This window comes from Saccharothrix carnea, assembly GCF_003014735.1.
Lineage (GTDB): Bacteria > Actinomycetota > Actinomycetes > Mycobacteriales > Pseudonocardiaceae > Actinosynnema > Actinosynnema carneum.
In genome coordinates, this window is the sequence record NZ_PYAX01000022.1 from 1 (window position 1) to 98529 (window position 98529).

The 98529-nt window shown below is 71.9% G+C and carries 90 protein-coding genes; 58 read left to right on the forward strand and 32 right to left on the reverse strand.

Annotated features, from left to right (window positions below; genetic code table 11):
• From B0I31_RS36620 to ggt, 10 genes are all read left to right on the forward strand, one after another.
• A partial coding sequence (locus tag B0I31_RS36620) for an ATP-binding protein (RefSeq protein WP_146174098.1) occupies positions 1–1410 on the forward strand: 1410 nt, incomplete at its 5' end.
• Positions 1411–1424: 14 nt separating this feature from the next.
• Positions 1425–2225, forward strand: a complete 801-nt coding sequence (pyrF, locus tag B0I31_RS36625; RefSeq protein ID WP_106619976.1) for an orotidine-5'-phosphate decarboxylase — start codon at positions 1425–1427, stop codon at positions 2223–2225.
• Positions 2226–2526: 301 nt separating this feature from the next.
• A complete protein-coding gene (mihF, locus tag B0I31_RS36630; protein WP_033427832.1) occupies positions 2527–2844 on the forward strand; it encodes an integration host factor, actinobacterial type in 318 nt (105 codons plus the stop codon).
• Positions 2841–3440: a guanylate kinase gene (gene gmk, locus B0I31_RS36635; RefSeq protein ID WP_106619977.1), complete on the forward strand. Its 600-nt coding sequence runs from the start codon at positions 2841–2843 to the stop codon at positions 3438–3440. Before mihF ends, gmk begins: the two co-directional genes overlap by 4 nt.
• A 65-nt stretch (positions 3441–3505) precedes the next feature.
• Positions 3506–3784 (forward strand): DNA-directed RNA polymerase subunit omega, encoded by a 279-nt coding sequence (gene rpoZ / locus B0I31_RS36640; protein ID WP_053721631.1) that lies wholly within the window; start codon positions 3506–3508, stop codon positions 3782–3784.
• Positions 3781–5025, forward strand: coding sequence for a bifunctional phosphopantothenoylcysteine decarboxylase/phosphopantothenate--cysteine ligase CoaBC (gene coaBC / locus B0I31_RS36645; RefSeq protein WP_106619978.1), 1245 nt, complete (start codon positions 3781–3783; stop codon positions 5023–5025). Before rpoZ ends, coaBC begins: the two co-directional genes overlap by 4 nt.
• Before the next feature lie 57 nt (positions 5026–5082).
• Positions 5083–6285 carry a methionine adenosyltransferase gene (gene metK / locus B0I31_RS36650; RefSeq protein ID WP_181320736.1) on the forward strand — a complete coding sequence of 401 codons (1203 nt, stop codon included), beginning with the start codon at positions 5083–5085 and terminating at the stop codon, positions 6283–6285.
• Between the two features lie 261 nt (positions 6286–6546).
• Positions 6547–7806, forward strand: coding sequence for an alkaline phosphatase family protein (locus tag B0I31_RS36655; protein WP_106619979.1), 1260 nt, complete (start codon positions 6547–6549; stop codon positions 7804–7806).
• Between the two features lie 114 nt (positions 7807–7920).
• Positions 7921–9906, forward strand: coding sequence for a primosomal protein N' (locus B0I31_RS36660; protein WP_106619980.1), 1986 nt, complete (start codon positions 7921–7923; stop codon positions 9904–9906).
• A gap of 66 nt (positions 9907–9972) precedes the next feature.
• Complete coding sequence (gene ggt, locus B0I31_RS36665) at positions 9973–11751, forward strand: gamma-glutamyltransferase (protein WP_106619981.1); 1779 nt, start codon at positions 9973–9975, stop codon at positions 11749–11751.
• A gap of 53 nt (positions 11752–11804) precedes the next feature.
• Here the strand turns inward: ggt and B0I31_RS42815 are convergent, their stop codons facing one another.
• The gene (locus tag B0I31_RS42815) at positions 11805–13007 is read right to left on the reverse strand and encodes a hypothetical protein (RefSeq protein WP_106619982.1); all 1203 of its coding nucleotides are present in this window, start codon (positions 13005–13007) and stop codon (positions 11805–11807) included.
• Positions 13004–13579, reverse strand: coding sequence for an RNA polymerase sigma factor (locus tag B0I31_RS36675; protein ID WP_106619983.1), 576 nt, complete (start codon positions 13577–13579; stop codon positions 13004–13006). Before B0I31_RS36675 ends, B0I31_RS42815 begins: the two co-directional genes overlap by 4 nt.
• A 147-nt stretch (positions 13580–13726) precedes the next feature.
• On the opposite strand from B0I31_RS36675, the gene B0I31_RS36680 reads away from it, so the two are divergent.
• From B0I31_RS36680 to B0I31_RS36705, 6 genes are all read left to right on the forward strand, one after another.
• A complete protein-coding gene (locus tag B0I31_RS36680) occupies positions 13727–13936 on the forward strand; it encodes a hypothetical protein (protein WP_106619984.1) in 210 nt (69 codons plus the stop codon).
• 46 nt (positions 13937–13982) lie between these two features.
• Positions 13983–14525: a peptide deformylase gene (def, locus tag B0I31_RS36685; RefSeq protein ID WP_106619985.1), complete on the forward strand. Its 543-nt coding sequence runs from the start codon at positions 13983–13985 to the stop codon at positions 14523–14525.
• Between the two features lie 156 nt (positions 14526–14681).
• Positions 14682–15617 carry a methionyl-tRNA formyltransferase gene (gene fmt / locus B0I31_RS36690; RefSeq protein WP_106619986.1) on the forward strand — a complete coding sequence of 312 codons (936 nt, stop codon included), beginning with the start codon at positions 14682–14684 and terminating at the stop codon, positions 15615–15617.
• Entirely contained in the window at positions 15614–17041 is a 1428-nt protein-coding gene (locus tag B0I31_RS36695; RefSeq protein WP_106619987.1) for an RsmB/NOP family class I SAM-dependent RNA methyltransferase, read from the forward strand. The genes fmt and B0I31_RS36695 overlap by 4 nt, the downstream gene beginning before the upstream one ends.
• Before the next feature lie 155 nt (positions 17042–17196).
• Complete coding sequence (locus B0I31_RS36700; protein ID WP_106619988.1) at positions 17197–17730, forward strand: flavoprotein; 534 nt, start codon at positions 17197–17199, stop codon at positions 17728–17730.
• A 31-nt stretch (positions 17731–17761) separates the two neighbouring features.
• The gene (locus B0I31_RS36705) at positions 17762–20335 is read left to right on the forward strand and encodes a helix-turn-helix transcriptional regulator (protein ID WP_146174099.1); all 2574 of its coding nucleotides are present in this window, start codon (positions 17762–17764) and stop codon (positions 20333–20335) included.
• 182 nt (positions 20336–20517) lie between these two features.
• Here B0I31_RS36705 and B0I31_RS36710 read toward each other — a convergent pair whose 3' ends face one another.
• A complete protein-coding gene (locus tag B0I31_RS36710) occupies positions 20518–21159 on the reverse strand; it encodes an SDR family NAD(P)-dependent oxidoreductase (protein WP_106619990.1) in 642 nt (213 codons plus the stop codon).
• Between the two features lie 168 nt (positions 21160–21327).
• On the opposite strand from B0I31_RS36710, the gene rpe reads away from it, so the two are divergent.
• The 8 genes from rpe to B0I31_RS41030 all read left to right on the forward strand — a co-directional run bounded on the left by rpe (position 21328) and on the right by B0I31_RS41030 (position 28019).
• Positions 21328–21978, forward strand: a complete 651-nt coding sequence (rpe, locus tag B0I31_RS36715) for a ribulose-phosphate 3-epimerase (protein WP_106620044.1) — start codon at positions 21328–21330, stop codon at positions 21976–21978.
• Between the two features lie 14 nt (positions 21979–21992).
• Positions 21993–22988 (forward strand): bifunctional diaminohydroxyphosphoribosylaminopyrimidine deaminase/5-amino-6-(5-phosphoribosylamino)uracil reductase RibD, encoded by a 996-nt coding sequence (gene ribD / locus B0I31_RS36720; RefSeq protein ID WP_106620045.1) that lies wholly within the window; start codon positions 21993–21995, stop codon positions 22986–22988.
• 9 nt (positions 22989–22997) lie between these two features.
• On the forward strand, positions 22998–23609 hold the full coding sequence (locus tag B0I31_RS36725; protein ID WP_106619991.1) for a riboflavin synthase: 612 nt from the start codon (positions 22998–23000) through the stop codon (positions 23607–23609).
• Positions 23606–24874: a bifunctional 3,4-dihydroxy-2-butanone-4-phosphate synthase/GTP cyclohydrolase II gene (locus tag B0I31_RS36730; RefSeq protein WP_106619992.1), complete on the forward strand. Its 1269-nt coding sequence runs from the start codon at positions 23606–23608 to the stop codon at positions 24872–24874. The genes B0I31_RS36725 and B0I31_RS36730 overlap by 4 nt, the downstream gene beginning before the upstream one ends.
• On the forward strand, positions 24871–25350 hold the full coding sequence (gene ribH, locus B0I31_RS36735; RefSeq protein ID WP_106619993.1) for a 6,7-dimethyl-8-ribityllumazine synthase: 480 nt from the start codon (positions 24871–24873) through the stop codon (positions 25348–25350). The genes B0I31_RS36730 and ribH overlap by 4 nt, the downstream gene beginning before the upstream one ends.
• Positions 25351–25358: 8 nt before the next feature.
• On the forward strand, positions 25359–25796 hold the full coding sequence (locus B0I31_RS36740) for a PH domain-containing protein (protein ID WP_106619994.1): 438 nt from the start codon (positions 25359–25361) through the stop codon (positions 25794–25796).
• Positions 25797–26020: 224 nt separating this feature from the next.
• Positions 26021–27358 carry a M28 family peptidase gene (locus B0I31_RS36745; protein WP_106619995.1) on the forward strand — a complete coding sequence of 446 codons (1338 nt, stop codon included), beginning with the start codon at positions 26021–26023 and terminating at the stop codon, positions 27356–27358.
• A 13-nt stretch (positions 27359–27371) separates the two neighbouring features.
• Positions 27372–28019: a DUF7919 family protein gene (locus B0I31_RS41030; RefSeq protein WP_181320737.1), complete on the forward strand. Its 648-nt coding sequence runs from the start codon at positions 27372–27374 to the stop codon at positions 28017–28019.
• On the opposite strand, the gene B0I31_RS36755 is transcribed toward B0I31_RS41030, so the two are convergent.
• Genes B0I31_RS36755 through B0I31_RS36765 form a run of 3 tightly spaced genes read right to left on the reverse strand, consistent with a single transcriptional unit; the run spans position 28016 to position 30999 of the window.
• A complete protein-coding gene (locus tag B0I31_RS36755; protein ID WP_106619996.1) occupies positions 28016–28978 on the reverse strand; it encodes a helix-turn-helix transcriptional regulator in 963 nt (320 codons plus the stop codon). The two genes, B0I31_RS41030 and B0I31_RS36755, sit on opposite strands and share 4 nt — an antisense overlap.
• 39 nt (positions 28979–29017) lie before the next feature.
• Positions 29018–29500 (reverse strand): hypothetical protein, encoded by a 483-nt coding sequence (locus tag B0I31_RS36760; protein ID WP_106620046.1) that lies wholly within the window; start codon positions 29498–29500, stop codon positions 29018–29020.
• Between the two features lie 2 nt (positions 29501–29502).
• Entirely contained in the window at positions 29503–30999 is a 1497-nt protein-coding gene (locus B0I31_RS36765; RefSeq protein ID WP_245950707.1) for a helix-turn-helix domain-containing protein, read from the reverse strand.
• A gap of 334 nt (positions 31000–31333) precedes the next feature.
• On the opposite strand from B0I31_RS36765, the gene B0I31_RS36770 reads away from it, so the two are divergent.
• The 7 genes from B0I31_RS36770 (at position 31334) to whiA (ending at position 37971) form a co-directional block, all read left to right on the forward strand.
• Complete coding sequence (locus tag B0I31_RS36770; RefSeq protein ID WP_073894610.1) at positions 31334–31825, forward strand: hypothetical protein; 492 nt, start codon at positions 31334–31336, stop codon at positions 31823–31825.
• A gap of 179 nt (positions 31826–32004) precedes the next feature.
• Entirely contained in the window at positions 32005–32415 is a 411-nt protein-coding gene (locus B0I31_RS36775; RefSeq protein WP_106619998.1) for a Rieske (2Fe-2S) protein, read from the forward strand.
• Between the two features lie 103 nt (positions 32416–32518).
• Complete coding sequence (locus tag B0I31_RS36780; RefSeq protein WP_106619999.1) at positions 32519–32986, forward strand: Rieske (2Fe-2S) protein; 468 nt, start codon at positions 32519–32521, stop codon at positions 32984–32986.
• A gap of 91 nt (positions 32987–33077) precedes the next feature.
• Positions 33078–35066, forward strand: a complete 1989-nt coding sequence (uvrC, locus tag B0I31_RS36785) for an excinuclease ABC subunit UvrC (protein WP_106620000.1) — start codon at positions 33078–33080, stop codon at positions 35064–35066.
• Positions 35067–35108: 42 nt separating this feature from the next.
• Positions 35109–35966 (forward strand): RNase adapter RapZ, encoded by an 858-nt coding sequence (gene rapZ / locus B0I31_RS36790; protein WP_073894770.1) that lies wholly within the window; start codon positions 35109–35111, stop codon positions 35964–35966.
• Positions 35963–36994: a gluconeogenesis factor YvcK family protein gene (locus B0I31_RS36795; protein ID WP_106620001.1), complete on the forward strand. Its 1032-nt coding sequence runs from the start codon at positions 35963–35965 to the stop codon at positions 36992–36994. Before rapZ ends, B0I31_RS36795 begins: the two co-directional genes overlap by 4 nt.
• On the forward strand, positions 36985–37971 hold the full coding sequence (gene whiA / locus B0I31_RS36800; RefSeq protein ID WP_053721404.1) for a DNA-binding protein WhiA: 987 nt from the start codon (positions 36985–36987) through the stop codon (positions 37969–37971). The genes B0I31_RS36795 and whiA overlap by 10 nt, the downstream gene beginning before the upstream one ends.
• A 3-nt stretch (positions 37972–37974) precedes the next feature.
• Here whiA and B0I31_RS36805 read toward each other — a convergent pair whose 3' ends face one another.
• Positions 37975–40020: an acyltransferase family protein gene (locus B0I31_RS36805; RefSeq protein WP_245950708.1), complete on the reverse strand. Its 2046-nt coding sequence runs from the start codon at positions 40018–40020 to the stop codon at positions 37975–37977.
• Positions 40021–40571: 551 nt separating this feature from the next.
• Here B0I31_RS36805 and gap point away from each other — a divergent pair.
• The 5 genes from gap to B0I31_RS36830 all read left to right on the forward strand — a co-directional run bounded on the left by gap (position 40572) and on the right by B0I31_RS36830 (position 44298).
• Complete coding sequence (gap, locus tag B0I31_RS36810) at positions 40572–41576, forward strand: type I glyceraldehyde-3-phosphate dehydrogenase (RefSeq protein WP_073894620.1); 1005 nt, start codon at positions 40572–40574, stop codon at positions 41574–41576.
• Between the two features lie 20 nt (positions 41577–41596).
• Positions 41597–42760: a phosphoglycerate kinase gene (locus B0I31_RS36815; protein WP_181320739.1), complete on the forward strand. Its 1164-nt coding sequence runs from the start codon at positions 41597–41599 to the stop codon at positions 42758–42760.
• Positions 42760–43548 (forward strand): triose-phosphate isomerase, encoded by a 789-nt coding sequence (tpiA, locus tag B0I31_RS36820; protein WP_106620003.1) that lies wholly within the window; start codon positions 42760–42762, stop codon positions 43546–43548. The genes B0I31_RS36815 and tpiA overlap by 1 nt, the downstream gene beginning before the upstream one ends.
• 90 nt (positions 43549–43638) lie before the next feature.
• Complete coding sequence (gene secG / locus B0I31_RS36825; protein ID WP_106620004.1) at positions 43639–43872, forward strand: preprotein translocase subunit SecG; 234 nt, start codon at positions 43639–43641, stop codon at positions 43870–43872.
• Between the two features lie 81 nt (positions 43873–43953).
• On the forward strand, positions 43954–44298 hold the full coding sequence (locus tag B0I31_RS36830) for an RNA polymerase-binding protein RbpA (RefSeq protein WP_015103628.1): 345 nt from the start codon (positions 43954–43956) through the stop codon (positions 44296–44298).
• Positions 44299–44379: 81 nt separating this feature from the next.
• Here B0I31_RS36830 and B0I31_RS42335 read toward each other — a convergent pair whose 3' ends face one another.
• Complete coding sequence (locus tag B0I31_RS42335) at positions 44380–45234, reverse strand: hypothetical protein (protein ID WP_245950709.1); 855 nt, start codon at positions 45232–45234, stop codon at positions 44380–44382.
• A gap of 116 nt (positions 45235–45350) precedes the next feature.
• Here B0I31_RS42335 and B0I31_RS36850 point away from each other — a divergent pair, with 116 nt between their 5' ends.
• The 3 genes from B0I31_RS36850 (at position 45351) to B0I31_RS42820 (ending at position 48143) form a co-directional block, all read left to right on the forward strand.
• Positions 45351–46136 carry a hypothetical protein gene (locus tag B0I31_RS36850; protein WP_106620006.1) on the forward strand — a complete coding sequence of 262 codons (786 nt, stop codon included), beginning with the start codon at positions 45351–45353 and terminating at the stop codon, positions 46134–46136.
• Positions 46133–47839: a serine/threonine-protein kinase gene (locus B0I31_RS36855; RefSeq protein ID WP_106620007.1), complete on the forward strand. Its 1707-nt coding sequence runs from the start codon at positions 46133–46135 to the stop codon at positions 47837–47839. The genes B0I31_RS36850 and B0I31_RS36855 overlap by 4 nt, the downstream gene beginning before the upstream one ends.
• A 175-nt stretch (positions 47840–48014) precedes the next feature.
• Positions 48015–48143 carry a hypothetical protein gene (locus B0I31_RS42820; RefSeq protein WP_281262341.1) on the forward strand — a complete coding sequence of 43 codons (129 nt, stop codon included), beginning with the start codon at positions 48015–48017 and terminating at the stop codon, positions 48141–48143.
• A 272-nt stretch (positions 48144–48415) separates the two neighbouring features.
• Here B0I31_RS42820 and B0I31_RS36860 read toward each other — a convergent pair whose 3' ends face one another.
• Positions 48416–49705 carry a sensor histidine kinase gene (locus B0I31_RS36860; RefSeq protein WP_106620008.1) on the reverse strand — a complete coding sequence of 430 codons (1290 nt, stop codon included), beginning with the start codon at positions 49703–49705 and terminating at the stop codon, positions 48416–48418.
• A gap of 260 nt (positions 49706–49965) precedes the next feature.
• Here B0I31_RS36860 and B0I31_RS36865 point away from each other — a divergent pair, with 260 nt between their 5' ends.
• Positions 49966–50547 (forward strand): hypothetical protein, encoded by a 582-nt coding sequence (locus tag B0I31_RS36865; protein ID WP_146174100.1) that lies wholly within the window; start codon positions 49966–49968, stop codon positions 50545–50547.
• Here the strand turns inward: B0I31_RS36865 and pgl are convergent.
• From pgl to tkt, 6 genes are read right to left on the reverse strand one after another with little or no spacing between them, the layout of a single operon-like run.
• Positions 50528–51322 (reverse strand): 6-phosphogluconolactonase, encoded by a 795-nt coding sequence (gene pgl, locus B0I31_RS36870; RefSeq protein WP_106620010.1) that lies wholly within the window; start codon positions 51320–51322, stop codon positions 50528–50530. The genes B0I31_RS36865 and pgl overlap by 20 nt on opposite strands.
• The gene (gene opcA, locus B0I31_RS36875) at positions 51319–52572 is read right to left on the reverse strand and encodes a glucose-6-phosphate dehydrogenase assembly protein OpcA (RefSeq protein WP_106620011.1); all 1254 of its coding nucleotides are present in this window, start codon (positions 52570–52572) and stop codon (positions 51319–51321) included. The genes pgl and opcA overlap by 4 nt, the downstream gene beginning before the upstream one ends.
• Positions 52569–54110 (reverse strand): glucose-6-phosphate dehydrogenase, encoded by a 1542-nt coding sequence (zwf, locus tag B0I31_RS36880; RefSeq protein WP_106620012.1) that lies wholly within the window; start codon positions 54108–54110, stop codon positions 52569–52571. Before zwf ends, opcA begins: the two co-directional genes overlap by 4 nt.
• Complete coding sequence (locus B0I31_RS36885) at positions 54107–55723, reverse strand: glucose-6-phosphate isomerase (RefSeq protein ID WP_106620013.1); 1617 nt, start codon at positions 55721–55723, stop codon at positions 54107–54109. Before B0I31_RS36885 ends, zwf begins: the two co-directional genes overlap by 4 nt.
• Positions 55724–55737: 14 nt before the next feature.
• Positions 55738–56850, reverse strand: a complete 1113-nt coding sequence (gene tal, locus B0I31_RS36890) for a transaldolase (RefSeq protein ID WP_106620014.1) — start codon at positions 56848–56850, stop codon at positions 55738–55740.
• A 44-nt stretch (positions 56851–56894) separates the two neighbouring features.
• Entirely contained in the window at positions 56895–58988 is a 2094-nt protein-coding gene (tkt, locus tag B0I31_RS36895) for a transketolase (protein ID WP_106620015.1), read from the reverse strand.
• Between the two features lie 255 nt (positions 58989–59243).
• Here tkt and B0I31_RS36900 point away from each other — a divergent pair, with 255 nt between their 5' ends.
• Positions 59244–60167: a heme o synthase gene (locus B0I31_RS36900; RefSeq protein ID WP_106620016.1), complete on the forward strand. Its 924-nt coding sequence runs from the start codon at positions 59244–59246 to the stop codon at positions 60165–60167.
• A gap of 706 nt (positions 60168–60873) precedes the next feature.
• On the opposite strand, the gene B0I31_RS36905 is transcribed toward B0I31_RS36900, so the two are convergent.
• The 3 genes from B0I31_RS36905 to B0I31_RS36915 are packed head-to-tail and all read right to left on the reverse strand — an operon-like array spanning position 60874 to position 63245.
• Positions 60874–61524: an HD domain-containing protein gene (locus B0I31_RS36905; protein WP_106620017.1), complete on the reverse strand. Its 651-nt coding sequence runs from the start codon at positions 61522–61524 to the stop codon at positions 60874–60876.
• Between the two features lie 59 nt (positions 61525–61583).
• Positions 61584–62231: a hypothetical protein gene (locus tag B0I31_RS36910; RefSeq protein ID WP_106620018.1), complete on the reverse strand. Its 648-nt coding sequence runs from the start codon at positions 62229–62231 to the stop codon at positions 61584–61586.
• Between the two features lie 6 nt (positions 62232–62237).
• Positions 62238–63245 (reverse strand): hypothetical protein, encoded by a 1008-nt coding sequence (locus B0I31_RS36915; protein WP_106620019.1) that lies wholly within the window; start codon positions 63243–63245, stop codon positions 62238–62240.
• Between the two features lie 221 nt (positions 63246–63466).
• Between B0I31_RS36915 and B0I31_RS36920 the strand changes: the two genes are divergently transcribed.
• The gene (locus B0I31_RS36920) at positions 63467–64057 is read left to right on the forward strand and encodes an FKBP-type peptidyl-prolyl cis-trans isomerase (RefSeq protein ID WP_106620020.1); all 591 of its coding nucleotides are present in this window, start codon (positions 63467–63469) and stop codon (positions 64055–64057) included.
• 84 nt (positions 64058–64141) lie between these two features.
• Here the strand turns inward: B0I31_RS36920 and B0I31_RS36925 are convergent, their stop codons facing one another.
• Together B0I31_RS36925 and B0I31_RS36930 are read right to left on the reverse strand one after the other, a co-directional pair.
• Positions 64142–65113: a quinone oxidoreductase family protein gene (locus B0I31_RS36925; protein WP_106620021.1), complete on the reverse strand. Its 972-nt coding sequence runs from the start codon at positions 65111–65113 to the stop codon at positions 64142–64144.
• 87 nt (positions 65114–65200) lie between these two features.
• Positions 65201–66823, reverse strand: coding sequence for a DUF885 domain-containing protein (locus B0I31_RS36930; RefSeq protein WP_245950710.1), 1623 nt, complete (start codon positions 66821–66823; stop codon positions 65201–65203).
• A 194-nt stretch (positions 66824–67017) separates the two neighbouring features.
• Between B0I31_RS36930 and B0I31_RS36935 the strand changes: the two genes are divergently transcribed.
• Together B0I31_RS36935 and B0I31_RS36940 are read left to right on the forward strand one after the other, a co-directional pair.
• A complete protein-coding gene (locus tag B0I31_RS36935) occupies positions 67018–67305 on the forward strand; it encodes a hypothetical protein (RefSeq protein WP_106620022.1) in 288 nt (95 codons plus the stop codon).
• Positions 67302–68153 (forward strand): ATP-grasp domain-containing protein, encoded by an 852-nt coding sequence (locus B0I31_RS36940; RefSeq protein WP_106620023.1) that lies wholly within the window; start codon positions 67302–67304, stop codon positions 68151–68153. The genes B0I31_RS36935 and B0I31_RS36940 overlap by 4 nt, the downstream gene beginning before the upstream one ends.
• A 43-nt stretch (positions 68154–68196) precedes the next feature.
• Here B0I31_RS36940 and B0I31_RS36945 read toward each other — a convergent pair whose 3' ends face one another.
• Positions 68197–69771, reverse strand: a complete 1575-nt coding sequence (locus B0I31_RS36945) for a solute symporter family protein (RefSeq protein WP_106620024.1) — start codon at positions 69769–69771, stop codon at positions 68197–68199.
• On the reverse strand, positions 69771–70187 hold the full coding sequence (locus B0I31_RS36950; RefSeq protein WP_106620025.1) for a DUF485 domain-containing protein: 417 nt from the start codon (positions 70185–70187) through the stop codon (positions 69771–69773). Before B0I31_RS36950 ends, B0I31_RS36945 begins: the two co-directional genes overlap by 1 nt.
• Positions 70188–70514: 327 nt before the next feature.
• On the opposite strand from B0I31_RS36950, the gene B0I31_RS36955 reads away from it, so the two are divergent.
• From B0I31_RS36955 to B0I31_RS36970, 4 genes are all read left to right on the forward strand, one after another.
• Positions 70515–73106, forward strand: a complete 2592-nt coding sequence (locus tag B0I31_RS36955; RefSeq protein ID WP_106620026.1) for a sensor histidine kinase — start codon at positions 70515–70517, stop codon at positions 73104–73106.
• The gene (locus B0I31_RS36960) at positions 73103–73546 is read left to right on the forward strand and encodes a roadblock/LC7 domain-containing protein (RefSeq protein WP_033440767.1); all 444 of its coding nucleotides are present in this window, start codon (positions 73103–73105) and stop codon (positions 73544–73546) included. The genes B0I31_RS36955 and B0I31_RS36960 overlap by 4 nt, the downstream gene beginning before the upstream one ends.
• A gap of 7 nt (positions 73547–73553) precedes the next feature.
• Positions 73554–74084, forward strand: coding sequence for a DUF742 domain-containing protein (locus tag B0I31_RS36965; RefSeq protein ID WP_106620050.1), 531 nt, complete (start codon positions 73554–73556; stop codon positions 74082–74084).
• A 316-nt stretch (positions 74085–74400) separates the two neighbouring features.
• On the forward strand, positions 74401–74865 hold the full coding sequence (locus B0I31_RS36970) for a GbsR/MarR family transcriptional regulator (protein WP_073894704.1): 465 nt from the start codon (positions 74401–74403) through the stop codon (positions 74863–74865).
• Here the strand turns inward: B0I31_RS36970 and B0I31_RS36975 are convergent.
• The 3 genes from B0I31_RS36975 to B0I31_RS36985 are packed head-to-tail and all read right to left on the reverse strand — an operon-like array spanning position 74802 to position 77519.
• Positions 74802–75755 (reverse strand): COX15/CtaA family protein, encoded by a 954-nt coding sequence (locus B0I31_RS36975; protein WP_106620027.1) that lies wholly within the window; start codon positions 75753–75755, stop codon positions 74802–74804. The two genes, B0I31_RS36970 and B0I31_RS36975, sit on opposite strands and share 64 nt — an antisense overlap.
• 46 nt (positions 75756–75801) lie before the next feature.
• The gene (locus B0I31_RS36980; protein ID WP_106620051.1) at positions 75802–76521 is read right to left on the reverse strand and encodes an ABC transporter permease; all 720 of its coding nucleotides are present in this window, start codon (positions 76519–76521) and stop codon (positions 75802–75804) included.
• 59 nt (positions 76522–76580) lie between these two features.
• A complete protein-coding gene (locus tag B0I31_RS36985; protein ID WP_245950711.1) occupies positions 76581–77519 on the reverse strand; it encodes an ABC transporter ATP-binding protein in 939 nt (312 codons plus the stop codon).
• 137 nt (positions 77520–77656) lie between these two features.
• Here B0I31_RS36985 and B0I31_RS36990 point away from each other — a divergent pair, with 137 nt between their 5' ends.
• Both B0I31_RS36990 and B0I31_RS42825 read left to right on the forward strand, forming a co-directional pair.
• Positions 77657–78283: a DUF998 domain-containing protein gene (locus tag B0I31_RS36990; RefSeq protein ID WP_106620029.1), complete on the forward strand. Its 627-nt coding sequence runs from the start codon at positions 77657–77659 to the stop codon at positions 78281–78283.
• The gene (locus tag B0I31_RS42825) at positions 78280–80304 is read left to right on the forward strand and encodes a glycosyltransferase (protein WP_106620030.1); all 2025 of its coding nucleotides are present in this window, start codon (positions 78280–78282) and stop codon (positions 80302–80304) included. The genes B0I31_RS36990 and B0I31_RS42825 overlap by 4 nt, the downstream gene beginning before the upstream one ends.
• Positions 80305–80441: 137 nt before the next feature.
• Here the strand turns inward: B0I31_RS42825 and B0I31_RS37000 are convergent, their stop codons facing one another.
• On the reverse strand, positions 80442–84089 hold the full coding sequence (locus B0I31_RS37000) for a patatin-like protein (protein ID WP_106620031.1): 3648 nt from the start codon (positions 84087–84089) through the stop codon (positions 80442–80444).
• 237 nt (positions 84090–84326) lie between these two features.
• Entirely contained in the window at positions 84327–85895 is a 1569-nt protein-coding gene (gene mptB, locus B0I31_RS37005) for a polyprenol phosphomannose-dependent alpha 1,6 mannosyltransferase MptB (protein ID WP_181320742.1), read from the reverse strand.
• A 110-nt stretch (positions 85896–86005) separates the two neighbouring features.
• Between mptB and B0I31_RS37010 the strand changes: the two genes are divergently transcribed.
• Genes B0I31_RS37010 through B0I31_RS37045 form a run of 8 tightly spaced genes read left to right on the forward strand, consistent with a single transcriptional unit; the run spans position 86006 to position 92607 of the window.
• Positions 86006–86707 carry a helix-turn-helix transcriptional regulator gene (locus B0I31_RS37010; RefSeq protein ID WP_106620033.1) on the forward strand — a complete coding sequence of 234 codons (702 nt, stop codon included), beginning with the start codon at positions 86006–86008 and terminating at the stop codon, positions 86705–86707.
• On the forward strand, positions 86704–88149 hold the full coding sequence (gene sufB, locus B0I31_RS37015) for a Fe-S cluster assembly protein SufB (RefSeq protein ID WP_106620034.1): 1446 nt from the start codon (positions 86704–86706) through the stop codon (positions 88147–88149). The genes B0I31_RS37010 and sufB overlap by 4 nt, the downstream gene beginning before the upstream one ends.
• Before the next feature lies 1 nt (position 88150).
• Complete coding sequence (gene sufD, locus B0I31_RS37020; RefSeq protein WP_245950712.1) at positions 88151–89326, forward strand: Fe-S cluster assembly protein SufD; 1176 nt, start codon at positions 88151–88153, stop codon at positions 89324–89326.
• A complete protein-coding gene (locus B0I31_RS37025; RefSeq protein WP_106620035.1) occupies positions 89323–89643 on the forward strand; it encodes a non-heme iron oxygenase ferredoxin subunit in 321 nt (106 codons plus the stop codon). The genes sufD and B0I31_RS37025 overlap by 4 nt, the downstream gene beginning before the upstream one ends.
• A gap of 34 nt (positions 89644–89677) precedes the next feature.
• The gene (gene sufC / locus B0I31_RS37030; RefSeq protein WP_106620036.1) at positions 89678–90451 is read left to right on the forward strand and encodes a Fe-S cluster assembly ATPase SufC; all 774 of its coding nucleotides are present in this window, start codon (positions 89678–89680) and stop codon (positions 90449–90451) included.
• Positions 90452–90497: 46 nt separating this feature from the next.
• A complete protein-coding gene (locus B0I31_RS37035; protein ID WP_106620037.1) occupies positions 90498–91775 on the forward strand; it encodes a cysteine desulfurase in 1278 nt (425 codons plus the stop codon).
• Positions 91775–92218, forward strand: coding sequence for a Fe-S cluster assembly sulfur transfer protein SufU (gene sufU, locus B0I31_RS37040; protein WP_073894738.1), 444 nt, complete (start codon positions 91775–91777; stop codon positions 92216–92218). The genes B0I31_RS37035 and sufU overlap by 1 nt, the downstream gene beginning before the upstream one ends.
• Complete coding sequence (locus B0I31_RS37045; RefSeq protein ID WP_106620038.1) at positions 92215–92607, forward strand: metal-sulfur cluster assembly factor; 393 nt, start codon at positions 92215–92217, stop codon at positions 92605–92607. Before sufU ends, B0I31_RS37045 begins: the two co-directional genes overlap by 4 nt.
• 146 nt (positions 92608–92753) lie before the next feature.
• Here the strand turns inward: B0I31_RS37045 and B0I31_RS37050 are convergent, their stop codons facing one another.
• The 5 genes from B0I31_RS37050 to B0I31_RS37070 all read right to left on the reverse strand — a co-directional run bounded on the left by B0I31_RS37050 (position 92754) and on the right by B0I31_RS37070 (position 98217).
• A complete protein-coding gene (locus B0I31_RS37050; RefSeq protein ID WP_106620039.1) occupies positions 92754–93167 on the reverse strand; it encodes a CBS domain-containing protein in 414 nt (137 codons plus the stop codon).
• A 65-nt stretch (positions 93168–93232) separates the two neighbouring features.
• Positions 93233–94348 carry a carboxylate-amine ligase gene (locus B0I31_RS37055; RefSeq protein ID WP_106620040.1) on the reverse strand — a complete coding sequence of 372 codons (1116 nt, stop codon included), beginning with the start codon at positions 94346–94348 and terminating at the stop codon, positions 93233–93235.
• An 82-nt stretch (positions 94349–94430) separates the two neighbouring features.
• The gene (locus tag B0I31_RS37060; protein ID WP_106620041.1) at positions 94431–96134 is read right to left on the reverse strand and encodes a GGDEF domain-containing protein; all 1704 of its coding nucleotides are present in this window, start codon (positions 96132–96134) and stop codon (positions 94431–94433) included.
• A 40-nt stretch (positions 96135–96174) separates the two neighbouring features.
• Positions 96175–97248, reverse strand: coding sequence for a lycopene cyclase family protein (locus B0I31_RS37065; RefSeq protein WP_106620042.1), 1074 nt, complete (start codon positions 97246–97248; stop codon positions 96175–96177).
• Positions 97249–98217, reverse strand: a complete 969-nt coding sequence (locus B0I31_RS37070; protein ID WP_245950713.1) for an MASE1 domain-containing protein — start codon at positions 98215–98217, stop codon at positions 97249–97251.
• Positions 98218–98529 lie beyond the last annotated feature (312 nt).

A 98529-nucleotide genomic window follows, 5' to 3' on the forward strand; every position in this document is an offset into this window, starting at 1 on the left:
TTCCACTCCGAGCAGCGCTCCGGCACGGTCGTGGGCGTCATCGTGCAGCTCGGCGGCCAGACGCCGCTGGGCCTGGCGCAGCGGCTCGCCGACGCGGGCGTGCCGGTCGTGGGTACCCCGCCGCACGCGATCCACCTGGCCGAGGAGCGCGGCGCGTTCGGCCAGGTCCTCGCCGACGCCGGGCTGCCCGCGCCGAAGTACGGCATGGCCACCTCGTTCGCGCAGGCCAAGGCCATCGCCGACGAGATCGGCTACCCGGTGCTGGTGCGGCCGTCCTACGTGCTGGGCGGGCGCGGCATGGAGATCGTCTACGACGAGGAGACCCTCCAGGGCTACATCCAGCGGGCCACCGAGGTCAGCCCGGAGCACCCGGTGCTGGTCGACCGGTTCCTCGACGACGCCATCGAGATCGACGTGGACGCCCTCTACGACGGCAACGAGGTGTTCATCGGCGGTGTGATGGAGCACATCGAGGAGGCGGGCGTGCACTCCGGCGACTCGGCGTGCGCACTGCCCCCGATCACGCTGGGCGAATCGGACATCGACGCCGTCCGGCGGTCCACGCTGGCCATCGCCGAGGGCATCGGCGTCCGCGGCCTGCTCAACGTGCAGTACGCGCTGAAGGACGACGTGCTCTACGTCCTGGAGGCCAACCCGCGCGCCTCGCGCACCGTCCCGTTCGTCTCCAAGGCCACGGCGGTGCCGCTGGCCAAGGCCGCGGCCCGGATCATGCTCGGCGCGACCGTGGCCCAGCTGCGCACCGAGGGGCTGCTGCCCAAGACCGGCGACGGCGCCAAGCTCCCCGCCCACGCCCCGGTCGCGGTCAAGGAGGCCGTGCTGCCGTTCCACCGGTTCCGCACGCCGGAGGGCAAGGGCGTGGACTCGCTGCTCGGCCCGGAGATGAAGTCGACCGGCGAGGTGATGGGCATCGACGTGTCGTTCGGCATGGCCTACGCCAAGTCCCAGACCGCCTCCTACGGCTCCCTGCCCACGTCGGGGCGGGTGTTCGTGTCGGTGGCCAACCGGGACAAGCGGGCCATGATCTTCCCGGTCAAGCGGCTCGCGGACCTGGGCTTCGAGGTGCTGGCCACCGCGGGCACGGCCGAGGTGCTGCGCCGCAACGGCATCCCCTGCACGATCGTGCGCAAGCACTTCGAGGGCGCCGACAACATCGTCGACGCGATCCTCGACGGCACCGTCGACATGATCATCAACACCCCGTACGGCAACAACGGGCCGCGCATCGACGGCTACGAGATCCGCACGGCGGCCGTGGCCAAGGACATCCCGTGCGTGACCACGATCCAGGGCGCGGCGGCGGCCGTGCACGGCATCGAGGCCGCCATCCGCGGTGACATCGGCGTGCGGCCCCTCCAGGCCCTCCAGGCGGCCCTGCGGGGTGACGCGTGAGGTTCGGCGCGCGGATGGCGAAGGCGGTCGCCGAGCACGGACCCCTGTGCGTGGGCATCGACCCGCACCCCGGCCTGCTGGCGTCCTGGGGGCTCTCCCAGGACGCCGCCGGGCTGGAGCGGTTCGCGCTGACCTGCGTGGAGGCGTTCGGCGGGCGGGTGGCGCTGGTGAAGCCGCAGGCGGCGTTCTTCGAGGCGCACGGTTCGCGGGGCGTGGCGGTGCTCGAACGCGTCATCGCCGACCTCAGGGACAGCGGCACGCTCGTGCTGGTGGACGCCAAGCGCGGCGACATCGGCTCGACCATGGCCGCGTACGCCGCGGCGTACCTCACCGAGGGCTCCCCGTTGGCCGGCGACGCGGTCACCGCGTCGCCGTACCTCGGGTTCGGATCGCTGGATCCGGCGCTCGAAGCCGCCGCCGGGAGCGGTCGCGGAATATTCGTGCTCGCGTTGACTTCGAATCCCGAGGGCGCCTCCGTGCAGCGCGCGGTGGGCTCCGACGGGCGTTCCGTGGCGCAGTCGATCGTGGACTCCGCGGCCCGTGCGAACGCGGGCGCGGAGCCGTTCGGCGACGTCGGCCTGGTGGTCGGCGCGACCCTGGACGAGCTCGGCGTGGACCTCTCTGACCTGCGCGGATACGTCCTCGCGCCGGGTTTCGGGGCTCAGGGCGCAACAGTCGCGGACCTCCGCGCGCTGTTCGGCCCGGACCTGCGTGGAGTGCTGCCGACGTCGTCCCGGGACGTGCTCAAGCACGGCCCCGAGACCGCAAAGTTGCGGTCTGCGGTGGACGCCGTTCGACGGTCCCTGGAGATGTGATCACGATCAAATCGCGACACGCTTCGCGCCGTCCGCTCACCTGCGCAAACGGTCCCTGGTACGGTCCTGGCCACCGGCAGGTCCATCACCCATCGAGCGCATACCACACACGGCGTGCGCAGGGCGTTACCGGTGGCGGTGATGGACCTGTTGGAGGGTGTTGGTACTACTACCACCCGCCGCAACCACTCCAGCGCTGAAAGATTCACCTGACTGGGACCCACGTTGTACCCAGGCAATTGCGCTCGGTACGGTCGCGGCACCGATCCAGAATTGAAATTCCCACACCACGGAGGAAATCGTGGCCCTTCCCCAGCTTACCGAGGAGCAGCGGGCCGCAGCGCTGGAGAAGGCTGCTGCCGCTCGTCGCGCTCGGGCTGAGCTCAAGGAGCGCCTCAAGCGTGGCGGCACGACCCTGACGGACGTGCTGAAGGCCGCCGAGAGCGACGAGGTCCTTGGCAAGATGAAGGTGTCCGCGCTGCTTGAGGCCCTTCCGGGCGTCGGCAAGGTGCGTGCGCAGCAGATCATGGAGCGCCTTGAGATCGCTCCGTCCCGTCGGCTGCGCGGCCTGGGTGAGCGGCAGCGCAAGGCGCTGCTCACCGAGTTCAGCGGCGAGTGAGTGATGGCACCGGGGTGGGGTCGGGCGTTCGCGCCCGGCCCCGCCTCACCGTTCTGTCCGGTCCGTCCGGTGTGGGCAAGTCCAGCGTGCTGGCCGAGCTGCGCCGGATGGGGCCGGAGATCCACTTCAGCGTCTCGGTGACCACGCGGAAGCCGAGACCGGGCGAGGTCGACGGGGTGCACTACCACTTCGTCGACGCCGCCGAGTTCCGCGACATGGTCGCCCGGGGCGAGTTCCTGGAGCACGCCGAGTTCGCGGGCAACTGCTACGGCACGCCCAAGGCGCCCGTGGAGCGTGCACTGGCGTCCGGCACGCCGTCCCTGCTGGAGATCGAGCTGCAGGGCGCCCGGCAGGTCCGGGTCGCGATGCCGGAGGCCCAGCTGGTCATGCTGGCCCCGCCGTCGTGGGAGGACCTGGTCGGTCGGCTGACCGGCCGCGGCACGGAGGACCCCGCCGTCGTCGCCCGCCGGCTGGAGATCGCCAGGGAAGAGCTGGCGGCCGAGCCGGAGTTCGACGAGGTCGTGGTGAACGACGACGTGAAGTCCGCCGCCGCGAGCTTGCTAAACTTGGTGGTCGGCCCGGTGCCCGACGCGTGAGCACGCGCGTCGCGCGGCGCGGGACGGCCCGCAGACCCACCCTTGAACCGCAGGAGCGTTGACGAGTGACCACGCACACCGAGCTGGGCCCGCTCTCGGGTACTCCGGAGGGCATCACCAACCCCCCGATCGACGACCTCTTGGAGCAGGTCAGCTCGAAGTACGCGCTGGTGATCTACGCCGCCAAGCGCGCGCGCCAGATCAACGACTACTACGCGCAGCTCGGCGAGGGCCTGCTGGAGTACGTCGGCCCGCTGGTCGAGCCCGGCCCGCGCGAGAAGCCGCTGTCGATCGCGCTCCGGGAGATCCACGCGGGTCTGCTCGAGCACACCGAGGGCGAGTGACCGAGGGCGTTGACGCCCCTGGCCGCCCGAGGATCGTTCTCGGCGTGGGCGGGGGCATCGCCGCGTACAAGGCGTGCGAGGTGCTGCGCCGGCTCACCGAGTCCGGTCACGCCGTGCGCGTCGTGCCCACGGACGGCGCGCTGAAGTTCGTCGGCGCGGCCACGTTCGAGGCGCTGTCCGGGCAGCCCGTGCAGACCGGCGTCTTCGAGGACGTCCCGTCCGTGCCGCACGTGAAGCTGGGGCAGAACGCCGACCTGGTCGTCGTCGCGCCCGCCACGGCGAACCTGATCGCCAAGGCGGCCCACGGCCTGGCCGACGACCTGCTCACCAACACGCTGCTGACCGCGCGCTGCCCCGTCCTGCTCGTCCCGGCGATGCACACCGAGATGTGGGAGCACCCGGCGACGCGGGCCAACGTGGCGCTGCTGCGGTCCCGCGGCGTGATCGTCGCCGAGCCCGCCAGCGGCAGGCTGACCGGCAAGGACACCGGCAAGGGCAGGCTGCCCGAGCCCGCCGAGATCGTCGACCTGGCCCGGTTGCTGCTGGCGCGCCCCGATGCGCTGCCGCGCGACCTGGAAGGCGTGCACGTCGCCGTGTCGGCGGGCGGCACGCGCGAGGCGCTCGACCCGGTGCGCTTCCTGGGCAACCGCTCGTCCGGACGGCAGGGCTACGCGCTGGCCAGGGTCGCCGCCCAGCGCGGCGCGCGGGTGACGCTGGTCGCCGCGCACACCGCGGACCTCGTCGCGCCCGCCGGGGTGGACGTCGTGCGCGTCGGCTCGGCGCTGGAGCTGCGTGACGCGATGCACACCGTCGCCGAGACGGCCGACGTCGTGGTGATGGCCGCCGCCGTCGCCGACTTCCGGCCCGTCGACCAGGTCGAGCACAAGATCAAGAAGACCGAGCGCGACCCCGATCCGGTCGCGCTCACCCGCAACCCGGACATCCTGGCCGAACTGGTCGCCGCACGGCGCCCCGGCCAGGTCGTCGTGGGTTTCGCGGCCGAGACCGGGGACGCCGGGACGGGCGTGCTCGATTACGGACGCGCGAAGCTCAAGCGCAAGGGCTGCGACTGGCTCGTCGTCAACGCAGTCGGCGACGGTCGCGCGTTCGAGGTCGAGGACAACGCGGGCTGGCTGTTGTCCGCGGACGGCGTCGAGACCCCGATCCCGCACGGCTCGAAGGCACGGTTGGCGTCCGCATTGTGGGACGCCGTAGCGCCGGCGGTCCAACCCCGGCCGTAGGACCCCGGCCCTCGGTAAGCTTCAGACCATTCGCAGATCGGACAGTTAGGGAGTGTCGTGAGCCAGCACAGCAGCAGGCTGTTCACCAGTGAGTCGGTGACCGAAGGGCACCCGGACAAGATCTGCGACGCCATCAGCGACTCGATCCTCGACGCGTTGCTGGCCAAGGACCCGCGCTCGCGCGTCGCGGTGGAGACGATGGTCACCACCGGCCAGGTGCACGTGGCGGGCGAGGTGACCACCGAGGCCTACGCCGACATCCCGTCGATCGTGCGGGACAAGATCGTCGAGATCGGCTACGACTCGTCGGCCAAGGGCTTCGACGGCTACTCGTGCGGCGTGAACGTGGCCATCGGCTCGCAGTCGCCCGACATCGCGCAGGGCGTGGACACCGCGTTCGAGAAGCGGGTCGAGGGCACCGAGGACGAGATCGCCAAGCAGGGCGCGGGCGACCAGGGCCTGATGTTCGGCTACGCCTGCACCGACACCCCCGAACTCATGCCGCTGCCGATCGCGCTGGCACACCGGCTGTCGCGCCGGCTGACCGCGGTCCGCAAGGACGGCACCGTGCCGTACCTGCGCCCGGACGGCAAGACCCAGGTCACCATCGAGTACGCGGGCGACCAGCCGGTGCGGCTGGACACCGTCGTGGTGTCCACGCAGCACGCGGACGGCATCGACCTGGAGAAGCTGCTCGGCGTCGACATCCGGCAGCACGTGGTGGCGCCCGAGGTCGAGGCGCTCGGCCTGGACACCACGGACGTGCGGCTGCTGGTCAACCCCACCGGCCGGTTCGTCATCGGCGGCCCGATGGGTGACGCGGGCCTGACCGGTCGCAAGATCATCGTCGACACCTACGGCGGCATGGCCCGCCACGGCGGTGGCGCGTTCTCCGGCAAGGACCCGTCGAAGGTGGACCGGTCCGCGGCGTACGCGATGCGCTGGGTGGCGAAGAACGCGGTGGCCGCGGGCCTGGCCACGCGCATCGAGGTGCAGGTGGCGTACGCCATCGGCAAGGCCGCCCCGGTGGGCCTGTTCGTGGAGACCTTCGGCACCGAGACGGTCGACCCGACCAAGATCCAGCAGGCGATCGGCGAGGTCTTCGACCTGCGCCCGGCCGCGATCATCCGCGACCTGGACCTGCTGCGCCCGATCTACGCCCCGACCGCCGCGTACGGCCACTTCGGCCGCACCGACGTCGAGCTGCCGTGGGAGAGCACGGACCGCGCCGACGCGCTCCGCGCCGCCGCCGGCGCCTGATCCACCGCACCACCCGCACGCTCCGCAGGGGTCCCCGCCCAGGGGACCCCTGCTTCTATTTTGCCGGCGGGGACCGACAATTCCGGGTGGTGAGGGCCGGTGGTGTGGGCTGTCGGGTGGTCGGCTGTCGGGTGGGGTGAGTCCGGTGGTGTGGGTTGTCGGGTGGTCGGCGGTGGGCTTTCGCGCCGTTGTCCGACGCGGGTTCCACGGGCTTGGCCCGCCGGACCTCCCCAGTTCACCGGCACGCGTTAGACAGCAGTCATGCCGGTCACGCGTCGCACCCTGCCGCAGTCGGTGCACGAGGCGTTGGCGCGCGAACCCCGGTCGGGCGGGTTGGCCGCGATCCGGCACGTCGTGCTGCTCCTGCACGGGAACCGGTCGTTCGACCACACCTTCGGCACGTTGCCCGGCGTGCGGGGCACCGCCGACCACTCCACCGCGCCTGACCTGAGGTTCCACCACGAACTGGCGGACACGTTCACGGTCTGCGACGCCTACCACTCGGCACCCGGCCACGACTGGGCGGGATACGCCGAGCGCCTGCGGGAGGCGAACTGCTCGTGGCGTGCCTACCAGGCGTGCGAGGAGTTCCGCGCCGACGTGGTGGCGGGTCGACTGCCCCAGGTCTCCTACCTCGCCGACACCTCGCTGATCCACCAGGTGCTGGACGCGCTGGCGTCGGCTCCGGAGGTCTGGGACTCGACCGCCTTGTTCCTCACCTGCGACCACGCGGGCGGCCACCCCGACCACGTGTCACCGCCGCGCCCGCCGCACGACGTGGACGACGTGCCGCTCGGCCCCCGCGTGCCGATGGTCGTGGTCTCGCCGTGGACGGTCGGCGGGTACGTGGACTCCCAGGTGTTCGACCACTCGTCCGTCACCCGGTTCCTGGAGCGGTGGCTGGGGGTGGCGGCGCCGGTCAGCGCGTGGCGGCGGACCGTCTGCGGCGACCTGACCTCGGCGTTCGACTTCATCCGGCGGGCACGGCGGCCGGTCGTGGCCGAGCCGGGCGTGCGGCCGGCCCGCCCGCTGCCCTACCAGCCGGACGCCTCCGGCGCGGTGGTCGGCGGTGAGGTGCGGCTGGCGCTGCGCAACACCGGTGACGAGAGCGTGCACCTGGCGCTGCACCCGCACGACCTGCACTTCGACGTGCGCTCCGCGCGGGAGGTCGCGGTGCCGTTCGACGGGCGGTACCGGTTCACCGTGGTGGGGCCGAACGGGTTCCGGCGCGAATTCGCGGGCGGGCGCGGCGAGACGGTGGCGGTGGAGTCGTCGGTGCACCGGCACAGCCGGGTGCTGTCGGTGACGTTGGCGAACTCCGGTGCGGAGGTCGTGACGTTCGCCGTGGTGGGTGACGGGCGGGACTTCAAGGTTGCGGTGCGGCCGGGCAAGCGGCGGCTGGTGCCGTGGCTGACCGCGTTCCGGCACGGCTGGTACGACCTGACGATCACCGCGGACGGCGGCTTCCACCGCGGGCTGGCCGGGCACGTGGAGAACGGGCGGGAGAGCGTGTCGGGCTGATCACCCGTTCGTGATCTTGCTTGGTTCGAACTGTTGTTCGACAATGGGGTGTGGCTTCACCAACGGCGGCCCGGGTCGCGGGCGCCCACCCGGGTCTCTGGTAGACCTCCACCCGTGGCGGGCAAGGCGACGACCAGGCGAGGCGAGCGGGTTCCCGCCGCCTCGCTGCCGGTTGCCCGCGTGTGCGTGGACGTGCCGCTGGCGCACCTGGACCGGCCGTTCGACTACCAGGTGTCGACCGAGCAGGACGCGGACGCGGTGCCCGGCTGCCGGGTGCGGGTGCGGTTCGCGGGCCAGCTGGTGGACGGCTACCTGCTGGAACGGGTGGAGACGTCGGAGTACGGGCGCAAGCTGACGTTCCTGGACCGGGTGATCTCGCCGGAGCCGGTGCTCTCGCCGGAGGTGGCGGAGCTGGCGCGGGCGGTGGCGGACCGGTACGCGGGGTCGTTGATCGACGTGCTGCGGATGGCGATACCGCCCCGGCACGCGCGGGTGGAGGCCAAGCCGTCCGACGAACCGGCCCCGGTGCCGGCGGCGCCATCGGACGAGGGCTGGTCGCGGTACCCGTTCGGGCCGAACCTGCTGGACGCGCTGCGCTCCGGCCGGGCCGCGCGGGCGGTGTGGCAGGCGTTGCCGGCGGAGGACTGGCCCGCCCGGCTGGCCGAGGCGGTGGCGTCGATGGCCAGCACGGGCAAGGGCGCGCTGGTGGTCGTGCCGGACCACCGCGACCTGGCCCGGCTGCACCGGGCGTGCGTGGCGCTGGTGGGCGAGGCGGGCGTGGTGACGCTGTCGGCCGACCTCGGGCCGTCCGAGCGGTACAAGCGGTGGCTGGCCGTGCGGCGGGGTGCGGTGCGGGTGGTGCTGGGCACGCGTGGCGCGGCCTTCGCGCCGGTGCGCGACCTCGGCCTGGTGGCCGTCTGGGACGACGGCGACGACCTGCACGCCGAGCCGCGGATGCCCTACCCGAACGTGCGGGACGTGCTGGTGCAGCGCGCGCACCTGACCGGCGCGTCGCTGCTGGTGGGCGGGTTCGCCCGGACCGCCGAGGCGCAGCTGCTGGTGGACAGCGGCTGGGCGCACGAGGTGGTCGCGGCCCGCGACACGCTGCGCTCCGTGGCGCCGAGGGTGGCGGCGGTGGGCGAGAGCGAGTGGCAGGAGGTGAAGGACCCGGCGGCGCGGTCGGCCCGGCTGCCGTCGATCGCGTTCGACGCGGCGCGGGCGGCGCTGGCGGCCGACACGCCGGTGCTGATCCAGGTGCCCCGGCGCGGGTACGTGCCCGCCCTGGCCTGTGGTCAGTGCCGATCGCCCGCCCGGTGCCGCCGGTGCGCCGGCCCGCTGGCCCTGCCCGGCGGCACGCAGGACGGTGTGCCCAGGCCCGCGTACTGCCGGTGGTGCGGTGCCACGGAGGCGGCGTACCGCTGCCCGAACTGCGGTTCGCGGCGGCTGCGCGGCCAGGTCATCGGCGCCCGCCGCACGGCCGAGGAGCTGGGGCGCGCGTTCAGCGGGGTGCCGGTCCGCACGTCGGGCGGTGACGAGGTGCTGGCCGACGTGCCGGCCGGCCGGTCGCTGGTGGTGGCCACGCCGGGCGCGGAACCGCTCGCCGAGGGCGGCTACGGCGCGGCCCTGCTGCTGGACGGCTGGGCGCTGCTCGGGCGGGCCGACCTGCGTGCGGCGGAGGAGGCGCTGCGCCGGTGGATGACGGCGGCGGCCCTGGTCCACGCGGCCGGGCGGGTGGTCGTGGTCGCCGACTCGTCGTTGGCGCCGGTGCAGGCCCTGGTCCGGTGGGACCCGGTGTGGCACGCCCGGCAGGAGCTGGCCGCGCGGGCCGAGCTGGGGTTCCCGCCCGCCGTGCGGATGGCGACCGTGGACGGCGCGCCGGACGCGCTGGCCGGTGTCCTGGAGGAGCTGCACCTGCCGCCGACCGGGGAGGTCCTGGGCCCGGTGCCGCTGTCCGAGGACAAGGAACGCGCCCTGGTCCGGGTGTCCCGCACGGAGGGACGCGCGCTGGCCACCGTGCTGTCCGAGGTGCTGGCCGTGCGCAGCGCCCGCAAGGAGCCGGACGTGGTGCGGGTGAAGCTGGACCCCCTCGAAGTCCTCTGAGGCCGAACCCGACACGACGACCCGCGGGTGGTTCTGCTTTCCGCCGGGGTGGAGTAGAAGGGAACGATGCTCCGGTCGACTGTCGCCAGCGTCCTCGCATCCCTCCTAGTCGTACCCCTCCTGCCCGCCACCGCGGTTGCGCAAGCGCCGCCGCGGGTGCCGGTCGCCGTCGGCTTCGGCGGCGTGGTGTCCAGCGTCGACCCCGACGCCTCCCAGATCGGCGTCGACGTGCTGCGCCGCGGCGGCAACGCGGTGGACGCCGCGGTCGCCGTGGCCGCCGCGCTGGGCGTCACCGACCCGTTCTCGGCCGGTATCGGCGGCGGCGGGTTCTTCGTCCACTACGACGCCCGCACCCGCCGGGTGTCCACAGTGGACGGCCGGGAGACCGCGCCCGCCTCCGCCGACGCCGACCTGTTCGTCGAGGACGGCGCGCCGATCCCGTTCGCCGAAGCCGTGACCAGCGGGCTGTCGGTGGGTGTGCCGGGCACGCCGCGCACGTGGCAGCAGGCGCTGCGGCGGTGGGGCTCGTGGTCGCTCGACCAGGCCGTGCGGCCCGCGGAGGAGCTGGCCCGGCGCGGCTTCACCGTCGACGCCACGTTCCACCGGCAGGTCAGCGACAACGCGGCCCGGTTCGCCGACTTCACCTCGACCAGCGCGCTGTACCTGCCCGGCGGCGCCGCGCCCGCGGTCGGCAGCACGTTCCGCAACCCCGACCTCGCCGACACCTACCGCGCGCTGCGGCGGCACGGCGTGTCGGAGTTCTACCGCGGTGAGGTCGGACGTGACCTGGTCGCGGCGGTCCGGCAGCCACCCGTGGTGGCCGGCACCACCCGCGAGGTCCGGTCCGGCGACATGACCGAGGCCGACCTCGCCCGGTACGAGGCGCCGCTGCGCGAGCCGACCCGGATCCGGTACCGGGACTACGACGTGTTCGGCATGGCGCCGCCGTCGTCCGGTGGCACGACCGCCGGTGAGGCGTTGAACATCCTGGAGACCACCGACCTGGCCGCCGAGACCCCGGTCCAGTACCTGCACCGGTTCCTGGAAGCCGGCCGGCTGTCGTTCGCCGACCGCAACCGGTGGGTGGGCGACCCGGCGTTCAGCGACGTGCCGACCCGGGAGCTGCTGTCGCAGCGCTTCGCCGACAGCCGGGCGTGCCTGATCTCGCCGACCGCGGCCATGACCGGCACGGTCGCTCCCGGTGATCCGCGCGACCCGAAGCCGTGCGCGGTGGCCGGGGAACCGGCCGCCACGCCGTACGAGGGCACGGACACCACGCACCTGACCGTCGCCGACCGCTGGGGCAACGTGGTCGCCTACACGCTGACCATCGAGCAGGAGGGCGGCAGCGGGATCGTGGTGCCCGGTCGCGGGTTCCTGCTCAACAACGAGCTGACCGACTTCTCGTTCACCCCGGTGACGCCGGGCGTGCCGGACCCGAACCTGCCCGGACCCGGCAAGCGGCCCCGCTCGTCCATGACGCCGACGATCGTGCTGCAGCACGGTCAGCTGGTGCTGGCGCTCGGCTCGCCCGGTGGCGCGTCGATCATCACCACGGTCGTCCAGGTGCTGACCCGGCGGCTGGACCGCGGCACGCCGCTGGTGGAGGCCATCGCCGCGCCGCGCGCGTCCCAGCGCAACGCCACCAACACGCAGGCCGAGGCGGCGTTCCTGGCGAACGCGGAAGCCGAGCCGCTGCGCGCGTTGGGGCACCGGTTCACGTCGACCAACGAGATCGGCGCGGTCACCGCGGTCGAACGCCTGCCAGACGGCCGCTGGCGCGCGGCGGCGGAGACGTCCAGGCGTGGCGGCGGTGCGGCCCGGGCGGTGTGGCCGGCGCCCTGACCGAGGTGGTGTGGTCCCACCCGCCCCCTCGTGCGGGTGGGACCACACGCGTCTCAGTCCAGCGTCACGGTCTCGATCGGCTGGTCGCCGTGGTCGAGGACGCGCAGCCGGAAGCCCTTCAGGAGGGGTTCGGACAGCTCCTGGTCGTGCACCCGGGCGGCGAACGTGCCGTCCCGCAGGGTGGCCGCCACCGTCCCGCCCCGCGGGCCGGTGACCTCGATCGCGCCCACCCGCGCCGCGTCGACCGTGCCCGCCAGCAACACGTAGCCGTCCTCGGGCCTGGGCCCGGTCCGGTCCGACGTCACGTAGCGGACCTCGAACGACCCGCCCCGCCGCGGTGACGCGCTCTCCTCGTGCACGAGGAACGGCCGACCCAGGCGGAACTCGCAGTAGGCGGTCCTGCCGGCCTGGTCCTGGAGCACCAGCCGGGCGTCGGCCTCCGGACCCACGAGCGCTCCCGGGCGCCACTTCAGCGGGTCGCCCACCCACCGCGCCGCGTCCCGCAGGGCCCGGTCCAGGCACCGGGCCACGTCCGGGTCGCCCGGCGGCAGCTCCTCCCGCGGCGCCGCCCACACCTCCACGGTCGGCAGCGCCGCGATGTCGATCCCGGCGGACACGGGTCCGGACGGCGTGATGAAGTCCACCGACATGCCCGCGGTGGTGTACGGGGTCACGAACAGGTCGTCCACCAGCGAGACCGGCATGGGACCGGTGCCGGTCGGGTCACCGGAGTTCAGCTGGACGCGGCTGGTCCCGGCGGGCACGCGGCCGACGAGCACGGCGGAGCCGCTGCGCCACAGCACCGCCGCCGCACCGCCCGCCAACGGGACCGCGTCGACCCCGGGGCTGCTGGTCGAGATCGTCGTGTGCGTCAGCTCGCAGAACCGGTCGCCCCGCGTCACGAGGATCCGGCGACCCGCCAGGCCGAGGGTGAACCGCACGTCCGCGTCACCGAGCCCGCACCGCGCCGCGTCACCGGCGGTCGTGCCGGGCGTGACGGCGGTGACGGGCGACTGGTCCGGTGCCGGCCCGGTCGTGGACGTCGTGGACGGCGGCGTGACGGCGGTCGTGCCGCCCTGCGTCGACTGGGCGACGATCGCCCCGCCCGCGATGAGCACGACGGCGGCGGCAGCGGCTGCCAGCGGTGCCCGCGCACCTCCGCCGCCCAGGACACGTCGGCGCAGGCGTTCCCGCACGTCGGGCGGCAGGGGACGGCGCGGCGGCAGGTCCGGCGAGGTCAGGTCCGGCTGGCTCATCGCTCCTCCACAGCACGCAGTCGGGCACGGGCCCGCGAGATCCGCGAGCGCACGCTCACCTCGGCGACACCGAGCACCTCGGCGGCCTCCGCCGTGGACAGCTCGCCCAGCAGGACCAGCTCCACGGCCTCCCGTTCGGCTCTCGGCAGGGTCGCCACCACGTCCAGCACCCGGCGTAACGCGCGGTCGTCGTCCACCGAGGCGATGACGCTCTCGGCGTGGTCGGGCACCACCTCCTGGTGGGGCACCCGCAGCAACGCCCGCCGGAACCGGCCGAGGCGGCGGAACTCGGTGCGCGCGAGGTTGCCCGCCACGGTGTAGAGCCACGGCAGGGCGCTGTCGCGGACCAGCGTGATGTCCGATCGGCGCCGCCAGGCGGCCAGGAACGTGGCGGAGGTCAGGTCCTCGGCGAGAGACCACGACGCGGTCAACCGGTAGGCGTGGTTCCACACCGCTTCGGCGTGCCGGTCGAACAGCGCGGCGAACGCCGCCTCGTCGCCACGCGCCCACAGCTCCCCATCGGTGTCTGACACCCGTCCTGCCCCCTGCCGGCCCGATGTCGCAGCGGTCATGCCAGTAGGTAGCCGCAGGTGCCCCCGGCGTTGCACCCGACCTCATCCCGGGGGATGAGGCCCATCCGCTACTCCGAGCGGACGCCCGCCGACGACCGTGCGGCGCACGCTGGGAGCACGTGAGGAGCCGAGAGCCGAGGAGCGGACATGACCACGATCACCCTGGCACCCCCGACCAAACCGTCCGCGACCAGGACGGTGGTGAGGGCGGCCGTGCCTGCCTCGACCGCCGCGAGGGGCCAGGTCCCGATCAGGACGGCGGCGACGGGCCAGGTCACGACCGCGGCCAGGTTCGTCGGGCACTTCCTGGCCGCCCTGGTCGGGGTCGCCGTCCTCGGCCGTGACCTGGAGCACTGAGCGGGCTTTCGTAGACTGGAACCTCCCCAGGCTTCGAGGAGTGCGCGTGACCGTCCAACCGATCCGGCTGTTCGGCGACCCGGTGCTGCGGACGCCCGCCGTCGAGGTCACCGACTTCGACGCGGAGCTGCGCAAGCTGGTCAAGGACTTGTGGGACACCATGAGCGAAGCGGGCGGCGCCGGGCTGGCCGCGCCGCAGCTGGGCGTGGGGCTGCGGGTGTTCACCTACCACTGCGACGGGTTCGCCGGGCACCTGGTCAACCCGACGTTCGACGTGGTCGGCGAGGAGGAGCAGGACGGCCCGGAAGGCTGCCTGTCCATCCCCGGCCTGTCGTGGGACTGCCGCCGGCACATGCATGTGGTGGCCAAGGGCTGGAACATGCACGGCGAGCCCATCGAGGTCGAGGGCACGGAACTGCTGGCGCGCTGCATCCAGCACGAGACCGACCACCTGGACGGTGTGCTGTTCCTGGACCGGCTGGACGACCAGACCCGCAAGGAGGCCATGCGGGCGATCCGGCAGCAGTCGTGGTTCGACGGCGGCGTGCCGGCGATCAAGCAGTCGCCCCACCCGCTGTTCGGCGTTTGATCGTCGCTGCTCGACGTCGGCGGGCGAGCCGGCCCCGAAGCGCTCTTCTAGACTTGCCGTCTGCGGTTGCGCGGAAGATGCGAGGAGAGTGCGTGTTCGTGCAGGAAACCAGGCCGTGCCGTCCGAGTCCCGACGTGCGTTGCGGAGGGATCTGACATGCGGTTGGTCTTCGCGGGCACGCCCGAGGTCGCGCTGCCGTCGCTGCGGGCGCTGCTGGAGTCGGACCGGCACGAGGTCGTGGCCGTGGTGACCCGGCCGGACGCGCCGTCCGGACGTGGTCGCCGGGTCGAGCGCTCACCCGTCGCGGCTCTGGCCGACGAGCTCGGCATCGAGGTGCTGACCCCGGCCAAGGCGGGCGACCCGGCGTTCCAGGCCCGGTTGAAGGAGCTGGAGCCGGACCTGTGCCCGGTGGTGGCCTACGGCGCGCTGCTGCCCGAGTCGGCCCTGGCGATCCCTCGCCACGGCTGGGTGAACCTGCACTTCTCGGTGCTGCCGGCCTGGCGCGGCGCGGCGCCCGTGCAGGCGTCCGTGCGGCACGGCGACGACATCACCGGCGCGACCACGTTCCGCATCGTCAAGGAGCTGGACGCGGGCCCGGTGTTCGGCGTGGTGACCGAGCGGGTTCGCGAGCGGGACACGGCCGGTGACCTGCTCGGCAGGCTCGCCGAGTCGGGCGCGAAGCTGCTGCTGTCCACTGTGGACGGTATCGCGGACGGCACGCTCCGGCCCGTGGAGCAGCCGTCGGAGGGCGTGAGCTACGCGCCGAAGGTGACCGTGGACGACGCCCGGCTCGACTTCGGCACGCCCGCCGCCGCGATCGACCGGGTGGCCCGCGCGGTGACGCCGGACCCCGGCGCGTGGGCCGAGTTCCGCGGTGAACGGCTCAAGCTCGGCCCGGTGCTCCCGGTCGAGGTACCGGACGGTGAGCCGCTCGCGCCCGGCGAGATCCGGGCGGAGCGCAAGCGCGTGCTGGTCGGCACGGCCACCGAGCCGGTGGCGCTGGGCGACGTGCAGGCGCAGGGCAAGAAGCGGATGTCGGCGACCGACTGGGCGCGCGGCGCCCGGATCGAGGCGGGGGAACGGATTTCATGACCCAGAGGTCTTCGCGTCCATCCCGCCCGCAGCGGGCCCACCCACCGCGCGGGCGCACCGGCCCGGCCCGGCCGCCGGTGGACGACCCGGCCCGGCAGGCGGCGCTGGACACCCTGCGCGCGGTCCGGCAGCGTGACGCCTACGCCAACCTGGTGCTGCCGGGGATCCTGCGCGAACGTCGGATCACCGGGCGTGACGCGGCCCTGGCGACCGAGCTGACCTACGGGTCGCTGCGCGCCCAAGGGCTGCTGGACGCGGTGCTGGCCGCGTGCACCGACCGGCCGTTGTCCGAAGTGGACGGCGCGGTGCTCGACGCGTTGCGGCTGGGCGCCTACCAGCTGCTGCGCACCCGCATCCCGGCGCACGCGGCGGTCGCGTCGACCGTCGACCTGGTGCGGGCGGACCGGGGATCGGGCGCGGCCGGGTTCGCGAACGCGGTGCTGCGGCGCGTCACCGGGCAGGACGAGGCGGCCTGGGTGGAAGAGGTCGCGCCGGACGAGGACACCGACCCGATCGGGTACGTGGCCATGGCCAACGCGCACCCCCGGTGGATCGCGCAGGCGTTCGCCGAGGCGCTGGGCAGTCGTGGGGAGCCGTTGCGCGAGGCGCTGGCCGCCGACGACATGAGGCCGGCGGTGCACCTGGCCGCCCGGCCAGGCGAGTGCAGCGCGGACGAGCTGGCCGCGATGACCGGCGGCGAGGCGGCGCCGTACTCGCCGTACGGGGTGCACCTGGACGCGGGCGCGGGTGACCCGGGCGACCTCGACCCGGTGCGCCAGCGGTTGGCGGCGGTGCAGGACGAGGGCAGCCAGCTGTGCGCGGTGGCGTTGACGCGGGTGCCGCTCGAAGGGCGGGACGAGCGGTGGCTCGACCTGTGCGCGGGGCCTGGTGGGAAGGCGGTGCTGCTCGGCTCGCTGGCCGTGCTGTCGGGCGCGTCGATGGACGCGGTGGAGAAGGCGCCGCACCGGGCGGACCTGATCCGCAAGGCCGCGGGCGACCTGCCGATCACGGTGCACGTGGCCGATGGTCGCGAGTCCGGGCTGGAGGAGGGCGGGTTCGACCGGGTGCTGGTGGACGCGCCGTGCACCGGCTTGGGCGCGTTGCGGCGGCGGCCGGAGGCGCGGTGGCGGCGGCAGCCGTCTGACGTGGCGCCGCTGGCCCGGTTGCAGCGCGAGCTGTTGACGGCGGCGTTGACGCTGGTCCGGCCCGGGGGTGTGGTGGCGTACGTGGTGTGCACGCCGCACCTGTCGGAGACGGTGGGTGTGGTCGCAGACGTCGCGCGCCGGACCGAGGCGGAGTGGTTGGACGCGCGGGAGTTCTTCCCCGGTGTGCCGGACCTGGGTGACGGGCCGCAGGTGCAGTTGTGGCCGCACAAGCACGGGACGGACGCGATGTTCTGCGCGATGCTGCGGCGGCCGGTGTGAGCGCGGGACGGGTGAGCGGGGTCGGGTGGGGCGCGGTCGGGTGAGCCGGGCTCCGGTGGCGTCGGTTCGGGTGAGAGCGGTCGGGTGAGCCGGGCTCGGGTGCGGCTGGCGCAGGTGAGGAGTGGTGGGGTGGAGTTGGTGCGGGTGAGGCTGCGGTGAAGGTGCTCGGGCTGGTCGCGTCGGCGGCCGGTGGGGTCGAGCGGTGGTTCGTGGACGAGCTCGCCAGGCCCCTGGCGGCCGAGGGGTGGCGGTTGGCGATCACGTTCACCCCTTCGGCGGCCCGGTGGTTGGAGCCGCAGGTGCCGGCGTTGGCGGAGCTGACCGGGCTGCCGGTCCGGTGGACGTCCCGGCTGCCGGCCGAACCCAAGCCCCACCCGGTGCCGGACGCGTTCGTGTTCGCGCCGGCGACCGCGAACTCGCTGGCCAAGCTGGCGTTGGGGATCGCCGACAACCAGGCGCTCACGGTGCTGTGCGAGGCGTTGGGCCGCCGTGCGCCGATGGTCGTGGTGCCGCAGGTGTCCGACGACCAGGCCGCGCACCCGGCGTTCGACGGCCACCTGGCCGTGCTGCGGTCCGCCGGGGTGGTGTTGGCGGCCGATCACCGATCGGTGGTGCGTGAACTGGATCGGGTGGCACCACTCGTCGCATCAGGTGAAAATCGCGGTAACGGCGAAACCCCGCTGAATTGACAGTCAGTCGAGACGCGTAGCAGTCTGGATTGTGTCGAAATTGTACGGCCGGGATCGTGAATGGGCTTCGGTTCTCCGCTTCCTGTCCGCGCCCGGTGGCCTGCTGGCCATCGACGGCCCGCCGTGCTCCGGAAAGACGTCCCTGCTGCGTGGGGCGGTCACCGCCGCCCACGACCGCGGCTACTCCGTCGTGCCGGTCTCCGGCCGGAGGTTGGCGGCGTCGGTCGACGTGATCGAGGCGCTCGATCGGGTGGAAATCGACCGGGTGCCCGTGCTGATCGCGGTCGACCAGGCGCACGAGGACCCGGCGGCGCTGCTGGAGCTGCCGGCCCGGGCCGGGCACCCGCTGGTCTCGGTGCTGGTGGCGCTGTGCGGGGAGTCGGCCGGGGCGGACGTCCGGGAGGCGTTGAGCGGTCACGGCGAGGTGCTGCGGCTCGGCCCGCTCGACGACGACGCGGTCGAGCGGATGGTCACCGACCTGCTGGACGCGACACCGCACCCGGACCTGGCGACGTTCACCGCGGGCGCGGGCGGCAATCCCCGGCTGGTCGCGGAACTCATCGCGGGGCTGCGGGAAGAAGGACGGCTCGACGTGGTCGGCGGCGTGGCCCGGCCCCGTGGCGGGTGGCTGCCGCGCCGGGTCGGAGCCGTGGTGCGGCGGCAGGTCGACGCGATGTCGGCCAAGGCGACCCAGGTGTTGCGGGTCGCGGCTGTGATCGGCCGGTCGTTCCTGCTCCAGGACGTGGCCGCGATGATGAACGAGACCACGGGCGCGTTGCTGCTCGCCGTGGACGAGGTGCTGGCCTCGGGGCTGGTGGTGTGCGTGGACGAGCGGCTGGAGTTCGGGTCCGACCTGGTGTGGCGGGCGGTGGTGGACTCGATGCCCGGGTCGGTGCGGCACGCCCTGCGGCACGACGCGGAGGTGCTGCGCACGCGGCCGGTGGCGGACGGGGTGGACGAGGTCGGGGTGGACCAAGCCGGGGCGGACGAGGCCGCAGAGGGTGCGGTCGGGGAGGGTGACGCGAGCAAGGGTGCGGTCGCGGTGAGCGGGGTGCGGTCGTTGGCCGCCAACGGCAGGCTCGGCGCCGCCATCGCGTTGGCCCGGGAGAGCCTGGCGGGTGGGGTGCCCGCCGGTGCGGCGGCGGAGCTGCACGTGGTGCTGGCCGGGATCCTGCTCGCGGACGGCAGGCCCGCCGACGCGGCGTCCGAACTGGAGCACGTGCTGGCGACGTCGGGTGTGCCCGCGCCGTGGCGCCGGTTGGCGCAGGCCGGGCGGCTGTTGTCGCTGTACTTCGCGACCGGGAGCCGGGCGGGCGCGCACGCGCTGTCGGTGTTGACCACCCGCGACCGGGAACCCGGTGACGCGGACGTGGTGATGGCGGCGACCGTCCACTCGTGCCTGGAGTGGAACGCCGGACGCCTCGCCGAGGGCATGTACTGGGGCCGTGAGTCGACCCGCTGGGAACTGGACCGGCCCACCTCGTGGTGGCAGTCGCAGTCGGCGGTGTCGTTCGCGTTGAAGCTGTCCGCGCTGGGGGAGTTCGAGCAGGCCGAGCGGTTGGTGCGCGACGGTGTCGCCTGCGACGACGAGGCCGTGACGGCGGGGTCGCCGACAGCGCGGACGATCGCGCGGGCGCGGGTGCTGGTGCAGGCGGGGAAGTTGGCGCAGGCGTTGGCGACGGCGCGGCGCGGGGCGTCGACCGCCCGGGACCGGGGGCTGCGGATCCTGGTGCCGCTGGCGTCGACCGTGCTGGCGACGGTGGCGTTGCACCGGGGTGAGATCGCGGCGGCGGCCGAGCACGTGCGCCGGTACCGGGCGGACCTGGCGGCGGGCGAGGCGGTGCTGCACTCGGGGCAGTACGACTGGGTGGAGTTGTTGCTGGCGCACGCCCAGGGTGGGGCGCAGCGGGTCGTGGAGCTGGCGCGGGAGCGGGTGGCCGACCCGGGAGTGGCGCGGCGGATGCTGATCGAGGAGCCGGGAGCGGCGTCGTGGCTGGTGCGGCAGGCGTTGGTGGCGGGGGACGGCGGGTTGGCCGGCGAGGTGGTGGGAGCGGCGGAGACGTTGGCCGCGGACAACCCCGGGTTCGAGGCGGTGTCGGTGGCGGCCGGGCACGCGCGGGCGTTGTTCGAGCGGGACGTGGAGCGGTTGCAGGCGGTGGCGGGGCGGCACCGGCACCCGTGGGCGCAGGCGAACGCGAACGAGGACCTGGCCGGGTTGCTGCGGGAGGCGGGGGAGGCGGGGCGGGCGTCGGCTCACACGACGGAGGCGTCGCGGATCTTCGAGCGGATGGGGGCGGAGGGGGAGTTGGCGCGGTTACGTGGGGTGGGGGGGGTTGGTGGTGGTGCGGGAGAGGTGGAGTGGGGGTTGTTGTCGGAGGCGGAGCGGGATATCGCGCGGCTGGTGGGGGCGGGGTTGACCAACCGGCAGGTGGCGAGGCAGTTGTTCCTGTCGCCGCACACGGTGAACTACCACTTGCGGGGGATCTTCAAGAAGTTGGGGATCAGTTCGAGGGTGGAGTTGGCGAGGTTCGCGCATGAGCATGAGCATGAGCATGAGCAGGAGGTGGCGGGGGTTGCGGAGGCGGCGGGGACGTCGTCGGTGTGAGGGTGGCGAAGTCGGCTGTGGTTGAGACGTCAAGACCTCGAGACTCCACGCCCCGGCTCGGTGGTCGGGTCAGGCTCGATTTGACATGGGGCCTTTTGCGGGTCCGATGTGGTCCGTTGTGGGTTAGGTCGGGTCGGTTGTGGTGGTGGTGGGATGAATGGTCGTCGGATGAATTCAGTGTGTTAGGCGCCGACGGCGGTGTTGGTGGTGTTGGTGGGGTCGGCGAGGAGGAATCCGACTTCGTCGGCGACGCGGTGGACGTCGGTTGGGGCTACTACGGCGCAGTGGACGCCGCGGGACGCTACTTCGACGGCCAGGCACTCTGTGTAGGCGATGGCTGCTGCGCGTGACGCGGCGTAGGCGGCGATGCCTGATCTCGGTACGGCGACGGCGTGGGCGGGCACCATGATGATCGTGCCCCTGGTCCGGTCGACCATTCTGGTGGCGACGGCTCGCGAGATGTTGAACACGCCGTCGACGTTGACGGCGAAGCTGTGTGACCAGTCGTCGTCGGTGATCGAGAGGGCTGGGCCGGGGCGCAGGGCGCCGGCCATGGCCACCAGGGCGTCGATCTCGCCGAACTCTCGTTCCACCTGGTCGACGAGGGCGTCCACGGCGGCGCTCGACGTGACGTCGATCTGCCTGCCCGCGATGCGCAGGCGCTGTGCGTGGAGGCGTTCGACCAGGTCGGCCAGTCTCGCGCCGTCGCTGTCGACGGCGACGACGAGCGCGCCCTGGCCGGCCAGTGACTCGACCACCTCGGCGCCGAGCGGTGAACAGGCGCCGGTGATCAGGACGATCTTGTGACGGAATTCGGCATTCATCCCCAGTGCTCCCCAGTTGCTGCCCCCCGGTGACGAACGTAATGGCCACCACACCGGCTGGGGAACTACCCGCGTGAGTAGTCGGAAAGGTGTGGGGCGAAATATGGCTCCCGTGCAGGTCCGGGCAATCGGGGACGCCTAGACTCGGCACCCGTGGTCCACCAGCCGATGATCGCCCCGAGCATCCTGTCCGCCGATTTCGCCCGACTCGCCGACGAGGCCGCCGCCGTGGCGTCGGCAGACTGGCTGCACGTGGACGTCATGGACGCGCACTTCGTGCCCAACCTGACCATCGGGCTCCCGGTGGTGAAGTCGCTGCGCAAGGCGACCGACCTGCCGCTGGACTGCCACCTGATGATCGAGGACCCGGATCGCTGGGCCATCGGGTACGCGGAGGCCGGCGCCTACAACGTCACGGTGCACGTGGAGGCGGCGGGGGACCCGGTGGCGTTGGCGAAGAACCTGAGGGCGGCGGGCGCGAAGGCGGGGTTGTCGCTGAAGCCCGGGACGCCGTTGGAGCCGTACGTGGACGTGCTGAAGCACTACGACACGTTGCTGGTCATGTCGGTGGAGCCGGGGTTCGGCGGGCAGTCGTTCATGGCCGAGGTGCTGGACAAGGTGCGGGCGGCGCGGCGGTTGGTGGACACCGGGCACCTCAGGTTGGTCGTCGAGATCGACGGTGGGATCAACGCGGACACGATCGAGCAGGCGGCGGAGGCCGGGGTCGACTGCTTCGTGGCCGGGTCGGCGGTGTACGACGCGGCGGATCCCGGTGTCGCGCTGGAGCGGTTGCGCGAGCAGGCGGCCCGCGCGCGGTGAACGTGGACGAGGCGATGGCGCTGGCCGTGGCGGCCGGTGAGCGGGTGAGGGGCACGACCAGCCCGAACCCGCCGGTGGGTTGTGTGATCTTGGACGCCGGTGGGCGGGTGGTGGGCGAGGGTGCCACCCGGCCGCCCGGTGGCGCGCATGCCGAGGTGGTGGCGTTGGCGGCGGCGGGTCCGGCGGCCAGGGGCGGGACGGCGGTGGTGACGTTGGAGCCGTGTTCGCACCACGGGCGGACGCCGCCGTGCACCGGGGCGTTGATCGAGGCCGGGGTGGCGCGGGTGGTGTTCGCGGTGGCGGACCCGAATCCGCAGGCGGCCGGTGGGGCCGAGGTCTTGCGGGCGGCCGGGGTCCGGGTCGAGGGCGGGTTGTCGGGAGAGGTCGTGGAGCGGGGTGTGTTGCGGGCGTGGTTGCACTACGCGCGGACCGGGCGACCGCACGTGACCTGGAAGTTCGCGTCCAGTCTGGACGGGCGGGTCGCGGCCGGTGACGGCAGCAGCCGGTGGATCAGCTCGCCGGAGTCACGGGCCGAGGTGCACGAGTTCCGGACGAAGGTGGACGCGATCGTGGTCGGCACCGGGACGGTCCGCACCGATGACCCGAGATTGACCGCGCGGACGTCGCGTCCGGGGCAGGATGGGGTCAGGCAGCCGCTGCGGGTCGTCGTCGGGAAGGGTGACCTGCCGCCGGGTGCGCGTGTGCTGGACGACGAGGCGGAGACGATGCACCTGCGGACGCACGACCCGGACGTCGTGCTCGGCGCGCTGGCCGCGCGGGGCGTGGTCGACGTGCTGCTGGAGGGCGGGCCTACCCTGGCGGGTGCGTTCACGGCGGCCGGCCGCGTCGACCGGGTGCTCGCCTACCTCGCCCCGAAGTTCCTGGGCGACGGTCCGCAGGCCCTGCGGGACGCGGGGGTGTCGACCGTCACCGACGCTGTGGGATTGGTCGTGGAGCAGGTCAGTATGTGCGGGCCGGACGTGCGGGTTTCCGCAGTCCCCGCGCGTTGAGGAGGAACGGTGTTCACCGGGATCGTCGAGGAGTTGGGTGAGGTCGTCGCCGTCGCAGACCTGCCGGACGCGGCCCGCGTCACCATCGCGGGTCCGTTGGTGACCAGCGACGCGAAGCACGGCGATTCGATCGCGGTGAACGGCGTGTGCCTCACCGTGGTGGACGTCGTGGGCGGCGCGTTCACCGCGGACGTGATGCGCGAGACGCTGACCCGCAGCAGCCTGGCCAAGGTCACCGAGGGTGACCAGGTCAACCTGGAGCGCGCCGCCGCCGTGGGCCAGCGCCTGGGCGGTCACATCGTGCAGGGCCACGTGGACGGCACCGGTGTGGTGCTGGCGCGGGAGAAGGCCGAGCACTGGGAGATCGTCCACATCGGACTGCCGCCGGGCCTGGCCCGGTACGTGGTGGAGAAGGGCTCGATCACCGTGGACGGCGTGTCGCTGACCGTGGTGTCGGTCACGGAGGACTCGTTCACGGTGAGCCTGATCCCGACCACGTTGGACCTCACCACCCTCGGCCGGCGCGTGCCGGGCGACCACGTCAACCTGGAGGTGGACGTGCTCGCGAAGTACGTCGAGCGGCTCGCGCTGCCCCACCTGCGCGCCGAGGAGGCCCGGTGAACGACTTCGCCGACATCGAGCGGGCCATCGCGGACATCGCGGCGGGCAAGGCCGTCGTCGTCGTGGACGACGAGGACCGCGAGAACGAGGGCGACCTGATCTTCGCCGCGGAGAAGGCCACGCCGGAGCTGGTGGCGTTCACCATGGCCGAGTGCCGCGGCCTGCTGTGCACGCCGATGGAGCCCGAGGCGCTGGACCGGCTGGGCATCGACCTGATGGTCGGGAACAACACCGAGCGGATGGGTACCGCGTTCACCGTGTCGGTCGACGCCCGCGAAGGCGTCACCACCGGCATCTCGGCCGCCGACCGCGCGCGCACGATCCGGTTGCTGGCCGACCCCGCGACGACCTCCCACGACGTGGTGCGCCCCGGGCACGTGTTCCCGCTGCGGGCCAAGGAGGGCGGCGTGCTGCGGCGCGCGGGCCACACCGAGGCGGCGGTCGACCTGGCCCGGATGGCGGGCCTGTACCCGGCGGGCGCGATCTGCGAGATCGCCAACGCCGACGGCACCATGGCCCGGCGCGACGACCTGGAGCTGTTCGTCCGCAAGCACGACCTGGTGCTGATCACCATCGCCGACCTGATCGCCTACCGGCGGCGGAAGGAGACCCAGGTCGAGCGGGTCGCCGAGGCGCGCATCCCGACCGCGCACGGCACGTTCACCGCGGTCGGCTACGACAGCAAGCTCGACGGCATCGAGCACATCGCGATGGTCTACGGCGACCTGGGCGACGGCGAGGACGTGCTGGTCCGGGTGCACTCGGAATGCCTGACCGGTGACGTGTTCGGCTCGCTGCGCTGCGACTGCGGCCCGCAGCTGGACGCCGCGCTGGAGGCGGTGGCCGCGCAGGGGCGTGGCGTCGTGCTCTACATGCGCGGGCACGAGGGCCGCGGCATCGGGCTGATGCACAAGCTGCAGGCGTACCAGTTGCAGGACGACGGCGCGGACACCGTGGACGCGAACCTGGGCCTGGGGCTGCCCGCCGACGCGCGCGACTACGGCACCGGCGCGCAGATCCTGTGCTCGCTGGGCATCAAGTCGATGCGGCTGCTGACCAACAACCCGGCCAAGCGGGTCGGGCTGGAGGGCTACGGGCTGACGGTGCTGGACCGGGTGCCGTTGCCGATCTCGCCCAACCCGGAGAACCTGCGGTACCTGCGCACCAAGCGCGACCGGATGGGGCACGAGCTGCACCAGCTCGAGCAGTACGAGGCGCTGGCCCAGGGCGGCGCGGTGGTGTCCACCACGGAGGGAGCGGAATGAGCGGCGAAGGACGACCCGAGGACGTCGTCCCCGACGCGGCGGGCCTGACGCTGGGCGTCGTGGCCACGCGCTGGCACCCGAAGATCACCGACCACCTGGTCGAGCGGGCGTTGGCCGCGGCGGCGAAGGCCGGTGTCGCGTCGCCGACGGTGGTGCGGGTCGCGGGCGCGGTGGAGCTGCCGGTGGTGGCGCAGGAACTGGCCCGCACGCACGACGCCGTGGTGGCGCTGGGCGTGGTGATCCGGGGTGGCACGCCGCACTTCGAGTACGTGTGCGACGCCGTGACCGCCGGTCTGACCAGGGTCGCGCTGGACGAGTCGACGCCGATCGGCAACGGAGTGCTGACCACCAACGACGAGGACCAGGCGCTGGCCCGCGCCGGGTTCGCGGACTCGGTGGAGGACAAGGCTTTCGAGGCGTGCGTGGCGGCGCTGGACACGGCGCTCGTGCTGCGCGGGCTGCGAGCGGGCTCGTGAGGACCGCCGTGGCTGCCGACGTGGTCGAGTTCCGGCCGAAGAGGATCCGCCTGGTCGCCGGGTCGTGCGCGGTGTTCCTGGTCGTGGTGTTCACCGTGGTCGGGTTGCTGTTGGGTGACACGCCGACCGGCGTGATCTTCCGGACCTCCGACCAGGTGGCGATGATCCTCCTGGGCGTCCTGCTGGCGGGAGGCGCGCTGCTGCTGACCCGGCCGCGGGTGCGTGCCGACGCCGAGGGCGTGGAGGTGCGCAACGTGGTGACGGCGCACCGGTTCACCTGGCAGCAGGTGCTGCACGTGTCGTTCCCGGACGGCGCCTCGTGGGCCCGCCTGGAGCTGCCGGACGACGAGTACGTGTCGATCATGGCCGTCCAGGCGGTGGACCGCGACCACGCCGTGGCCGCCGTCCGCGCCCTGCGCGACCTGCACCGCTCCGCCACCCACTAGCGCGCGAGTCCAACGTTCGGAACGCGAGTGTCCTACGTTCGGAACGCGCGTGTCGAACGCTCAGGACCCCCGAGTTCACCGTTCGCGCGTAGCCGGTGCGGGTGTGCGGCGTTAGCGCCGATCGTCGTGGTGCCGTTGGCCGACGCCTGTCCGCCAACGGCACCCTTGTCGGGGTTCGGGCCCCTGCCTAGGTTCGGGTGATCTACGAGCTTGGGGGTCCGCACATGCGCAGACGTTCCTTCCTGACCGGTGCCGCGGCCGTGGCGGGCGCCGTGACGCTCGGCTTGAACCCGGCGGCACGGGCACAGCGGCCCGGCGCGTCCGACCTGCCCGACCTGCTCCTCGGCGACTACCCGGTGGTGGGCCGGGTGCGGGCGCGCAAGGCGATGGAGCACCTGCGGGTGCTCAGCGAGCGGATCGGCCAGCGCATCGGCGGCACGGAGTCCGAGCACCGCGCCCGCGACTACCTCGCCTCCGTGCTGCGCGACCTGCGCTACCAGGTGACGCTGCAGCCGTTCACCGTGCCGGACAAGTACCTGTCCACGCTCACCTTCGGCGCGGACACCTGGAACGCGGGCGCGTCCCGCTTCGGCGCCCTCGGCGTCACGGCCACCGGCCCCGTGGTGGACCTGGACAACGGCACGTCCCTGCCCGCCGACCTCACGGGCAAGGTCGCGCTGCTGGTCAACGTGCCGACCGGTTCCACGGCGGTGCTGGACGCGGCCCGGCTGGGCGCGGCGGCCGTGCTGATCGGCCGGGTCTCGACGCCGCCCGCGGGCAAGACCGGCGCGTTCTCCCCGACGTTGACCGCGAACGTCGCCGTGCCGGTGCTGGGCATCGCCCAGGTGCACGTGGAGCGGCTGCGGGCGGCCGGTGCCGTCACGGTGACCGTGTCCACCACCCACCTCGCGGGCCTGACCTCGTACAACGTGATCGCCGAACGGCCCGCGACGTTCCCCGGCCGCGACGACGGCGTGGTCATGGTGACCGCGCACTACGACAGCGTGCCCGGCTCGCCCGGCGCGAACGACGACGGCAGCGGCACGGTGCTGACCCTCGAACTGGCCCGCGTGCTGCGCCACCTGCCGACCCACAAGGCGCTGCGGTTCGCGCTGTGGGGCTCGGAGGAGCAGGGCCTGCTCGGTTCCCGCTACTACGTCAACCAGCTGGCCGACGCGGACGCGGCCCGGATCGCGGGCGTGTTCCAGAACGACATGGTCGCCACCAGCCACGGCCCCGCGACCGCGTACTGGCTGCTCTCGGTGGACGGCGGCGTCAACGCCACCACCGCCGAGGTCGCCGCCGCGGCCGCCCGCCTCGGCTACGGCGCCCAGGTGCACGGCCCGGTGCCGCGCGGCAGCAGCGACCACGTGCCGTTCCACGAGCGCAAGATCGCCGCGGCGAACTTCAGCTGGCGCGGCGAGGGCGGCCCGCACGAGCTGGAACCGCTCTACCACACGCCCGAGGACACGATCGCGCAGAACGTGAGCCCGGACCGGCTGCAGATCTCGCTGGAGCTGATCGGCGCCGCCGCCTACCGTCTGGCCTGCACACGCGGCTGAACGACGGGACGCCATGACGACCTACGAGGACCTGACGCCCTACGCGTACTCGGGCGAGGTGACCGGACCGGTGGTCAACGTCGGCTGGCTCGGTGCGGAGTCGCGGTTCGAGGTCGGCGAACCCGGACCCGGCTTCGCCGAGGCCTTGTCGGCGCTGGTCCGGTTCGACCACGTCCGCCCCACGCGCGGCTGGCACCAGTGCCGGCTGTGCGGGCCGGGTGCCGCGTACCCGGTGTGCGAGCCGGACGGGGACGGCGAGGTCGTGCTGGGCAGCGCCGAGATCGACGTCCCGGGCACCGGCGTCGTCTACGCGGCGCCGAACCTGGTGTACCACTACGTCGTGCGGCACCACTACCGGCCGCCGGCGGGGTTCGTCCGGGCGGTGCTCGCGCGGGCCGAGGCCAGTGCCGGCGCCTGGGAGGAGACCAAGCGGTCCCTGTCCGCCGGCACGCCCGTGCGCGGCGAGATCCGCGGCTACCACGTCACGGGCCTGTGGCTCGACCTGCCCGACCGCCCGGACGTGGACGCCTTCATCCCGAACGACCTGTACGGGCCGTACGGGGTCGGCGAGAACCGCGAGCACGTCGCGTTCCACGTGCCGGTCGACGCGGTGGTCGTGGGGCACTCCGACCGGGAGCGCCGGGTCGTCCTGCGGGTCTAACCCGCGTCACCGGCGGCCCGCAGCAGCCGCTCGGCCGTGGCCCGGAGGTGGTGCTTGAGCTCCTCCGGGCCTTCCACGTCGAAGTCGACGCCGATCATCGCGACCCACAGCCCGACCTCGTCCAACGCCGGTGCGCCGACCGTCAGCCTGGTCCGGTCGTCGTCGATCCGCTCCAGGTGCGCCGAGGTGGCCGGGGCGCGGGCCGCGATCACCTCGTACGACGCGTGCATGATCAGCCGGACCTCGTGCGGGTACGGCGCGACGGACAGCTGCCGCGACACGTACGACGCCAGGTCGTCGGACGGTGGCTCGCGCGGGGTGAACCGGGCGCCGAGCGTCGGCTCCTCCACGATCCGGTCCACCCGGAACGTGCGCCAGTCCGCCTTGTCCACGTCCCACGCCACCAGGTACCAGCGCCGCCCCGTGTGGGCCAGGCCCAGCGGCTCGACGTGCCGCTTCGTGCCACCGTCACGCCCCGCGTACCCGAACCGCAGCCGCTGGTGGTCGCGGCACGCGCCGGCGATCGCGGTCAACGTGCCCGCGTCCACCTGCGAGCCCCGCGTCGTCGGCAACGCCACGGTGTGGGCCTGCAGCGCGTTCACCCGCCGCCGCAGCCGGGACGGCAGCACCTGTTCCAGCTTGGCCAGGGCGCGCACGGACGTCTCCTCGATGCCCACCACGCTGCCGTTGGCGGCCGTCCGCAACCCGACGGCGACCGCCACGGCCTCGTCGTCGTCCAGCAGCAGCGGCGGCAGCTCGGCGCCCGCGCCCAGCTGGTAGCCGCCGGACACGCCCGGCGCGGCGTTCACCGGGTAGCCGAGGTTGCGCAGCTTGTCCACGTCACGCCGCACGGTCCGCACGTCCACGCCGAGCCGCCGCGCGAGGTCCGCGCCGGTCCAGTCGCGACGCACCTGCAACAACGACAGCAGCTTGAGCAGACGGGCCGAGGTTCCCAGCATGACCGCAGTCTGCCGGCTATCGCGGACGACTCCTGTCCGCTATTCGCGGCGGGCACCGTCCGGCCACACGACCACCACCGGCACGCCCGACGCCCGCGCGGTCTCCACGACGTCCGCCGTGCCGCCGCGCCCGTCCGGTGGCCGCCCGTCCCACACCGCGATGAGCAGCTCCACCGACGCGAGCATCCGCTCGTTGGCCATCACGTAGGCGTGCCGCCCGGACAGCTCGTTCGGCAGCACGCTGACCACGTGCGCCTGCGCGAGCAGCTCGTCGTAGGCGGGCCGCTTCTCCGGTTTCAGCTTGTCCCGGTAGTCCATCGCGGGCAGCACGACCTCGACCCGGCCGCCCAGCTCCAGCACCACCCGCGCGAACAGCTGGTCCGCGCCCGGCGCCAGGCAGGTCACCCCGACCAGGGATGACCCGCCCGCCGCCTCGGCCTCCAACGCCGCGCGGATGCCCTCCCGCACGACGTCGACGCAATCGGGCACCAGATTGCTGTGCCCGGTGATCCCCACCCGCATCACTAGGCCGTCCGAACCCCGCGGATCGCCTCACGGGTGTCGCGCACGACGGCCAGGTCGCGGTGCCGCTCGGCCTCCTTGGCGAAGTCCTGCAGCTTGCGCACGACCCGCCCGGACGCCAGGCCCGCCGCAGTCGGCAGCACCTGCTGGATCAGCCCGCACGCCTCCTCGGGCTCGCCCGCCACCATCTTCGTGCGGGCCAACCCGATGACGTCGAACGCCCGGTTGCGCACCCGCGCCGGGTCGCGCAGGTCGAGCGCCCGCCGGATGTGCGCCTCCGCCTGCGGCGCCTGCTTCGGGTCGTGCCCGGCCAGGTCGCGCATCCGGGCGCCGATGACCCCTTCCAGCTCCGCCTCGTCGAACGAGTCCAGCCACCACGGGTCCGAACCGGGCCGCCGCTGCGCGAAGCTGTCCTGCGCCTGCCCGACCGCCCGGTGGAACTCCCGCACCCGACCCATCTGGGCGTACGCCCACGCCTCACGGGTCAGCAGGAGCGCCTGCAACGTCGGGGTGGCGTTGCGCCTCGTGCCGTACTGGCCCAGCTGGACCAGCTCTAAACCGTCCTCGGGCCGGCCCAGGTCGAACATCTGCCTGGCCATCGCCGCCAGGCACAGGGCCGCGAACGGGTCGTTGCGGCCCGCCTTCGCCATCCGCACCCCGAGCACGTAGTACCGCTGCGCCGCGTCGTGCATGCCCGCGTCCCACGACATGCTCGCCGCGACCTTGGACAGCTCGGCCCCGATGAAGAAGGCCCGTTCCGTGGTCGGGCCCGCCGGTGCGCGGGACAGCCGCTCGGCCAGTTCCTCCAGCTGCCCGAGCACCGCCTTGCGCGCCAACCCGTACCCGCCCCGGCCACCCCACCCGCGCAGCCCGTCCGCGACGCGCTGCAACGCCGCCAGCTCCTCCTCGCTGATCGCCGCGCTGGACGACCACTTGGACAGGGGCTGCAGGGGGTGCAACCACCGCTGCAACGGTTCGACCAGTGCGGGACCCATCGCCACCGCGGCGGCTCCGGTGAGCGCCGCTCGTCTGCTGATCGCCAAGTCGTTCCTCGCCGTCTCCTCGACCGATCTGGCAATGCTCGACGCGTCCCACGCCGCGGCGAGCACATCGGGCGGGGCGCCGCGATCGGCGTCCGCCTGGCTTGGGATTCCGACGCGGTCGAACCACAGCCGGTCGGCCGGGATGCCGAGCACCCGCGCGAAGTGGCGCAGGCGGTCGATCCGGTCGATCGGGTTGTCACCGGTCTCGTACCGCGAGAGCTGCGCCTGGGAGATCCCCAGCCAGGACGCCATGCGGTCTTGGGTGACGCGGCTGACGTGCTGGGGGTGGTGCCGGTAGGCGGCGAGGAGGGCGCCCATGTTCCGGTCGGCGAACGCGGCAGCCATCGCCTGGTGGTCCCAGAAGTCCGCGGGTACCTCGGGTGGTCCGTAGAGCTCGGTCCGCGCGTTGCGGCGACAACGCTGGCAGAGCCGGTCGGTGTTGTCGGCGGCGATCAACGCCCCGCACGTCGGGCATGCGCGCCTGGTACTGGCTGCTCTTCGAGCTTTCCGTTCCATGGCTCGCTCCCGTCACTGAGCGTGCTCACCAGTGTATAGAGATGTGATCAGGAGTCCATGCATTTCGTGCATAAGGCGGGGTAGGCCCCTGGTCGGGGACCGGGTGACACCGAGTGGCGGATGAGCCGGATCCGCGCGGTGCATGGATCCGACCCGATAACGGTGTGGTGAAACGTCTCGATCGGTCGGACGCTGCGTGGTGTGCCAGTGCCGGGTCGACCCCGCGGCCCGCGCACACCGCCCACTCCACCCGACCGGGGAGGGACCTCCGCCGATGAGCATCACCGCCGCCACCACCGCAGACAACGGCCCGCGCTACGGGCCACGTGACCGCGCGCACCAGCAGGCCCTCGGTGAGGCGATCGCGGGTTACCGGCTGCTGGGGTGGAAGGTGTCGGTCACCGAGCAGGGCGTGTTCCTGCCGCTCGGCCCCGCCACCACCGCCCTGGCCATGCCCGCCCGCATCGGCTCGCGCGTGCTGGCCGACCTCAAGGCCCGGATGCTCGCCGGCCCCGTCACCGTCATCCCCGGCCCGCGGGAGCACTGGATCTTCCTCGCCGAGCTGGTCGCCCTGCTGCCCACGCACCTGAAGGCACCCGCCGAGGTCCAGTTCGTCCGCTCCCCGCAGCGCATCGCGCTGCCGCCCACGATGACCCGGTACGGGTCGCTGAGGTGGGCGAACCCGCCGTCGCACTCGCGGCACTGGTTCCCGCCGTTCACGGCCGTGCTGGCGCTGGCCCGCACGGCGGTGGCCAAGGACCAGTAGTGCCGCGACCGGCAACACTCACCTCGTCTTCCGGCGCTCGGCGGGGTGCCTCGCGGCACCGGCCCCACGCCCCCAACCGACCAGGATGAGGACGTGGGGCCGGCACCCCGATCCACCCGTCCGACCGTCGAAGTACGGGGCGAAGGCTGCCGGTCGCGGCACTGGGCGAAGATGGGCGGGTGGATCGACGGACGCTGCTGTGCGGCCTGCTCGCCCTGACCGCCTCCGCGCCCCTGGCCGGCTGCGGCACGGGTGCGCCGACGCGTCGGCCCGGCGTCGGCTCGGCCCGTGCGGGTGACCGCGTGGCCGGGCTCGCCGACGTCCCGGTGGGTTCCGGCGCGCTGGTCGACGTCGGTGGTGACGGTCAGTTGTTGCTGGTCAGGGCGTCGGAGTCGGAGGTGCGGGCGTTCAATCCGGCCTGCCCGCACCAGGGCACGACGGTGAACCCGCCCGCCGGCGGCACGATCAGCTGTCCCACGCACCGCAGCGCGTTCGACCCGACGACCGGCGCGGTGCTGTCCGGCCCGTCACCGCGGGGGTTGGCGGAGGTCGCGGTGGCGGTGTCCGGGCCGGACGTGTTGCTTTCCTGAAATTCCCGTCCCAAGGGCTGGAGTGTTGAACCCCGCTTCACGTGGTGTCGTATTGCCTGTGTGGCCGAACGACCACCCACCACGACACAGCGGAGGACCTGCTTTGAGTTCAACGGAGAAGACAGGGCTGTCCCGTCGCTCGATGATGTGCGGCCTGCTGGTCGCGCTGGCGGTCCCGGGCGGCCTGGCCGCGTGCAGCAGCGGGTCCACCCCGACCGGCACCGGCACCGCCACCGGCGGCGCGTCGACGCCGGGCGGCGCCACCCCGGGCGGGTCGCCGATCATCGCGGCGCTGGCCGACGTGCCGGACGGCGGCGGCCTGATCGCAGGCAACCCGGCCAACAGCAAGCCGCTCGTGCTGGTGCGCACCGGCGAGACGGTCAAGGCCTACGACGCCTCGTGCCCGCACCAGGGCACCGCGGTGTCGCCGCCGGAGAACGGCGTGATCACGTGCCCGAACCACGGCAGCACGTTCAACGCCGCGGACGGCACGGTGACGAAGGGCCCGGCCACCGCGGGCCTGACGGAGGTGCCGGTGAAGGTGGAGGCTGGCCAGGTCGTGCCCGCCTGATCCGCACCCGGCCGGGCCCGCCCGCCCGGCCGGGAACAGCGGAGGTCTCCCATGCGAGAGACTGTCAGGGGTCGCACGTAGGCTTTAGCGCGTGGCCGATCCGTCGACCTATCGCCCTGCGACAGGCACCATCCCCGAAGCTCCCGGCGTGTACAAGTTCCGCGACGCCGCCGGTCGGGTGGTGTACGTCGGCAAGGCCAAGAGCCTGCGCCAACGGCTGAACTCGTACTTCGCCGACATCGCCGGCCTGCACCCGCGCACCCGGCAGATGGTGACCACCGCCGCGAGCGTCGAGTGGACCGTCGTCGGCACCGAGGTGGAGGCGCTCCAGCTCGAGTACAACTGGATCAAGGAGTTCGACCCGCGCTTCAACGTCCGCTACCGCGACGACAAGTCGTACCCGGTCCTCGCGGTGACGTTGAACGAGGAGTTCCCCCGCCTGCACGTCTACCGCGGCCCGCGCCGCAAGGGCGTGCGCTACTTCGGCCCGTACGCGCACGCCTGGGCGATCCGCGAGACGCTCGACCTGCTGCTGCGCGTCTTCCCGGCCCGCACCTGCTCGGCGGGCGTGTTCAAGCGCCACGGCCAGATCGGCCGCCCGTGCCTGCTCGGTTACATCGACAAGTGCTCGGCGCCGTGCGTGGGCCGGGTCAGCGCGGACGAGCACCGCGACATCGTGGAGGACTTCTGCGACTTCCTCGCGGGCAAGACCGACTCGATGGTGCGCCGCCTGGAACGCGAGATGACGGCCGCGGCCGAGGAGCTGGAGTTCGAGAAGGCCGCCCGCCTGCGCGACGACCAGGCGGCGCTGAAGCGGGCCCTGGAGAAGCAGGCCGTGGTCCTCGGCGACGGCACGGACGCCGACGTGGTCGCGTTCGCGCAGGACGACCTGGAGGTGTCGGTGCAGGTCTTCCACGTGCGCGGCGGCCGGGTGCGAGGCCAGCGCGGCTGGGTGGTCGACAAGGTCGACGAGACCGGCGTGACGGGCCTGGTGGACCAGTTCGTCACCCAGTTCTACGGCGAGCAGGTCGAGTCGGCGCGGGCCAGCGGCGTGGAGTCGGCGCCGGTGCCGCGCGAGGTGCTGGTGCCGGAGCTGCCCGAGGACGCCGAGGCGGTCGAGAAGTGGCTGGCGGGCCTGCGCGGCGGCAGGGTCGCGTTGCGGGTGCCGCAGCGCGGTGACAAGCGGGCGCTCATGGAGACGGTGGAGCGCAACGCCAAGGAGGCGTTCCAGCAGCACAAGCTGCGCCGCGCGGGCGACCTGACGGCCCGGTCGGCGGCGCTGCAGGAGCTGCAGGAGGCGTTGGGCCTGGACACCGCGCCGCTGCGCATCGAGTGCACCGACATCAGCCACGTGCAGGGCACCGACGTGGTGGCGTCGCTGGTGGTGTTCGAGGACGGTCTGGCGCGCAAGTCCGAGTACCGCCGGTTCGCCGTGCGGGAAGGAGCCGAGCAGGGCGACGTCGGCTCGATCGCCGAGGTGGTGCGGCGGCGGTTCCAGGCCTACCTGCGCGACAACAAGGACGACCGCGGCCCGACGCCCGGCATCGACCCGGAGACGGGCAAGCCGCGCAAGTTCGCGTACGCGCCGAACCTGCTGGTGGTGGACGGCGGCGCGCCGCAGGCGCAGGTAGCCTCCGACGTCTTGGCGGAACTGGGCATCACCGACGTCGCGGTGATCGGCCTGGCGAAGCGGCTGGAGGAGGTGTGGGTGCCCGGCGAACCGGACCCGGTGATCCTGCCCCGCACCAGCGAGGCCCTGTACCTGCTGCAACGAGTGCGCGACGAGGCGCACCGGTTCGCGATCGCCTACCACCGGCAGAAGCGGTCCAAGCGGATGACGACGTCGGCGCTGGACGACGTGCCGGGCCTGGGGCAGACGCGCAAGGCGGCGTTGTTGAAGCACTTCGGCTCACTGAAGAAGTTGCGTGAGGCGAGCATCGAGGAGATCAGCGTGGTGCCCGGAGTGGGCCGGCGCACCGCCGAGGCCGTGCACGCGACGTTGGGCACGGCGGGTACCGAAGTGCCATCGACGGAGTCGAAGATCGGACTGCAGGCGGCTGAGCCAGTAGTCGAACACTGACGGGAGCACACAGTGAGCGCACCGGCCGGCGAGAAGTCCGGCATCGAAGTCGCGGTGGTGACGGGCCTGTCGGGGGCGGGCCGCAGCACGGCCGCGAAGTGCCTGGAGGACCTGGGCTGGTTCGTGGTGGACAACCTGCCGCCCGAGCTGATCGCGACCATGGTGGAGCTCGGCGCGCAGGCCAGGGGCGCCATCACCAGGGTCGCGGTGGTGATGGACGTGCGCAGCCGCGCGTTCACCGAGGACCTGGCAGCGGTCATCAAAGACCTGGACGCGCGCGGCTACAAGCCGAAGGTGCTGTTCCTGGAGGCCACCGACGACGTGCTGATCCGGCGGTTCGAGTCGGTGCGGCGCGGCCACCCGCTGCAGGCGGACGGCAGGCTGGCAGACGGCATCGAGGCCGAGCGGATCCTGCTCACGCCGCTGCGCGAGGAGGCCGACCTGGTGCTGGACACCTCCGGGCTGTCGGTGCACCAGCTGCGGGCCAAGATCGAGGACACGTTCGGCACCGAGTCGGCGACCCGCACCCGCGTCACGGTGCTGTCGTTCGGCTACAAGTACGGCCTGCCGATGGACGCCGACCTGGTCATGGACGTGCGGTTCCTGCCGAACCCGTTCTGGATCCCGGAGCTGCGCGAGCAGACCGGCCTGGACGGCGACGTGCGCAACTACGTGCTCACGCAGGAGGGCGCGGAGGAGTTCCTGGACCGCTACCACGAGCTGCTGCGGCTCATCGGCGCCGGCTACCGGCGTGAGGGCAAGCGGTACCTGACGCTGGCGGTCGGCTGCACCGGCGGCAAGCACCGCAGCGTGGCCATCTCCGAGGAGCTGGCGGGCCGGTTGGCCAGCGAGGACGGCATGGCCGTCAAGGTCGTGCACCGGGACCTGGGACGCGAGTGAGCTTCAGAGCGGTCGCGCTGGGCGGTGGGCACGGGCTGCACGCCACGCTCACCGCCCTGCGCCGGGTGACCGACGACGTGACGGCCGTGGTGACGGTCGCGGACGACGGCGGCTCCTCGGGGCGGCTGCGCCGCGAGCTGGGCCTGTTGCCGCCCGGTGACCTGCGCAAAGCCATGGTCGCGCTGGCCGGGTCGGACGAGTCGAGCGCGTTGTGGTCGCGGCTGTTCCAGCACCGGTTCGGCGGCACGGGCGCGCTCGCCGGGCACGCGGTCGGCAACCTGGTGCTGGCGGGCCTGCTGGAGCAGCTCGGCGACCCGGTGGCGGTGCTGGAGGAGGCGGGCAGGCTGCTCGGCGTGCGCGGGCGCGTGCTGCCGATGTGCACCGAGCCGTTGTCGATCGAGGCCGACGTGACCGGCCTGGACGACGACGCCGACGTGGTGCGCCGCATCCGCGGCCAGGTCGCGATCGCCACCACGCCCGGTCGGGTGCAGCGGATCCGCCTCTACGGGCCGGGCGGTCCCGGTGAGGCGCCGCGCGGCTGCCCGGAGGCGGTCGAGGCGGTGCTCGCGGCGGACGTCGTGCTGCTCGGGCCGGGCTCGTGGTTCACCAGCGTGCTGCCGCACCTGCTCGTGCCCGAGCTGCACGACGCGTTGGTGCGCACGTCGGCGCGGAAGGTCGTCGTGCTCAACCTCGTCCCCCAACCGGGGGAAACCGACGGCTTTTCGCCGGAGCTCCACCTGGACGTGCTGTGCGCCCACGCGCCCGCGCTGAGGGTGGACGCGGTGATCGCGGACGTCGACGCGGTGCCCGTGCCGGACCGGCTGCGCAGGGCCGCCGCAGCTCTCGGCGCTGCCGCGCACCTGGCACCCATCGCGGTCACCGGCGCGCCGGACCGGCACGACCCGGCCGCGCTGGCGCTGGGCATCACCCGGGCGTTGGCCGGCCCTGGTGACGGGACCACCGGGGCGTCGAGTACAACCCTCCAGGAACAACGGACGAGCAGGGGAGGCGAGGCGCCGTGGCGATGACGTCGGCGGTGAAGGACGAGCTGAGCAGGCTGGCCGTCTCCAAGACCTGCTGCCGCCGCGCGGAGGTGGCCTCCCTCCTGCGGTTCGCGGGCGGACTGCACATCGTGGGCGGCCGGGTGGTCGTCGAGGCGGAGCTGGACCTGGGTTCCACGGCGCGCCGGCTGCGGCGGGAGATCCACGAGCTGTACGGGCACCAGTCGGACGTGTTCACCATCACGTCCAGCGGGCTGCGCAAGGGCACCAGGTTCGTGGTGCGGGTGGTCAAGGACGGCGAGGGGCTGGCCAGGCAGACGGGCCTGCTGGACCCGCGCGGGCGCCCGGTACGCGGCCTGCCCGCGCCGGTCGTGTCGGGCGGGGTGTGTGACGCGGAGGCGGCGTGGCGCGGCGCGTTCCTGGCGCACGGCTCGCTGACCGAACCGGGCCGGTCGTCGTCGATGGAGGTGACCTGCCCCGGTCCCGAGGCGGCGTTGGCGCTGGTCGGCGCGGCGCGGCGAATGGGCATCGGCTCGAAGTCGCGCGAGGTGCGCGGCGCGGAGCGCGTGGTGATAAGGGATGGCGACGCGATCGGCGCGATGCTGACCAGGCTCGGCGCGCACGACAGCGTGCTGGCCTGGGAGGAGCGCCGGATGCGCCGCGAGGTGCGTGCCACGGCGAACCGCCTGGCGAACTTCGACGACGCCAACCTGCGCCGCTCGGCCCGTGCCGCGGTCGCCGCCGCCGCCCGGGTGCAGCGGGCGCTGGAGATCCTGGGCGCCGAGGCACCCGACCACCTGGCCGCCGCCGGCGCGCTGCGCCTGGCGCACCGGCAGGCGTCGCTGGAGGAGTTGGGCCAGCTGTCCGACCCGCAGATGACGAAGGACGCCGTCGCGGGCCGCATCCGCCGCCTGCTGGCGATGGCCGACAAGCGGGCGAAGGAACTGGGCATGCCCGACACCGAGTCCGCGGTGACCGCGGACATGCTCGACGCCGAGGTCTGACCGCTAGGGCAGGCCCAGGGCGGCGACGAGCGGGTCGGCCAGGGACCGCACGTAGGTGTCGGTGAGGTGGTTGTCGCGGTAGACGACGACGTTGCCCACCACGGCCGGGCACGTGTCGGCGCGGCAGATCCAGTCGGTGAGGTCGACCAGCCGCACGCCCGGCAGCCCGGTCGCGGCGTCGGCCTGCGGGTCGCCCGGCGAGCCGAGGGCCTGCGCGCGGGGCGTGTCGCAGTCGTCCGGGTCGTCGGCGTGGCGTTGCAGGCACGACACGGTCGAGACACCCGGCCGGGGCAGTTCGCGCAGCACGGCGACCGGGATGGCGGCCTCCGACAGCGCGGTGAGCACGGTCCGGTAGCCGTCGACCAGGTCCGCCGTCGATTCCCACGTCCACTTCAGGTCCTTGAGGTAGGACTCGGGGGACATGGCGGCGGTGAGCACCAGGTCGGGCTTGACGTCCCGGAGGTGGTCGAGCTTCTTCAGGTTCTCGTCGGAGCAGTCGGCCAGCGGCGTGCCCGCCTCGGTCGGCGGCACGGCGGTGAACGGGCAGCCGTTGCGCACCATGAGGTGCACCTGCCACTGGTTCCCGGTCTCCTTCCGCACGAACTCGGCCAGCGCGGTGCTGAACTGCGCGGCGTGCGAGTCGCCGACGACGACCAGGGTCTTGGCCGCGTCGGGCTTGCCGTACACGCACGACTTGAGCCCGTCGCCCAGTTCGCGGGTGACGCAGTCGTCCCGCGGCCAGTCCTCACCCGCCACGGCCGGCGCGGGCGCGAGCGGGACGCCCGCCGGTGCGCGCAGCGGGCGGTTCGGGTCCAGCGCCAGCGCGCCGGGGTGGTCGGCGTCGATCACCGACCGCCCGCGCAACGCGGCCAGCGTCGACTCGGCCGACGCCCAGCCACCCGACGCGACCGCCACGGTCACCGCGACCAGCGCCGCGCCGAGCCCGTACGTCGTGCGCCGCCGAACGGGCTTGCGCCGCCGGAACGGGTCCTCGACGAGGTGCTTGGACAGCGCCGCCAGCACCAGGCTCAGCGCGGCGGCCACCACGGCCTCGTACCCGCCCAGCGCCTCGCTCTCGGTGACCTCCAGCAGGAACACGATCACCGGCCAGTGCCACAGGTACAGGCTGTAGGAGACGTCGCCGACGTAGGTCAGCGGACGCACGCCGAGCACGCGGGCCAGCGACTCGTCCCGGGCGACCAGCACGGCGGCCGTGCCGAACGTCGGCAGTGCCGCGATCCAGCCCGGGAACGCCAGCCCGGTGGTGAACCAAAACGCGCTCGCCAGCACGCACGCCAGGCCGCCCCAGGCCAGGAGCACGCGTGCCGTTGCGCCGAGCCGCACCCGGTGCAGCGCCATCGCGGCCAGGCCGCCGATCCCCAGTTCCCACATCCGGGTCGGCGTGACGAAGTACGCGGCGCCCGGGTCGACCGGCGTGTACCAGACCGAGAACGCCAGCGACGCGACCGTGATCACGCCGACCGCGACCGCGGCGTACCGCACCGGCCCGCCGCCGCGCCGTGCCGCCAGGGCGGCGGCGACCAGCAGCACCAGCGGGATGACCAGGTAGAACTGCTCCTCCACGGCCAGCGACCAGAAGTGCTGCACCGGTGAGGCGCCTGCCCCCGCGTGCCCGTAGTCGTTCGACAGCGCGGCCAGCAGCCAGTTCTGCGCGTTGAGCGCGGAGAACACCACCTCCCGCAGCACGACCGGCCACCGCGACTCGGGCAGCAGCGCGAACACCGCGGCCGTGACCCCCAGCAGCACGGCGGTGGCGGCGGGCAGCAGCCTGCGCACCCGTCGCGCGTAGAAGTCGAGCAACCCGACCCGCCCGGTGCGCCGCACCTCGCCGGTGAGCGTGCCGATGATCAGGAAACCCGAGATCACGAAGAACACGTCGACGCCGACGAAACCGCCGGGCAGCCAGTCGGGGCGCAGGTGGTACACCACGACCAGGCCGACGGCCAACGCCCGCAGGCCCTGGATGTCCAGCCGGACGGAGGGGCGGTCGACGGCGCGGTCGGGCGCGAGCGACGGTCCATCGGTCACCAACGCCACTACACACCGCCACAGGTCCGAGGAAAAAGCGGCGCAGCTTAACCCGGCCGTGTGACGATCGACGTGCTCCGTTCAGGGCAGTGTGACGATCTCGTTGCCCTTCAACCCCCGAGAGTCCAACGTTCAGCCCGCGAGAGTCCAACGTTCAGAACGCGAGAGTCGTACGTTCAGAACGCGAGAGTCCAACGTTCAGGACACGAGAGTCCAACGTTCAGGACCCCTGAATTCAACGCCCGGACGCCCACCCTCCGTCACGGAGCGCGCACCCTGCACCCGGGCACCGAGCGTCATAGGCTGGGTGTCGGCGAGCCCGGCGCCGAGGCGCGGTCCAGCCGCACTCCGGGGTCACGAACCCCCGATCCCCGAGTTACCGTCAGGTAACAAGCCGGTCAAGCTGGATTTTCTTGTTCGATAAAGAGATCCTGGAGGTCCACGTGACCAGGGACGCAGGCCGGAGGCTAGGCTGACTCCCGGCTGCCTGGTCAGCCCATGACTGCACGCCCCTGGCGGACAACGCCAGTCGAGTACCGAGGAGACTCACCGTGACGGTTCGCGTAGGTGTCAATGGTTTCGGCCGCATCGGTCGCAACTTCTGGCGCGCCGTTCAGGCCAGCGGGCACGACATCGAGATCGTCGCCTTCAACGACCTCGGTGACGTCAACACCATGGCCCACCTGCTCAAGTACGACTCCATCCTCGGCCGCCTCGACGGTGAGGTGACCGTGACCGACGAGGGCATCGCGGTCGACGGCAAGGTCATCAAGGCCCTGGCCGAGCGCGACCCGGGCAAGCTGCCCTGGAAGGACCTCGGCGTCGACGTCGTCGTGGAGTCGACCGGCTTCTTCACCGACGCCTCGGCCGCGCGCAAGCACGTCGACGAGGGCGGCGCGAAGAAGGTCATCATCTCCGCCCCGGCCAAGGGTGAGGACCTCACCGTGGTCCTCGGCGCGAACGACGACCAGTACGACGGCTCGCAGACCGTCATCTCGAACGCCTCGTGCACCACGAACTGCCTGGCCCCGCTGGCCAAGGTGCTGCACGACAGCTTCACCATCGAGCGTGGCCTCATGACCACGATCCACGCCTACACCCAGGACCAGAACCTGCAGGACGCGCCGCACAAGGACCTGCGCCGCGCCCGTGCCGCCGCGCTGAACATCGTGCCCACCAGCACCGGTGCCGCGAAGGCGATCGGCCTGGTCCTGCCCGAGCTGAAGGGCAAGCTCGACGGCTACGCCCTGCGCGTGCCCGTGCCCACCGGCTCGGCCACCGACCTGACCGTCACGGTCGGCCGCGAGGTCACCGTGGACGAGGTCAACGCCGCCTACAAGGCCGCCGCGGACGGCCCGCTGAAGGGCTACCTGCGCTACAACACCGACCCGATCGTGTCGGCCGACATCGTCACCGACCCGGCGTCGTGCATCTACGACGCGCCGCTGACCAAGGTCATCGGCAACCAGGTCAAGGTCGTCGGCTGGTACGACAACGAGTGGGGCTACTCCAACCGCCTCGCCGACCTGGTCAACCTCGTCGCCAGCAAGCTCTGAGCGAAAACGGGTCACTCGCTGTGAAGACTCTCGACGATCTGCTCAGCGAGGGTGTCTCGGGTCGGCGCGTCCTGGTGCGCGCCGACCTGAACGTCCCCCTCGACGGCGACCGGATCACCGACGACGGCCGCGTCCGCGCCTCGGTGCCCACCATCAAGGCGCTCGTGGACGCGGGCGCCCGCGTCCTGGTCGCCGCCCACCTGGGCCGCCCCAAGGGCGAGCCCGCCCCCGAGTTCTCCCTCGCGCCCGTCGCCGTGCGGCTCGGTGAGCTGCTCGGCCAGACGGTCGAGATCGGCACCGAGGCGGCCGGCGACGGCACCGTCGTGCTGCTGGAGAACATCCGCTTCGACGCCCGCGAGACCAGCAAGGACGACGCCGAGCGCGCCGCCCTCGCCGACGAGCTGGCCGCCAAGGCCGACGCGTTCGTCTCCGACGGCTTCGGCGTCGTGCACCGCAAGCAGGCGTCGGTCTACGACGTGGCCAAGAAGCTCCCGCACTACGCGGGCGGTTTGGTCCTGGCCGAGGTCGAGGTGCTGCGCAAGCTCACCGACGACCTCCAGCGCCCGTACGTCGTGGTGCTCGGCGGCGCGAAGGTGTCCGACAAGCTCGGCGTCATCGCGAACCTGCTCACCAAGGTCGACCGGCTGCTCGTCGGCGGCGGCATGGCCTACACCTTCCTCAAGGCCCAGGGCCACGAGGTCGGCGGCTCGCTGCTGCAGGAAGACCAGCTCGACCAGGTCCGCGGCTTCCTCGCCGAGGCCGAGAAGCGCGGCGTGGAGCTGGTGCTCCCGGTCGACGTGCTCGCCGCCGTCGACTTCGCGCCCGACGCCGAGTTCGAGGTCGTCGCCACCGACGCCATCCCCGCCGACCGGCAGGGCCTGGACATCGGCCCCAAGACGCGTGAGCTGTTCGCGTCCAAGCTCGCCGACGCGCAGACCGTGTTCTGGAACGGCCCCATGGGCGTGTTCGAGTTCGAGGCCTTCTCCGGCGGCACCCGCGCGGTCGCCGAGGCGCTGGTCAAGAGCGACGCGTTCACCGTGGTCGGCGGCGGCGACTCGGCCGCGGCCGTGCGCGCCCTCGGCCTGCCCGAGGACGGGTTCTCGCACATCTCCACCGGCGGTGGGGCGTCCCTGGAGTACCTGGAGGGCAAGGAACTGCCCGGCGTGTCTGTGTTGGAGGCGTGATGGCTCAGCGTCAGCCCCTCATCGCGGGCAACTGGAAGATGAACCTCAACCACCTCGAGGCCATCGCCCTGGTGCAGAAGATCGCCTTCTCCCTGCCGGAGAAGTACTTCGCCAAGGTCGAGGTCGCGGTGCTGCCGCCGTTCGTCGACATCCGGTCCATCCAGACCCTCGTCGACGGCGACAAGCTGCTGCTCAAGTACGGCGCACAGGACCTGTCGCCGCACGACTCGGGCGCCTACACCGGTGACGTGTCGGGCCCGATGCTGGCCAAGCTCGGCTGCTCCTACGTCACCGTGGGTCACTCCGAGCGGCGCGAGTACCACCACGAGGACGACGCCACGGTCAACAAGAAGGTCAAGGCGGCGCTCAAGCACGGCGTCACCCCGATCTTCTGCCTCGGCGAGCAGCTCGACGTCCGCGAGGCCGGCGGGCACGTCGAGCACTGCACCGAACAGCTCGTCGCGGGGCTGAAGGGCCTCACCGCCGAGCAGGTGCGCGACGTGGTCGTGGCCTACGAACCGGTGTGGGCGATCGGCACCGGCAAGGTCGCCTCGTCGGCGGACGCGCAGGAGGTGTGCGCCGCCATCCGGGTCAAGCTCGCCGAGCTCTACGGCGAGGACGTGGCTTCGGCCGTTCGAGTGCTTTACGGCGGCTCGGTCAAGTCGGGCAACATCGCCGAGTTGATCTCGCAGAAGGACATCGACGGCGCCCTTGTCGGTGGTGCGAGCCTGGATGCGGACGAGTTCGCCAAGCTGTGCGCGCTCGCCGCGGGTGGACCTCTACCCTGATGTGATTGACACGCACTCCACCCGCGGTGGTCCACGGTCGGCAGTCGACCGGGTACTCTGTGGCGTCACCTGCCTGACAGCGAGGAAGAAATGATCCTGTTCCTTCAGATCCTGCTGATCGTCTCCAGCCTGCTGCTCATCCTGCTCGTGCTGTTGCACCGCGGGCGCGGCGGCGGTCTGTCCTCGTTGTTCGGCGGCGGCATGCAGTCGAGCCTGTCCGGCTCCAGCGTGGTCGAGAAGAACCTCGACCGGCTGACGTTGTTCGTCGGCGCGGTCTGGGTCATCGCGATCGTGGGCGTCGGGCTGCTGATGAAGGTCAACTGACACAGGTGACAGGTCGGCGGGCGCCGACGGCGTCGGCCGGCACGGACACAGGGAATCCACGTGGTGGGGGTGTGAGGGTCGATGGCTGGTGGTAACGCGATTCGCGGTACCCGCGTCGGCGCAGGCCCGATGGGCGAATCGGAGCGCGGCGAGTCCGCGCCCCGACGTCGGGTGTCGTACTGGTGCGCGAACGCGCACGAGTCCCGGCCGTCGTTCGCGGTCGAAGCCGAGATCCCGGAGAACTGGGACTGCCCCCGGTGCGGTCTGCCGGCCGGGCGTGACGAGCAGGCTCCGCCTGCCCCGCCGCGCAACGAGCCGTACAAGACGCACCTGGCGTACGTGAAGGAGCGCCGCTCCGACGCGGATGGTGAGGCGATCCTCGAAGAGGCGCTCACCAAGCTGCGCAAGCAGCGCGAAGAGCCCTAGCCGGGCTCAGGCGACAACGGCACGACGGCCCCTGCGGGTACTCACCGCAGGGGCCGTCGTCGTCCTCGGGCACGCTGGTCCTCAGGCGCGCTTGGTGAACAGGCCGGAGAACTGGCGGCGGACCAGGATCGCTCCCACCAGCAGGAAGAACACCAGGATCACCAGGGTGGACGTCGTGCCGCCGGTCGAACTGGTCAACGCCACGTCCACGCTCCCGACCAGCACCACGCCGCAGTCCGCGCGGATCACGTGGCGACCCGGCTGGATCGTGGTGAACTCGACCCTGGTGCTGAACGTGCCCGAACCGTCCGCCTTCGCCGTGCCCACCGCCTCGCCCAGCGAGCTGAGCCGCACCGGTGAACCCGGGTCGCAGCCCGTGCCGGTCGCGGTCAACGGGTCACCCGGCTGGATGTTGTCCTTGTCCAACGTCAGGGCGCCGTCACTGTCGAACGGCTTCGTCGTCGTCGACGCGGGGCTGTCCGTCGTGGTCGTAGTGGTCGTGGTCGTGGTGGTTGTAGTGGTCGTCGGCTGTGTGGTCGTCGTGCGCGGAGGGCGGGTGGTGGTCGTCGTGGTCACCGGGGGAGCGGTCGTCGTGGTGACCGGTGGCGGGGTGGTGGTCGTGGTCGGCCTCGGCGTCACGGTGAAGCCGTCCGTCGGGTTCGACGTCGCCGCGCACACCGGCCGCGCCGTGACCCGGTGCCCGCCCACCCCCGCGTCCGCCGGCACCGTCGCCGTGCCGGAACCCGCGCCACGACCCGCGTGCCTGCCGCCGCCGATCACCCGGCCGCCGTCCCACAGGATCTGCACGGAGTAGTTCGAGCAGTCCGGGTCGAGGTACACGCCGGTCCAGCTGACCGTGAACGTGGTGCCCGGCGGTCCGGAATCCGGGTTCGCGGTCGCGACGCCCTGCTGCTGCGCCGATACCGGTGCCGCCACAAGCGCCGTAACGGCATAGGCCAAGGCACCGAGTAGAGCTAGTGTTCCTGCCGATCGCATACCGACTCCCGGACCAGTCCGCTACCCACCGATGAGGTGCCCTTGTGAGACGCATTATGAGCAGCGTCGGTTTACTGCTCCTGTGCGGGATCTTCCTCGGCGTCGCCCCCGCCCACGCCGCCGGGGACGCGGTCACCATCGACGCCACCGTGGACGGCACCCCGGTCGGCGAGGACGAGTTGCTGCTCGACCCGTCCGGCTCCTCCCGCATCCTCGTGACCGTCCACAACGGAACGGACACCGTGCGGCACGTCAAGACGATCCGGCTGTCCGGCACGGCCCTCGCGCTGACGTTCTTCTCCTACGACACGACCGTGCCGTTCGACGTGCCCGCCAAGGAGAGCGTCACGCGCGGCTTCGTGCTCGACCTCGGGCAGCTCGGCACCCAGGCCACCGGGCTGCTGCCCACCGAGCTGGAAGTGCTCGACACCAACCGCGACGTGATCGCGTCCATCGGCGTGACCGGTGACGTGCGCGGATCGCTGTGGTCGGTGTACGGGGTGTTCGGGCTGGCCGTGTTCGGGCTGACGCTGCTGGCGTGGGCGGGTGCGCTGTTCGCGCTGGCACGCCGCCGACTGCCCGCGAACCGGTGGCAGCGGGCGATGCGGTTCCTGCCCGCCGGCGTCGGCACCGGGCTCGTCGCGGTGATCTCGCTGTCCGTGCTGCGGGTCATGGCACCGTCACCGGCCGCGGAGATCCCGTTCATCCTGGGCGCGGCGGCCGCGGCGTTCGCCCTGGGCTACCTGACGCCGCACCCGGACGTGGACGACCTGCGCCCGCCGCCGACCGATCCGGAGAGCACGCAGCGGATCACCCGGCCGTTGCCGGGCGGTGTCGCGTGACGGTGTCGGCGAACGTCGTCGCGGCGCTGCCGCAGTACGACCTCGGCGCGGAGATCGGGCGCGGCGGCATGGGGGTCGTGTACGCGGCCGTGCACCGGCCGTTGGGGCGGGCGGTGGCGGTGAAGCGGCTGCCCGGTGTGCTGGCTTCGGACGAGCGGATGAGCGCGCGGTTCGCGCACGAGGCGCGGCTGCTGGCGCGGCTCGACCACCCGCACATCGTGCCCGTGTACGACTACGTCCAGGACCGCGGCGAGCACCTGCTGGTGATGGAGAAGCTCGACGGTGGCACGGTGTGGTCGAAGTTCACCGGTCCGGGTGTCACACCGGCGGCATCGTGTGCTCTCGGCCTGGCGATGCTGTCCGGTCTGCACGCCGCGCACGGTGCCGGGGTGCTGCACCTGGACGTGAAGCCGAAGAACCTGCTGTTCACCGCCGGTGGGGTGCTCAAGGTCGCCGATTTCGGGATCTCGCAGGTGGTGAGCGAGGGCGCGACGCTCGTGACGCACGGTGGGCAGGTGCTCGGCACGCCCGCGTACCTGTCACCCGAACAGGCGTTGGGCAACCCGCTGAGCCCGGCAGCGGACGTCTACGGTGCGGCGACCGTGCTGTACGAGCTGCTGAGCGGCCGGCTGCCGTTCGACAGCGGTGGCGGGGCGTTGGCGATGATCCAGCGTCACGTCTACCAGCAGCCCCGGCCCCTGATCGAAGTACCGGATCCACTCGCCCGGGTGATCATGCGGGGCATCGAACGCGACCCGCAGGCCCGGTACCGCAACGCGGAGACGTTCGCCGTCGACCTGGCGGGTGCGGCGGCCGAGGTCTTCGGCCGCGACTGGCTGCTGCGCCTCGGCACCCCGGTCCACCTGACCCCGCACGTCGCCGCCGCCAGCACCCGCCCCGCCGCCGGCCTTTCGGTGCCGCGCGAGACTCTCGACATCCCCGTCCGCGCGACCCTCGCCCTCGCCGACACCCCGTCGACCCCCGTGCGGCTGGGCGCGCAGACCCTCGTGCCCGCCGCCCAGGTCCTGGCCCAGCCGAAACCGGCCCGCTGGTTCGCCGTGGCCGCGGCCCTGGCGGCGGCCCTGATGATCGCCCTCCCGTTCACCATCCCCGACCGCGACCTGCCGGTGCACCAGGCCGATTTGAGCAAACCGTTCACCCTGGGCGAGGGCACCCCGACCACCGCCCGCCTCACCGTGACCGCGGTCGGCATCACTCTGGCCGACGTCCCCGCCTCCACTCCCTCCACCGACACCCCCGCCGGCACCCCGGGCCCCGACGACCCGGCCACCCCCGGCTCACCGTTGGCCTTCGAGCTGCCGGGCGCGAGCCGCTGGATCGTCGGCGGCGCCGCGGTGGCGACCGTGACGGCAGACGGCAAGTCCACCGACTACTCCCTCCAGCCGGTCACCCACCCGCTGATCAGCATCATGGGCGCGGGCAGCGCGGTGCTGCTGCTGTTCACGCTCGCGTACCTGGAGTCGATCCTGCGGTCGCTGCGGCGGCGTCAGGCGGGCACCGGCGCGGTGGTCGTGGCCGCGCCGCTGGGCTTCGGGCTCGGCGTGGCGGTGTGGCTCCTGCCGTCCGTGTTGCTGCGCCACACACCCGACCTCTGGCCGGCACTCGTGTGCGGCGGCTTGGGCGCGGTGGCGGCCGTGTGCACGGCCGTGGCTGCCCGCCGGTCGGCGACGGCTCTGCGCTGACCGCCACCGGCCGGCGCCGCAACCACCGCGCGCCCGCCAGCCGCGATCCGTGCCAGCCACCGTGCCCGAGCCGGGGCGCTGCCGTGCCGCCGCTGGCCTCGGTGCCAGCCGCTGGGCCGGGCGGGGAGACGCCGCCGGGCCGCCGGTGGCGGCTGGTCGGGCTGCAGTTGGCCGGGTGGCGGGACGGTGCCGTGCCGCCGCTGGCCTCGGTGCCAGCCGCTGGGCCTGGAGCCGGGACGCCGTGCCGCCGCTGGCCGGGTTGCCGGGCCGCCGCTGGGCGCTGGCCCGGCAGCCGCTCCGCTGACCGCCGCTGCCGCATAGACCTGTGCCCGGCGGACTGCGTGGCCCGCGCTGGCCGCCCCGACTGGTTCCCGGTGCCGGCCTGTCCCTGTGGCTCACCAGTCGGCCCGAGCCAGCGGCCAACACCGGCACCGGCCGTTTTCCCGCTCGCCGGTGGTGGGTAGGGCCGGGGGTTGGTCGGCGGGCCTCGTTGTTTCAACCGACGCGTGAGGTTCAGGATAACAGTGTTCTGATTGGTAGTTGGTGGATGATCACCCGATGGTGTGACGGGAGATGTCAGGGTTCCAGGGTTCTGACCAGGGGAAACGTTACCTTGACGATGAAGCCGCCGCTGTCCGTTGGGCCCGCTTCCAGCTCACCGTCCAGCAACGCCGCACGCTCCCGCAGCCCCACCAAGCCGTGACCGCCGCTGGGCAACGTCGCACCGTCCACCGACCCCTCCGGTGCCTCGTTGCGCACCTCCACCCGCAGCTGGTCGGCATCTGCGACGACCAGCACCGCCGTCGCCGCCCCGCACGCGTGCTTCCGCACGTTGGTCAACGCCTCCTGCACCGTCCGGTACGCGGCACCCGAGACCGGTGCCGGCAGGTCGGCCACCGGGCCCTGCACCGTCAAGGTCGCCGGGATCCCCGCGGTGCTCACCAGTTGTGGCAGGTCTTCGACCCGGGGTTGGGGCGAGTCGTCGCCGCTGGTCGTCCGCAGCACGCTCACCAGCTGCCGCAGCTCGTCCAACGTCCGCGTGCTCAGCATCCGGATCGTCCCGGCGACCTGCTTCGCGTTCGGATCGGCCGCGGCCATCCTGAGGGCACCCGCCTGCATCGCGATCAAGCTCACCTGGTGCGACACGACGTCGTGCATCTCCCGCGCCAACCTGGCCCGCTCGTCCGCCCGCACCGCGTGGGCGTGCAGCATCCGCTCCCGTTCCCGGCTCGCGGCCAGCTCGGCGATCCGCGCCGACAGCTCCTCCCGCGCGTGCGCCAGCAACCCGATCGCGATCGGCATCCCCGCGACGATGCACCCGTAGATCGCGTTGTGCACGTGCGTCTTCCAGTCCAACGCCACGAACTCGTCCGGCGGCCACACGAAGAACCGGCTCAGCCACACCAACCCGGCCCCGATGTAGGTCTGCACCGACAGCAGCTTCTGCCGCGCCAACGTGCCCAGCGCGATCATCGCCGCCAACTGCGCCCACCCGGCCAGGAACCCGGGCACGGTGATCAGCACGACCAGGAACGGGAACCGCCGGCGCAACGCCACCGCCGCCACCGACACGATCGACAGCACGTAGTTGTACCGCTCCGCCTCGGGCACGACCCGCAGCCACACGTCCAGCGCCGCGATACCGACAGCCGCCGCGTCGAACGCGAGCTGCCGGTGCCGCCCGAGCAGGCGCCCGAGCAGCCGCTCGAACCCCCCGGCGAAGGCAGCACGCGACACCCGTTCGGTCGGAACGCCGTTGACCCGACCGCTCGGCAGCCTCTCGACAGCGTTGCCGGCCAGGGTTCGACCTCCTGTGTCAGCCGTCCGCCGGTCCTCACCGTACTGCGCTGTCATCACGCTTGGCATGACCCGCCTTTCCGCCCCGACGTGCCTCGATCCACCCGCTCACCCTTCGAGATGCGGTGATTACCCGAAAGGGACGCCCGGCGCCGCACAAAATTGCGAGCGCGAACGTCCGCTCACCGGACAACTTCCCGTGCCGCGCGCTCCGCCACACGTTCGGGTGAACGCGTGGCATCCCGCGAAACGGTCTTCGCCACCCGCCGACACTTCCAGTGGCGCTCGCGTGCGACCGCCAGTCGGGTGAATCGGGGGAAGGGGGCCGCGTGTCCGGTGAGAAGAGCAAGTGGGGCGTTGGCGCGGCGGTGCTCGGAGCGGTCGCGGCGCTGATCTCCGCGCTGGCCGCCGTGTGGGCGGAGGTCGGCGACGACGACTCGGAAGCCGCCTCGTCGTCGGCGGCGCACGCCACGGTCGTGGAGGGCCAACAGGGTGGGAGGCAACCGAACCCCGTCCCGGTCGACCGCGGCGGGGACGAAGGCGGCGAGGACACCAAGGCGCAGTTCACCGTGACCGGGTTGGAGGTGTCGGTCAGCCCTTCGGACACCCCGGTCTCCTGCGACGACAACGTGCGGTTCACGTTCAGCGGCACGGTCACCACCAACGGCACGGGCGAGGTCGCCTACCGCTGGGCCGGGACGGACGGCACGTCCGACCGGGGCACCGTCCAGGTCGGCTCGACGGGCCGCGCCGAGGTCGAGTCGGTGACCTTGTCGCTGGACGGGGCGCGGACCGAAGGCGGGTACGTCCTCGAGGTCACCGCGCCCAACGCGGTGTCCGACTCGGCCTCGGTCACCTGCGCGCCGACCGAGCCCGAGCCGACCACCGACGTCATGCCAAAGGCGGGGTGAACAGGTCCGGCACCTTCGCGGCGGCGGCCGGGTCGAGCAGCCACAGCGTGCGCCGACGACCGCGGGCACCGGCGGCGGGCAGTTGCACCTCATCGGCACCGGTCAGGCCCGTGGCCACCGCCGCGGCCTTCGCCGCACCGGTAGTCATCAGCCACACCTCCTGCGCCGCGCGGATCGCGGGCAGCGTGAGGCTCACCCGGGTCGGCGGTGGCTTGGGGCAGTCGCGCACCGCGACGACCCCGCGCTCCCGCTCCAGGACCGCGGGCGACTCGGGGAAGATCGAGGCCACGTGCCCCTCCTCCCCGACACCGAGCAGGCACACGTCGAACGACGGCACGGAACCGTGGTCCTCCGAGCCGTGGTCTTCTGGGCGGGCGGCGGCGGCCAGCACGTCGGCGTACGCCTCGGCGGCGGCCTCCGGGTCGTCACCGAACCGCCCGTCCGACGGCTCCATCACGTGCACGCGCGAAGCGGGCACCGGCACGTGGTCCAGCAACGCCTCCCGCGCCTGCGTCTCGTTGCGCTCCGGGTGCCCGGCGGGCAGGAACCGCTCGTCGCCCCAGTAGAGGTCGACCCGGGTCCAGTCCACCGCGTCCCGGGCGGGCGTGGCGCGCACGTGCTCCAGCACCGCGATACCGGTCCGACCACCGGTCAGCACCAACGACGCCGAGCCGCGCGCGGTCTGCGCGTCCACCAGCGTGGTGACCAGGCGGGCAGCCGTGGCGGCGGCCAGCAGGTCGCCGTCACGGTGCACCACCACCTCGGGCCGGCTCACGAGCCCGCCTTCGCCTTCGCGCCTGCCTTCGCGGAACCGGACTTCGCCGACTTGGCCGCGGTCGACTGGGCACCGTCCGACTTCGCGACGGTCGACTTGGCGGTAGCCGACTTGGCCGCGGTCGACTTGGGCGTGGCAGCCCGGCGGGCGGGGGCCTTCGCGGGCTTGGTCTCCACCTGGCCGTCGACCGCGGCACCGTCCACCACGCCGGTCGGCTCGGCGGACGCCGCCTGAGCGCCGGGACCACCGTCCGACTTCGCCTTGGCCACACCAGCACCCGACGCGGCCCGTGCGGGCTTGCGCGTCGTCGCGGCGGCCTTCACCGGCGTCCGACCGCGCACGACCTTGCCCAGCGACCGCAACGCCGACTCGTACACCTCGTCGGGGTCGAGCCTGCGCAACTCCTCGGCCAGGCAGTCCCGCACCTGGCGGCGCTGCAACGCGACCCGCCGCTCCGGCTGGCCCGGCTGGGTCAGCGTGCCGACCCGACCGTCCGGCCGCGACAGCTCCACCACACCGGACCGGCGCTCCAGCCGCACGTCCACGATGCCCTCACCGCTGGCGGCCTTCGCCCGCTTCACCGGCACCCGCAGGCACCCGGCCAGCCACGCGGCCAGCAGGTCGGTCGACGGCGAGTCGCTCTCACCGCTCACCTCGGCCTCGGTGACCTTCTCGTACGGCGGCAGGTCGAACGCCGACGCGAGCATCGCCCGCCACAGCGTCAGCCGCGTCCACGCCAGGTCCGTGTCACCGGGCGTGTAGCCCGCGCGACGCTGCTCCAACGCCTTGATCGGGTTCTTCTCCGCCGCCGCGTCGGTGATCCGGCGCTGCGCGAGCTGCCCGATCGGGTCCTGCGCGGGCACGGCGGGCGCCTCGTTCGGCCACCACGCCACCACCGGGGTGTCCGGCAGCAGCAGCGGCACGACGCACGACGCGCCCTCGTTGGCCAGCTCGCCGTACAGGCGCAGCACGATCACCTCGGACGCGCCCGCGTCACCACCGACGCGGATCTGCGCGTCGAGCCGCGGCGCGGCCTTGCGGGCGCCGCGCGCCACCACGATCACCCGGCACGGGTGCTCCCGACTGGCGTCGTTGGCCGCGTCGATGGCCTCCTCGGTCTTGGTGCCGTCGTCGGTCACGATGACCAGCGTCAGCACCCGACCGAGGGTGACCGCGCCGCCCTCCTCGCGCAGCCGCACGAGCTTGCTGTTGACCTGCGACGTGGTCGTCGAGGGCAGGTCGATGATCACGGACGCCTCCAGTGCCTGCCGGTGCGGGCCAGCATCTCGTCCGCCGACGCCGGTCCCCAGGTGCCTGCCTTGTACTTCTCCGGCGCGCCGGTGGCGCTCCAGTGCTTCAGGACGGGGTCCAGGATCTCCCAGGACAGCTCGACCTCGTCGTTCTTCGGGAACAGCGACGGCTCGCCGAGCAGCACGTCCAGCAGCAGCCGCTCGTAGGCCTCGGGGGACGACTCGGTGAACGCGTGGCCGTAGCCGAAGTCCATCGTGACGTCCCGGACCTCCATCGAGTTGCCCGGCACCTTCGACCCGAACCGCATGGTCACGCCCTCGTCCGGCTGCACCCGCACCACCAGGGCGTTCTGCCCCAGCTCCTCGGTGGCGGTGTCGTCGAAAGGCAGGTGCGGCGCGCGCTTGAACACCACGGCCACCTCGGTGACGCGGCGACCCAGGCGCTTGCCGGTGCGCAGGTAGAACGGCACACCGGCCCAGCGGCGGGTGTTCACCTCGCAGGTGATGGCCGCGTAGGTCTCGGTGACCGAGTCCTTGGCGAAGCCGCCCTCCTCCAGCAGGCCGAGCACCTTCTGCCCGCCCTGCCAGCCGCCGGTGTACTGGCCGCGAGCGGTGGTCTCGTCGAACGGCCCGATCGCCTTGGTCGCGGAGAGCACCTTGACCTTCTCCGCGCGCAGGTCGCTCGGCCGGAACGACACCGGCTCCTCCATCGCGGTCAGCGCGAGCAGCTGGAGCAGGTGGTTCTGGATCACGTCACGCGCCGCGCCGATGCCGTCGTAGTAGCCCGCTCGACCGCCGAGGCCGATGTCCTCGGCCATGGTGATCTGCACGTGGTCGACGTAGTTGGCGTTCCAGATGGGCTCGTAGAGCTGGTTGGCGAAGCGCAGCGCCAGGATGTTCTGCACCGTCTCCTTGCCGAGGTAGTGGTCGATGCGGAACACCGACTCCTCGGGGAAGACGTCGTTGACGGTCTTGTTGAGCTGCTTGGCGCTGGTCAGGTCGTGGCCGAACGGCTTCTCGATGACCACCCGCCGCCACTGGTCGGGCTTGTCGGTCGGCGGCGTGGCCAGGCCCGCGCGCTTGAGCTGGTTGACCACCGTGGTGAACGCGCTGGGCGGCACCGACAGGTAGAACGCGTGGTTGCCGCCCGTGCCGCGGTCGCGGTCCAGGTCGGCCAGGGTCGCGGCGAGCGAGTCGAACGCGGCGTCGTCGTCGAAGGTGCCCTGCACGAAGCGGATGCCCTCGGCGAGCTGGTCCCAGACCGCCTGCCGGAACGGCGTGCGCGCGTGCTCCTTGACGGCGTCGTGCACGACCTGCATGAAGTCCTGGTCGGCCCAGTCGCGGCGGGCGAAGCCGACGAGCGCGAAGCCCGGCGGCAGCAGGCCGCGGTTGGCCAGGTCGTAGATGGCGGGCATGAGCTTCTTGCGCGACAGGTCACCCGTCACGCCGAAGATCACCAGGCCGGAAGGCCCGGCGATGCGCGGGAGCCGCTTGTCCCGCGGGTCGCGCAAGGGGTTGCGCTTGGTGGGCGCGGTCACGAACCGTCCTCCTGGATTGCCTCGACGAGCTGCGCGAGCCCGGCGACGCGGTCGGTCAGGTGCAGCCGCAGCACCGGGCGGCCGCGCTCGGCGAGCACCTGGCCGTCGCCCAGCGCCTGGGCCAACTGCAACGTGCTGAGGTCGTACGGCCTGCCCGGCACGTCCAGGCTCTCCTCGGACGCACCGGTCAGCTGCAGGAACACGCCGTTCTGGTGACCGCCCTTGTGGTACTGGCCGGTCGAGTGCAGGAACCGCGGTCCCCACCCGAACGTGGTCTGCAGGTGTGAACGCTGCGCCAACTCCGGGCGAACGAGCGCGAACGACGCGTCGTCGACCCGGTCCAGGTAGGCCTGCACGGACAGGTAGCCGTGCTCGGGCGAGGCGGCGACGAGCACCCGCAACGCCTCGGCGACCGTCTTCACGTCGGCGGGCAGCCAGCCCTCGCTGGGGTAGGCCTCGATCGGACCGTCCACGAAGGCCGGTTCGGCGGTCGACGCGGCGGGGGAGTCCAACAGGGACCGGGCCGCCTTCTTCGCCGCCTCCACGTCGGGCTGGTCGAACGGGTTGATCTCCAGCACCCGGCCCACCAGCGCGGTCGCGTACTCCCACACCAGGAACTGCGCGCCGAGCGAGCCCTCCACCGACAGCGTCGACGAGCCGGTGGCCGGTCCGATCGCGACGGTCGTGGCGTCCGTGCGGGCGTCCACGAAACCGGGCGCCCCCGGACCCTCGACCACCACGGGCAGCAGGCCGGTGCCGTTCTTGCCGGTCGACTCGGCGATCAGCTGCTCGGCCCAGTCGCCGAACCCGGAGATGCCGGAGCCGGTGTCGGCGAACACGATCTTCTCCGCGCCGTGCGCGTGCGCCACCGCGAACGTGGCCGCCAGCACCACGGCGGGGTTGTCCGGCGAGTCGGCCGACACCAGCGGCGCGGCCGACGCCGCCTCGTCCAGCAGCTTGCCGACGTCCGCGCCCGCCAGGCCCGAGGGCACCAGGCCGAACGCGGTCAGCGCCGAGTACCGGCCGCCGACGTGCGGGTCGGCCAGGAACACCTTGCGGTAGCCCGCTTCCCGTGACGCGGCCTCCAGCGGCGAGCCGGGGTCGGTCACCACGACGATCCGCGACGCCGCGTCGATGCCCGCGGCGGTGAACGCGGCCTCGAAGATCCGCCGGTGGCTGTCGGTCTCGACGGTGCCGCCCGACTTGGACGACACCACCACGACCGTGCGCTTCAGGTCACCCGCCAACGCCTCGGCCACCTGGCCGGGGTCGGTGGTGTCGAGCACGACGAGCGGTACGCCCGCCGTGCCCGTGATCACCTCGGGCGCCAGCGACGAGCCGCCCATGCCGGCGAGGACCACGCGGTCCACGCCCTCGGCGAGCAGCTCGTCGCGCAGCGCGGTGATCTCCGCGACCAGCGGGCGGGACGTCTCGTGCAGTGTCGTCCAAGCCAGCCGGATCGACGCCTCGGGCTCCGCGTCGGGACCCCACAGCGTGGCGTCGCCTGCGGTGAGCCTGCTCGGAGCCGAATCGCGGACCAGGTCGCCGATGACGATGTCGACCTGGTTCTGGTTCGGCGTGCGGACGATCTCCACGGAGATCACCTGGGTCATCTGAATCCTCGTCCTCAGCCCTTGGCCTGGTTCAACTGTCCGGTCACCGTCTCCAGCAGCTCCGCCCCGGACTTCTCGAACTTCTGCACGCCCTCGGTCTCCAGCGTGATGAACACGTCGTCGAGGTCGATGCCGACCTCGGCCAGTCCGTCGAAGACCTCCTGCGCTTGGGCGGCGCGCCCGGTCACGGTGTCGCCCTCGATCTTGCCGTGATCGGCGACCGCGTGCAGCGTCTTCTCCGGCATCGTGTTGACCGTGCCGGCCACGACCAGCTGGTCGACGTACCGGGTGTCGGAGTAGTTCGGGTCCTTCACGCCGGTGGACGCCCACAGTGGACGCTGCGCGTGCGCGCCCTCGGCGGCCAGCGCCTCCCAGCGCTCGCCCTTGAAGGTCTCCTCGTACGCCGCGTACGCGAGCACCGCGTTCGCGATCGCCGCCTTGCCGCGCAACTCGGTCGCCGCCGGGCTGTCCAGCGCGTCCAGCCGCTTGTCGACCTCGGCGTCCACCCGGGACACGAAGAACGACGCCACGGAGTGGATGGAGCGCACGTCGTGCCCGTTGGCCTTGGCCTGCTCCAGACCCGCGATGAACGCCTCCATCACGTGCCGGTAGCGCTCGACGGAGAAGATCAGCGTCACGTTCACGCTGATGCCCTCGGCGAGCACCTTGGTGATCGCGGGCAGGCCTTCCAGCGTGGCCGGGATCTTCACCAGCAGGTTCGGCCGGTCCACCGCCTTGGCCAGGTCCAGCGCCTCGGCGACGGTGCCCTCGGTGTCGTGGGCGAGCCGCGGGTCGACCTCGATCGACACGCGGCCGTCCACGCCGTCGGTGGCGGTGTAGATGTCGCGGAACAGGTCGCACGCGTGGCGCACGTCCGAGGTGGTGATCTCGCGGACCGCCGTGTCGGTGTCCGCGCCGCGCGCGACCAGTTCCCGCACCTGCTCGTCGTACGCGGCGCCCTTGGCGAGGGCGGCGGCGAAGATGGTCGGGTTGGTGGTCACGCCGGTGACGTGCTTGCCGGCGATCAGCTCGGCCAGGTTGCCGGTGTTCAGCCGCTCGCGGGACAGGTCGTCCAGCCAGATCGACACGCCCGCGTCGCTGAGCGCGGCCAGCGGATTGGTGCTCATCTCTTCCAACTCCCCTGAGAAGTCCGTGTCCCGCGGTGCGGGGCTCACTTGACCTTCGCGAGCGACCGGCGGGCCGCCGCGACGACGTTCTCCGTGGTGAACCCGAACTCGCGGAACAACGTCTGGTAGTCCGCCGACGCACCGAAGTGCTCGATGGACACGATCTCGCCCGCGTCGCCCGCGAACCGGTGCCACGGCTGCGCGATGCCGGCCTCGACCACCACGCGCGCCTTCACCGACGACGGCAGCACCTGCTCCTGGTAGCTCTTGTCCTGGGCGTCGAACCACTCGACGCTCGGCATGGACACCACGCGGGCGGCGATGCCCTCGGCCTCGAACACCTTGCGGGCCTCGACCGCGATCTGCAGCTCCGAGCCGGTGGCGATGAGGATCAGCTCCGGGTCGCCCTCGCCCTCCAGCACGTAGCCGCCGCGCGCCACGCCCTCGACGGCCTTCTCCTTGGTGCCTTCCAGCACCGGGAGGTTCTGCCTGGTCAGGGCGATACCGGCGGGGCCGGTCGGGTTCTCGATCACGGCCCGCCACGCGGCGGCCGTCTCGTTCGCGTCACCGGGGCGCAGCACGGTCAGGCCCGGGATGGCGCGCAGCGCGGCCAGGTGCTCGATCGGCTGGTGCGTCGGGCCGTCCTCGCCGAGGCCGATGGAGTCGTGCGTCCACACGTAGGTGACCGCGGACTTCATCAGCGCCGCCAGCCGGACCGCCGGGCGCATGTAGTCGCTGAACACCAGGAACGTGCCGCCGTACGGGCGGGTCGGGCCGTGCAGCGCGATGCCGTTGAGGATCGAGCCCATGGCGTGCTCGCGGACGCCGAAGTGCAGCGTGCGGCCGTACGGGTTGGCGTTCCACATCTTGGTGGAGATCGACTCCGGGCCGAACGAGTCGACGCCCTTCATCGTGGTGTTGTTCGACTCCGCCAGGTCGGCCGAACCGCCCCACAGCTCCGGCAGCACGTCGCGCAGTGCGTTGAGCACCTCGCCGGACGCCTTGCGGGTGGCCACGCCCTTCGGGTCCGGCTCCCACGACGGCAGCGCCTCGGCCCAGCCCTCGGGCAGGCCGCGCGCCACCAGGCGGTCCAGCAGGGCCTTGCGCTCCGGGTTCGCCTGCGCCCACGCGTCGAACGACTTCTGCCACTCGGACTTGGCCGCCTCGCCGCGCTTGATCACCGAGCGGGTGTGCTCCAGCACCTCGTCGGAGACCTCGAACGTCTGCTCCGGGTCGAACCCGAGGATGCGCTTGACCTCGGCGACCTCGTCCGCGCCCAGGGCCGCGCCGTGCGCCGCGCCGGTGTTCTGCTTGTTCGGCGCCGGGAAGCCGATGATCGTGCGCAGCAGGATGAACGACGGGCGCTCGGTCTCGGCCTTGGCGTTCTCCAGGGCCTCGAGGATGCCCTTCACGTTCTCGCCGCCCTCGACGACCTGCACGTGCCAGCCGTAGGCCTCGTAGCGCTTCGCGGTGTCCTCGGACAGCGCGATCGTCGTGTCGTCCTCGATGGAGATCTTGTTGTCGTCGTAGATGACGGTCAAGTTGCCCAGCTTCTGGGTGCCCGCCAGCGACGACGCCTCGGACGTCACGCCCTCCTCGATGTCGCCGTCGGAGGCGATCACGAAGATGTGGTGGTCGAACGGGCTCTCGCCGACCGGGGCGTCCGGGTCGAACAGGCCGCGCTCGCGGCGCGCGCCCATCGCCATGCCGACCGCGGAGGCCAGGCCCTGGCCCAGCGGGCCGGTGGTGATCTCCACGCCGTTGGTGTGCCGGTGCTCGGGGTGGCCCGGGGTCTTGGAACCCCAGGTGCGCAACGCCTTGAGGTCGTCCAGCTCCAGGCCGTAGCCGTTGAGGAACAGCTGCACGTAGAGCGTCAGGCTGGAGTGGCCCGCGCTGAGCACGAACCGGTCGCGGCCGATCCAGTCGGCGTCGGCCGGGTCGTGCCGCATCACGCGCTGGAACAGCGTGTACGCGAGCGGCGCGAGGCTCATGGCGGTACCGGGGTGACCGTTGCCGACCTTCTGCACCGCGTCCGCGGCCAGGATGCGAGCGGTGTCCACCGCGCGCTTGTCGAGGTCGGTCCAATCTTCGGGCAGGTGGGCTTCGGTCAACCGGGCGATGTCATCGGTGACGGACACTGACTTCCAGCTCCAAACTCACTAGGCGGCGGTTGTGACGGCCGGCGTGAACTTAATCGATCCCGTCAGGCCCGATCCGCGGCTACCAAGGTCCGCCGGCCAGCCTAGTCCGACGAGCGGACCCTCGTACCACTCACGCTCTGTGGGTGTACGCACAGGCGTAGCTGGTGCGTTCAGGGAGTACCCGAACGGGCTGCTCGACCAACGCGCGGTTACGATCTGCGCATCCCCCGACCTGTTGAGGAGCGCGACGCCATGAGTGCCGTCACCGAGGCTCCGGCGCGGTCGCCCCGGCAGGTGGTCGGCGCGTACGTGGCGCTGACCAAGCCCCGGGTGATCGAGCTGCTGCTGATCACCACCATCCCGGCGATGCTCCTGGCCGCCCGCGGCCTGCCGCCGCTGTGGCTGATCGCGTGCACCCTGACGGGCGGCACCCTCGCCGCGGGCTCGGCCAACGCGCTGAACTGCTACGTCGACGCCGACATCGACTCGGTGATGAAGCGCACCAGCGCCCGGCCACTGGCGAAGGACTCCATCCCACCGCGCAACGCGCTGATCTTCGGCATCGTGCTCGGCATCGTGTCGTTCGGGTTCCTGTGGCTGACCACGAACCTGATCTCGGCCGTTTTCGCGGTGGCCACGATCCTGTTCTACATCTTCGTCTACACCCTGGTCCTCAAGCGCCGCACCTCGCAGAACATCATCTGGGGCGGCATGGCCGGCTGCATGCCGGTGATCATCGGCTGGTCCTCGGTGACCGGCACGGTCGCGTGGCCCGCACTGGTGATGTTCGGCGTGATCTTCTTCTGGACCCCGCCGCACACCTGGGCGCTCGCGATGAAGTTCAAGGAGGACTACGCCCGCGCCGGCGTCCCGATGCTGCCGGTGGTGGCGACGGCCCAGCAGGTCACCCGCCAGATCGTCATCTACTCGTGGATCACGGTCGTCTGCACGCTCCTCCTCGCACCGGTCACCTCGTGGATCTACGTCGCGGTCGCCGCCGCCTCAGGCATCTGGTTCGCCGTCTTCGCCCACCGCCTGCACCACGTGGTCCGCCGAGGCGGCTCGACCAACACCATGAAGTTCTTCCACATGTCGAACCTCTACCTGATGCTCGTCTTCTGCGGCCTGGCCGTCGACGCCGTCATCGCCCTGCCAGTACTCGGCTGGCCGTTCTGAGCTTGATGCACTTTCCGCATATTTGCGGATAACCCACCTCGCCCACACCCCAGCCGCCTCCCGGCCACTGGCACGTCCTTCTTCCCTAGAAGGAGGGCTTCGTGTCATCCCGCCGACCTGGCGCAGCCTTACCGCACGTGTCAAGGGTGGCGCGTCCAGCTTTGCCTCCTACTTCACTGGGACCGCGCGCCGCCCTTGACACGTGTGGTAACCCGGAGGGAGGTCGGTGGGATGACACGGAGTCCGGACCCACAACCCAACAGGGCATGACGGAGGCAGTTGGGGTCATCCTGCTGATCTGCCCGTCCGGCGAGGACTCTTTTGATCTTTTGCTTTGGGTTTTTGATCTTTGCGGGTTCTTGCACTCAGGGCCATCACTGCGCCACTCGAGTCCCGGCCCGATTTGACATGGGGCCCCTTACGGGTACTCCAGGTAGGCCGAAGCCGGGCAGGCCTGGCGGATAAAGCGCCCGCCAAGCCTGCCCGGCTTCGACCAGCCTAAAGCACCCGAACCCCATGTAAAATCGGCCCTCCGCGGTTGGGCGGCGGACCCGATGTGGTCCCGCTGCGGACCCGATCTGGTGCCGCTGCGGACCCGATCTAGTGCCGCTGCGGACCCCATCTGGTGCCGCTGCGGACCCCATCTGGTGCCGCTGCGGACCCGATGTGGTCCCCGATGTGGATCCATTGTGCTGCGGATCCATGGTCAGGAGACGGCTGAGAGCAGTTCGTTGACGGTGGGGTCGTCGAGTGACTCCACGATGCACGACCACAGCTCGAGGTTCGCCGTGGCCCATCGGGAGTAGGTGGCCGCTGCCTCCGGGTCGTAGAAGTAGTACCCCTCGTCGTGCTTGCCGCGCTGCTCACCGACGATCTTGTGCGCCAGCTCCTTGAGCGTGATCCCGTTCTCTTCGAGGTACTTGGGCGCCAGCACCACGGGTGTCACGGGCAGTGCCTTGAACAGCGTGTCCGCATCCGACAACGCCTGCGCTTCCAGCGAGATGTCCCGGTGTCGGGTGCGCATCTCGGCCTCTTCGACGATGGCGTCCACTCGGGCCGCGATGTCGGCCGGTACGCCCGCGCCCGCCAGGATGTCCAGGCGCAACCGCCTGCCGTCGACCGGCAGGGAGTTGCGCCGGACCATGTAGTTCACGTCGTGGACGAGGGCCGCCACCTCGACCAGCGCCACGTCCGAACCGTTCCGCCGGGCGAAGTGGACAGCCTTGTCCCGCACGAAGCTGACGTGGTGCCAGCCGTGGAACTGCAGTTTCGCGGCCAGGTCGCGGCACAGTCGCCACACCTCGGCCTCGACCTCGGAGATCGCCTGCGCCGTGACCGTCCTCGTGACAGTACTCATTGGACCCTCCCGTGCCGGGTGGGCCGATGGTAGGCGCGCGCGATGATCCTTGGCGGCGATTACAGGTTGTTCGTCAGGACCTCCAACCTCGCCTCCACCGGCACGTGCCGGTGGCTGGCTCCGGTGTCCGGGTCGTAGCTGAGGCTCCACGGGCTGACCGCGCGCGACTTGACCAGGAACGTCATGGTGTCGTCGGCGGCCTTCGGGATGCGGTGGAACTCGTGGGCCAGCATCGTGCCCGAAGCGCCCTCGTGAGCCTCCGCGCTGCGCAGCAGGGTGGTGGACACGATCCGCCTGCCGTCGTCGCCGACGTCGGCGGTGAAGCGTTCGTGCAGGTAGGAGCCGGACAGGATGGTGGTGCAGAAGTGGTAGCGGTGGTTGTGGATGGAGTCGGCGTAGCCCGGTCGCCAGTCGCTCTGCGGCTTGTACTCGTGCAGCCAGAACGTGAACGGCTCGGCCGGTTCGTCACGCAGGCACCAGGCGAAGTGGGTCGTGGTCTCGCGGGATCTGGCCACCACGCGCATCTCGTCCTGCGGTGAGAGGGCGCGCAGGTGACCGCGCAGCCTCTCCCGCAGGCCGGGTAGGCCCGCCCACTCCCGGAAACGCCTCTCGACGTGTCCCCAGTGGTCGACGACAGGGGGGTCGGCCACGGCGATGAGCGTGGCGAGCTCCGCGAGGGCGGAGAACCCGGTGGACTCGGTGAGCACGACTTATCAGCTCCCCAACTGAGCGGAGGCGGAGAATTCTTTGCGGAATCGGTGGAACTTCTCCTCGAGCGATCGGAACCCGTCCTCCGTGAGCGGGTCCCCGGTGATCTTCTCGAACAGGGCGAGGAAGTCCGCCCGACTGGTGCCCGGTGTGATGACGACGTGGAGCCCTGCCTTGGAATTGCTGATGCGCAGGAACTCGGCGCGTTCCATCCCGTAGACGAACGAGCCCTCCGCGAACCGCACCGTGCGCGGGTAGAGCCGGATGACGCCCGCGCTGGTGTTGCTGTAGAGGGTGAGCCAGGCGCTGTCGTCGAACAGCTCCAGCCGGTCGAGCGGCGGGTCGGACACGATCGTCAGGTCGATCCGCGAGCACCGGCCGCGGGCCAGGAACAAGCCGACCAGGCCGATGGAGATCTGCTCGCGCAGCCGTGCCGCGATCGCGTCGTAGTCGCCGTCCGCGCCTTCGTTGCGCAGCAGGTAGCGTGCCCGCCCGCTGATCGCGTCCCCGTCCCGGGGATCGGCCAGGACGGCCTTGAGCTCGCACTCCGACTGCGACAGCAGCAGCCGGCAGGCCGCGTACCTGCCCGCGAAGCCGCGGAACACGTACAGCCGGGTGCGTTCCAGGTCCTGCATCATGACCTGGTTGAACGCCGGGTCGGGCCGCGCGGTCGGCTCGAACACGTGCGTCGGGAAGAACTCGCGGTCCAGTGCCCGGTACTCGGCGGTGAGGTCGCGCAGCGCCTTGCGGCTCTCCTCCACGACCGGGGTGACCAGCGCCCGTTGCGCGGCCGAACTGGTGATCAACGTCTGCCCGAAACCGACCACGGCGGAGATCAACGTGCCGGTGCCGACCGACGTCAGGAACGTGCGCAGCGCACCTTGGCCCATGGTGCTGGAAATGGCCAGAGCGGCGCCGGAAGTGACGACTAAGCTCAGCAGGAGCAGACCTGTTCTGGTCCAGAACAATTCCTGTAACAGGTTGCTGCGGACGCCGTTCGGCTCCGCGGACACGGTGTCACCTCCTTGGCGGGCACTCGAACGGCCGAATGCTCTCGGTATACGATCAAGTGCGCGGAGTTACTGTACTCGCGGGTACGCAACGGCGATAGCGGTAATTAGTGGCACATTTGCGGATTGGTTCCTAGATCGACAGCAGCGCACCGTGATCGGCGTTGGGCCTGCTGGTGGGGCCGCGGCACGGCGCGCGGGCGTGAACCCTAAGCTCGGCAACCATGCGTACTGTCGGCCGTACGGCCCTGGCTCTCGTCTCCTTGTTGTCCGCCGGTCTGGCGCTGACCGCGTGCACCGCTAGCGACCGGCCGTCCACCCTCACCAACACCCCGTCCGCGACCGCCGCCCAGCCCGAGGCGCAGCAGCCCACCGAGGCCGACCTGCCCGAGCCGAGCGGCCCGCCGTGCGAGGTGGCGCAGTACCAGGTGACCGGCGCGGCGGGGGAGAAGCCCACGATCACCGTCCCGACCGGCTGCACCCCGCAGGACGGCCTGGTGGTCGAGGACCTGACCGAGGGCACCGGCCCGGAGATCAAGCCCGGCTCCACCGCCCAGCTGCACTACGTGCTGGCGACGTTCCGCGACCAGCGGACCCGTGAGGCGTCCTGGGACGGCGGCGAGCCGTTCGAGCTGGAGAACATCGGCCAGGCCAGCGTCATCAAGGGCTGGAACGAGGGCCTGATCGGGCTGAAGGAGGGTGGCCGCCGGCTGCTCGTCGTGCCATCCGACAAGGGCTACCCGAACGGGCAGGGCGACATCCAGCCCGGCGAGACGCTGATCTTCGTGGTCGACGCGGTCAAGGTCCAGGGCTGAGCCAAGCCACGCCGGACGACGGAAGGGCGGTCCCTCGTCGGGGCCGCCCTTCCTCTTCTCTTTCCCGTGGTTCGGTGTCGGTGATCAGGGCACGAGCAGCAGCTTGCCGGTCGTGCGGCGGCCTTCCAGGTCCTCGTGGGCCTTCCGCGCGTCGGCCAACGGGTAGCGCCCGCCGACCCGCACGGACAGCGAACCGTCCACGACGGCCGCGAACAGCTCGCCGGACCGCCACTCCAGCTCCTCCCGGGTGGCCACGTGCGCGGCCAGCGACGGCCGGGTGAGGAACACCGACCCCGCCTGGTTGAGCCGCAACGGGTCCACCGGCGGCACCGCACCGCTGGACGCGCCGAACAGCGCCAGCATGCCGCGCGGCTTCAGGCTGGCCAGGCTCCCGTCGAACGTCGTCCTGCCGACGCCGTCGTACACCGCCGCGACGCCCGCGCCGCCGGTCAGCTCACGCACCTCCGGCGCGAAGTCCACCAGGTCGTACCTGATCACCTCGTCGGCACCGGCCTCGCGCGCCAGCGCCTCCTTGGCCTCGGTGGACACCGTGCCGATCACCCGCGCGCCCCGCGCCTTGGCCAACTGCACCAGCAGCAGCCCGACGCCACCGGCGGCGGCGTGCACGAGGACCGTGTCACCCTTCTGCACCGGGTACGTGGACGCGACCAGGTAGTGCGCGGTCAGGCCCTGGAGCAGCAGCGCGCCCGCCGTGTCGTCGTCCACGCCGTCCGGTACCGGCACCGCGTCCTTGACCGGCACCACGGCCTGCTGCGCGTAGCTGCCGAGGGCCTGCGCCCAGGCCACCCGGTCACCCACCGCGAAACCGGTGACGTCCGGGCCGACCGCGCTCACCCGGCCCGCGCCCTCCAGGCCCGGCCCGAACGGCAGGTCCAGCGGGTAGCGGCCCTCGCGGTGGTAGCAGTCGATGAAGTTCACCCCGGCGGCGGCCACGTCCACCAGCAGCTCGCCGGGGCCGGGCGCCTTCGCCTCGACGTCGGCGAACTCCAGCGCTTCCGGCCCACCGGTCGCGCGCACCACCACTGCCTTGGGCATGTGTTCGTCCTCCTGTCGCGATGTCCGTACGTCAGACGCCAACCGCCGGACCGGCCCGCCTGTTCCGCGTCCCATTCCCCGGAGCGCTCAGCCCCCGAGAGCGACCTTGCGCGCCAGACCGAGCGGCAACGCGCCCGCGCCCGCGATGGTGTCGTGGAAGTCGCGCAACGACCCGGTGTACTCCGACCGGATCCGCTCGATCTCCAGCGCCCCGGTCAGGTACGACGGCGCCTGCGTCGGCCACGCGCAGTACCGGTTGACCTCGCCCGCCGCCGTGCCGGGCGTGAGCGACGCCTTCGTGGTCATGAACTCCTCGGCCTCCTCGACGCCCATGTCGCCGCAGTGCAGCGCGGTGTCCACGATCATGCGCGCCGCCCGGAACAACCGCGCCTCGACGTGCGCCAGCTCCTGTGCCCGCGCGGTGGCCGCGTCACCGACGACCTCGGCGCTGAAGTAGCCGTGCTCGCGCAGCAGCTTCTCCGCGTACAGCGCCCAGCCCTCGGAGAAGTACGGCGTGCGGAACACCTTGCGCACCGGCCGGTCCTGCGCGGCCAGCCACGACAGGTGCCAGTGGTGGCCGGGGTACGCCTCGTGCACGGCGATCGTGGCCAGCTGGGCGCGCGAGTTCGTGCGCAGCCGCTGGGCGGTCTGCTCGGCGGTGAACCCGTCCGGCGGGAACGGCACGAAGAAGTGGCCCGTCCGCTGGTCGGTCAGCGGCGGCGGCGACATGTAGGAGGCCACCGACAGCACCGGCCGCTGGAACGTCGGCGAGGGCACCACCCGGCACTCCTCGCCCTCGGCGAACGTCACCAGGTCGTGCTCGACCAGGAACTCCCGCGCCCGCCGGGTCTCGGCCTCGTACTCGGCGCGCATCGCCTCCGGCGTCGGCGGGTGGTCGTCCTGGAACGACGCCATCACCGCGTGCCAGTCGTCGGTCCCGGCCAGCTCGCGCATCTCGGCGTCCAGCTCGGCGTAGGCGGCCTTGCCCCGCTCGTGCAGCTCGGCGGCGCCGTACCCCAGCACCTCCTGCTCGCGCAGCAGCGTCGAGTACAGCTGTTCGCCCATCCGCCAGTCGCCCGCGGCACGGCCAGCGAACTCGTCCAGGAACACAGCCAGTTCGTCGAACGCCCGCGCGGCCGGTTCCGCGGCCTCGGCCAGCTCCGCGCGCAGCCCCGGGTCGGACACCTCGGCGGGCAGCGTCACGGTCAGGAACGCCCGACCGGTGCGCGCCTGGTCGGCGGCCCGCTTGACGATCTTCGGCGCGGCCAGCCCCCGGTCCAGGTTCGCCCGGCACGCGGCCAGCACGGCGGGCACCTCCGCCAGCCTCTTCACCACGCTCGCCACCAGCTCCGGCTCCGGCCGCAGCCGGTTGAGGAACGCGCTGAACAACGGGTACAGCACCGCGGTCGTGTAGGTCGACGGGTCGCGCCGCCACGCGGGCCACGTCGCCTTCGCCCGCACGCCGCGCAGCACGGCGACGACGAGGTCCCGGTCCACCGACCCCTGGAGGTCCACCGCCTCGACCGCGGCGAACCGGTCGAGCCACGCGTCCGCGCCGCGTTCGTATTCGGTGAACGCGTCCGCGCCGAACTCGCCGAGGGTGTGGTCGTGGGCGAGCGAGCCGAGCATCGCGGCACTGCCCGGGTTGCGGTCGAAGTGCCACGCGAGGAACTGTTCGACCAGGTGGGTGAGCTGTGGGGTATCTGTCACGCCCGCAAGCTACCTCGCGACCGGGCGGTCCGGCAGGCGCCCGGAGACGTGCAGGCGCTCGCGGTCCTCGCGGGCAGGCGGAGTGTCGTTCGGGGGCCGTACCAGAACGGGATCTACCAGGTGATGGTGCAGGAGCGGGGCCGTGAGTGCGGTCACGTGCGCGGAAGTTACCGGCAGGTTCTAGTCTGGCCGACGTGGCAGAGGACAAGAAGATCGGGCGTGCGGTGAAGACGGCGACGGCGTTCGTGGCCGCACACGGCAAGCCTTCCCGCGCGGTCGTGGAGAACGTCGGGCGGGCGGGTGCGCGGGTCGTGCTGGTCGGCGACGACGGCGCCATGGGCGACGTGGTGCTGCCGGACGTGGCGTCGGCGGAGTCCGTGATCGAGGCGGTCGCGGACCTGGAGCGGCACGAGTGGGACCGCGAGACGACGGCCGCGGTGAAGATCGGGCCGGCGCACCGGCGCAAGATGGCCGGCCGGTGAAGGTCCTCTTCGCCACCTGCGACTCGCTGCCCACCGGAGACGGTGACGACGACGCGCTGGTCGACGCCCTCGCCGATGTCGGCGTGCACGCGTCCTGGACGACGTGGGGCGCGCCGGCCTCGGCCGACCTGGTCGTGCTGCGGTCCACCTGGGACTACCCCGAGCGGCTGCCGGAGTTCCTGGCGTGGTGCGACGCCGAGCCCGCGCTGGTGAACCCGGCGTCCGTGGTGCGGTGGAACACCGACAAGACGTACCTGGTCGAGCTCGCGCGGCACGGTGTGCCGGTGGTGCCGACTGCGGTGGCCGGGCCGGGCTTCACCGACTGGCCGGACGGCGAGTTCGTGGTGAAGCCGACCGTCGGCGCCGGGTCACGGGGCGCGCTGCGCGTCGCGGCGGGCGACCACGGGACGGCCGCCGCGCACCTGGCCGCCCTCGGCGTGCCCGCGCTCGTGCAGCCGTACCAGTCGAACGTCGACTCGGTCGGCGAGACCGCGATGGTGTTCCTGGGCGGCCTGTACTCGCACGCGTTCACCAAGGGCGCCATGCTCACCGCGGACGCCGAGTACGACGAGTCCGGGCTCTACCTCCTGGAACGCCTGTCCGGCGCGACGCCGTCGCCCGCGCAGCGCCGGGTGGCCGAGGACGTCGTGGACGCCGCCGCCGAACTGACCGGCCTGCGCCGCGACGACTTCCTCTACGCCCGCGTCGACCTGATCCCGGGACCCGACAACGCCCCGCTGCTGCTCGAACTGGAGCTGGTCGAACCGTCGCTGGGCTTCCGCCAGACCGACGCCACCGCGCCGCTCCGGTTCGCCTCGGCCGTCCGCGCCGCCCTCTCGAAGCGCTAGGAACGCGGAACGCCGGAGCCGAGCGCTCCGGCGTTCCGACGCGTCACTTCAGCCCCGAGCCGATGCCGGTCAGCGACCGGACCTCCATCTCGGCCTGCTTGACCGGGTCGGCCTTCTCCCGGCTGAGGATCGTGCCCAGGTAGCCGCACAGGAACGAGAACGGGATCGACACCAGGCCCGGGTTGCTCAGCGGGAACCAGGCGAAGTCGACGTCCGGGAAGATCGACGACTTCGCGCCGGACACGGCGGGGGAGAACGCCAGCAGGAAGATGCACGACCCGAGCCCGCCGTAGATCGACCACAGCGTGCCCGGCGTGTTGAACCGCTTCCAGAACATCGAGTAGATGATCGTGGACAGGTTCGCCGACGCCGCCAGCGCGAACGCCAGCGCCACCAGGAACGCCACGTTCTGCCCGTTCGCCGCGATACCGCCGACGATCGCCAGCAGACCGACGGCGACCGCGGTCAGCCGGGCGACCCGCACCTCCGACCGCGGGTCGGCCTGGCCGCGCTTGATCACGTTCGCGTACACGTCGTGCGCGAACGACGCCGACGCCGTGAGCGTCAGACCGGCCACCACCGCCAGGATCGTCGCGAACGCCACCGCGCTCACCACGCCCAGCAGCACCGCGCCGCCGACCTCGTAGGCCAGCAGCGGCGCGGCCGAGTTCTCGCCGCCGGGTGCCGCCGCGATCTCCTTCGAGCCGACCAGCGCCAGCGCGCCGAAGCCGATCACCAGCGTGCACAGGTAGAAGGTGGCCATCATCCACGTCGCCCACACCACCGAACGGCGCGCCTCGCGGGCGTTCGGCACGGTGTAGAACCGCATCAGCACGTGCGGCAGCGACGCCGTGCCGAGCACCAGTGCCAGCGCCAGCGAGAGGAAGTCCAACTGGCTGGTCGGGTTGCCGCCGTACCGCACGCCCGGCTCCAGCACCTCCGGCCCGAGCGGGGTGTTGCGCGACGCCGTCTCCAGGATCGCGGACAGGCTGAAGCCGAACTTGCCGAGCAGGAACACCGACAGCAGGGTCACGCACATGATCAGGAAGACGGCCTTGATGATCTGCACCCACGTGGTGCCCTTCATGCCGCCGACCAGCACGTACAGCACCATCACGATGCCCACCACGGCGATGATCACCGCCTGGCCGACCTTGCTGTGCACGTCCAGCAGCAGCGCCATCAGCGCGCCCGCGCCCGCCATCTGCGCGATCATGTAGAACAGCGAGATCACCAGCGTCACGTTGGCCGCCGCGGCGCGCACCGGGCGCTGCCTCATCCGGAACGCCAGCACGTCGCCGAGGGTGAACCGGCCGGTGTTGCGCAGCCGCTCCGAGATGATCATCAGGCCGAGCAGCCAGGACACGACCCAGCCGATCGAGTAGAGGAACCCGTCGTAGCCGTTGACCGCGATGCTGCCGGAGATGCCGAGGAACGAGGCGGCGGACAGGAAGTCACCCGACAGCGCGATCCCGTTCTGCGGCCCGGTGAAGCTGCTGCCCGCGGCGTAGTAGTCCGACGCGGTGGCGTTGCGGCTGCCCGCCCGGTACACGATGTAGAGGGTGATCAACACGAAGACGCCGAAGACGCCGAGGTTGATCGCGGTGTTGCCGCCCATCAGGCCTGGTCCTCCGCGGTGAGCGAGCGGACGGCGCGCACCTGCGGGTCCAGCTTGCGCCGCGCGTAGCGCGCGTACGCCAGGGTCAGCGCGATGGTCGTGACGAACTGCAGCAGCCCGAACAGCAGGCCGAGGTTGATCACGCCCCACACGGGCGTGCCCATGAAGTCCGGCGCGTACGCCGACAGCGCGACGTAACCCAGGTACCACAGCAGGAACCCGCACGTGGCGGGTACCACGAAGATCGTTATGCGGCGGCGGAGCTCGCGGAAATCGGCGCTCGCCTGTAGCGCGACGAAGTCCGGCTCGCCCGCTTCGTCGACCAACAGGCTTGAACCGGGGTCGTCGAAAGTGGCGAAGCCGCGCCCGCCGCGGGCGGGTCCGGAATCCGTCGGAGGCAGGATCGCCTTCGTCATCAATCCTCCACGGGGATTTGCCGCGCACGCTCCAGGCGCGGGCCGGCGGCGAGCGCTCAGCGTAACCGCGATGCGCCGCCAGTCAACGACATGACGCCAACGGTCGTGTCACCGCTGCTCAGTCGATGCCGGACCGTTGTCTCGATAGGCGTCGGACGCACCCCGGGTCGTCACGCTGCGCCGATCGGATGAGGACCTACCGCAAGGTCGTTGTCCCACGCCTGTCCACCACCTACTATCCGCCCAGCAACATCCACGTTCGTCGGTCATCAATACGTCGACGTCGTTCAACTTCGAAACAACTACGGACTTTCCGGGGCTTGTCTGGTGACTGGCGACAACAACGCGCGCGGGCAGTGGTGGAGTGCCGTCGCGGACTGGCGGAATTGGCGTCTGCCGGTCAAGCTCGCCGCCGTGCTGGCGGTGCCCGTGCTCGTCGCCGTCGGCGCGGGCGTGGTGCAGATCCGCGGGTACGTCAAGAGCGCCGACACCTACGCCGCGATGCAGCGCATCGTGACGCTGCGCGCCGGCATCGACCCGCTGATCGCCGGTGTGCAGGCCGAACGCGCGTTCTCCGCGCAGCGGGCCGAGGGCTCCGGCGTGGTCGAGGCCGACTTCCGGGACTTGACGCGCACCACCGACAACGCCGCCGCGGGCGTGCGCAACCTGATGGAACGCACCACGACCCTCGGCGAGGTCGCCAACGCCCGGTTCCGCGACGTCGCCGTGCAGCTGGACGGCCTGCCGCAACTGCGCGAGCGCGTGGTGTCGGGCAGCGTCGACCTGGAGGGTGCCATCGGCGGCTACACCGTCGTGGTGCGCGCCCTGCTCGACTTCGACCAGGCCATGGTCGGCGACTTCGGCGACCCGGCGCTGTCCGGCACCGCGACCGCCCTGCACAACATCGCCATGGCCGGTGAGCAGGTGTCCTGGCAGCACGCCACGGTGCTGGCCGGCATCAGCCGCGGCGGGCTGACCGACAACGAGATCACCGCGCTGGAGCAGTCCTACACCCGCCAGCAGGACAAGCTCGCCGACTTCTCCGCCGTCGCCACGCCCCAGCAGCAGGCCGACTTCCGCAGCACCGTCTCCGGCCAGCAGGTCGACCTCCGCAACAGCCTGTTCCAGCAGGTGCGCACGAACTCCGGCGCGGTGGAACTGCTGGTCAAGGCCGACGCGTGGAACGACGGCTCGGACGCGACGCTCAAGCAGATCGGCGTGGTGCTGCGGTCGCTGGAGGACCAGCTGACCACCGCCGCCGGTCGGCTGCAGGACTCCACCAGCGACCGGGCGGGCGCCGCGTCGGTGATCCTGCTGGCGTCGATGTTCGCCGCCGCCGCGGTCGGGTTCGTCGTCGGCAGCTACCTGCTGCGCTCGCTGCGCGCGCTGCGCACCGCCGCGCTGGACGTCGCCGAGCACCGCCTGCCCACGCTGGTGGCGCAGTTGCGGGAGAACGCCGCGCACGACGTCACCGTGGCGCCCGTGCCCGTGCACACCAGGGAAGAGCTGGGCCAGCTGGCCCGCGCGTTCGACGCGGTGCACCGGCAGGCGGTCAGCTCCGCCGCCGAGCAGGCCGACCTGCGCACCGGCATGCGCAACGCGTTCATCAACCTGTCCCGCCGCAGCCAGGGCCTGGTGGAGCGGCAGCTCAAGCTCATGGAGGAGCTGGAGCGGCAGGAGGAGAACCCCGAGCAGCTGGCGAACCTGTTCAAGCTGGACAACCTCGCCACCCGGATGCGCCGCAACAACGAGAACCTGATGGTGCTGTCGGGCAGCGACGTGGCCCGCCGCTTCACCCGCCCGGTGCCGCTGGGTGACGTGCTGCGCGCCGCCGCGTCCGAGATCGAGCAGTACCAGCGGGTCGTCGTGCATACCACGCCGTCGGTGGAGGTCGTCGGCTACGCCGCGGGCGACCTGGTCCGGCTCGTCGCCGAGCTGCTGGACAACGCGACCGCGTTCTCGCCGCCGCGCACGCAGGTGATCGTAGGAGGACGGCCCCGGCCCGGCGGCGGCGTGCTCGTCGACGTGGTCGACCTCGGCGTCGGCATGTCGGAGGAGGACCTGGCACAGGCCAACCGCCGGATCGCGCTGGCCGCGTCGGAGGACAACGGCGAACTGCCCGTGTCACGCCAGCTCGGCCTGTACGTGGTCGGCAGGCTCGCCGGTCGGCACGGCATCGACGTGGTGCTGCGCGAGCAGGGCGACGGTCTGCGCGCGGTCGTGGCGCTGCCCGCCGAGCTGGTCCGCGCGACCGGTCCGGCGCCGTCGCGCGCGGTGCCGGCGCAGGCGTCGATCCCCGCTCCGTCATCGCCGTCCACGGGGCCGCAGCCGGTCGTGCCGCACTCGGCGGGGTCGTACTCGAACGGCGTGCGGCCGGCGTCGCCGCACTCGACGGGGCCGCAGCCGGTGTTGCCGCGCGCCACCGTGCCGCCACCCGCGCTGCCGCCGTCCGTACCACCGTCGACCGCGCCGCCGTCCTCGCTGCCGCAGCCGGCCCTGCCGCCTGTCGTGCCGCTGAAGGAAGACGGGTGGTCGCCGTTCCGCGGGCGCACCGTCGAGCCGCCGGCCGCCGCACCGCCCGCCCCGCCGGCGTCCGCGCCGCGGCGGAGGGCCTCGACCTGGTTCGGCGGCGCACCGGTGCCGTCCGGGCCGGCTGAACCGCGGCACCGCGCCGCGGATACCCACGCGCGCGGGGAGGCGCCCGTGAACGACAAGCCTGTGAACGACATTCCGGCGGAACTGCCCAAGAGGCAGCCGCGGACCAATCTGGTGGCCGAACGGCCGAGTGCACCCGACGCGGTGGCACCCGTACGGAGGGATCCGCAGGCGACACGCGGCTTCCTCGCCAGCTACCAGACCGGGATCCGGCAAGGTGTGCGGGGATCCGGTGAGAATCGAGCTGGGCAGGAGAACGGATGAGCACGCAGAAGTCGCGACAGGTCGACCAGTTCGGCTGGCTGGTGGGCAACTTCGCCGATCGCGTGCCCGGGGTGGCCCACGCCGTGGTGATCTCGGTGGACGGTTTGCTGTTGACCGCGTCGAGCGGCCTGCCCGATGACCGGGCCGACCAGTTGGCCGCGATCGCGGCGGGCGTGGCGAGCCTGACCGAGTCGGCGGCGAGGTGCTTCGACGGCGGCGGCGTGTTGCGCTCGGTGATCGAGATGCAGTACGGGATCATGCTGTTGATGTCCATCAGGGACGGCTCGTGCCTCGCCGTGCTCGCCGCCCCGGACGCCGACGTCGGCCAGGTCGCCTACGAGATGACCGTGGTCGTCGACCAGGTCGGCCAGCTCTTGACCCCCGAGCTGCGCGCCCAGCTCCACGGCGCGAAGCGGATGATGGCCCGCCCGTCTGCGTGAGGTGGTCATGGACCGGAACGAGGAGCCAGGGGCGTCGGACGAGACGTTCGCCGCCCTGCTCAACGGTTTCAGCCTCGACTCCTCCCGCCGTCGCAAGCAGGAGAAGCCGAGACCCGAGCAGGAGTCGACCGCGACTGGGGACACCAAGCCCCACCGGCCGGTCTTCCACGACGAGGAGGACGATTTCGAGTACCCGCGCGAGGAGGCGGCCTCGATCGTCCGCGCCTACTCGTGGACCGGTGGCCGCACCACGTCGTCGTTCCAGCTGGAGATCGAGACGCTGGTGTCGGCGGTGGACTGGGACTACCCGGGAGCCATGAAGTCCGAGTACCACGAGGTGATCAACCTGGTGGCCAGACCGCGGTCGGTGGCGGAGATCGCCGCCTTGCTGCGCCTGCCACTGGGCGTGGCCAAGGTGCTGTTGGGCGACATGGCCGAACGCGGCCTGATCGACGTCCACTCCACCGCGTCCTCGGACGGCGCCCAACCGGACCTGGGCCTGATGGAACGGGTCCTGGCGGGCCTGCGACGCCTGTAACGCTACGCCGGGATTGCTACCACCAGGTTGCGCGTGTCCTACGTCCAGAACACGCGTGTCCTACGTCCAGAACACGCGTGTCCTACGTTCAGAACGCGAGAGTCGTACGTTCAGAACGCGAGAGTCGTACGTTCAGAACGCGAGAGTCGTACGTTCAGAACGCGAGAGTCGTACGTTCAGGTCACGCGTGTCCTACCTTCAGGACCCCCGAATTCAACGTTCGGGTTCGGCGCGCCGCCTTTGCGTGATGATCAGCACACGACCTATCGTGCCTTCAGTGCCGACCGAAGTGTCGGCCGTGGGACGAGGGGGTCGGATGAGCGTCGGACGGGAAACGCGGCTGTCGGCGTGGATCGAGCGGTTCGCGGCGCACTTCGCCGAGGAGGGCATCCCGCTGATCGGCGGGCGCATCCTCGGCTACCTGCTGGTGTGCCAGCCGACTGAACGGACCGCCGCCGAGCTGTCCCAGGAGCTGGAGGCGAGCAGCGGCTCGATCAGCACGAACCTGAAGTTCCTGGTCAACGCCGGTTTGGTGACCAAGCGCACCCGGCGCGGCAGGCAGGCGGCGCAGTACCGGATCAACGAGAAGCGGTGGGTCGACCTGATCCAGCGCAAGCTGGACGCGCTGGTGAGCGTGCGCGAGCTGACCGAAGCCGGGATGCGGCTGATGAGCGGCGACCCCGAACGCGCCATGCGGCTGCGGACCGTGGACGACCTCTACACGTGGCTGGCGACGGAGCTGCCCGGCGTCTGGGAGCGCAGGCCCTCGTCCTCGCGCTGAGGCCGTTCGCGGGTCGACACCCACACCGCCGCGGTGGCGACGACCACCGCACCGGCGCCCAGCACGTGCAGCGAGACCAGCACCTCCGGCACGCCGGTCCAGTACTGGACCATGCCCAACGCGCCCTGCGCCAGCACCACGGCCACCAGCGCGTAGTACGGCCGCCGCGGCACGGGGTGGCCGCGCAACGCGAACCCCAGGGCGATGAGCATGCCGAGGAACAGGAACAGCAGGTCGGCGTGCACCTGCGACAACGTGTCCACCGGCAGGTCCAGGCGCGGGGTGGCCGCGTCACCGGCGTGCGGCCCGGCGGCGGTCACGAACGTCCCCGCCAGCAGCAGCAGCCCCAGCGTCACGGCCTGCACGACCTGCAACGCCAGCAGCGCCCGCGGCACGCGTGGCCGGGCGGGCTCGTCACCCTCGCCCAACGCCGCGACCAGCAGCACGGCGAACCAGACCAGCAGCATCGACACCAGGAAGTGCACGCTCACGGTCCACCACAGCAGGCCGGTGAGCACGGTGAACCCGCCGATCACGGCCTGCAGCACGACACCGCCGAACTGCACCAGCGCCAGCACCACGACCCGCTTGCGCCGCGGCCGGTTGAACCACGCGGCCAGCACGCACAGCCCGGCGATGACACCGACCACGCCGGTCAGCGTGCGGTTGCCGAACTCGACCCACTGGTGCAGCGACGCCACCTCGGGGTGCTCGACCGGCACGAGGCTGCCCTCGAAGCACTGGGGCCAGGTGGGGCAGCCGAGGCCCGATCCGGTCACCCGCACGATCGACCCGGTGACCGCGATGCCGCCTTGGGCGATCACCACGGCGATGGCGAACGTGCGCTGGAACGTGCTCAAGAAGGAGGTGAGCCAGGATGGGGCGGACACGACCCGATGGTAGGTACCACTGGCTGAGAACCGTCGTCCGGGGGTGTCACCCGAGCTTGGTGGTCTTCACCGCCAGCGCGCCCGCGGCCACGCCCCAGATCACCAGCACGGCGACGTGACCGAGGTCCGGCGCCGTCCCCTCGACCACGGCGTCGTGCAGCGCGAGCGCGAGAGCGGCGGACGGCAGGGCGTCCACGACGGTCGCGAGCCACGTCGGCAAGGTGTCCACGCCGAGCGCCACGCCGCCGATGAGCAGCAGCACGAACCACACGATGTTGGCCAGCGCGAGCACGATCTCCGCCCGCAAAGCACCGCCGAGCAGCACGCCGAGCGCGCCGAACGACAGCGTCCCCAGCACGATCAGCACCGCCGCCCACAGCAGGCCGGTCGCGGACGGTAGCCGCCAGCCCAGCAGCAGGGCCGTCCCGGCGATGATCACGACCTGCACGGCGACCACGGCCAGGGCCGCGACGACCCGTCCGGCGACGAGCAGCCAGCGGGGGAGCGCGGTCGCGGCGAGGCGCTTGAGCACGCCGTAGCGACGGTCGAAGCCGAGCGCAATCGCTTGCCCGGTGAACGCCGACGAGATCACCGCCAGCGCCAGGATGCGGGCGGTGGCCGAGCCGACCCGCGGTTCGGGCACCGGGATGACGTCCATCAGGCTCATCGCGACCAGCAGCGCCACCGGGATGAGCACGGTCAGCAGGATCTGCTCGCCGTTGCGCAGGGTGAGCACCGTCTCCGTGCGGGCCTGGGCGAGCAGCATCCGGCCGAGCTTCCCGCGGCCGGGTGCGGGCGTGAACGTGCCCGGTGCGAAACGTTCGGTCACGAGCGCAGCTCCCTGCCGGTCAGCTCCAGGAACACGTCCTCCAGGCTGCGCCTGGCCACGGTCAGCTCCTCGGCCAGCACGCCCTGCTGCGCGCACCACGAGGTGACCGTGGAGAGGACCTGCGGGTCGATGTGGCCGTGCACGACGTAGGTGCCGCGGCTCGCTTCACGCACCTGCAGGCCCTCCGGCAGGGCGTCGCGCAGCAGCGTCAGGTCCAGCCCGGGCCGGGCGCGGAAGCGGAGCTGCCGGTCGTCGGCGTGGTGCTCGGTGAGCTCGGCGGGGCTGCCCTGCGCCACGACAACGCCCGCGTCGACGATCACGACGTGGTCGGCGAGGGCTTCGGCCTCGTCCATGAGGTGCGTGGTGAGCAGCACGCTGACGCCGTCCGCCCGCAGCGCCGACACCAGCTCCCACACCAGGCGGCGGGCCTGCGGGTCCATGCCGGCGGTCGGCTCGTCCAGGAACACCAGCTCGGGGCGTCCGACCAGGGCGCACGCCAGCGACAGGCGTTGCTGCTGCCCGCCCGACAGCCGCTTGTACGGGGTGCGCACCGAGGACGACAGCCCCAGCACGTCCAGCAGCCACGCGGGGTCGAGGGGGTTGGCGGCGCAGGCGGCCACGAGGCGCAGCATCTCGTCGGCGCGCACGCCGGGGTAGCCGCCGCCACCCTGCGGCATCACGCCGATGCGGGGCCGCAGCCGGTCGCCGTCGCGCTTCGGGTCGAGCCCGAGGACGCGCACCTGGCCACCGTCGGCCGCCCGGAATCCCTCGCACACTTCCACGGTCGTCGTTTTCCCGGCGCCGTTGGGTCCGAGGAGCGCGAGGACCGTGCCGGTTTCCAGGGTGAGGTCGAGTCCGTTCACCGCGACGGTGGAGCCGTAGCGCTTGACCAGCCCCGACACTTCCACGGCAGGGTGCTGGGGGTGCGGGCTCACGACGCGGAAGCCTAGGGCGTGGCCCGCCCCACCCCCGTGGTGGGGTCAGCCCCACCAGGGTTCTCCGGGTGGCTTCAGGGTCGGCTCGGGGGTGTTCCCGATATCTTCCGTCGCCATTTCGGACCAGGATTTTCCTCGTGGTGGAGATCCGGGGGAAAAGACGGGCGGCGGTGTTGCCGCTGGCTGTTGTGGGGCTTGTCCTGTCGCTGTTCCCGATTGTTTACCTGCACGTGGCGTCGGTCGGCGAGCTTAGCCCGATCACCCACACGATCAGCGACTACATCTTCGTGGACAACGGCAGCGGGCTGCTCGCCGTCACGTCGCTGACCCTCGCGGCGGCGTCGGTCGGCCTGCTCGTCGCCCTGGTCCGGTCCGGTCTGCCCAGGCGGGGGCCGGTGGCGGTGCTGATGGGGCTGTGGTCGGCGGGGCTGGCGGTGGCCACGGTGTTCCCGACCGACCCGACCGGCACGCCGACGTCGTTCGCCGGCGCGGTGCACCGGTACGCGGGCGCGGTGATGTTCGCGAGCCTGCCGCTGGCGGGGTGGCTGATTTCCCGGACGTTCATCTCCAACACCGCGCTGCGCCGTTTTTCCGTTGCCGCGGGTATCACCTCGGTGGCGTTCATGGTGAGCCACGTGTCGGTGGTCTACCCGGGCAGCGGCGCAATCGTCCTCGGCCTTTTCGAACGCGTCCTGTTCGCGTTGCTGTACGGCCTGCTGTTCGCGCTGGCCTCCGCCGTGCTGCGCCGCGAGGAGGCGTCATGACGTGGTTCGCGGTCCTGCTGGCGGTGCTCGGCGCCGTGTTCTTCGCCTTCGCCGCACGCCTGCAGCACGACGCCGTGCGGGCGAGCGAGGGCCCGTTGCGGGTCCTGGAGCTGCTGCGCAGGCCGCGGTGGCTGCTGGGCCTGGTGTTGCTCGTCCTCGGCGCCGGTGTGCACGCGGCGGCGCTGGGGATGGCGCCGTTGAGCGTGGTGCAGCCGGTCGGCGTGGTGGCCATCGGCATCACCGCGGTCCTCGACGGTCGCCGGCGTGAGCTGCCCGCGGTCGCGTGGACCACGTTCGGCGTGGGGGCGTTCGTGCTCCTGGCCGCGGGCAGCGCCACGTCCACCGCGGTCGTGCCGGAAGCCGAGGTGAAGGCCGCGCTGCTGGCGCTCGGCCTCATCGCGGTGCCGGGCCTGGTCGGCGTGCTGTCGACCCGTCCCGCGGTGCGCGCCCTCGGTTTCGGCGCGGCGGGCGGTGTCGCCTACGGCTTCGTCTCCGTGCTCATGCGGTCGGTGTCCCAGGACGTCCAGCAGGGCGGCCTGGCGTGGACGACCGCGTTCTCGGCGGCGGGCATCGTCGTCGCCCTCGTCGTCGGCGGCTGGTTCATCCAGCACGCCTACGCCAGCGGACCGCCGCACGTGGCGGTCGCCTGCCTCACCGTGGTGGACCCGCTCGTGGCCGTCGGCATCGGCGCGGGACTGCTCGGCGAGGCGAACCGGACCAGCCCGCTCGTGGCCGTCGCCCAGGTCGGGTGCGCCGCGATCGCCGTCGCCGGCGTCGTCGCGCTGGCCCGCACCCGAACCCTTCCCGCAGTTCCCACCAGATCGGAGACGACAGTGACCAACGGACGCGCCATGCGGATCGTGATCGCCGCGGAGACGTTCCCCCCGGACGTCAACGGCGCGGCCCGCTTCGCCCACCGCCTCGCCACCGGTCTCGCCGGCCGCGGCCACGACGTGCACGTGATCTCCGTGTCACCGGACGGCGCGGCCCGCACGGAACGCGCTGACGGGATCACCGTGCACCGGGTGCGTTCGCACCGCACGCCGTTCCACCGCACGTTCCGCATCGGGCTGCCGTGGCAAGTGCGCAAGGACGTCGGCGCGCTGCTGGACGAGCTGCGGCCGGACCTGGTGCACGTGCAGGCGCACTTCGTCGTGGGGCGGTACGTGCTGCGGCACGCGGCGGCTTCGGGCGTGCCGACCGTGGCGACCAACCACTTCATGCCGGAGAACCTGTTCGGGCACGCCCGCGTGCCGGCGTGGCTGCAGGGCATGGCGTCGCGGTGGGCGTGGCGCGACCTCGGCCGCGTGTTCGGCCAGGCCGACGTCGTGACCGCGCCGACGCCGCGTGCGGTGCAGTTGTTGCACGACAACGGGTTCCCGGAGCGGGCCGTTCCGGTCTCGTGCGGCATCGACATCGACCGGTACCGGCTGCGCGAGCCCGTGCGGCACACCGATGCGCCGACCGTGCTGTTCGTGGGACGGCTGGACGAGGAGAAGCGGGTCGACGAGCTGCTGCGCGCCCTGGCCCTCGTGCCGCGCTTGCACGCCGAGATCGTCGGTGACGGCTCGTGCCGTGCGGAGTGGGAGCTGCTGGCGCGTGACCTGGGCATCTCCTCCCGGGTCCGGTTCCGCGGCTTCGTCAGCGAGTCCGAGCTGCTGGACGCCTACGCGGCTGCCGACGTGTTCTGCATGCCGGGCATCGCGGAGCTGCAGAGCCTCGCCACCATGGAGGCGATGGCCGCGGGCAAGCCGGTGGTGGTGGCCGACGCGATGGCCCTGCCGCACCTGTGCAAGCCGGGCCGCAACGGGTGGCTGTTCACGCCGGGCGACGTCCGCGGCCTGGCCGACCGCCTGCACGCCGTCACCGTCGACCCCGCCGTCACCGCCCGCATGGGCGCCGCGAGCAGCGACCTCATCGCCGCCCACGCCATCGACACCACCCTGGACACCTTCGAGTCCCTCTACGCCCGCGCCCTGGGCCTCCCGACCGTCCGCCCGACCCCAGCCCTCGCCGCCTGACCCCGCGAGAGTCCAACGCTCAGGAGCCCTGAATTCAACGCTCAGGACACAGTCCTCGTGTCGTGAGCGTTGAATTCACCGGTCGTGAGCGTTGGACTCTCGACGCCTGAGCGTTGGACTCTCGCGGTTTGGGCAGGTCAGTCGATGTCGGAGCCGGTGCGAGAGCGGTGTGCGGCGCGGGCGGCGACGCGGAGGCCGTTGGCGGTCAGGCGGGGACGGCCGGCGGCGTCCAAGTCGGTCAGGAACTTGAACAACATGCCGTGGCCCTCCAGCCGCTTCAGCAGCGCCGGCGCCACGTCGTCCGGCTCGAAGTCCACGATGGACATCTGCTCCACCAACGACGTCGCGATCGTCCGCCGCGCCCGCAACGGCACCCACCACGTCGTCACCAGCAACAGCACCAGCCCGAACGCCAGCGCCGTGCCCAGCACCGCCTCCCACCCGGTGAACCGCAGCGAGAACACCTGCACCGCCGCGGCGATCACCAGCAGCACGGACCCGTACACCGCGGCCCACCCGGCGGTCGCGGACGCGGGCGGCTCGGCGGCCTCGGTGTCCCACGCCCCGTCCACCTGCCGCCACCGCCGCAGCGAACTGCCCAGCACGTACGACGTCACCGCACCGAACACGATCGCGACCACCGTCCCGATCACCACCAGCGCCGGGTCCAGGTCGTACAGCCGGTACCGCACCACGGCCCACACACCGGCCACGATCGCCGCCGCCACCAGCACCCGCACCAGCAGCCGGGGCTTCAGCCGCACCTTGCCCAGCACGGCCAACGGCGTGCCCACCGGTGCGGGCAGGCTGCCGATGACCAGCAACCCCACCACGACCAGCAGCACGCCACCGACCGCCACCATGCCCGTCACGGCCTGGTCGCCGGTCTCGCCGGACGCCAACGCGTCCCTGGTCCGGTCGATCGCCACCGTCACCAGCGGGATCACCGGCGACAGCAGCACCAGCCCGTGCAGCAACGTCCCTGAACGCAACGCCGCATAGCCGAACGCGGCCAGCAACGTGCCACCGCCGAACGCCGCCGCCGGACCGAGCGCCCACGGCGGCAACAGGTCGAACAGCGACAGCACCAGCAGCGCACCGCCCAGCGCGAACCCCAGCAGCCCCAGGAACTGCGCCAACCGGCCTCCTCTGGTCAACCCGGTGATCGTCCAGTACGGCAGCAGCGCCGCCCCGCGCAACGTCCTGGTCAGCGGTTTCGCCGTGCCCAGCCCGGAGTTGTCGCTGTCGGCCACGGTGATCGCCACCGCCGCGGCCGTCGCCGCCGTCCGGATCACCTGGTCGCTGCTCGCCTCCTGCACCAGCGGCTCACGCCCGATGCCCGCCCGGTCGAACGCGCTCAACCCCCGCACGCCCACCTCGACCCGCTCCGCGTCCGTCCGCACGGGCAGCCTGGCCAGCAGCGCGGCCTGCTCCTCCAGGAACAGCTCGCCGCGCGAACGCCGGTCCGCGCCCTCGTGCCGGTCGGCCAGGATCGCGGCACGCAGCGCGGGCAGCTCCTCGCAGATGATCCGGATGTGCAGGCCCCACGCGGCCAGCTCCGCCAGCGCCGCGCACGTCGGCGGGTGGTCGCCGTCCGGGTTCGCGTACACGTTCCCCAGCTCGGCCTTCGCCCGCCGCACGTACGGCGCCAGCTCGTCCGGCACCCCGTCGCCGAACAGCTCCACCACCAGCTCGTCGACCTTCGCCGCGGCCCGTTCCAGGGGATCGCCACCGGCGCCGGTCAGCCGGTCCACCCGCAGCAGCCGCTTGGGGTCGAACACCACCTTGCACAGCATGGTCGCGCCGTCGAGCCGACCCCAGATCCAGTCGTTGACCCGCCAGGACCGCTTCAGGAACCCGGAGAACCGGTTCAGCGACGCACCGCCCGCCTTGTCCTCGGCGGTGAGGCTGTACTCGGCGAACGCGTTGCGCGTCTGCAGGCTGATCTGCACCAGCTCCACGGCCTGGTCGAGGCCGCCGCGGGTGTCGTCGGCCAGGCACGTCGTGGCGATCTCCAGCGCCAGCACCCGCGACAGCCACAGCTCGCCCGCCACCAGCCCCGCCTCGGCCTCGGCGTCGGTGCGCGGCTCGGTCAGCAGCCGGTGCCACGACCGCAGCTCGCCCACCCGCAGCTGCTCGTCGTCCAGCTGGTCGAGGATGTCGTGCGCGTCGCCGAGGACGCCCGCGATCCGGTCCACCTGCTCCCGCACCCGCTGCCCGACGCCGTCCGGCTCGTCCAGCATCTTCGCGGCGAACCGGTGGACCCGCCGTTCCCAGTACGCCTGGTCCAGCTCCTCCGCGCCGCTGGTGGTCCAGTGCTCGTCCAGCTCGATCCGGGAGGCGCGCAGCTTCGCCCGCACGTCGAACAGGTTCGTGCGGGCCAGCGCGAGCCGCTCGGCGTCCGGCATGATCCAGACCAGGCGTTTGAGCACGTCCATCGCGGCGGACGCGAGCCGTTCGGCCATCGTGACGCCCCACGGCCAGCCGTGGTCGGGCAGCGCGGTCGGCTGCGGCCGGGTCGGCACGTACGGCAGCTTGCTGTGCTCCGCGCGGTACTCGCGCTGCGCCGCCTCGGCCGCCGCGCGGACCCGTTCGAACGTCCAGCCCGCGCCGTTCGCGCCCGGCACCTCGAACTGGCGGGTCGTGACGTCACGGGCGGCGTGCCGGATGCGCACGTCCTCGTAGTGGTCGTGCAGGGTCGCGGCCAGCGCGTAGAGCTTGCCGGTGACCGAGCCGCCCGACGCCAGCCGGTCCAGCAGGGCGTTGCGCCCGCCGCGGCGGGAGGCGGCGTTGCGGTTGTGCTCCTCGATGCGGTCGACGTAGGTGCGGCCGCTCTGGCTGGTCAGCGCGCCGAGCAGCTTGCCGCCGGTGGCGATGGTGCTGGGCAGGGCGCCGTCCACGGGTGCCACCGGTTCCACGACCGCCTCCGGCGCGTGCGGGAACACCAGCAGCATCACCCGCCGCACCGGGCCCTCGGCGGCCATCCGGTCGATGGCCTCCAGCGCCTCCTTGGTGGGCGTGTTGACCAGGACGCCGCCGTCCACGGCGTAGCGGGACCGGTTGTCGGTGCCGTTGGCCCAGGACGCGACCTCGGCCATGTTGGGCTTGTCGCCGTCGGGCGCGCCGGGTGCCACCGGGATGAACGAGGGCTCGAACGCGAACGGGAACGACGCGGACGACCGTGCGGCCAGGGCCAGGCGGCTGACCAGCGTCGGGAGCTTGTCGGCGGCGAAGTCGTCCCGACCGCCGGGATCGCGGCGGAACGAGAAGCTGCCCTGGTGGGTGGCCTGCACGAGCCGCTGGCCGAGGTCGTCGTGGGTGACCGTGGGCACGCCTGCGAGCAGTGTCGTCGTGATGCGCAGGTCGACCGGGCGGTCCTCCTGCGGGGTGAAGTCGGACGTCAGCCGCTCCAGCGCCTCCTGGAGCCGGGGGAGGAAGAACTCGTCGCCCTTGAGCAACGAGACGGGCTGGCCGCGGAACGGTGTGCGCAGCAGCTGTTCCATGCGGCCTTGCTCGGCCCACAGGTCACGCAGCCGTTCCAGTCGGGCGTTGGCGTTGACCTGCGACAACGCCAACGCGGCGCCGTTGATGCCGCCTGCCGACGTGCCCGTGATGACGTCGGCGCGCGCCGTGCTGCCGACCATGTCCAGCAGGTCGGCGTACGGGCCGTCACCCCTGGTCAACCGGTCGAGTTCGAGCACCACGCCGCCCATCCACACGGCGAGGCTCACACCCCCGTTGAGCACGACCGCGAACCGGATCTGCTCCCTCGGCACGTCGACCATCACGCACTCCCTCCCCGGGTTGCGCCCAGATCCTCCCGTACCCCTACCTCGCCCACTCACCCCGCCCAGTTACACAAACGCGCGAGAGTCCAACGCCCAGACCGCGAGAGTCCAACGCTCAGCACCGGTGAATTCAACGCTCAGCGCGGGCGTGCCGGCTTGCCGCTCGTCGTGAGCGTTGAATTCAGGTGCTCTGAGCGTTGGACTCTCGCGCGGTGAGCGTTGGACTCTCGCGGGTTAGGCGGAGCCGGGGAGGGGGTCGCGTTTGATCAGGGGGAGGACCTGTTTGCGGGCGACGAAGAGGCACAGGGCGAACGCGATCACGGCGCCCGTCACGGCCTGCGGCACGATGTAGGCACGCCCGTCGAACGCCGAGCCGGTCGGCGGCAGGATGACCGCGATGACCGCGCTGGCGGCGGTGGCGAAGACCCGGAAACGACGCGCCAGCACCGCCGTGGCCAGCGGCAACGCCGCCCACAGCACGTACCACGGCTGCAGCACGGGCCCGAGCACCAGCACCGCGCCCAGACCCGCCCCCAGCCCGTTCGTGGCCTTGATCCGACCCCGGAACGCCTTCCACAGCAGCGTCGCGACGATCACCACCGACACGGCCTGCGTCACGATCCGCATCAGCACGATCATCGACTCGGTGTGGTTGCCCAGCCCGAGCAGCAGCCCCAGCCCGCCGCCCATGAACCCCATCGCGGTCGGCGGCGACATCCAGCTCTTCACCGTCCCGGCGACGTTCAGCGTCTCCACCCACCCGAACCCGAGCCCGGTGCCCACGCACGTCCCCACCATCACCACACCCGAGATGACCAGCAACAACAGTGCCGACCGCACCAGGTCGGAGAACCGGCCACCCCACCGCCGCGCGATCATCACGCCCAGGAACCCGAGCGCCAGCGCGGCCGGGATCTTCACCGCCGCACCCATCGTGATCATGGTCGCGCCGAGCACGATCCACAGCAGCTCTTCCCGCGTCATCGGCGCGCCCGGGACCAGCGGCATCCTGCGCAGCGCCAACTCCAGCCCCACCAGCATCAGGCCGATCGCCAGGCCCTCGTTGTGCACGCCCACGACCAGGTGGAACAGCACCAGCGGGTTCGCCGCGCCCAGCCACAGCGCGCTCACCGGCGGCACGCCGAACCGCCGGGCCAGCCGCGGCAGCGCCCACACGATCATCGCCAGCCCCAGCAGCCCCAGCAGCCGGTGCAGGAAGATGCCCGGCAGCACGCTGTCGCCGGTCACCATCGAGATGACCCGCCCGGCGGCCAGGAACAGCGGCCCGTAGGGCGCGGGCGTCTCGCGCCAGATGTTCGGCACGTTCTTCGTCAGGTCGTGCTCGACGCCCAACGCGGTGGCCGGGCCCAGCTCGTACGGGTCCTGCCCGTTGGCCGCGATCTGCGATTGCGCCAGGTAGCTGTACACGTCACGGCTGAACATGGGCAGCACGAACACCAGCGGCGTGATCCACATCAGCAGCGTGCGGTCGAGCTGGCTGCGCGACATCAGCCGGGGACGTCCCGGCCGGGCGAACCGGCCCAGCCACAGCCACGCCGACACGATGAGGAAGATGCCGGTCCACGCGACGGCCATGGACGCGCTGGGCATCCGCGGGAACAGCCCGAGCAGCGGCGTGCCGGGCAGCGGGCTGAACACGGGCGCCGCGCCCGCCCCGAGCGAGCCGATGGCGAGCAGCAACGCGCCCACCGTGCCCCACCGGCGGATGACGTCGAGCTGTCGCCGTTCGGGGGCGTCCAGGGGTGCTGCCTCGCCGATCTCGCTCCGGTTCGCCATCACCATTCCGCCCGCCGTCACGTCCGCAGAGTAGCGACCGGCCTGATCCCGTGACTCGGGTCACCCGACGAGGGTCGATCTTTGCGGCGGCCGGCGAAATACGCAACACTGGTGTTGTGAAAAACGCCGGGAGCGAGTCGACCGTGGTGCCGTCCGGGCACGACGGGCGTACCCGGCACGCCGTCGCACGGCTCCTCCTGGAGCAGGGCCCGGTGACCGCGGCCTCGGTCGCGGAGCAGCTGGGCCTGAGCCCCACGGCGGTGCGCCGGCACATCGACGCGCTGGTGGCAGACGGCGAGGCGACCAGCAGGGAGGCCCCGCGCAGGGGTCAGCGCGGCCGGGGTCGCCCGGCCAAGCTCTTCCTGCTGACCGAGCAGGGGCGGGCCCGCTTCGGGCACGCCTACGACGACCTCGCCGTGGCCGCGTTGCGGTTCCTCGCCGAACAGGGCGGGGAGGAGGCGGTACGAACCTTCGCCGAACGACGGGTGTCCGCCTTCGTCGACCGGCACCGCACGGCCATCGTCACCCAGCCCGACGCCGCGGAGCGGGCCAAGGCCCTCGCGGTGGCCCTGACCAGGGAGGGCTACGCTGCCTCGGCGCGCCACGTGGGGGCGGGCGAGCAGCTCTGCCAGCACCTGTGCCCGGTGGCGCACGTCGCGGCGGAGTTCCCGCAGCTGTGCGAGACCGAGACGGCGGCGTTCGCCGACCTGCTCGGCACGCACGTCCAGCGCCTGGCCACCATCGCCCGCGGCGATGCCGTGTGCACGACGCACATCCCGAACACACCCCGGATCCCAGATGGAGGGGAGCCCGCATGACTGCCGCTGCCGAGCAGCGCACCACCACAGCCCCGCTCACCCAGGAAGAAACCCTGGCGAGCATCGGCAACTACGAGTTCGGCTGGTCCGACTCGGACGTGGCAGGCGCGAGCGCTCGCCGGGGCCTGAACGAGGACGTCGTTCGGGACATCTCGGCGAAGAAGAACGAGCCCGAGTGGATGCTGGAGTTCCGGCTGAAGGCGCTGCGCCTGTTCGACCGCAAGCCGATGCCGACCTGGGGTTCCGACCTGTCGGGCATCGACTTCGACAACATCAAGTACTTCGTCCGGTCGACCGAGAAGCAGGCGGCGACCTGGGACGACCTGCCCGACGAGATCAAGAACACCTACGACCGCCTGGGCATCCCGGAGGCGGAGAAGCAGCGCCTGGTCTCCGGTGTCGCGGCCCAGTACGAGTCCGAGGTCGTCTACCACAAGATCCGCGAGGACCTCGAGGAGCAGGGTGTCATCTTCCTCGACACCGACACCGCTCTGAGGGAGCACCCGGAGCTGTTCAAGGAGTACTTCGGCTCGGTCATCCCGTCGGGTGACAACAAGTTCTCCGCGCTGAACTCCGCGGTGTGGTCGGGCGGCTCGTTCATCTACGTGCCGAAGGGTGTCCACGTCGACATCCCGCTGCAGGCCTACTTCCGGATCAACACCGAGAACATGGGCCAGTTCGAGCGCACGCTGATCATCGTCGACGAGGGCGCGTACGTGCACTACGTCGAGGGCTGCACCGCGCCGATCTACTCGTCGGACTCGCTGCACTCCGCCGTCGTGGAGATCATCGTCAAGAAGGGTGGTCGCTGCCGCTACACGACCATCCAGAACTGGTCGAACAACGTCTACAACCTGGTCACCAAGCGCGCCAAGGCCGAAGAGGGCGCGACCATGGAGTGGATCGACGGCAACATCGGCTCCAAGGTCACCATGAAGTACCCGGCCGTGTTCCTCATGGGCGAGCACGCCAAGGGCGAGGTCCTCTCGATCGCGTTCGCGGGCGAGGGCCAGCACCAGGACGCGGGCGCGAAGATGGTCCACATGGCGCCGCACACGTCGTCCACGATCGTGTCGAAGTCGGTGGCGCGCGGCGGCGGCCGCACCTCCTACCGCGGCCTCGTGCAGGTCAACAAGCGGGCGCACCACTCGAAGTCCACGGTCAAGTGCGACGCGCTGCTGGTGGACAACATCAGCCGCTCGGACACCTACCCCTACGTCGACGTCCGCGAGGACGACGTGTCGATGGGCCACGAGGCCACGGTCTCGAAGGTCTCCGAGGACCAGCTGTTCTACCTGATGTCCCGCGGTCTCAACGAGGACGAGGCCATGGCGATGATCGTGCGCGGGTTCGTCGAGCCCATCGCGCGCGAGCTGCCGATGGAGTACGCCCTCGAGCTGAACCGCCTGATCGAGCTGCAGATGGAAGGGGCCGTCGGCTGACATGGCCGTCACCACCGATCAAGAACAACACGGCCTGACGGCCCACTCGCACGGTGCTGGTGCCCCGGTCTCCTCGCGCGCGGACCACTTCACGTCGTTCGACGTGAACGCGTTCGAGGTGCCCGGCGGTCGCGAGGAGATCTGGCGCTTCACCCCCATGAAGCGCCTGGCGAACCTGCACAACGGCGCCGAGGCGACCGGCACGGCGAACGTCGAGGTCAACGCCGCCGGGGGTGTCACGGTCGAGACCGCGGCGCGCGGCGACGAGCGGCTGGGCGTCGCGGGCACCCCCGGTGACCGCGTCGCCGCCCAGGCCTGGTCGTCGTTCACGGAGGCCACCGTCGTCACCCTCCCCGGTGACGCGAAGTCCGAGCCGACCACCATCACGGTGACCGGACCTGGCGAGGGCAAGGTCGCCTACGGCCACCTGCACGTGCACGCCAAGCCGTTCGCCGAGGCCGTCGTCGTCATCGACCACCGCGGCTCCGGCGCCTACGCCGACAACATCGAGTTCGTCGTCGGCGACGGCGCGCACCTGACCGTGGTCGCCGTCCAGGACTGGGCCGACGACGCGGTGCACGTCTCGTCGCACCACGCCAAGCTCGGCCGTGACGCGTCGTTCAAGCACACCGTCATCACCCTCGGTGGCGACGTCGTCCGCCTCACGCCGGTGGTCACCTACACCGGCCGCGGCGGCGACGCCGAGCTGCTCGGCCTGTACTTCGCCGACGCGGGCCAGCACCTGGAGCACCGCACCTTCATCGACCACTCGGCGTCCAACTGCCGCAGCAACGTGGTCTACAAGGGCGCGTTGCAGGGCGAGGGCGCGCACACGGTGTGGATCGGCGACGTGCTGATCCGCGCCGCCGCCGAGGGCACCGAGACGTTCGAGCTCAACCGCAACCTGGTGCTCACCGACGGCGCGCGCGCCGACTCGGTGCCCAACCTGGAGATCGAGACCGGCGAGATCGAGGGCGCGGGCCACGCCAGCGCCACCGGCCGGTTCGACGACGAGCAGCTGTTCTACCTCCAGGCCCGCGGCATCCCGGAGGAGCAGGCGCGCAGGCTGGTCGTGCGCGGGTTCTTCCACGAGATCCTGCTCAAGATCGCCGTTCCGGAGGTGCGCGAGCGCCTGGAAGCCGCCATCGAGGCGGAACTGGAAGCGGTGGGCGCGTGATCAGGGTGTGCTCGCTGACCGACCTCGACGACCGCAAGCCGGCCGCGTTCGAGGTCGGCGACGAGTACACCCCGGTCCTGCTCGTCCGCGACGGCGACACCGTGCACGCGCTGCGCGACCTGTGCTCGCACGCCGAGGTCGCGCTCAGCGAGGGCGAGGTGACGCGCAAGGGCGTGGAGTGCTGGCTGCACGGGTCGTGCTTCGACCTGCGCACCGGCCGCCCGTCCTCGCCGCCCGCCACCGAGCCGGTCGACGTGTTCGCCGTCGAACTCCGCGGTGATGACGTCTACGTGGACGTCACCACCACCAAGAACTGACTTTCGCTCGCAACACCAGGAGAACGAACCACCAATGGCCACTCTGGAGATCAAGGACCTGCACGTCTCGGTCAACACCGACGAGGGCTCCAAGGAGATCCTCAAGGGCGTCGACCTGACGATCAAGGCAGGCGAGACCCACGCCATCATGGGCCCCAACGGCTCGGGCAAGTCCACCCTGTCCTACGCCATCGCCGGCCACCCCAAGTACGAGATCACCTCCGGCAGCGTGCTGCTGGACGGCGAGGACGTGCTGGAGATGACCGTCGACGAGCGCGCCCGCGCGGGCCTGTTCCTCGCCATGCAGTACCCGGTCGAGGTGCCCGGCGTGTCGATGTCGAACTTCCTGCGCACCGCCGCCACCGCCGTGCGCGGCGAGGCGCCGAAGCTGCGCCACTGGGTCAAGGAGGTCAAGGAGGCGATGTCCGAGCTGGACATCGACCCGACCTTCGCCGAGCGCTCGGTCAACGAGGGCTTCTCCGGCGGTGAGAAGAAGCGCCACGAGATCCTGCAGCTCGGGCTGCTCAAGCCGAAGGTCGCGATCCTCGACGAGACCGACTCCGGCCTGGACGTCGACGCGCTGCGCGTCGTGTCCGAGGGCGTGAACCGGTACAAGGCCTCCGGTGACGTCGGCGTCATGCTGATCACGCACTACACCCGGATCTTGAAGTACATCTCGCCCGACTTCGTGCACGTCTTCGCGAACGGCCGCATCGCCGAGTCCGGCGGCCCGGAGCTGGCCGACCAGCTCGAGGCCGAGGGTTACGTGAAGTACATCGGGAAGCAGGAAGCCGCCAGCATCGGCTGACGTTGTACCTGTCTGTGAACACGTATCGAGAGGAGGCGTCGGAGCAGTGACCACCACCGCCACTCCACTGGACGTCGCTACCGTCCGGGCGGACTTCCCGATCCTGGGCCGCACCGTGCGGGAGGGCAAGCGGCTGGTCTACCTCGACTCCGGCGCCACCTCGCAACGCCCGAGGCAGGTCCTCGACGCCGAGCGCGCCTTCCTGGAGACCGCCAACGCCGCGGTGCACCGCGGGGCGCACCAACTGGCCGAAGAGGCCACCGACGCCTACGAGGGCGCGCGGCAGAAGATCGCCGACTTCGTCGGTGTTCAGTACGGCGAGATCGTGTTCACCAAGAACGCGACCGAAGGCGTCAACCTCGTCGCGTACGCGATGGGCAACGCCGCCACCGCCGGCCCCGAAGCCGAGCGGTTCCGCATCGGTCCCGGTGACGAGATCGTCGTGACCGAGATGGAGCACCACGCGAACCTGGTGCCGTGGCAGCAGCTGGCCGCCCGCACGGGCGCCACGCTGCGCTGGTTCGGCGTCACCGACGAGGGCCGGCTGGACCTGTCGAACATCGACGAGCTGGTCACCGAGCGCACCAAGGTCGTCGCCTTCACCCACCAGTCCAACGTGCTGGGCACCGTCAACCCGGTGCGCGTGCTCGCGGACGCGGCCCGTGCGGTGGGCGCGCTGACCGTGCTGGACGCGTGTCAGTCCGTGCCGCACGCCCCGGTCGACTTCACGGCGCTGGGCGTGGACTTCGCCGTGTTCAGCGGCCACAAGATGCTCGGCCCGTCCGGCATCGGCGTCCTCTACGGCCGCCGTGAGCTGCTGGAGGCACTGCCGCCGTTCCTCACCGGCGGTTCGATGATCGAGATGGTCCAGATGGCGAAGTCGACCTTCGCCCCGCCGCCCGCGCGGTTCGAGGCGGGCGTGCCCATGACGTCGCAGGCGGTGGCGCTGGGTGCGGCGGTCGACTACCTCAACGCCATCGGCATGGACCGCATCGCCGCGCACGAGCACCAGCTCACCGAGGCGGCGCTGCGCGGCCTCGCCGAGATCCCGGGCGTGCGGGTCGTCGGCCCGCTGGACACCGTCGACCGCGGCGGCGCGGTGTCGTTCGTCATCGACGGCATCCACGCACACGACGCCGGCCAGGTGCTCGACAGCCTGGGCGTCGCGGTGCGCGTCGGCCACCACTGCGCGTGGCCCCTGCACCGGCGGATGGACGCCGCCGCCACCGTGCGGGCCAGCTTCTACCTGTACAACACGCTGGACGAGGTGACCGCCCTGGTCGACGCCGTCCGCGAGGCGCAGAAGTTCTTCGGGGTGGCGTGATGCAGTTGCAGCAGATGTACCAGGAGATCATCCTGGACCACTACAAGAACCCCCACGGCCGCGGCCTGCGCGACCCGTTCGACGCCGAGTCGCACCAGATCAACCCGACGTGCGGCGACGAGGTGACGCTGCGCGTCAAGCTCGACGGCGACACCGTGCGCGACGTGTCGTACGACGGCCAGGGCTGCTCCATCAGCCAGGCGTCCACCTCGGTGCTCACCGACCTGGTGGTCGGCAGGCCGCTGGACGAGGCGTTCGAGAAGATGGACGCGTTCGTGGAGCTGATGCAGGGCCGTGGCCAGGTCGAACCGGACGAGGACGTCCTGGAGGACGGCATCGCGTTCGCGGGCGTGGCGAAGTACCCGGCACGCGTGAAGTGCGCGTTGCTGGGCTGGATGGCTTTCAAGGACGCGGTGGCACGCAGCGAGGGAGCAAAGGCATGACCGCCGAACAGGACGTGGTGCGCGGTATCGAGGGCATGCCCGAACCGCCCGCGCCGAAGGCAGACGTGGCCGCGGTGGACGACGTCGAGGAGGCCATGCGCGACGTCGTCGACCCCGAACTGGGCATCAACGTCGTCGACCTGGGCCTGGTCTACGACATCCGCGTGGACGAGGAGAACGTCGCGCTCATCGACATGACCCTGACGTCCGCCGCCTGCCCGCTGACCGACGTCATCGAGGACCAGACGCGGTCGGCACTGGTCGGCGGTGGCGGCGGCGGAATCGTCAACGACTTCCGCATCAACTGGGTCTGGATGCCCCCGTGGGGCCCGGAGAAGATCACCGACGACGGCCGCGAACAACTGCGCGCCCTCGGCTTCACCGTCTAGAACGCACCCCCTGAGCACGCGCACGGCGCTGTGGTCGCTCGACCACAGCGCCGTTCTCGTCGGTGACCGGTGCCGCTAAGCCGCCTGCGGCCTCGATCGGCCCGTGTGGACGGACGACCAAGGCCGCGAGCGGGTAGCGGTCCGGGTCAAGGGGCGTAGACGCGTTCGACGAACTCCGCGAGTTGGGTCTCGTCCAAGTGGCGGGCCAGGTCGGCTTCGGACACCATGCCGACCAAGCGGTGGTCTTCCATCACCGGCAGGCGGCGGATCTGGTTGTCCTCCATCGTCCGCAGGACGTGCGACAGGTCGTCGTCCGCGTTGACCCAGTGCAGGTGGCCGGACATCTCGCCGGCCGTCATCGACGAGGGATCCCGGCCCTCGGCGACGCAGCGCAGCACGATGTCACGATCGGTGATGATCCCGTGCAGCCTGTCGTCATCGCCGCAGATCGGCAACGAGCCGACGCCCATGTCCCGCATCATCCGCGCCGCGTCGAGCAGGCTCTGGGTCTCCTTGATGCACTGGACACCGGCGTTCATGATCTCCCGTGCGGTGGTCATGCCGAACCTCCTTGTTCGCGTACCACCAAGGATGCGCCCGTCCGGCGCCACCGGCACCTCGACGCCTACGTCTGCGCCACCAGCATCGCCACGACGTCGACCGGTGAACCGCCTCGGCGGAACGCCCGCCGCTGCCGCACCGCACCCGTGCCGTCCAGCAGCAACCGGTCGATGCCGTCGACCACGAGGTCCTCGTCACCCGCCGCGCGGAGAGCCGGACGCGTCCAGTCCACGAGCGCGCGCACCATGTCCACCGCCGGCACCAGGCGACCGCTGACCGGTTCGATCCCGGCGCCGTCCAACCCGTCCCGCGCCGCCCGCCACAACGCCGTCCGCAGCGCCAGGTCCGGCACGCGCTGCGCGGGCACGCCGGCCAACGCCGTCGCGGCGATCGCCCGCACCAGGGCGGCCAGCACCACGGCCTCGTCCACGGTCGCCGCCACGTCGCACACCCGCAGCTCCACGGTCGGGTGGTGGGCCGACAGCCGCACGTCCCAGTAGATCATCGCCGGGTCCAGCGCCGCCCCGCCCGACCGCAGCACCCGCGTGGCCCGGCGGTAGTCCTCCGCCGACTCGAACCACGGCGGCGCGCCCGCCGAAGGCCACGGGCTCCACGACAGGTAACGCCAACTCGCGTACCCCGTGTCACGCCCGTCCGAGAACGGCGAGTTCGCGCTGATGGCCAACAACACCGGCAGCCACTGCCGCAGGTGGTTGGCGATCACCACCCCGGTGTCCTCGTCCGGGATGCCGATGTGCACGTGGCACCCGCAGATGGTGAGCCCGTCGACCAACGACCCGTACTCGGCGGCGATGGTGCGGTAGCGGTCGGAGTCGGTCAACGGCGGCGGCCGGACACCACCGAGCACCGGCGTCCCGGTCGCCACGATCCGCGCACCCCGGGCACTCGCCAACCCGGCCAACGCGCGCCGGGCCGCCAGCAGCTGCTCACGCACCTCCGCCATGCTGCGGCACACCCGCGTGGCGCTCTCCACCTGGTAGAGCGTCATCTCGGTCTGCAGGTCCAGCCCCGAACGCGCACCGCCCAGCACCTCGGCCGCCAGCGGCACGAGCTGTCCGGTGCCCGGGTCCACCAGGAGGAACTCCTCCTCGACCCCCACCGACAGCGGCGGCAGGTCCGAGACGGCTCGCGGCAGCGGTAGGGCGATGACCTCGCTCACCAGGGACCTCCCTGCGGTGGGTAGTCAGCCTGATGCTATGAGTAACCAATCGGGCCGCACATGCGGCTTTGCGGTGAACTTCCTAACTTACTGCCAGGTGCGGTCCGCCGCGCAGGACGTCGACGTGGTCGCTGGCCGGCCGCCCCAGCACCCAGCTGGTCCCGCGCAACGACTTCGCGTGCTCCTTCAACGGCGCCAGCAGCCGGGACACCTCCCGGTACGACGCCACCGACCCGGCCGCGCAGATCAACGTCGCCAACGACAACGTGACCCCGAGCCCTTCCGCCTCGAACGGCACGTCCAGCACACCCGCGGAGAACGGCACGATCTCGTTCAGCCCGGCCACCACCAGGAAGTCGTCCCCGCCGACGTGCCCCACCTGCACGCCCGGGTACGCCGCCGCACCCTCGGTCAACGCACGCCCTATGGCCCTGATCAGGTCGTCACCCGCCGCGAACCCCGCCGAGTCGTTGACCCGCTTGAACGCGTCCACGTCCAGCCACCCCACCGCGAACAGCTCGCCGCCCAGGATGCGCCGGTCCACCTCCCGCGCGATGGAGTCGCTGCCCGGCAGCCGGGTCAACGGGCTCAACGCCGCCGCCTGCTCCACCTTCATCTCGGCCACACCGCGCACCACGTCCGCGACCCGCACCACGCCCAGGCAGCGGTCGTCGTCGTCCACGACCACGAGGTCGTCGTTGGTGCGCTCACGGTTGGCGTGCGCGACGATGTCCAGCAGCTCCAACGCGCTCGACTCCGCCCCGATCACCTTCGGCCGGTCCGCCAGCCGCGCGGCCTCCCGCTTCGCGTGCAGGGCGTGCCCGAACGGCCCCGTCACCGCCAGCAGGAACCGGTTGCGGTCCACCGTCCAGCACGGCCTGCCCTCGTCGTCCACGAGCACCACGCCGCTGACCGTCGGCTGGTTCGCGAGCACGTCGCGCACCTCCTCGGACGTCGCCGAGTCGGGCAGCGTGGTCGCCGGGTGCAGGAAGTCGGTCACCTTCGGCCCGGACTTGCGCCGCAACGGCGCGGTCATCGTGCTGGTGACCGCCTCCGGGTCGTTGACCTCGCTCAACACCGCCGCGATCGTCGCGTCCACCTTGGGCCTGCGCTGAGGGCTCGCCAGCAGGTTGCCCTGCGCGAGCCGCACCCCGAGCCGGCGCAGGGCGGCCAGCTGCGCCTCGGTCTCCACACCCTCGGCCACGACCAGCGACCCGGTGTGCTCGCACAGGTGCTGCAACGCCTGGACCATCGCGTACCGGGCGGGGTCGGTGGGCAGCGCCACCACCACCTCGCGGTCCAGCTTGATGACGTCCGGCTGCACCTCGGCCAGCAGCGACAGCGGCGAGTCGCCCTCGCCAACGCCGTCCAGGCCGATCCGGAACCCGTCCTCGCGCAGCCGTTCGATGCCCTTGACCAGCAGCCGGCGCGGCGCGCGCGAGTACGGCGTGCCGACCTCGACGACCAGGTCCCCGGGGGTGCGCCCCACCTCGCGCAGCGCGCCGTACAGCGGGGCCATGAGCTCGGTTTTGTCCGCGATCGTCAACGCGAGGAGGTTGACGTGCAGCGGCACGCCCAGGCCGTGGTCGGCCGCGTGTCGGACCGCGCGGCACGCGAGGGCCACGTCGGTGTTGGCCAGGTACCCGGCGCGGAAGGCCATCCGCAGCAGGTCCTGAACGTTGCCGTCGTGCGGTCGGGCCAGCGCTTCAACCGCCACGACCCCTCCGGTGTGGAGGTTGAACAACGGCTGGAAGGCGAAGCGAACGTCATCCAGCAAGGCGGGCACGGCTCGATCGTGCCCGGTCGATCTTCTTTTGCCGAGACCGTTAACCAGGTGTTCTCACACTCTTGGTCGATTGCACAGGAAATACCAGCCGACCGCGCATGGCCCAGGACGCCGAACCGAACAGCCGGAGCATCGCGCGGACGGTTCCGCGCAGGTCATCGTGCCCGCCGAGGTAGTCGCGTTGGAGACTGTCGGACAATTGGAAAAAGCCGTTGAAGAATTCCGGAACCTCGTCGGGCCGCAGCGCCAGCAACGCCTCCAGACCTCTCGACCGCAACACGCGCACCGCCCGTTCCGCCGCCGAACGCCTCACCCCACGCCCGTTCATGATCGCGTCCGCCACCACCGGCGCCCGCCGCAACGCCGCCGCCACGCTGTACCCCGTCGCCGGGTGCACCCACCCCGCCGCCGCGCCGAACGCCCCGTCCCGCGGCCTCCCGTCCAACGGGATGCGCACCCGTTCCTCGGCCTCCGGCACCGCGATGCCGTGCACGGCCAGGCGCGCGTGCAACCGGAGCCGCAGCTCGCGCAACGGCAGACCCGGACGGCGGGCCAGCGACGTCTCCTCCAACAGCACCTCGTCCGCAGACACCGGGATCGCGTAGAGGAACGTCGGGTCGGACGTCGTCGCCGCCGGCGGCTTGCGCCAGTCCATGATCAGCGCCTCGTCCGCGCCGACGAACGGCCGCGCGCTCTCCGCAGGCACCACCACGCCGACCGCCGTCTGCGCCGCCCGACCACCCACGGCGCCGCTCGCGTCCACCACCCGCCCGGTCAACACCCGACCGTCCGCCAACGTCACCGACGTGGCCGTGCGGCCGACCACCCGACCCGCGGCCACCCGCACCTCGTCCGGCAGCCGCCACAACCGCTCGTTGTCCAACACCGCGTAGGCCCGCGTGATCACGTGCTCCGCCGTCGTCACCGCACGGGCTTTCGACGTGCTGAAGGCCACCGGCGCGTCGGCAGGCAACTCGTCCACCCACGCCGCGTAGGTGGCCCGCCACCGACGCCCCGGGTTGGGGTCGACCACCGCGGTGCCCAGACCCCTCGCCGCGCACGCCCGCGCCAACGCCCGTCCCGCCGGCCCGCCACCGACGACCACCACGTCCACTTAGCGCTTCTCCGGCGGCTCGGGCGGCAGCAGGTTGCCCAGCACCAGCGGCTGGTACTGCGCCACCACGTCCGCGAGTTGCGTCACTGTGCGCTCGATCGCCTCCCGCGCCGCGTTGCGCTCCGCGATCACCGCCGACAACAGCAGCGCCGTCAACACCGCCGTGCCGTTGAACGCCTGCAACGTCACCATCCGCACCACCAGGTCCAGATCGGCGAACGGGCCCGTGCTGCGTGCCGCTCCCCGTGCCGCCAACGTCGTCGCGATCAACGCGCACGGCGCCGTGCCCAAGTGCTGGAACCGCAGTGCCGCCCAGATCAGGAACGGGAACACCAGGTACATCAGCCGCAGGTCGCTCGTGCTCGCCACGGCCATGACCACCGCCGTGCTCACCGCCAACGCCACGGCCTCCACCCACCGGCGCAGCGGGTGGGCGCGCAGGCGCACCGAGCGGAACGCCAGGACGATCGGCACGAACACCAGCACGCCCAGCGCGTCACCGGTCCACCACACCATCCACGTCGACCAGAACAACGCGCCGTCGATGACACCGGTGACCAGCAACGTGCCTGAGCCGACCGTCGCGCTCACCGCCATGCCCACGAACCCGCCCAGCAGCACGAGCGCGAGCGCGTCACGCGTGCGGTCCATCTCCTGTCGGAAGCACACCCTCTTGAGCAACAGGTAGGCCACCACCGGACCGAGGGTGTTGCCCGCCGTGATGAGGAACGTCGTACCGACCTCGGCGAGCGTGAAGTTGACCGCGAACGCGCCCAGCGCGATGCCCGGCCACATCCCCAGCCCGCCCATCAGCAACGCCAGCACGGCGACGCCGGTCGGCGGCCACAACGGCGTCACCTGGTCGTTCACCAACGCTTGGAGGAGGCCGAGGCGAGCGCCCGCGTAGTAGCAAGCCGCGACCACGGCGACGTGAAGCGCGTACCGGCCGAGCCGAGGGGAGAGCTGCACGGGCACAGCATCCACCGTCCCAGGGGGACGCACCACGCCTAGCTGCGGAGATGGCGAAATCGACCCCCCGATTTGTCTCCGCGTGGGCCGCGGTGTAACTTTCTCTCTGCCAGCGCGGAACGGGCCGGAGAGAGACCGGAACGGAGCGCGGCGAACAAGCCCCGGGATCGAATCAGCAGCACAGTGTGCTGCCTCGGCTCCGGACGGTAGAACAAAGTGAATGCGAAGCGAGTTCAGCGCGGAGCCGAGAAGCCGAAACCGGCCGATTTGACACCGCGAAAACGAGCGAGCTAAGCTTCAACCAGAACGAAA

Bases quoted from the DNA above. Each gene is read 5' to 3' on its own strand.
- pyrF (WP_106619976.1), top strand. From the start codon at position 1,425: ATGGCGAAGGCGGTCGCCGAGCACGGACCCCTGTGCGTGGGCATCGAC.
- B0I31_RS36655 (WP_106619979.1), top strand. From the start codon at position 6,547: ATGCCGGTCACGCGTCGCACCCTGCCGCAGTCGGTGCACGAGGCGTTG.
- ggt (WP_106619981.1), top strand. From the start codon at position 9,973: ATGCTCCGGTCGACTGTCGCCAGCGTCCTCGCATCCCTCCTAGTCGTA.
- B0I31_RS42815 (WP_106619982.1), bottom strand. From the start codon at position 13,007: ATGAGCCAGCCGGACCTGACCTCGCCGGACCTGCCGCCGCGCCGTCCC.
- B0I31_RS36675 (WP_106619983.1), bottom strand. From the start codon at position 13,579: ATGACCGCTGCGACATCGGGCCGGCAGGGGGCAGGACGGGTGTCAGAC.
- B0I31_RS36680 (WP_106619984.1), top strand. From the start codon at position 13,727: ATGACCACGATCACCCTGGCACCCCCGACCAAACCGTCCGCGACCAGG.
- fmt (WP_106619986.1), top strand. From the start codon at position 14,682: ATGCGGTTGGTCTTCGCGGGCACGCCCGAGGTCGCGCTGCCGTCGCTG.
- B0I31_RS36695 (WP_106619987.1), top strand. From the start codon at position 15,614: ATGACCCAGAGGTCTTCGCGTCCATCCCGCCCGCAGCGGGCCCACCCA.
- B0I31_RS36710 (WP_106619990.1), bottom strand. From the start codon at position 21,159: ATGAATGCCGAATTCCGTCACAAGATCGTCCTGATCACCGGCGCCTGT.
- rpe (WP_106620044.1), top strand. From the start codon at position 21,328: ATGATCGCCCCGAGCATCCTGTCCGCCGATTTCGCCCGACTCGCCGAC.
- ribD (WP_106620045.1), top strand. From the start codon at position 21,993: ATGGCGCTGGCCGTGGCGGCCGGTGAGCGGGTGAGGGGCACGACCAGC.
- ribH (WP_106619993.1), top strand. From the start codon at position 24,871: ATGAGCGGCGAAGGACGACCCGAGGACGTCGTCCCCGACGCGGCGGGC.
- B0I31_RS36745 (WP_106619995.1), top strand. From the start codon at position 26,021: ATGCGCAGACGTTCCTTCCTGACCGGTGCCGCGGCCGTGGCGGGCGCC.
- B0I31_RS41030 (WP_181320737.1), top strand. From the start codon at position 27,372: ATGACGACCTACGAGGACCTGACGCCCTACGCGTACTCGGGCGAGGTG.
- B0I31_RS36755 (WP_106619996.1), bottom strand. From the start codon at position 28,978: ATGCTGGGAACCTCGGCCCGTCTGCTCAAGCTGCTGTCGTTGTTGCAG.
- B0I31_RS36760 (WP_106620046.1), bottom strand. From the start codon at position 29,500: ATGCGGGTGGGGATCACCGGGCACAGCAATCTGGTGCCCGATTGCGTC.
- B0I31_RS36770 (WP_073894610.1), top strand. From the start codon at position 31,334: ATGAGCATCACCGCCGCCACCACCGCAGACAACGGCCCGCGCTACGGG.
- tpiA (WP_106620003.1), top strand. From the start codon at position 42,760: ATGGCTCAGCGTCAGCCCCTCATCGCGGGCAACTGGAAGATGAACCTC.
- secG (WP_106620004.1), top strand. From the start codon at position 43,639: ATGATCCTGTTCCTTCAGATCCTGCTGATCGTCTCCAGCCTGCTGCTC.
- B0I31_RS36830 (WP_015103628.1), top strand. From the start codon at position 43,954: ATGGCTGGTGGTAACGCGATTCGCGGTACCCGCGTCGGCGCAGGCCCG.
- B0I31_RS36850 (WP_106620006.1), top strand. From the start codon at position 45,351: ATGAGCAGCGTCGGTTTACTGCTCCTGTGCGGGATCTTCCTCGGCGTC.
- B0I31_RS36860 (WP_106620008.1), bottom strand. From the start codon at position 49,705: ATGCCAAGCGTGATGACAGCGCAGTACGGTGAGGACCGGCGGACGGCT.
- B0I31_RS36885 (WP_106620013.1), bottom strand. From the start codon at position 55,723: ATGACCCAGGTGATCTCCGTGGAGATCGTCCGCACGCCGAACCAGAAC.
- tal (WP_106620014.1), bottom strand. From the start codon at position 56,850: ATGAGCACCAATCCGCTGGCCGCGCTCAGCGACGCGGGCGTGTCGATC.
- B0I31_RS36900 (WP_106620016.1), top strand. From the start codon at position 59,244: ATGAGTGCCGTCACCGAGGCTCCGGCGCGGTCGCCCCGGCAGGTGGTC.
- B0I31_RS36905 (WP_106620017.1), bottom strand. From the start codon at position 61,524: ATGAGTACTGTCACGAGGACGGTCACGGCGCAGGCGATCTCCGAGGTC.
- B0I31_RS36920 (WP_106620020.1), top strand. From the start codon at position 63,467: ATGCGTACTGTCGGCCGTACGGCCCTGGCTCTCGTCTCCTTGTTGTCC.
- B0I31_RS36925 (WP_106620021.1), bottom strand. From the start codon at position 65,113: ATGCCCAAGGCAGTGGTGGTGCGCGCGACCGGTGGGCCGGAAGCGCTG.
- B0I31_RS36945 (WP_106620024.1), bottom strand. From the start codon at position 69,771: ATGGGCGGCAACACCGCGATCAACCTCGGCGTCTTCGGCGTCTTCGTG.
- B0I31_RS36950 (WP_106620025.1), bottom strand. From the start codon at position 70,187: ATGACGAAGGCGATCCTGCCTCCGACGGATTCCGGACCCGCCCGCGGC.
- B0I31_RS36960 (WP_033440767.1), top strand. From the start codon at position 73,103: ATGAGCACGCAGAAGTCGCGACAGGTCGACCAGTTCGGCTGGCTGGTG.
- B0I31_RS36965 (WP_106620050.1), top strand. From the start codon at position 73,554: ATGGACCGGAACGAGGAGCCAGGGGCGTCGGACGAGACGTTCGCCGCC.
- B0I31_RS36970 (WP_073894704.1), top strand. From the start codon at position 74,401: ATGAGCGTCGGACGGGAAACGCGGCTGTCGGCGTGGATCGAGCGGTTC.
- B0I31_RS36980 (WP_106620051.1), bottom strand. From the start codon at position 76,521: ATGCTGCTCGCCCAGGCCCGCACGGAGACGGTGCTCACCCTGCGCAAC.
- B0I31_RS42825 (WP_106620030.1), top strand. From the start codon at position 78,280: ATGACGTGGTTCGCGGTCCTGCTGGCGGTGCTCGGCGCCGTGTTCTTC.
- B0I31_RS37000 (WP_106620031.1), bottom strand. From the start codon at position 84,089: ATGGTCGACGTGCCGAGGGAGCAGATCCGGTTCGCGGTCGTGCTCAAC.
- mptB (WP_181320742.1), bottom strand. From the start codon at position 85,895: ATGGTGATGGCGAACCGGAGCGAGATCGGCGAGGCAGCACCCCTGGAC.
- sufB (WP_106620034.1), top strand. From the start codon at position 86,704: ATGACTGCCGCTGCCGAGCAGCGCACCACCACAGCCCCGCTCACCCAG.
- sufD (WP_245950712.1), top strand. From the start codon at position 88,151: ATGGCCGTCACCACCGATCAAGAACAACACGGCCTGACGGCCCACTCG.
- sufC (WP_106620036.1), top strand. From the start codon at position 89,678: ATGGCCACTCTGGAGATCAAGGACCTGCACGTCTCGGTCAACACCGAC.
- sufU (WP_073894738.1), top strand. From the start codon at position 91,775: ATGCAGTTGCAGCAGATGTACCAGGAGATCATCCTGGACCACTACAAG.
- B0I31_RS37045 (WP_106620038.1), top strand. From the start codon at position 92,215: ATGACCGCCGAACAGGACGTGGTGCGCGGTATCGAGGGCATGCCCGAA.
- B0I31_RS37050 (WP_106620039.1), bottom strand. From the start codon at position 93,167: ATGACCACCGCACGGGAGATCATGAACGCCGGTGTCCAGTGCATCAAG.